Source organism: Streptomyces atratus (assembly GCF_900119365.1).
Classification (GTDB): domain Bacteria; phylum Actinomycetota; class Actinomycetes; order Streptomycetales; family Streptomycetaceae; genus Streptomyces; species Streptomyces atratus_B.
The window spans coordinates 1-87,047 of sequence record NZ_FPJO01000029.1; the positions used below are offsets into that span (position 1 = coordinate 1).

General features: G+C 70.4%; 69 protein-coding genes and 6 pseudogenes. 29 read left to right on the forward strand and 46 right to left on the reverse strand.

All coding sequences use genetic code 11. The annotated features are described in order from the left end of the window. The 4 genes from BT364_RS32180 to BT364_RS32195 all read left to right on the forward strand — a co-directional run. The coding region (locus tag BT364_RS32180) for a beta-ketoacyl reductase (protein ID WP_143166582.1) at nucleotides 1-2,472 on the forward strand (2,472 nt) is incomplete at its 5' end. 184 nt (nucleotides 2,473-2,656) lie between these two features. Further along, nucleotides 2,657-5,509 carry a helix-turn-helix transcriptional regulator gene (locus tag BT364_RS44005; RefSeq protein ID WP_177328322.1) on the forward strand — a complete coding sequence of 951 codons (2,853 nt, stop codon included), beginning with the start codon at nucleotides 2,657-2,659 and terminating at the stop codon, nucleotides 5,507-5,509. A 164-nt stretch (nucleotides 5,510-5,673) separates the two neighbouring features. Further along, the gene (locus tag BT364_RS32190; protein WP_072488750.1) at nucleotides 5,674-6,420 is read left to right on the forward strand and encodes a thioesterase II family protein; all 747 of its coding nucleotides are present in this window, start codon (nucleotides 5,674-5,676) and stop codon (nucleotides 6,418-6,420) included. Next, nucleotides 6,417-7,460 (forward strand): AfsR/SARP family transcriptional regulator, encoded by a 1,044-nt coding sequence (locus tag BT364_RS32195; protein WP_072488751.1) that lies wholly within the window; start codon nucleotides 6,417-6,419, stop codon nucleotides 7,458-7,460. Before BT364_RS32190 ends, BT364_RS32195 begins: the two co-directional genes overlap by 4 nt. Here the strand turns inward: BT364_RS32195 and BT364_RS32200 are convergent. The 6 genes from BT364_RS32200 to BT364_RS32225 all read right to left on the reverse strand — a co-directional run bounded on the left by BT364_RS32200 (nucleotide 7,432) and on the right by BT364_RS32225 (nucleotide 13,153). Next, the gene (locus BT364_RS32200; protein WP_072488752.1) at nucleotides 7,432-7,677 is read right to left on the reverse strand and encodes an acyl-CoA carboxylase epsilon subunit; all 246 of its coding nucleotides are present in this window, start codon (nucleotides 7,675-7,677) and stop codon (nucleotides 7,432-7,434) included. The genes BT364_RS32195 and BT364_RS32200 overlap by 29 nt on opposite strands. Further along, complete coding sequence (locus BT364_RS32205; protein ID WP_072488806.1) at nucleotides 7,674-9,263, reverse strand: acyl-CoA carboxylase subunit beta; 1,590 nt, start codon at nucleotides 9,261-9,263, stop codon at nucleotides 7,674-7,676. The genes BT364_RS32200 and BT364_RS32205 overlap by 4 nt, the downstream gene beginning before the upstream one ends. 158 nt (nucleotides 9,264-9,421) lie before the next feature. Next, nucleotides 9,422-10,276, reverse strand: coding sequence for a 4'-phosphopantetheinyl transferase family protein (locus BT364_RS32210; RefSeq protein ID WP_072488753.1), 855 nt, complete (start codon nucleotides 10,274-10,276; stop codon nucleotides 9,422-9,424). A 20-nt stretch (nucleotides 10,277-10,296) separates the two neighbouring features. Continuing rightward, complete coding sequence (locus BT364_RS32215) at nucleotides 10,297-12,075, reverse strand: acyl-CoA dehydrogenase family protein (RefSeq protein ID WP_256260308.1); 1,779 nt, start codon at nucleotides 12,073-12,075, stop codon at nucleotides 10,297-10,299. Between the two features lie 398 nt (nucleotides 12,076-12,473). Next, the gene (locus tag BT364_RS32220; RefSeq protein WP_072488754.1) at nucleotides 12,474-12,860 is read right to left on the reverse strand and encodes an ACP S-malonyltransferase; all 387 of its coding nucleotides are present in this window, start codon (nucleotides 12,858-12,860) and stop codon (nucleotides 12,474-12,476) included. Then, entirely contained in the window at nucleotides 12,857-13,153 is a 297-nt protein-coding gene (locus tag BT364_RS32225; protein WP_072488755.1) for an antibiotic biosynthesis monooxygenase family protein, read from the reverse strand. The genes BT364_RS32220 and BT364_RS32225 overlap by 4 nt, the downstream gene beginning before the upstream one ends. A gap of 691 nt (nucleotides 13,154-13,844) precedes the next feature. Between BT364_RS32225 and BT364_RS32230 the strand changes: the two genes are divergently transcribed. Both BT364_RS32230 and BT364_RS32235 read left to right on the forward strand, forming a co-directional pair. Then, nucleotides 13,845-14,129 carry a PqqD family peptide modification chaperone gene (locus BT364_RS32230; RefSeq protein ID WP_072488807.1) on the forward strand — a complete coding sequence of 95 codons (285 nt, stop codon included), beginning with the start codon at nucleotides 13,845-13,847 and terminating at the stop codon, nucleotides 14,127-14,129. Between the two features lie 101 nt (nucleotides 14,130-14,230). After that, nucleotides 14,231-16,864: a helix-turn-helix transcriptional regulator gene (locus BT364_RS32235; protein ID WP_072488756.1), complete on the forward strand. Its 2,634-nt coding sequence runs from the start codon at nucleotides 14,231-14,233 to the stop codon at nucleotides 16,862-16,864. Between the two features lie 27 nt (nucleotides 16,865-16,891). Here the strand turns inward: BT364_RS32235 and BT364_RS39485 are convergent, their stop codons facing one another. The 7 genes from BT364_RS39485 to BT364_RS32275 all read right to left on the reverse strand — a co-directional run bounded on the left by BT364_RS39485 (nucleotide 16,892) and on the right by BT364_RS32275 (nucleotide 25,739). Then, complete coding sequence (locus tag BT364_RS39485) at nucleotides 16,892-17,338, reverse strand: UTRA domain-containing protein (RefSeq protein ID WP_079179741.1); 447 nt, start codon at nucleotides 17,336-17,338, stop codon at nucleotides 16,892-16,894. A 62-nt stretch (nucleotides 17,339-17,400) separates the two neighbouring features. Next, nucleotides 17,401-19,452: a condensation domain-containing protein gene (locus BT364_RS32250; protein ID WP_072488757.1), complete on the reverse strand. Its 2,052-nt coding sequence runs from the start codon at nucleotides 19,450-19,452 to the stop codon at nucleotides 17,401-17,403. A 161-nt stretch (nucleotides 19,453-19,613) separates the two neighbouring features. Continuing rightward, complete coding sequence (locus BT364_RS32255; RefSeq protein ID WP_072488758.1) at nucleotides 19,614-20,570, reverse strand: aromatase/cyclase; 957 nt, start codon at nucleotides 20,568-20,570, stop codon at nucleotides 19,614-19,616. Between the two features lie 45 nt (nucleotides 20,571-20,615). Then, nucleotides 20,616-21,590, reverse strand: coding sequence for an aromatase/cyclase (locus BT364_RS32260; protein ID WP_072488808.1), 975 nt, complete (start codon nucleotides 21,588-21,590; stop codon nucleotides 20,616-20,618). A gap of 17 nt (nucleotides 21,591-21,607) precedes the next feature. Then, nucleotides 21,608-22,417 (reverse strand): SDR family NAD(P)-dependent oxidoreductase, encoded by an 810-nt coding sequence (locus tag BT364_RS32265; protein WP_072488759.1) that lies wholly within the window; start codon nucleotides 22,415-22,417, stop codon nucleotides 21,608-21,610. Then, on the reverse strand, nucleotides 22,414-24,138 hold the full coding sequence (locus tag BT364_RS32270; protein WP_256260309.1) for an FAD-dependent oxidoreductase: 1,725 nt from the start codon (nucleotides 24,136-24,138) through the stop codon (nucleotides 22,414-22,416). Before BT364_RS32270 ends, BT364_RS32265 begins: the two co-directional genes overlap by 4 nt. Next, nucleotides 24,135-25,739 (reverse strand): class I adenylate-forming enzyme family protein, encoded by a 1,605-nt coding sequence (locus BT364_RS32275; protein ID WP_072488760.1) that lies wholly within the window; start codon nucleotides 25,737-25,739, stop codon nucleotides 24,135-24,137. Before BT364_RS32275 ends, BT364_RS32270 begins: the two co-directional genes overlap by 4 nt. A gap of 131 nt (nucleotides 25,740-25,870) precedes the next feature. On the opposite strand from BT364_RS32275, the gene BT364_RS32280 reads away from it, so the two are divergent. Continuing rightward, a complete protein-coding gene (locus tag BT364_RS32280; protein WP_072488761.1) occupies nucleotides 25,871-26,341 on the forward strand; it encodes a nuclear transport factor 2 family protein in 471 nt (156 codons plus the stop codon). A gap of 105 nt (nucleotides 26,342-26,446) precedes the next feature. On the opposite strand, the gene BT364_RS32285 is transcribed toward BT364_RS32280, so the two are convergent. After that, nucleotides 26,447-26,767 carry a Uma2 family endonuclease gene (locus tag BT364_RS32285; protein WP_256260310.1) on the reverse strand — a complete coding sequence of 107 codons (321 nt, stop codon included), beginning with the start codon at nucleotides 26,765-26,767 and terminating at the stop codon, nucleotides 26,447-26,449. A gap of 241 nt (nucleotides 26,768-27,008) precedes the next feature. Here BT364_RS32285 and BT364_RS32290 point away from each other — a divergent pair, with 241 nt between their 5' ends. Next, nucleotides 27,009-27,626, forward strand: a complete 618-nt coding sequence (locus tag BT364_RS32290; RefSeq protein WP_072488762.1) for a hypothetical protein — start codon at nucleotides 27,009-27,011, stop codon at nucleotides 27,624-27,626. Between the two features lie 134 nt (nucleotides 27,627-27,760). Here BT364_RS32290 and BT364_RS32295 read toward each other — a convergent pair whose 3' ends face one another. The 13 genes from BT364_RS32295 to BT364_RS32355 all read right to left on the reverse strand — a co-directional run bounded on the left by BT364_RS32295 (nucleotide 27,761) and on the right by BT364_RS32355 (nucleotide 41,038). Next, nucleotides 27,761-28,993, reverse strand: a complete 1,233-nt coding sequence (locus BT364_RS32295) for an FAD-dependent monooxygenase (RefSeq protein ID WP_072488763.1) — start codon at nucleotides 28,991-28,993, stop codon at nucleotides 27,761-27,763. Nucleotides 28,994-29,012: 19 nt separating this feature from the next. Further along, nucleotides 29,013-29,276: an acyl carrier protein gene (locus tag BT364_RS32300; protein ID WP_072488764.1), complete on the reverse strand. Its 264-nt coding sequence runs from the start codon at nucleotides 29,274-29,276 to the stop codon at nucleotides 29,013-29,015. Between the two features lie 85 nt (nucleotides 29,277-29,361). Beyond that, on the reverse strand, nucleotides 29,362-30,642 hold the full coding sequence (locus BT364_RS32305) for a ketosynthase chain-length factor (RefSeq protein ID WP_072488765.1): 1,281 nt from the start codon (nucleotides 30,640-30,642) through the stop codon (nucleotides 29,362-29,364). Further along, the gene (locus BT364_RS32310; RefSeq protein ID WP_072488766.1) at nucleotides 30,639-31,907 is read right to left on the reverse strand and encodes a beta-ketoacyl-[acyl-carrier-protein] synthase family protein; all 1,269 of its coding nucleotides are present in this window, start codon (nucleotides 31,905-31,907) and stop codon (nucleotides 30,639-30,641) included. The genes BT364_RS32305 and BT364_RS32310 overlap by 4 nt, the downstream gene beginning before the upstream one ends. 5 nt (nucleotides 31,908-31,912) lie before the next feature. Continuing rightward, the gene (locus BT364_RS32315; RefSeq protein ID WP_072488767.1) at nucleotides 31,913-32,674 is read right to left on the reverse strand and encodes a thioesterase II family protein; all 762 of its coding nucleotides are present in this window, start codon (nucleotides 32,672-32,674) and stop codon (nucleotides 31,913-31,915) included. A 133-nt stretch (nucleotides 32,675-32,807) separates the two neighbouring features. Beyond that, nucleotides 32,808-33,629, reverse strand: a complete 822-nt coding sequence (locus tag BT364_RS32320; RefSeq protein WP_072488768.1) for an AfsR/SARP family transcriptional regulator — start codon at nucleotides 33,627-33,629, stop codon at nucleotides 32,808-32,810. 223 nt (nucleotides 33,630-33,852) lie between these two features. Continuing rightward, entirely contained in the window at nucleotides 33,853-34,758 is a 906-nt protein-coding gene (locus BT364_RS32325) for an MBL fold metallo-hydrolase (protein ID WP_072488769.1), read from the reverse strand. 212 nt (nucleotides 34,759-34,970) lie between these two features. Further along, on the reverse strand, nucleotides 34,971-35,795 hold the full coding sequence (locus BT364_RS32330; RefSeq protein WP_072488770.1) for a 4'-phosphopantetheinyl transferase family protein: 825 nt from the start codon (nucleotides 35,793-35,795) through the stop codon (nucleotides 34,971-34,973). Further along, the gene (locus BT364_RS32335; protein ID WP_072488771.1) at nucleotides 35,792-37,639 is read right to left on the reverse strand and encodes a beta-ketoacyl [acyl carrier protein] synthase domain-containing protein; all 1,848 of its coding nucleotides are present in this window, start codon (nucleotides 37,637-37,639) and stop codon (nucleotides 35,792-35,794) included. Before BT364_RS32335 ends, BT364_RS32330 begins: the two co-directional genes overlap by 4 nt. A gap of 31 nt (nucleotides 37,640-37,670) precedes the next feature. After that, on the reverse strand, nucleotides 37,671-38,411 hold the full coding sequence (locus BT364_RS32340) for a phosphopantetheine-binding protein (protein ID WP_072488772.1): 741 nt from the start codon (nucleotides 38,409-38,411) through the stop codon (nucleotides 37,671-37,673). 33 nt (nucleotides 38,412-38,444) lie between these two features. Further along, entirely contained in the window at nucleotides 38,445-39,161 is a 717-nt protein-coding gene (locus tag BT364_RS32345) for a ScbR family autoregulator-binding transcription factor (protein WP_256260311.1), read from the reverse strand. Between the two features lie 85 nt (nucleotides 39,162-39,246). Further along, on the reverse strand, nucleotides 39,247-40,080 hold the full coding sequence (locus BT364_RS32350; RefSeq protein WP_072488774.1) for an AfsR/SARP family transcriptional regulator: 834 nt from the start codon (nucleotides 40,078-40,080) through the stop codon (nucleotides 39,247-39,249). A gap of 337 nt (nucleotides 40,081-40,417) precedes the next feature. Then, nucleotides 40,418-41,038: a ScbR family autoregulator-binding transcription factor gene (locus BT364_RS32355; RefSeq protein WP_072488775.1), complete on the reverse strand. Its 621-nt coding sequence runs from the start codon at nucleotides 41,036-41,038 to the stop codon at nucleotides 40,418-40,420. A 455-nt stretch (nucleotides 41,039-41,493) separates the two neighbouring features. Between BT364_RS32355 and BT364_RS32360 the strand changes: the two genes are divergently transcribed. Further along, nucleotides 41,494-42,468 carry a ScbA/BarX family gamma-butyrolactone biosynthesis protein gene (locus tag BT364_RS32360; protein WP_256260312.1) on the forward strand — a complete coding sequence of 325 codons (975 nt, stop codon included), beginning with the start codon at nucleotides 41,494-41,496 and terminating at the stop codon, nucleotides 42,466-42,468. A gap of 128 nt (nucleotides 42,469-42,596) precedes the next feature. Here the strand turns inward: BT364_RS32360 and BT364_RS32365 are convergent, their stop codons facing one another. Next, on the reverse strand, nucleotides 42,597-43,436 hold the full coding sequence (locus BT364_RS32365; protein WP_072488777.1) for an NAD(P)H-binding protein: 840 nt from the start codon (nucleotides 43,434-43,436) through the stop codon (nucleotides 42,597-42,599). Between the two features lie 126 nt (nucleotides 43,437-43,562). On the opposite strand from BT364_RS32365, the gene BT364_RS32370 reads away from it, so the two are divergent. Further along, nucleotides 43,563-44,234, forward strand: a complete 672-nt coding sequence (locus BT364_RS32370) for a ScbR family autoregulator-binding transcription factor (RefSeq protein WP_072488778.1) — start codon at nucleotides 43,563-43,565, stop codon at nucleotides 44,232-44,234. 26 nt (nucleotides 44,235-44,260) lie between these two features. On the opposite strand, the gene BT364_RS32375 is transcribed toward BT364_RS32370, so the two are convergent. The 6 genes from BT364_RS32375 to BT364_RS32400 form a co-directional block, all read right to left on the reverse strand. Then, entirely contained in the window at nucleotides 44,261-45,799 is a 1,539-nt protein-coding gene (locus BT364_RS32375; protein WP_072488779.1) for an FAD-dependent monooxygenase, read from the reverse strand. A gap of 156 nt (nucleotides 45,800-45,955) precedes the next feature. After that, entirely contained in the window at nucleotides 45,956-46,345 is a 390-nt protein-coding gene (locus BT364_RS32380) for a DUF6009 family protein (protein ID WP_072488780.1), read from the reverse strand. Next, on the reverse strand, nucleotides 46,342-47,760 hold the full coding sequence (locus tag BT364_RS32385; protein ID WP_256260320.1) for a DNA primase family protein: 1,419 nt from the start codon (nucleotides 47,758-47,760) through the stop codon (nucleotides 46,342-46,344). Before BT364_RS32385 ends, BT364_RS32380 begins: the two co-directional genes overlap by 4 nt. Before the next feature lie 110 nt (nucleotides 47,761-47,870). After that, nucleotides 47,871-48,983, reverse strand: coding sequence for a bifunctional DNA primase/polymerase (locus BT364_RS32390; protein WP_079179742.1), 1,113 nt, complete (start codon nucleotides 48,981-48,983; stop codon nucleotides 47,871-47,873). Nucleotides 48,984-49,680: 697 nt separating this feature from the next. Then, the gene (locus BT364_RS39490; protein WP_079179743.1) at nucleotides 49,681-50,928 is read right to left on the reverse strand and encodes a ParB/RepB/Spo0J family partition protein; all 1,248 of its coding nucleotides are present in this window, start codon (nucleotides 50,926-50,928) and stop codon (nucleotides 49,681-49,683) included. After that, a complete protein-coding gene (locus BT364_RS32400; RefSeq protein WP_072488782.1) occupies nucleotides 50,925-52,175 on the reverse strand; it encodes a ParA family protein in 1,251 nt (416 codons plus the stop codon). Before BT364_RS32400 ends, BT364_RS39490 begins: the two co-directional genes overlap by 4 nt. Nucleotides 52,176-53,264: 1,089 nt before the next feature. On the opposite strand from BT364_RS32400, the gene BT364_RS32405 reads away from it, so the two are divergent. From BT364_RS32405 to BT364_RS32445, 9 genes are all read left to right on the forward strand, one after another. Next, nucleotides 53,265-53,900 (forward strand): hypothetical protein, encoded by a 636-nt coding sequence (locus BT364_RS32405; protein WP_256260313.1) that lies wholly within the window; start codon nucleotides 53,265-53,267, stop codon nucleotides 53,898-53,900. Between the two features lie 45 nt (nucleotides 53,901-53,945). Continuing rightward, the gene (locus BT364_RS32410) at nucleotides 53,946-54,359 is read left to right on the forward strand and encodes a hypothetical protein (protein ID WP_072488784.1); all 414 of its coding nucleotides are present in this window, start codon (nucleotides 53,946-53,948) and stop codon (nucleotides 54,357-54,359) included. 209 nt (nucleotides 54,360-54,568) lie between these two features. Then, entirely contained in the window at nucleotides 54,569-56,068 is a 1,500-nt protein-coding gene (locus tag BT364_RS32415) for an alpha/beta fold hydrolase (RefSeq protein ID WP_079179744.1), read from the forward strand. Nucleotides 56,069-57,187: 1,119 nt separating this feature from the next. After that, a complete protein-coding gene (locus BT364_RS32420; protein ID WP_256260314.1) occupies nucleotides 57,188-58,171 on the forward strand; it encodes a bifunctional DNA primase/polymerase in 984 nt (327 codons plus the stop codon). Continuing rightward, nucleotides 58,168-59,709 (forward strand): DNA primase family protein, encoded by a 1,542-nt coding sequence (locus BT364_RS32425; protein WP_072488786.1) that lies wholly within the window; start codon nucleotides 58,168-58,170, stop codon nucleotides 59,707-59,709. Before BT364_RS32420 ends, BT364_RS32425 begins: the two co-directional genes overlap by 4 nt. 90 nt (nucleotides 59,710-59,799) lie before the next feature. Further along, complete coding sequence (locus BT364_RS32430; protein WP_072488787.1) at nucleotides 59,800-60,186, forward strand: DUF6009 family protein; 387 nt, start codon at nucleotides 59,800-59,802, stop codon at nucleotides 60,184-60,186. Between the two features lie 106 nt (nucleotides 60,187-60,292). Beyond that, a complete protein-coding gene (locus BT364_RS32435; RefSeq protein ID WP_072488788.1) occupies nucleotides 60,293-60,787 on the forward strand; it encodes a cytochrome P450 in 495 nt (164 codons plus the stop codon). Between the two features lie 207 nt (nucleotides 60,788-60,994). Then, complete coding sequence (locus BT364_RS32440; RefSeq protein ID WP_072488789.1) at nucleotides 60,995-61,981, forward strand: ATP-binding cassette domain-containing protein; 987 nt, start codon at nucleotides 60,995-60,997, stop codon at nucleotides 61,979-61,981. Continuing rightward, complete coding sequence (locus BT364_RS32445) at nucleotides 61,978-62,769, forward strand: ABC transporter permease (RefSeq protein ID WP_072488790.1); 792 nt, start codon at nucleotides 61,978-61,980, stop codon at nucleotides 62,767-62,769. The genes BT364_RS32440 and BT364_RS32445 overlap by 4 nt, the downstream gene beginning before the upstream one ends. 286 nt (nucleotides 62,770-63,055) lie before the next feature. Here the strand turns inward: BT364_RS32445 and BT364_RS43505 are convergent. Beyond that, a pseudogene (locus tag BT364_RS43505) lies at nucleotides 63,056-63,262 on the reverse strand (helix-turn-helix domain-containing protein); the annotation flags it as partial. 187 nt (nucleotides 63,263-63,449) lie between these two features. Next, nucleotides 63,450-63,899 (reverse strand): annotated as a pseudogene (locus BT364_RS32455) (MmyB family transcriptional regulator); the annotation flags it as partial. A 362-nt stretch (nucleotides 63,900-64,261) separates the two neighbouring features. Between BT364_RS32455 and BT364_RS32460 the strand changes: the two are divergent. Further along, nucleotides 64,262-65,128, forward strand: a complete 867-nt coding sequence (locus BT364_RS32460) for a hypothetical protein (protein ID WP_072488791.1) — start codon at nucleotides 64,262-64,264, stop codon at nucleotides 65,126-65,128. 531 nt (nucleotides 65,129-65,659) lie between these two features. Here BT364_RS32460 and BT364_RS41960 read toward each other — a convergent pair. Then, complete coding sequence (locus BT364_RS41960) at nucleotides 65,660-65,818, reverse strand: hypothetical protein (RefSeq protein ID WP_177328320.1); 159 nt, start codon at nucleotides 65,816-65,818, stop codon at nucleotides 65,660-65,662. 389 nt (nucleotides 65,819-66,207) lie between these two features. Here BT364_RS41960 and BT364_RS32475 point away from each other — a divergent pair, with 389 nt between their 5' ends. Both BT364_RS32475 and BT364_RS32480 read left to right on the forward strand, forming a co-directional pair. Beyond that, nucleotides 66,208-66,870 carry a ParA family protein gene (locus tag BT364_RS32475; protein WP_107408365.1) on the forward strand — a complete coding sequence of 221 codons (663 nt, stop codon included), beginning with the start codon at nucleotides 66,208-66,210 and terminating at the stop codon, nucleotides 66,868-66,870. Next, complete coding sequence (locus BT364_RS32480) at nucleotides 66,870-67,994, forward strand: hypothetical protein (protein ID WP_072488794.1); 1,125 nt, start codon at nucleotides 66,870-66,872, stop codon at nucleotides 67,992-67,994. Before BT364_RS32475 ends, BT364_RS32480 begins: the two co-directional genes overlap by 1 nt. Nucleotides 67,995-68,536: 542 nt before the next feature. Here the strand turns inward: BT364_RS32480 and BT364_RS32485 are convergent. From BT364_RS32485 to BT364_RS32500, 5 genes and pseudogenes are all read right to left on the reverse strand, one after another. Further along, nucleotides 68,537-70,609, reverse strand: coding sequence for a discoidin domain-containing protein (locus tag BT364_RS32485; protein WP_177328327.1), 2,073 nt, complete (start codon nucleotides 70,607-70,609; stop codon nucleotides 68,537-68,539). Between the two features lie 25 nt (nucleotides 70,610-70,634). Next, nucleotides 70,635-70,928, reverse strand: a complete 294-nt coding sequence (locus tag BT364_RS43510) for a hypothetical protein (RefSeq protein WP_256260321.1) — start codon at nucleotides 70,926-70,928, stop codon at nucleotides 70,635-70,637. A gap of 58 nt (nucleotides 70,929-70,986) precedes the next feature. Beyond that, nucleotides 70,987-71,223 (reverse strand): annotated as a pseudogene (locus BT364_RS43515) (MFS transporter); the annotation flags it as partial. Nucleotides 71,224-71,444: 221 nt separating this feature from the next. Further along, a complete protein-coding gene (locus BT364_RS32495; protein WP_072488797.1) occupies nucleotides 71,445-73,592 on the reverse strand; it encodes an outer membrane protein assembly factor BamB family protein in 2,148 nt (715 codons plus the stop codon). Nucleotides 73,593-73,978: 386 nt separating this feature from the next. Continuing rightward, nucleotides 73,979-74,923, reverse strand: a complete 945-nt coding sequence (locus tag BT364_RS32500; RefSeq protein WP_256260315.1) for an ArsR/SmtB family transcription factor — start codon at nucleotides 74,921-74,923, stop codon at nucleotides 73,979-73,981. A gap of 449 nt (nucleotides 74,924-75,372) precedes the next feature. Here BT364_RS32500 and BT364_RS32505 point away from each other — a divergent pair. After that, a pseudogene (locus BT364_RS32505) lies at nucleotides 75,373-75,803 on the forward strand (ISAzo13-like element transposase-related protein); the annotation flags it as partial. A 111-nt stretch (nucleotides 75,804-75,914) separates the two neighbouring features. On the opposite strand, the gene BT364_RS41965 reads toward BT364_RS32505, so the two are convergent. Beyond that, nucleotides 75,915-76,460, reverse strand: a complete 546-nt coding sequence (locus BT364_RS41965; protein ID WP_177328321.1) for a hypothetical protein — start codon at nucleotides 76,458-76,460, stop codon at nucleotides 75,915-75,917. A 551-nt stretch (nucleotides 76,461-77,011) separates the two neighbouring features. On the opposite strand from BT364_RS41965, the gene BT364_RS32515 reads away from it, so the two are divergent. The 3 genes from BT364_RS32515 to BT364_RS32530 all read left to right on the forward strand — a co-directional run bounded on the left by BT364_RS32515 (nucleotide 77,012) and on the right by BT364_RS32530 (nucleotide 80,620). Next, complete coding sequence (locus BT364_RS32515; RefSeq protein ID WP_072488800.1) at nucleotides 77,012-77,518, forward strand: SigE family RNA polymerase sigma factor; 507 nt, start codon at nucleotides 77,012-77,014, stop codon at nucleotides 77,516-77,518. 601 nt (nucleotides 77,519-78,119) lie between these two features. Next, nucleotides 78,120-79,343, forward strand: a complete 1,224-nt coding sequence (locus BT364_RS32525; RefSeq protein ID WP_072488801.1) for a bifunctional glycosyltransferase family 2/GtrA family protein — start codon at nucleotides 78,120-78,122, stop codon at nucleotides 79,341-79,343. Next, complete coding sequence (locus BT364_RS32530) at nucleotides 79,340-80,620, forward strand: glycosyltransferase family 39 protein (protein ID WP_079179747.1); 1,281 nt, start codon at nucleotides 79,340-79,342, stop codon at nucleotides 80,618-80,620. Before BT364_RS32525 ends, BT364_RS32530 begins: the two co-directional genes overlap by 4 nt. A gap of 527 nt (nucleotides 80,621-81,147) precedes the next feature. Here the strand turns inward: BT364_RS32530 and BT364_RS32535 are convergent. The 3 genes and pseudogenes from BT364_RS32535 to BT364_RS44420 form a co-directional block, all read right to left on the reverse strand. Beyond that, nucleotides 81,148-82,407 carry an RNA polymerase sigma factor gene (locus tag BT364_RS32535; RefSeq protein WP_072488802.1) on the reverse strand — a complete coding sequence of 420 codons (1,260 nt, stop codon included), beginning with the start codon at nucleotides 82,405-82,407 and terminating at the stop codon, nucleotides 81,148-81,150. Nucleotides 82,408-82,456: 49 nt separating this feature from the next. Further along, nucleotides 82,457-82,828 carry a YciI family protein gene (locus BT364_RS43520; RefSeq protein ID WP_072488803.1) on the reverse strand — a complete coding sequence of 124 codons (372 nt, stop codon included), beginning with the start codon at nucleotides 82,826-82,828 and terminating at the stop codon, nucleotides 82,457-82,459. A 252-nt stretch (nucleotides 82,829-83,080) separates the two neighbouring features. Next, nucleotides 83,081-83,446 (reverse strand): annotated as a pseudogene (locus BT364_RS44420) (DUF998 domain-containing protein); the annotation flags it as partial. A 226-nt stretch (nucleotides 83,447-83,672) separates the two neighbouring features. Between BT364_RS44420 and BT364_RS32550 the strand changes: the two are divergent. The 3 genes and pseudogenes from BT364_RS32550 to BT364_RS32560 all read left to right on the forward strand — a co-directional run. Next, on the forward strand, nucleotides 83,673-84,098 hold the full coding sequence (locus BT364_RS32550; RefSeq protein ID WP_072488804.1) for a hypothetical protein: 426 nt from the start codon (nucleotides 83,673-83,675) through the stop codon (nucleotides 84,096-84,098). 281 nt (nucleotides 84,099-84,379) lie between these two features. Continuing rightward, nucleotides 84,380-85,814, forward strand: a pseudogene (locus BT364_RS32555) (NF041680 family putative transposase). A 205-nt stretch (nucleotides 85,815-86,019) separates the two neighbouring features. Continuing rightward, the coding region (locus BT364_RS32560; RefSeq protein WP_072488805.1) for an FG-GAP and VCBS repeat-containing protein at nucleotides 86,020-87,047 on the forward strand (1,028 nt) is incomplete at its 3' end.

Sequence of the window (87,047 nt, forward strand, 5' to 3'; positions counted from 1 at the left end):
GCCGACTACTGGGTGGACCACGTCCGCCAGGCCGTCCGCTTCCTCGACGGCGTACGCCACCTCGAAACCCAGGGCGTCACCACGTACCTGGAACTCGGACCCGGCGGAGTCCTCTCCGCCATGGGCCAGTCCTGCGCCGCCGACGACGACGCCGGTTTCGTACCCGCCCTCCGCAAGAACCGCCCCGAACCCGAGGCACTCACCACCGCCCTCGCCGAACTCCACGTCCGAGGCACCCGCATCGACTGGACGACGTACTACGCCAACACCGGCGCCCAGCACACCGACCTCCCCACCTACGCCTTCCAGCGGCAACGCTTCTGGCCCAAGGCTCCGGTAGTGGGTGGGCACCCCGGTGCCGTCGATGGGACTCCGGTCGCGGACTCGGCCTTCTGGGAGGCCGTGGCGCGCGAGGACCTTTCGGCGCTGGCCGGTGGTCGGGAACTGACCGCCGACAGTCCGCTGAGCGAGGTGCTTCCGGTGCTGTCGTCCTGGCACAACCGGCAGCAACAGCGTTCGGTGGCCGACGGCTGGCGCTACCGCGTCACCTGGAAGCCCGTACAGCCGTCGGACGGTGTGCTGACCGGCCGCTGGCTGCTGGCCCTGCCGGAGGCCCTGTCCGGCACCGCCGTCGTCGAGTGGTGCGAGCACGGTCTGAAGGCGGCGGGCGCCGAGGTCGTGCGCATCACCGGCGCCACCGACCTGCCCGCGTACACCGATGCGACCGGTGTGCTGTCCCTGCTGGGCCTGGCGGGCGAGGAGACCCTCGACGAGGGGGTCGCGCCCGGCTTGCCGGCCACGCTTGAGCTCGTCCGGAAGTTGGGCGAGGCCGGGGTGGAGGCCCCGCTGTGGTGCCTGACGCAGGGTGCCGTCTCGACCGGAACCGCCGACCCGCTGCGCAACGCCGCCCAGACGCAGGTCTGGGGCCTGGGCCGGGTGGTCGCCCTGGAGCACCCGAAGCGCTGGGGTGGTCTGATCGACCTGCCCGAGAGCCTCGACGCCCGTACCTGGGAGCAGGCTGCGGCAGTGCTGTCGGGTACGCCGGGCGCATCGGGTGAGGATCAGGTCGCGCTCCGCTCCTCCGGCGTCTTCGCGGGCCGGCTGCTGGCAGCGGCGGCTCCGGCCGGTGACCGCGAGTGGATCCCGCGCGGCACGGTACTGATCGGCGACGGCACCACGCCGCTCGCGGGGCACCTCGCGGGCTGGCTGGCGGGCACGGCGGTGGAGCGGGTCGTCCTGCTGACCCCGGTCGGCCGTACGCCCGCCCCGGACGTCCTCGAGAAGCTGGGCGAGCGGGCCGTGGTGCGGGACGTCGACGTGACCGACCGTACGCGACTGGCCTCTCTCGTAGCCGAGTTGGCGGCCGAAGGTGCTCCGGTCCGGGCCGTGGTCCACACCTCGGGCACGAGCCACTTCGCATCGGTCGCCGACACGGACCCGGCACAACTGACCGGGGCGCTGCGGGCGCGGGCCGCCGGGGCGGCCGCTCTGGACTCCGTGTTCGCGGAGACCGAGCTCGACGCCTTCGTCCTCTTCTCCTCCATCGCCGGTGTCTGGGGCAGTGGCGGGCAGGGGGCCTATGCCGCGGGTACCGCCTACCTGGACGGACTGGCCCAGCTCCGGCGGGCCCGGGGCCTGGCGGCCACGTCCGTGGCGTGGGGTCCGTGGGTCGGCGGCGACACGGCCGATTCCGGTGACGGGAACGGTGAGGAGCAGATGCGGCGACGTGGTCTGCTGCCCCTGGAGCCGGAGCAGGCACTCACCGCTCTGGCCCGTGCGGTGGCCGAGGAGTCACCGGTCCTGACCGTCGCGGACATGGACTGGGGGCGCTTCGCCCAGGCGTTCACCGCACTGCGTCCGAGCCCGCTGCTGGCGGACCTGCCGGACGTCGCCCGGATCACGGCGGCCGCGGCCGAGGGCGAGGCGGAGAACTCCGATGTCGCCGACGAGCTGCGGCAGCGCCTCGCCGTTCTGCCGGAGGCGGAGCAGGAGGCCGAGCTGGTCGGGCTCATCCGTCAGCAGGCGGCCTCGGTGCTCGGGTACGCCTCGGTGGACGACATCGAGGCCGGCCGGGCCTTCCGCGAGATGGGCTTCGACTCGCTGATGGCCGTCGAGCTGCGCAATCGGCTCACCCGGGCCACGGGTCTGCGCCTGCCTGCGGGCTTCGTCTTCGACTACCCGAACGCGATCGCGGCCGCCCGTCTGCTGCGGCAGGACATCTTCCGGGACGGCGCGGCGAGCGGGGACTCCCTGCTCACCGAGCTGGACAAGCTGGAGGCCTCGCTGGTCACCTCGGAGCCCGATGCCCTCACCCGTACGCGGGTGGCAGTGCGGCTGCAGGCGTTCCTCGCGAAGTGGCAGGGCGAGGAGACGGATTCGTCGTCGGCGGCGGAGGGCGGTGTGCTGGGGCAGTTGGAGTCCGCTTCCGACGACGAGCTGCTCAGCTTCATCAACCGGGAGATGGGGCGGTAACCCACACCCCGGATCCTCGTCCTCACCGCCCGAACGGGGCACCGGCCGGCAACCGGTGCCCCGTTCGGTGTTGTGTCCAGCGTTGTGTCCACTGTTCTGCTCCGGCTCGACCCGCCCTGTAGGCATCGGCAGCACCCTTTATGCCTCAGGGGTTACGCGTCGGCTAGAAGCTCAGGGGGGCGCAGTGGAGCGGGACAGCCGTGAAGCGTTGGACGGTCTTGCGCGGCAACTCGGCGAGTGCGCCGACGGCGCCGGCCAACTTGCACTGATTTCGGGGGGCCTGGCCAGTGGAAAGACCCGTCTGCTCCACGAGTTCTCGCGGTACGCGAGGGAGTCGGGTGCGCTGCATCTGACGGCCACCGGCTCGCGGGCGGAGGACGATTTCCCGGTAGGGGGCGTGGATCAGCTGTTCCGCAACCCGGACATCCCGCCGGAGGTCGCCGAGTGCGCCGCGCGGCTGTTGCCGGACGCGGCCGAGGCCACCGGGGCGGCCCGTGCCGTCCATGAACTCACCGTACGGCTGCTGGAACTGGCCAGACACCGCCCGCTGGTCGTCAGCATCGACGACATCCAGTTCGCCGACGAATTCACCCTGCGGCTGATCCGGCATCTGCGGCAGCGGATCGCCTCGGCGCGGGTCATGATCGTACTGACCGAGTGGAGCTGGGCCCACCCGGCGATGACGCGTTTCCACGCCGAGATCACGCAGCATCCGCATCTGCGGCTGCGGCTGGCGCCGATGGACGAGCCGGCGCTGCGCCGGCTGATCGCGGAGCAGTCCGCCGACCGAACCACCGACGGGACCACGGTTCAGCAGTTCGCGCCCGACCACGCATCGACGCTCCTGCGGTTGACGGGTGGCAATCCGCTGCTGGCGGGGGCGCTGATCGAGGACCACCGGGTCTGGCAGTCGGCGCATCCCGGTGCGACGGCCGAGCACGAAGTGGTCGGTTCGTCGTACGCACAGGGCGTGCTGAACTGCCTCTACCGCTGGGATGCGAGTCTGCTGACCGTGGCACAGGGGCTGGCCGTGCTGGGCGCGGAGCGGGCCTCGGCCCCGCTGGTCGCGGAGTTGGTCGCGCTGCCGGTGGACGTGGTCGAGCAGGTGTTGAGCGTCCTGTGGGCCGCGGGGGTACTGGAGGGCGTGCGGTTCCATCCGGTGGCCGCGCAGGCCGTACTGGGCACGCTCGCCCCCGGGGAGCGGGCGCGGCTGCACGCCACCGCCGCCGAGCTGTTGCAACTGCGGGGCGCGGATCCGGTGACGGTGGCGAAGCAGTTGATCGCTTCCGGCTCCGGTGCGGCGGCCGGGCACTGGCCGGCGTGGGCGGCCGATGTGCTGCGCCGTGCGGCGGCGGAGGCGGCCACGGGCGACGACGTCGAGCTGGTGACCCGCTGTCTGGAGTCGGCGCTGGAGGCGACCGCGGACCCTGCGGAGCAGGAGGTGCTGCGGCGCGAACTGTCCCGGGTGGTGTGGCAGGTCGATCCGGCGGCGTCCGACCGCTGGCAGGCGGCACCGCGCGGCGCGCTCGCGCAGGGCGCCCTGGCCGGGCGGGACGCGCTGCCGCTGCTGAAGCAGGCGCTGTGGAAGGGCGATGCCGGTACCGCGCGTGCGGCCCGTGAGGCGTACGAGCAGCGCAGGGCCGGCAAGGACGACGACCGGTACGCGGAGGCGGAACTCCGTCTGGCGTACCGGTGGTTCTACGGCACCGAAGCCAGCACAGGTGCAGGCACAAGCGCAGCCTTCAATGGCGCCCCGCACGGGGACGATCCGTGGATCCGGGCGGTGCACGCCGTCGCGGAGGGCGCCGCGGGGGCGAACGCGAGGGGCGCGTTGCCCAGCGCGGAGCACATTCTGGAGAGCTGCCGACCGGGCGAGTCCCTGCTGGAGGTGGTGCTGGCCGCGCTGTTCACGCTGATCGGCGGCAATCAGCTCCAGCAGGCCGGGGAACAGACGGAGCGCCTGTACGCGGAAGCGCGGCGGCGCGGTGTGTTCACCTGGCAGGCCGCTCTGGGCACCGTACGGGCCGAGATCGCGTTGAGCAGGGGTGAGCCGGCGGTGGCCGCCGCGCGGGCACAGGCCGCGCTCGACGTGCTGTCGCCTCAGGGCTGGGGCGTGATGCGGGGGTATCCGCTGAGCGTGCTGATCTCCGCGCAGACGGCGATGGGCCGGCCCGCAGAGGCCGAGGAACCGATTCGTCAGATGGCTCCGGAGGCCGTGCCGACCACGGTGTGGAGCCTGCGTTTCCTGTCCGCCCGCGGTCAGCACCACCTGGCGACCGACCGGCTGCTCGCGGCCGTCCGGGACTTCCAGGCATGCGGTCGGCTGGCCCAGGAAGCCCATCTGGACCTTCCCTTCGTGCCGTGGCGCATCGGCCTGGCGGAGGCGCATCTGCGGCTCGGCCGTACGGTCGTCGCCCGGGATCTGGTCAAGCAGCAGCTGGGCCGGGCGCAGGCGATCGGCCCGCGCACCCGGGGGATCTCGTTGCGGTTGCTCGCGGCGTGCGGTGAGCTGATGCAGCGTCCGGCTCTGCTCCGCAAGTCCGTCGAGGTGCTCCAGGCGGCGGGCGACCGGATGGAGCTGGCGCGTGCGCTGGCGGATCTTTCCGTGGCCTGCCGGAGTGTCGGCGAGCTCGACGAGGCACGCGCGGCGTCCTGGCGCGCGGCCCAGGAGGCGAAGATCTGCCAGTCCGGGTTCAGGACGGCGGCCGATCCCGTGGCACGTGCGCCGCGCGCGTCGCGTGCGCCACTCCCCGGGTACGGGGGCATGGCCCCCGTCGCCGAGCGGGACGACCGGGCCGTGGGGACCGGGGGCATCGGTGACGCGGGCGATACGGAGGCGTCGCTGCTCAGCGATGCGGAGAACCGGGTGGCCCTGCTGGCCGCCCGTGGGTTCAGCAACCGGGACATCAGCCAGCAGTTGTTCATCACGGTGAGTACGGTCGAACAGCACCTGACGCGCGTCTACCGGAAGCTGGGTGTCAGCAGCCGCCGGGCCCTGCCCACCCGTCTCCTGGCGCCTCCCCTGCAAGCACTGTGACCTGTGCCCCATGCCCTGCGAGTTCTCCCTCAAGCATGTACTCGAGAACCTTCTCAAGAACGCTCTCATGTCCGCTCGAACACCGATCGGGCATCGCGCACGAGGGGCGGGGAAGGCACTACCGTCGCCGTGACAGGATCCTCGCCCCTGGAACGGAGATCACGATGCAATTCGGCGGCACCCTGCGGCTGTTCGTGTTCCCGCACGCGGGCGGGTCCCAGCTGATGTTCAACGAGTGGGCCCGGCTCTTCCCGGCGGGCTGGCGGCTGTTGCCGCAGGACTATCCGGGGCACGGGCTGCTGGCGGGCGAGCCGCCGATCGGCGACGCGGACACGCTCGTGGACTGGTTCCTGGACCGGCTGTCCGCCGAACTCGACGACCCGGAGGTGCCCTTCGCCTGCTTCGGGCACAGCATGGGTTCCCTGATCGCGTTCGAGCTGACCCGCCGGCTCGTCGGCGAGGGCCGCCGGCCACCGGTGTGGCTGGGCCTGTCGGGCTGCGGAGCGCCGCGGCCGGGCCGGCCCGCCGGGGAGCCCGGCGAACTGTCCGACGCGGAACTGCGCCGCAAGCTGATCCGGCTGGGCGGTACGCCGCCGCGCATCCTGGACGACCCGGAGCTGTGGAGCGTCTTCGCCCCCGTCATCCGGGCGGACATCTCCCTCGTACGGAACTGGCGTCCGCCACAGGACGTGACGCCGCTGCCCGTAGCGCTCACCGTGTTCCACGGCGAGCAGGACACGACCGCGCCCGCGGGGCGGCTGGAGCAGTGGGCGGAGTCCACCGAGCACTTCCTCGGTGTCCGGCGCTTCGAGGGCGGCCACTTCTATTTCCAGAACGATCCGGCGGTGCTGGCCGACGCAGTCACCGCCGGGGTGCGGGCCGGACTGGAGGCCCTGGCAGGCACCCCGTGACCGAGTTCCGCATCCTGGGGCCGGTGGAGGTCCACGACGACCGGACGGGGCGGCGGATCGTCCCGCAGGGCTCCAAGCAGCGCGCGCTGCTCGCCGCGCTCGTCGTCGAGGCGGGGCGGACGCTGACGGTCGACCGGCTGGCCGACGAGCTGTGGGGCGACGAACCGCCCCGGCGGGCGGCCAACGCGGTGCAGGCCCATGTGGCCCGGCTGCGCCGGATGCTGAGCGACTCCGGCGGCGGCGAATGGATCAGCACCGAGCCCATGGGCTATCTGCTGCGGCTGGGCAGCGCCACCACCGACGCCCAGCGCTTCCAGCGGCTCTCCGCCGAGGGCCGGGCCGCGGCCTCCACCGACCCGGCGCACGCCACCGAACTGCTGGGGCGCGCGCTGGCGGTGTGGCGCGGTCCGGCGCTGGCGGACTGCCTGCACGGGCCGCTGTGCACGGCGGAGGCCGAGCGGCTGGAGGAGCACCGGCTGGCGGCCCTGGAGAAGCTGTACGAGACGCGGTTGCGCTCGGCGCCGCACGAGGATGTCACGGGCGAGCTGGAGCGGCTGACGTACGAGCATCCGCTGCGGGAGCGCTTCTACGACCTGTCGATGGTCGCGCTGTGCGTGGCGGGCCGGCCCGCCGAGGCGCTCGGTGTGTACGAGCGTGCGCGCAAGCTCCTGGTCGACGCGCTCGGCGTGGAGCCGGGCCCGGCGCTGCGTGCCCGGATGGAGGCCACGATCCGGCACGCGCCGTTCGCGGACCTCGGGACGATGCCGAGCGGACTGCTGCCCGGCATGCCCCACGGCATGTCGGACGCGGCGGCCCTGCTCGACCTCGGCGGTACGGTCGCCCGGCTGCGGGAACGCGTCGACGAGCTCTCCCGCGAGCAGGGCACCCTGTTGCGCCGGATCGACGAGCTCGCGGCCGCCGTGGACGGCGGCGCGCAGGGCCGGGAGTTCGGCGGATCAGCCCGGCGGGCGGCCCGGAGCTCCCTCGCCGGGCAGGAGTCCGGGCCCGTGATCACGAGGCCCATGCCCCCGGCGGCGTGAACGGGGCGGGCCTGCGGTGGCGGAGCGCCCGGACCTGCGGGACGGAGGAGTCCCGTTCCCGTGCCTCGTTCTCCCGCGCCTCGTTCGCCAGCCGGAGCCGGGCCGTGAGCAGCACGGCGAGGGCGGCGACCTCCTCGGCCGTCGGACTTCCCTTGGCGACGCGGACGGACGCGGAGGTGAGCGCGGCGGCCGGCGTCTCGTTCCCCGGGGCGGTCACAGCGGCAGGTTTCCGTGCTTGCGGCTGGGCTGCTCGGCGTATTTCGTACGGAGCATGTCCAGGGTGGAGATCAGCCGGGCGCGGGTGTCGGCCGGGTCGATGACATCGTCGACGAGGCCGCGTTCGGCCGCGTAGTACGGGTGCATCAGCTCGGTCTGGTACTCCTTGATCTTCTGCCGGCGGGTCTCGTCCGGGTTGTCGGAGGCGTTGATCTCCCGGCGGAAGATGACGTTCGCAGCGCCTTCGGCCCCCATGACGGCGATCTCGTTGGAAGGCCAGGCCAGGGCGATGTCGGCGCCGATGGAGCGGGAGTCCATGACGATGTACGCGCCGCCGTAGGCCTTGCGCACCACCAGCGAGATGCGCGGCACCGTCGCGTTGCAGTACGCGTACAGCAGCTTGGCGCCGTGCCGGATGATGCCGTTGTGCTCCTGGTCGACGCCGGGCAGGAAGCCGGGCACGTCGATCAGGGTGACCAGCGGGATGCTGAACGAGTCGCAGAACTGCACGAATCGCGCGGCCTTCTCGGAGGCGTGGATGTCCAGGACGCCCGCGAGGCAGGCCGGCTGGTTGGCCACGATGCCGACGACCCGGCCGCCGAGCCGGGCCAGGGCGCACACGATGTTCTGCGCCCACTGGCTGTGCACCTCGAAGTAGTCGCCGTGGTCGGCGATCTCCTCGATCAGGGCACGCATGTCGTACGAGCGGTTCGGCTGGGCCGGCACCAGGTCCAGCAGGCTGTCGTTGCGGCGGTCGACGGGGTCGTCGAGGTCGCCGGCGGGGGCGAGTTCGCGGTTGTTCTGCGGCAGGAGCGAGAGCAGGTGCCGTACGTCCTCCAGGCAGCTCTCCTCGTCGTCGTAGGCGAAGGCCGCGACGCCCGAGGACTCGGCGTGGCTGTCGGCGCCGCCGAGGTGCTCCATGCTGACGGCTTCACCGGTGACCGCCTGGACGACATCGGGGCCGGTGATGAACATCTGCGAGGTGCCGCGCACCATGAAGACGAAGTCCGTGAGCGCCGGGGAGTACGCGGCGCCGCCGGCGCAGGGGCCGAGGATGACGGAGATCTGCGGGATGACGCCGGAGTTGCGGACGTTGCGCTGGAAGATGCCGCCGTATCCGGCGAGCGCGGTGACGCCTTCCTGGATGCGGGCGCCCGCGCCGTCGCAGAGGCCCACGACGGGGGCGCCGGCGGCCTCGGCGAGGTCCATCAGTTTGTGGATCTTCTCGGCGTGGGCCTCGCCCAGCGCCCCGCCGAAGATGCGGAAGTCGTGGGCGTAGGTGAAGACGGTGCGGCCGTGGACCTTGCCCCAGCCGATGACGACTCCGTCGGTGTGGGGTTTCCTGTCCTCCAGGCCGAAGCCGGTGGCGCGGTGTCTGCGCAGCCCTTCGACCTCGTTGAACGTGCCCTCGTCGAAGAACAGGGCGATGCGTTCCCGGGCGGTCAGTTTGCCCTTGGCGTGCTGTGCCGCGGTGGCCCGCTCTCCGGGTCCGGATTCGGCCAGCGCCTGTATGGCGTGGAGTTCGGCCGTGCGCTCGCGCATGGTCGCGACACGGTTCTCGTCGCGGCCCGCGGCGGCCGGGCGCATGCTCCCGGGTTCCGGGGCCGGCGCGGTCTTCAGCGGTTTTTCCTCGACGATGCTCATGGAGGCCCTTTCGACACAGAGGCACCGGATTCCGGCCGGTGTCGCGTCGTCCAGCATCGGCGCAGGCGCTACAGCCGGACTCGAATTCCGCACGGGAACGCCTACGGTTCCGGTACAGGGTTCTCCGTCCGGATCAGGCCGGAGACCATCGCCATGAACCCCTCGTCGAGCATGGTGGCGGCGGCGGTGTCCCGGGAGGTGTCCAGGCCGGTGTCGTGGCAGGCGATGCTGACGAGGTAGCGGCCGAGCACCGGGTAGGTGCCGAACACCCACTCGCCGTGGGCGGCGGGGGTGCCGTCGGGGGCGAGGAGGCCGGTGTCGCCCGAGGATCCGGTGGCGAAGCCGAACGAGGAGAAGTCGAGCCGCAGGCCCTGGCCGAGCGCCTTGGTGTAGGCCTCCTTCAGGGTCCACAGCCGCAGCATGCCCGCGGTCTGTTCGGCCTCCGGGAGCGCGGCGAGCGTGTCCCGTTCCGCCGGGGTGCAGACCTGGTCCTGGAGCAGGTCGAACGACAGTCTGCGGTCGACGGGTTCGGTGTCGATCCCGATGCGCCCGGTGCGGCTGATGCCTACGGCGATGAGGTCGTCGGTGTGGGTGAGGCTCAGGTCGATCTGGTCGAAGCCCCGCAGGTAGGGCCGGCCGCCGATCTTGTACGCCAGGTCGAGCTGGGCGGGCGAGGTGCCGAGCGCGGCGGCCGCCGTGTACTTGACGGCCAGCCGGGACGCCACGAAGCGGTACCGCAGGACGGGGTCGGCGGTCTGCCGGTAGCGCGGCCAGTCCCGCCCCAGCAGCGGGCGCAGCACCGGGTCGGCGAGGACGGCGGGCAGCCATTCGCCCCAGGTGGTGAACACGGAGGCGTTGCCGCGCCGGGCCAGGCCCTCCCGTACCGCGTGCCAGGGTCCCTCCGGGCCGGTGGCGTGCACGGGTGCCGTGATGCGCCGTGCGGCTTCCGCCTCCATGGGCGGCCTCCTCGGGCCGTTCACTGGGCCAGTTCGGTGGAGTCGAGGTCGTAGCTGAGGCCGGTGCGGTAGCGGCGTACGAGTTCGTCGAGGACCTGGGCGCGGCAGTCCTCGGGGAGCTCCGGCAGCGGGATGCCGAGGCGCCCGCCGATCCGGGTGAGGGCGAGTACGGCCCAGGCGGGCGCGGCGAGGAAGGGCTCGCTGCCGTCCTGGCCTTCCCAGGTGGCCAGGATCGCGGCGGCCGCGAGAACGAGGGAGTAGCGGTCGCTGAGTACGCACCAGGCGGGGTCGGCGAGGGCGGCGGCGCCGGGCGGGATGGCCCGGCACTGCTCGCGCAGGGCGCGCAGTTCGTCGACGAACGCCTCGGCGAGATCGGCGAGGACGGCGAGCTGGCCGCCGACGTTCCGTACCTCTGCCAGCCGGGCGGCGGCGCCGTCGAGGGAGGCGGCGAGGAAGTCGCCGCCTCCGGCGATGCCGAGAAGCCGGTAGTCGAGTCGGGGCAGCCCGGCGCCGGAGCGGAACAGCTCGGGCGGCGGTTCCGCGTCCCGGAACCAGGCGCTCTCGGCGAGGGTGCGCAGCTGGGGCACGATCACGGCCTGGCAGGCGGCGGTTCCGGCGTGGCCGAGTCCGGCGACGGGCAGGTCCCGGGAGAGCTTGTCGAGTGCGCCGTATTCGGGGGTGCCGTGCTCGTAGCCGTGGGAGCCGAGGACTCCGGCCAGTTCCTCCAGGCTCTCCCGCAGCAGGTCGGGTACGACGTACTTGACGGCGGCGGCGAGGATGTGGGTGCGGTCGGGCAGCAGGCTCAGGGCACGCAGCGCGACGGTGGCCATGCTGTCGCAGGCGAGCAGGTCGGCGAAGACTCCGGCGAGCGGCTTGTGCAGTCGGCGGGCGATGGGGCGGCTGCGGCCGGTGGTGGCGGCGCGGACGGCGGAGTGCAGTACGGTGCCGGCGGCGGCGACGGCCGTCGCGGCGATGACGCAGCGGTTGACCTGGTAGGTGCGCAGCGCCAGGGCCACGCCTTCGCCCATCCGTCCGACGAGGGCGTCGGCCGGGATGTCGCAGTCGGTGAACCGGAGCCCGGAGAACAGGTTTCCCCGCATGCCTGCGGTGAACACCCGGGGCAGTGCGCTGATCGCGGCGGTGAGTTCGCCGGGTTCGAGGAGCAGCACGGAGTGGCTGAGGGGGGTGCGGGCCGGGTCGGTGCGTGCGTATACGACGTAGGTGCCGGAGACGGCCGCGTTGATGATGACGTCCTTGCGGCCGGCCAGCGTGAAGCCGCCGCCGGGGCGGGGCCGGGCGGTGAACTCGTCGCGCAGGATGGCGTTGGAGTGGGCCAGTTCGTGGTGGACGATCGAGGCGCGGCCACCCGCGAGCAGCAGGTCTGCCGTGGTGCGTCGCTGCGCGGGGGTACCGGCCGCCCATACGGCGGAGGTGGCGAACAGCGAGGTGATACCGGCTCCGAAGCCGAGCGCGAGATCACGGCGGAAGACCGGGCGCAGCACCTTGACGAGCAGGTCGGCGCGGGTGAGCCGGCCGCCGAACTCGGCGGGTACGAACTCGGCGCCCAGCCCCGCCTCGACGAGGAGCCGCTCGGTGGCGGCGGGCGGTTCGTGGCGCTCGTCGGCGGCGAAGAGGGCGCGCAGGCCGTGGGGGTTGGCGGGGTCGTAGGGGTCGCCCAGCAGAGCTTCGAGCCGGGCGGCCCGGCGCAGGGCGTCGGTCTCCTCGGCGGCACGCCCCGCGATCCGCTCCGCGTGGATCTGGGTGGTGGCCATGGTGGCGTGGATCAGCTCCTTCGTCACGGGACAGTCCTGGGGAGGGGGCTGAACATGTCCGCGAAGCGGCCGGGCGGCACTTCGTCGGCACACCCGGTGGCCGCGGGGGCGGGTCCGTTCCTGTGCGCGGGAATCCAGCGTCGCCAGAGGCGCTCGACATCCGCTTGAGGCGGCCTGCAGCCGGGCCGGGGAGGGGCCGGGAGCCGCTGGTGGGACGCCGGGCCGGACGTACGGCTTCCGGTCAGCCCCGTTCCCGGCCGGGTGCGTGGAGCCGCCCGGCGACGCCGAGGGCCGCACGCGTTTCGCGGCCGGGCCGGGTGTCCGCGGGGTCGGGCCCGCAGGGGTGCGGGTGGGGGAATCCGGCCCGTACCGGGGTCCGTACCGCGTCGGCGGTGTGGGAGACCTGGCAGGCCTCGCGCAGCAGATTACCCGGGCGAGAGCGGCTGCCGGCCCGGTCCGGGCCCCATGCTCCGGCCGGTCGTCGCGCACACCAGCGGGATCGCCCGGAGCCTCCAGGACTGCCAGAGCCGGAAGGCGGCTACATGGAACGCGAACAGGGCGGGCTGCCCGGATTCGGACCGGCGGATCAGAGCCGCGTCGACTCCGCCTTCGGGGGCGAACACCACGGCGGCCAGCGGTAGGCGCAGCCAGTGGTCCAGCGCGCCGCGCACGGTGTCGTACGCGGCGCGGAAGACGGGAAAGGCGCCGTACAGCTCGCGGCCGAGGCCGGGCCGGATTCCGGCGCCGCTGTGAAGAGCACAGTCACCTCGGGACCGGCCGGCGCCGGTGGGCGACGAGCGCCGGGGTGTCATCGGGCACGGGGCGCCGCCTCCACCGTCTCGTACAGACCGGGCTCGGGGGTGGCCAGGGGGCCGAGGTCCTTGACCAGGGCCTGGAACTCCTCGCTGCGCACGGCCCGCTGGTGGGCGGCGGGGTCCTCCCAGACGGCGAGTTCGAGGAAGACCCGCTCGTCGCCGAGGCTGCGCAGGGCCTCGTGGCCGAGGTAGCCGGGCTGGTTGCTCATGTAGGCGGTCAGGCGGTCCTTGACGGCCAGGAACTCGTCGATGTCGCCGTGGACGGTCAGCTTGTTGACGAAGGTCACCATGTGAGGCTCCTCGGGTCGGCCACGGCAGCGGTGCCGTTTACGGGTACGGGGCGGGACCGCCCCTGCGGATGCCACGCTCGGCGAGGAGGCTCAAGGAACCCCGGAAGAGCGCTCGACTTCCGCTTGAGGAAGTGTGGTGATCCGGCGGAGGGCCCAGGCCGCTTCCGGCGGGGTCCGGGGCCTGGCCGTGCCGGTTCCTCCTGGTGTTCCGGGGCGGTCCTCGGCGGCCTCGGATTGCGCCGCCGGGCACCGTCGGATTCCGGCCGGACGGAAAACCGGCAGAGCTTGCTGTTTTCCGTACCGACAGCACGGCGGTATTCGGGCCGGTGAAGTGATCCGGATTCTTCGGACCGTCCGTTCCATGCGGAAGGAAGAAATCCGGCCGGTATCCCGGTGGTAATTCGCGGTCCGGACCGGTGGCGTCCCGGCGCGGCCCCGAACGGGCGGCCCGGGGCGTGGGCCGGGCGCCGGAAGCACAGCGGACCACATGCCGGATACGCCCCTCACGCCCCCCTATCCCACATACGCCCGGGTCCGCCGTCGTAGGGGGTGCGAGGACCGCCGACCCCAGAGTGCGGCCGTCGTCATGGATCTGACGGGAGTTCCGAAATAACTTGAGGCTTCCTCGATCGGTTGAAGAGAACCGACGCTCAGGAAGTGTCTCCGGGTGATCCCGGCACTGGAGGTGTCCGTGCGTGTTCGACCGATGCCCGGGGTGAGTGTCGCCTCGGTGGACGCCACCGGTCGCCTGGAACTCCTGGCGGAATCACCGGTGGGAACAATGCGCTACCGGTGCGGTCCGGTGGGCACCGCCATGTGGATCGCGCTCCGCCAGTACGAGGGCGACACGGGTGCCGCCGCGCGGCTGCTCGCGGAATTGTGGAATACCGCGCCCGAGAATGCGCGTGCCGATCTCGACATATGGGTCGAGGAAATGCGCGACGCGGGTCTCATGTGCGCGGAGCCCTGCCCCTGAACCCGACCCCTACCCGCCCTCAGCGGTGGCTCGACCACCCCTGTAGGCGCAGACTTCACCCTGTCCCGGTTAGGGGTGGACCTTCATCAACAGGGGCGAGTATGCGATTGGTCGGCAGGACATCGGTGATCGACGCCTTGGACGAGGCGCTCGCGGACTGCACGGCGGGCGGCTCCCACACCGTCCTGATCGAGGGCGCCGCCGGATGCGGCCGAAGCGTCCTGGCCGACACCGTCACCGAGCGGGCGGCCGAGGCCGGCGTCCTGGTCCTGTCCGCCGTCGCCACATCGGCCGAGCGGCAGTTCCCCCGGGGCGTGCTGCGGCAGCTCGTCCACCGGGCAACGGGGTTCCGGCTGCCCGACGACGGCCCCGGCGGTGAGCCCTCGCGGGTGGAGGCCCTGCGGGAGTTCTGCGACCGGGTGTGCGAACTGAGCCTGGACCGGCCGGTGCTGCTCTGCGTCGACGATGTGCAGCATGCCGACGCCGAATCCCTGCGCCATCTCCAGTACCTGGTGCGCCATGCGCGCGGGTCCCGGGTCCTCGTCGTCCTCACGGGTTCGCCGCACGCGCCGTCGCAGGACCCCTTTTTCACCACCGAGCTGATGCGCCAGCCCCACTTCCGCCGGCTCCGGATCGGTCCGCTCTCCCGTACACAGACGGCCCGGTTCCTGGACCAGGACGGCTGCGGGGACCTCGGCGCGGACGAGGCGCACCGGATCGGCGGAGGCAACCCCCTGCTGCTGCGCGCCCTGACCGACGAGTACGCGGACACGGCCGGGGACACGCACGACGAGGCGGTGTTCCCCGCCCCCGGCGGCCCGTTCGCGCAGGCGGTCGTCGCCTGTGTGCACCGGGCCGGGCCGGTCGCCACCGCCGTGGCCCGCGCCGTGGCGCTGCTCGGGGACCACGCCTCCCCCGCACGCGTCGCCGGGGCGGCGGACCTGAGCGGCGCCGCCGCGGCCCGGGGCCTCGCCGCGCTGCGGGCGGCCGGCCTTCTCGACGGCGTACGGTTCCGGCACCCGGCCGTGCGGGACGCGGTGCTGGAGGAGACCGGTCCGGCCACCCGGGGCAGGCTGCTCCGGCACACCGCACGAGTGCTGCACGAGGACGGCGTGCCGGCCCCGGCGGTCGCCGAACTGCTGCTCATCGCGGCGGCGGACGGCGAGGTGGCGACGGGCGAACCGTGGGACGCCGAGGTGCTGCGCGAGGCGGCGGAGAAGTCCCTCGCGCGGGGCGAGGCCCGGACGGCGGTACGCCTGCTCGAACTCGCCCTCGAAACCGGCGCCGACGACCAGGTGCGGGCCTCGCTGGGCATCCGGCTGGCCCAGATCACGGCACGCTTCGACCCGGCCGCCGCCGAACGGCGCGTGGACGACCTGCTGGAGACGGTGCGCTCCGGCCGGCCGGCCACCGGGCACGAACAGCCGCTGGCCGGGCTGCTGCTGGCCCAGGGACGGGTCTCCGACGCGGCGGAGCTGATCCTTGGCACCGGCGCCGGCGAGGCCGGTGCCACGCCCCTGGACGCGATGGTCGACACCTCCCCCGGTGCCGCGGAACGGCTGTTGCGGTCGGCCCGGCTGACGGATGCCACGCTCGCGCCGCTCGCCCAGGCCGTGACCTCGCTCCTGTGCTCCGAGCAGCCGGACCTGGCGGTGCGGTGGAGCCGCAAGCTGCTCGACGAGGCGGACCGCTGCCAGGCTCCGGGCTGGAGCTCCGTGTTCGGGACGCTGCACGCCGAGTCCCTGCTGCGGCTCGGCGATCTGCGCGGCGCCCACACCCGTGCGACGGCTGCCCTCGCGGTGCTCCCCGCGCAGGGCCACGGAACCTTCTCGTGCGCGCCGACGGCGGTGCTCGTCCGCGCGTGCACGGCGATGGGCCAGTACACCGAGGCCTCGCGCCTGACCGAGCGGCAGCTGCCGCGACGGCAGCTGATGAGCCTGCACGGACTGGCGTATCTGCGCGCCCGCGGACTGCACCACCTGGCGGTCCATCAGCCGCACGCGGCATTGGCCGACTTCCTGGAGATCGGCCGGCTGATGGAGAGCTGGGGGGTGGACCGGCCGGCGTTCCTGCCCTGGCGTACGGATGCGGCGCGGGCTCTGCTGTGCCTCGGGGAGGACCACCGGGCGGAGCAGTTCGCCCTGCGTCAGCTCGCGATGTCCGACGCGCAGCGCCCGCACGTACGCGGTCTGGCCCTGCGCATGCGGGCGCTGGCCGGGAACTCCCAGCGGCGGCCGACGGTCCTGGCCCAGGCGATCGACGAGCTGCACCGCTCCGGCGACCGGGTGGAGACGGCCCGTGCGATGGCGGATCTGGGCCGGGCGCTCCAGGAGAACGGCTCCTCGTCGAAGGGCTGCGTGATGGTCCGTTCGGCGTGGCAGCTCGCGAAGGACACGGGCGCGGCACCGCTGTGCCAGGAGATCCTCCCGGACGCGCCGCTGGCGACGGCGCCGGGCGCCGCCGCGGCCACGCCGGAGGCACGGACGTCCCGGGCCGGGAAGGCGGACAAGGACCGGCCCGGTACCGCCCCGGCCCGGCTGAGCGGTTCCGAGCAGCGTGTGGCCACGCTGGCCGCGCAGGGTCTGACCAACCGGGAGATCTCGGCCCGGCTCTTCCTGACGGTGAGCACGGTCGAGCAGCATCTGACGCGGGTCTACCGCAAGCTCCGGATCACTTCCCGGGGCGATCTCCCGCTCGATCTGGAGCTCGCCGAGGGCGCCCCGGTCCGCACCTGAGGAACAGAACGCCGCCCGCTTCGTCCCTCAGCCCTCCCCGTCCGGGCGGAAGTTGAGGACGAAGCGGGCGCGTTCGCCGTTGATGCGGCGCCGTACGAACAGCACGGGCTCTCCGTCCGGGGTGCAGCTCACGCCTTCGCGGACGAGGAGCGGGGTGCCCGCCGGGACGCCGAGCAGGTCGGCGTCGCCGATGTCGGCTCCGATGGCGCTGAAGGCCCGCCAGTCGTATTCCAGGACGATGCCGGCGCTCCGGGCCAGGATACGGACGACGTCCTCACCGGGCTCGCCACCGAGGCGGCCCTGCTCCTGGGCAGCTTCGGCGCCGACGACGACATCGTCCTCGATGTGGCCTTCGACCGGGCGGCGGCCGGGGGAGGACTTCCCTTCGACCTCCCTTCCTCCATGCGGGCCGTCGAGGACTCCCGCGAGGACGTCCCGTTCGACACCGCCGAACCGCTGTTCCGCTGCGGGCACAGCGCGGTCGCGCACTGACGCCGTCGCTGCCGGACCTCGCGGACACGCCCCGGGGCCGTCGGTCAGCGGGTGCCGGCCACCGCGGCGAGGGTGCGGGAGAGGGCGGCCGCGCAGGCTTCGGTGGCCGCGGCGGTGCCTGCGATGGCCACCGGCGGCGGCAGCCAGCCGTGCCTGCCGATGTGCTGGGCGACCTCGTAGGCGAGAGCGCCGCCGCCCGAATAGCAGCCGAACGTCACCGGTTCGGCCGCCGCGAGGGCGGGGCGCAGGGCGGTCAGGCAGCCCGCCGCGTCCACCGCCCCGTCCACGGTGAGCAGGGTCTGCGGACCCGGGTAGACACGGGCCAGCTCGTCGTAACAGCCCGCCGGGGCGTCCGGCGGCGGTACGAGCAGGACGGTGCCCGCGCCGGGCCGGGCGGCCGGTCGCAGCACTACGGGCCCCGGCCCCGCGTCGGGGCGGTGCGTCCGGGCGGGCGCGGCGGGACCGAGCAGGGCCAAGGCGTCGGCGACCGGTGTGCCGGCCGCCACGAACCCGGGGAACTCCCGCAGCAGCAGGGCGGTCTGGGCGAGGGCCGTCGCCGCGTCGGTGTCGGCCAGACGCGTACGGTCGTTCACCGCCGTCAGCACCAGGCCGCCGTCGGCGTCGTGGTGGGCGGTCAGGGAAAGCGGCACCCCGGTGTCGGCCGCCACCGTCTCGGGCGGAGTCAGCCGGATGCCCTGGGCTTCGAACTCCTCACGCAGCGGGTCCCCGGTGGCCGGTGGCTCGAAGGCGATCACCGTCCCGGTGAGCCGGTCCTCGGCGGGCCGGCCGCTCCAGGCGTGCACCTGGCCCTCGGAGACCCATTCGTACGCGGCCATGTCCATGGCCCGGTCGCCGAATTCGGCCAGCAACCGCGCCAGCGGCATGGCCGGGTCCACCTCGGCGCTCAGGGGCAGCGGATTGCGCAGCGGTCCGGGCAGCAGGGCGGCACCGTCGAGGAGGATGCCGCGGCCGGAGACGGTCATGCCGAAGGCGACCGGGGCGGGGCCGTCTTTGCCGGACGCCCGGTACAGCAGCAGCGCCCAGGCCGCGTGCAGCGCGGTGCACTCGGTGACGCCGCTGCCACCGGCCCAGTCGCGCAGCCGGACCGCCTCATGGGGCGTCAGCCGCTGAACGGTACGCCCGTGGCCCGGCCGGTCCGGGATGCCGGACGGCCGGGCGGGAAGAGTGGTGGCGCCGGCCGGCGGGGCGGCCCGGGACCAGAACGCGCGGGCCGGGGCGGTGTCCTGGCGGCCCAGCCAGTCGAGGTGGTCGCGCAGATCGGGTCGGCGCTGCCCACCGGCCGGCGGAGCGTCGGCGAGGTAGGCGCGGTGCACGGCACGCAGCAGCATGCGCACGCTGTGCCCGTCGAGGAAGGCATGGTGGTACGTGACGACAACCCGTACCGGCCCGGCCGGGCCCGGCTGTTCGTCGACGAGCAGGACGCGCAGCGGACCGGGCCGGTGCAGGTCGAAGGGACGCAGGCGCTCGCTCCCGAGCAGCGCCTGCCGGTCGGCGGAGCCGTAGGGGTGCCGGACCACGTCCGGGGTGACCCGCGGGTGCACCGCGATCGCCGGGCCACCGGCCGCGCCCGGCTCCGCGAAGGCCCCGCGCAGCACCGCCTCGCGGTCGGCGACCGACGCCCAGGCGGCCCGGTAGCGCCCGGTGTCGAGCGGGCCGTACCAACGCCAGTGCTGCTGCTCGACGTGCGGGGCGGTGCCGGGGGCGGCGGTCATCAGGTCGAGGAGGATCTCCCGCTGCCGGGGTGATGCCGGGAAGACGGCGACAGGGTGGCCGGGCTTCCCCGGCACCGGGAGCTCCGCCGCTTCCGGAAGTGGCGCGAGGACCGGTGTGCCCGCCGCGTCCGCGGTTCCGAGCGGGCCCGTGAACGCCGTGAGCAGGTCCCCGAGGGTGCCTGCGGGCTGGTGGCGCGGGGCGAGGTACAGGGTGTGGTGGGTCGCCGTGTGCCGGTGCAGGGTGGATGCGCACCCGGGCAGCGCGGCCATTGCCCGGGCCAGCGCCACCGGGTCGAGGGGGCCGCGCAGTTCGAGCGCGGGAGGCATGCCGGAGGAGATGACGACGGTCATGCTGCCGGTCATCCGGTCCTCCTGTCTCCGATGGTGCCCGCGCCCCGGCGCGTCGGATCCGGCTCAGGAGGACACGGGTGCGCACGCACCGCCCCCGCACCGCTCCGGCCCCGGAGGACACGAAGTGTGCACACACCCGCCCACGTATCGCTGACGCGGCGCTGACGTGGTGCTCAGAGGGTCCGGACGGCCGTCTCGGCGTGCTGTCCGGCGAGCTCCAGGGTGGCGAGGCTGAACCGCCCCGCTGTCTCGCGGACATGGGCGCGCGCCCGCGCGAGGTCCGCTCCGGCCCCGAGGACCTCCTCGATGCCCGCCTCGCGCAGCAGAACGCTGTGCCGGGCGATCACCTGGATGCCCCGCTCGTCGGGGATCACCGACCATTCGCCGGTGTGGGCGTCGGCGAGCGGAGAGGGAAGCGTGTGCTTCCACAGGATCCGGCCGGAGTGCGGGAAGCACACGCGTACCGCCTCCGCGGTGTGGGTCGCCCCGTCGGCCGAGAGGATGTCCACGCCGGTGAGCTGGACGCCGGGCCGCAGCTCGGTCACGTCGGCCCGGGTCACGTGCGGCATGAGGTGCGGCCAGTCGGCGATCCGGTACAGGAAGTCGTAGACCAGCTCGGCCGGGCCGTGGATGCGTACGGAGTCCTCGAAGGTCAGCAGGAGGTCGTCCAGGCGGTTCCAGCGCTCCGCGGTCTCCCGCAGCCGCTCCAGTTCCGTCCGGCTGTTGGTGTCGGTGGCCCGCTGGACCCAGGCGACGTCCGAGGGGCGGTTCCGGGCGACGGTGAAGTCGTGTTCCAGGCGCAGCCGGCAGCGGCCGGTGCCGAGCGGCTCGACGGTCCAGCTGCCGCCCATCGAGCTGACCGGCTCCGCGGGCGTCTCCTGCCGGAACTCGATGCGGCGGCGGGCCGCGTCCAGCGTGCGGTGCGAAAGCCAGGACCGTACCGTGCCGTTGGCCAGGACCCACATGTGGAAGCGGTCCTGGGAGCCGTCGAAGTCCAGCCGCTCCACATGGATGCTCGCCGGCACGAACAACGGCCACTGCGTCGTGTCCGCGATCAACCCGTAGACAACGCCGGCCGGCGCTGCCACATCGACCGCGTACTGCGCGCGGTGCACTCGCTCGACGGCCATCGTCCATACCCTCTCTGGATCCCTTACAGATGCTGTCCGCAGTCGCTAGAGGACCACTGGAGACTCCGCGTACCGCTTGGCGTGGGTCAGGGTCGCCGTGCTGTTGCGGCCGAGCGCCTCGCGTACGTAACGCCGGGCCCGGGCGAGGTCCGCGCCCGCGCCCAGGACCCGTTCCACCGCCTCCTCCCGGAGGACGACGCTGTGCCGCGAGGTGGCGACGGTGGTCCCCGCGGGGCCGGGCTCCACCGTCCAGACACCTGTGTGGGCCGACATGAGGGCCGGGGTGAGGGTCTGCTTGTAGACGATCCGGCCGGCGCAGGGGAAGCAGACCCGCACCGACTCGGTGGTGTGGGAGGAGCCGTCGGCGGTGAGCGTCTCCATCGACATGATCTGGACGCCGGCCGGCTCCTCGGTGAGGTCGAGGCGCGAGACGTGCGGCAGCCGGTCGGGCCACCGCCCGGCCTGCTCCAGGAACGCGTACACGGGCTCCGGCGGGGCGTCGACCGTCACCGAGTCCTCGAAGGACAGCACGAGCGAGTCCAGCCGCGCCCACTGCCGGGCCAGGGCCGCGATACCGGCGAGTTCGGCCCGGCTGTTGGTGTCGGTGGCCCGCTCCACCCAGGCGACATGGTCCGCCCGGTCGTCGGTCACGGAGAAGTCGTGGAGCAGGGTCAGCCGCGAGGTCCCGGTCCCCAGCGGTTCGACGATCCAGGTGCCGGTCATCGTCGACAGCGGGGCCGCCGGAATCTCCTGGTGGAACTCGATCCGCCGGGCCACCGCGTCCAGTACGCGGTGGGACGTCCAGGTCTTCACCCGGCCGTTCGCCGTCGCCCACATGCGCAGGCGCTCGTGCGTGCCGTCGAACTCCAGCCGGTCCACGTGCACGTTCGGCGGGAAGTACAGCGGCCACTGGGTCGCGTCCGCGATAAGCCCGTAGACCACTCCCGCGGGTGCCGCCACCTCGGTCTCGTGGACCGTGCGGTGGATCCGCTCGCCGTGCGCCGTGCGCTCGTCCGTCATCATCGGCCTCCCGCTCATCAGAAGTTGCCCAGTCCGCCGCAGACGTTGAGCGCCTGGGCCGTGATCGACGCGGCGAGGTCCGTCGTCAGATAGCCGACCAGCCCCGCCACCTCCTGCGGTGTCGAGTAGCGCCCGAGGGGGATCTTCGCCTCGAACCGCTCCAGCACCTCCTCGTCCGTGGTGTTCCAGGCGGCCGCGTAACCGGCCCGCACCCGCTCCGCCATCGGCGTCTCGACGTACCCGGGGCAGACCGCGTTGACGGTGACCCCGGCCGGGGCGAGCTCCTTGCCCAGCGCCTTGGTGAAGCCGACGACGGCGTGCTTGGAGGCCGAGTAGGGGGCGCCCAGCAGTACGCCCTGCTTGCCCGCCGTGGAGGCGATGTTGATGATCCGTCCGTGGCCGCCCGCCGCCGCTGCCTCGGTCAGCCCGCCGTGCTTGAGCACCTCGCGGGTGAGCAGGAAGACGCTGTTGAGATTGGTGTCGATGACGTCGTACCAGAGCTCGTCGCTGATGTCGGCGGTCGGACCGCCGCCGCTGCGACCGGCGTTGTTGACCAGGACCGTGATCGGCCCGTAGGTCGCGACGGCCGCCGCGACCAGGAACCGCACCTGCTCCTTGGAGCGCACGTCGGCGGCGGTGCCGGACACCTCCAGGCCTTCGGCGCGCAGCTTTCCGACGGTCTCCTCGACCGTCTCGGCGGTGCGGGCGCACAGGAACACCCGGTGTCCGCGGGTGGCCAGGTCCCTGGCCACCGCCAGGCCGATGCCGCTCGTGGCGCCGGTGACCAGCGCCACCGGGCTCTCGGGTGCCGCCGTCGATGCCGTCATCGGGGTGCCTCCAGTTCTTGGGTCGTGGCCTCGACCGTGTCCGGAACCGCTTGAGGAACGCCGGACGAGTGCTGGAGACCGCGCCGCGTACGGACCCGGTCCGGGGCCTCACGCCCGGACCGGACCGGGGAGCCGAGCGGGGACAGGGCCCGCTCCAGTCCGTGCCGGGTCAGCCGGGCGCCGCCGCTCGCGACATAGCCGTCGGGGCGGATCAGCAGCCAGCCACCCGCGTCCAGGCCCATTGCCCGGCGCAGCCGCCCGCGCGGGTCGTCCAGCGGATCGGGGCCGGTGGCGTCGCCCGCCGCACGCATCGTCCGTACGGAGAGCCAGCGCGCGTACCCGGTGGCCGCGTCCGCCGCGACCAGGTCCGCTTCCGGTCCCCCGCCCGCCGCGTACAGCAGGGTCCACCGGGTGTCGCGCAGTTCGGCGCGCAGCTCCTCCGCCCCGGGGTCACCGGGCTGCCGTGCGGCGACGGCCGCCGCGGCCCGGGTGCCCGGGGGGATTCCCCGGCCGGATCCGGTGGTGGTGAGCGAGCTGTGCCGATAGCCGATCCGCAGTCCGGACAGTCCGCCGAGCACCTTGCGCTGGATGGCCCGGCGCAGCGGCGGCACCCGGCGCACGACGCCGAAGACGACCGGCAGCATGACGCCGGCCAGGGTGTTCTTGAACTGGACCAGGAAGGTCGCCGTGCGGGTGGAGCCGAGCAGCGCCCTGCCGATGGGGACGCGCTCCTCGTCGTAGGTGCTGAGCAGTTCGCGGCCGGCCTGGCCCTGGGCCACCATGGCGAGTTTCCAGGCCAGGTTGTAGGCCTCCTGGATGCCGGTGTTCATGCCCTGCCCGGAGGCGGGGCTGTGTACGTGGGCGGCGTCCCCGGCGACGAAGCAGCGGCCGTCCTGCATGCGCGGCACCATGCGCTGCTGGAAGGTGAAGACGGAGGACCAGTCGGGTGCGCCGACGGTCACCCGGTGGCCGAGGCCGGCGCTGAGTTTGGCGCCGAAGCGGGCGGCTGCCTGCGCGGGGTCGGCACCGGGGCGGGGCGCGGTGTCGAGCAGCCGCCAGCGTCCCTCGTCCTGGTAGGGGACCATCATCAGGGCCTGCCCGCCGGTGTGCACCCAGTAGATGCTGTCCTGCGGGAGTTCGGTGGTGACCGTCGTGTCGGCGAGTTCCCAGGTCTCGCTGGACTCACCGATCAGGGGCAGCCGCAGTTCCTTGCGTACGGTGCTGTGGCCGCCGTCGCAGCCGACCAGCCACGGGACGTCGTACTCCTCGGTGCTGCCGTCGGCGTGCTCCAGGCTCGCCCGGACGCCGTGCCGGTCCTGGGCGATGCCGGTGAGCCGGACGCCCCATTCGACGGTGACGCCGAGCCGGGCCACCGCCGCGCGCAGCACCTCCTCGGTGCGGGTCTGCTCGATGATGACGGTGTACGGGTAGCGGGTCGGCATGGTCCGGTAGTCGGCGTTCAGCCGGACCAGGCGGCTTCCCCCGGCGTACATCGTGAACGCCCGGTTGTGGCGCCCGCGTTCGAGTACCGGCTCCACCACTCCCATCTGATCGAAGGTCTCCAGCGTGCGCGGGTGCACCGCGACCGCCCTGCTGGTGGTCGCGGGCCCGGGAGCCGCGTCGACCAGCCGTACGCGCAGGCCCCGGCGGGCCAGTTCGTGGGCGGCGGTCAGCCCCACCGGGCCGGCGCCCACGACGAGTACACGGTCCATGCGGTTCATACGGCGGCCTCCTCGGCTGCACGGGTGCTGAGCTGCCGGCGCAGCGCGCGCCGTTCCGGCTTGCCGACGGGGGTGCGCGGCACCGCGTCGAGCACTTCGGCGCGGCGGATCCGTTCGTACGGTGCGAGGCGTTCGTTGGCCCGCTCGACGATGGAGTCGAGCACCGCGGTCAGGCCGGGGGCAGCGGCCGGGTCGCGCAGCACGATGCCCGTCCAGACCACCGCTCCGTGGACGTCGTCGGGCCAGCCGGCGGCGATGCAGTCGGTGACCCGGGGATCCTCTCCGAGGACCGCTTCGACGGCGCTGGGCGAGACGAGTTCGTTGTCGTGCTTGAAGACGTCGCCGAGCCGGTCGACGAGGAACAGCTGCCCGTCCTCGTTCAGGTGGCCGACGTCCCCGGTGGAGAACCACCCGTCGGCGTCCACGGGCGCCGGCCCCGGGGCGTCCAGGTACCCGGCCATCACCTGCGGCCCTCGGATCTGCACCTCTCCGGTGGCGTGGGTGCCCAGCACCTGGCGGGTGTCGAGGTGCACGATCCGGCACTCGGTCCCAGGCGCCACCCCACCAACCCCACCAACCACACCCGCCGCCCCCGGCCCGTGCGGGCTCTGGCAGTGGGAGAGCGGGGAGAGCTCGGCCATCCCGTACCCCTGCACGACGGGTACGCCGATGTGCTCGCTCAGCACCCGGGCGGCCGGGGGCGCGAGTGCGGTGCCGCCGGACAGTACGACCGTCAGCCGCGCCCCGCCGGGCGCCCCTCCACCGTCCGCGAGGAGCCGCTCGTCCCTGGCCAGGCGGTGCAGGCGCGCCGGCAGCCCGTAGTAGTGGGTGGCCCCGGCCCGAGCCGCGTGCCGCAGCGAGGCCCATGGGTCGGGGTCGGCGCACAGCACCTGCTCGGCGCCCGCGTACATCGCCGAGTTGAGGTGCATGACGTGGTAGAGCGGCAGGTGGTTGAGGGTGACGGAGTCGCTGCCGAGGTGGTGGGCGGCGGCGGTCTGGGCGGCGTTGGCGACCAGATTGCGGTGGCTGAGCCGGACGCCCTTGGGCCGTCCGGTGGTGCCGGTCGTGAACTGGACGCAGACGTCCGCGTCCAGTTCGGTGTCGCCGGGGGGCAGGGCCGGCCGGCCGGGTACGGAGTCCAGCGCGACCTGGAGCGGCACGGCGTCGGAAGGCACGATCCCCTCGGGCGCGTCGGTGACGACGACGGTGCGCAGGGCGGGCAGCCGGTCGGCCAGTTTCACCAGCAGCTCGGCGGCGGCCGTGGGCACGAACGCCACCTCGACGGCCGCCGCGGTCAGGACGTGCGCCAGGCCCTCCGCCCTGATCAGCGGATTGACCAGCACGACCGTGTTCCCGCTGCGCGCCGTGCCGTAGTACGCGGCGGGGAAGACCGCGTCGAGGGTGTTGGCCACGCCGACGCGCGCGCCGCGGCGGCCGAGGGTGTGTTCGAGGTAGGCGGCGAAACGGTCGGCCCGGTCGTCGAGTTCCGCGAAGGTGACCGGGCCGGCGGCCGTGCGCAGGGCGCAGCCCGCCGGGTCGCGTACCGCGGCCTGCCGCAGCAGGCCGTCCAGCGGGATTCTCGGGTACACGAACGTCGGCATGGTGCTGTCCTCCTGGCTCCCGAAGCGAGCGAACGCTTCGAAAGCCTTGGCGGGGGCGCTTGAGGAATCTTCGAAGGCCGCTCGATCTTCGGGGCAGAAGCTGTCCGGAACCGACGGAACGGAGTCAGCCCATGACCGTGCTCGCCGCCGAGCGGCACCATGTGAGCCGGCCGGAGCAGCAGCCCGGCCAGTTCGGCCTGCTGTATGCGGAGGTCCAGCAGTTCTACGCCCACCAGATGCAGCTGTTCGACTCCTTCGCCGCGCAGGAGTGGGCGGGCACGTTCACCCCGGACGCCGTGTTCGACGTACCGACGCTGCCGCAGCCGGTACGGGGCCGGGAGGAGCTCGCCGCGAACGTGCGGCGCAACGCGGAGGCCCAGGCGCGCAGCGGTGAGCAGCTGCGCCACTGGCTGGGCATGATCGATGTGCAGCCGCAGCCCAACGGGACGTTGCGCACCCGTGCGTACGCGCTGGTGTACCTGACCCCGAAGGGCGGGGAGGCGCGGGTGCACCGGGTGTGCGTCATGGCGGACACCCTCGCGCGCTCGCGCGGGGACTGGCGGGTCGTCCACCGGCTCGTGACGCGCGACGACCTGGCGTGACCCGGGCGGCCGGGGCGCAGGTCGACCGTGGCCCGATCGGGCCCACCGGCCCCGGCGGCATCACCGAGCCCGGCTGTATTCGGTCTGCCGCCGGACCGCCGCCGCTCATGACCCGCTACGCCCCTGCCCGACCACAGCCGGGCAGGGGCGGCTGCGGGTAGAGCATGGGCTTGAACTTCCGGTCCATCGGCCGGACGGCAGGGTCACGTTGATGGCTTCCAGAATCTCGACCGGTGCGCCGACGGCGCGGGCCGCGGTGTCCAGGGCCGCGTGGAGCCGGAAGGACGCACGCTGGTGGCGCAGGCCGGGGGCGGGGGACATCACCAGGGACTCCCCCAGCAGCTCGTACCGGACACTGCGGTCCTCCGGCAGCGCGAGGACGTCGGCGACGGTCCACGGCCCGGTGTGATCGGTTGCAACGCTCATTCCCTCCACCTCCACCTCCTCATCCGCACGGCACTGCCAGTGCGACCCGGACCGGTGCCGGGTGTCTCCTGGCAGGCTCTACGGCGGTGATCGTCGGTCCCGCGGAAGCAGGTCGGGATCGCCGTCGCGGGGCCCCGGCCCCAGCGCTCCTAGGACCGACCGGCAATTGGGGGGCGGAGACGTGGAGGGCGGCGAGGTAGTTGGTGACGGCCTTGTCGTAGGCGGTGGATAGCCTGCGGGAATGAGTAACGCGATATGGGATGCCCTGGCAGCGACACCCCTCCCGGAAGTGCGGCGCCGCGCGGCCGTCATGGACGACCTCGCCGGGGTCGAACCGGTGACGATGACCGGCGCACGCCGTCTGGCCTGGAACGACGGCGGCGGCCAGTCCGCGGTCTGGTACTTCGCGGAGGACGGCCGCGTGCTGCTGCTGACGTTCGACCACGAGTCGGCGCTGAATCTGTACGCCGAGGAGGATTTCGCCCTTCAGGAGTCCTTCTACGAGGGCGTCCCCGAGTCCCTCGTCGCCCTGGTTCGCGACCGTCCCGAGAACTACGAGTCGCTGAACCTCACGGACTCCGCGACGGGCCGGACGATTCACTACGCAGGCGGTGTCTTCTGGTACGACGGCACGCGCTGGCACGTGTCCGACGGCCTGGCGGATTACTGCCGCCGCGAGGACGCGGACCTCTTCGGCGAGTCCGGCTTCGACTACTGCCTGGACATCTACCGCTTCGGCCAGGACTTCACCCCGGAGACCGTCGTGGCGATCCGGGACGAGGACGGTTCATACGAGGACGAGAAGGAGAAGGAAGCGGACCTGTCCGGCGTCCTCGAAGTCTTCACCCGGCACAGGTAGGGCCGGTTGCGAATGGATCGTCTGTCAGACCTGACTGGGATGCTCCGAGCATGGAGATGACAGTGCAGCTGACGATCGACTGCTCCGATCCGCAGAGTTCTTTTGACGCCTGGTGCTGCTGGTGCTGCGCAGGGTCAAGGAGATCCGGTGCCGAAGGCCACCTTGTGGGTGATCAGTGCGCCAAGCCGGGTGTGGGTCACCAGGGTCGCGGCGCGGGCGCGCAGGAAGCCGGCGACGGGGTTGCCGCCGCCGAACATGGCCTTCGCCTGCATGCGCTGCATCCGGTGGACCGATGCCGCGGCCGGGACGCGCAGCCGGGCATAGGGTGCCAGGCGTTCGCGGGTCGGCTGCCCGGCGGCGAGCGCGTCGAGCAGCACGGGGTGCAGGGCGGCCGCGTCCTGGAGGGCCAGGTTGATGCCCTGGGCGCCGATGGGGCCGTGGGTATGGGCGGCGTCCCCGATGAGGACGAGCCCGTCGCGCACCCATTCGCGGGCGTGTGCGGCGAACACGTCGAGCAGGGTGAGGTCGCTCATCGACCTGATCCGGTCGTGCAGCAGGTCCTCGAACTGCGGCAGTGCACGGGCCAGTTCCGCCCGGATGTCATCGATCCCGCGCCGTGCGGCCTGGCGCCAGCCGCCGTGCGGCAGGGTCCAGCCGACGCGCAGCCGGTCGGGGTGGGTGTCGTGGACGAGTACGGCGCTGCCGGCCGCGCGGTGCACCCGTACCCGTCCGGTCTCCCGGCCGGGCGCGCGCAGCGAGAACCACGCCACGTCGTGCGCGAAGGACTCGGAGCGCCCCGCGTCGATCCCGGCCAGCGCGCGCGTCTTCGAGAACCGCCCGTCTGCGCCGACGACGACCCGGGCCTCGATGCTGACCTGGGTACGGTCCGGGCCGTTCGCGAAGATGCCGGTGCAGGGGCTGCCCGGACGGCGTTCACGCAGGGCGGCGATCCGGTGGCCCTCCAACAGGGTGAACCCGGGCAGCCGACGGCAGGCCGCGAGCAGTTCGTCCAGCAGGTGCGGCTGGGGCAGGGCCAGTAGGCAGTCGTACGGGGCGGGCAGCCGGGAGTAGTCGATGTCCAGGAGCACCCGCTCCCGTTCCAGCACCTGGAAGCCGCCCAGCGGCGCGGCCCCGCGGGCCCGCGCCGCGTCGAGCACCCCGAGTTCGTCGAGCACCCGCTGACCGCCGGGTTGCAGGATCTCGCCGTGGAACGTACGGCGCAGCGCGGTGGAACGCTCGACGAGCGTCACCTGGACCCCGGAGCGCAGCAGCATGAGGGCCAGGGCGAGGCCCGCGGGCCCCGCCCCGACGATGCAGACGTCGGTCTCGGCCGCTTCCGTGCGGACGTCGGTCCCGGGCGCTTCCATCGGTTCGCCGGTCGTCCGCTCAGACCGCGGCACTGGCGGCGAGCGCCTCGTTGACCATCGTCAGGAACAGCCGCGGGGTGTCGGCCTCGTCCAGCGCCTCCTCGTCGAGGAGTACCCCGTACTCCCGCTCGATGTGGCCGACGGTCTGCAGGAAGGCGAGGGAGTCGTAGCCGAGCTCCATCCAGTTCAGGTCGAGGACGTCGCCGTCGAGGTCGACGCCCTCCTCCTCACCCGCGCACTCGCGCAGGATGCGGGTCAGGTCACTGAGTCCGAGCCGGTCCATGGGTGCCTCTTCTCCTCGGCCGTGGGGTTCTTCGGTGGTTCCTGGGTGCGCGTCGCTGAGGCGGCGGTGCCTGGGTGCGCGTTGCTCAGGCGGTGGTTTCGGGGGCCCGGACGACGACGGCGGAGTTGAAGCCGCCACGTCCTCGGGCCAGTACCAGCGCGGTGCGCAGCGGCAGCCCCAGGCGGGGGCTGGGGGCTCCGGTCACCAGGTTCAGCAGGCAGTCGTCCGCCGGGAGTTCGGTGCCGGTGGTCGGCGGGATGATCTGGTCGCGCAGGGTGAGCAGGGCGGCGGCCACATCGAGGGCCGCGCCGCCCGCAGCCAGCCGCCCGGTCATCGACTTGGGCGCCGTGACGGGCACCCCGTACGGCCCGAAGAGCGCGGTGATCGCCTCCGCCTCGGCACGGTCGGCCATGCGGTCCCCCGCGGCGTCGGCGAAGACGACATCCACCTCGTCGGGGTGCAGGTCCGCGTCGGCGAGAGCGAGTTCCGCGGCCGCGCCGAGCCGGCAGAACCCGTCCGCGTCGAAGGTGGCGGCGTGCCCGGCGAGCGTTCCGTACACCTGGGCCCCGCGACGGCGTGCCTCCTCGGCGTTCTCAAGGATCAGGTGCGCACCGCCCTCGCCCACGACATGGCCGCTCGCGTCCTCGGAGAAGGGCAGATAGGCGCGTGCCGGGTCCGCGCGGCCGGAGAGCCCGCCACCGGCGACATAGGCCGCCCAACCCCACGGACATAGTGCGGAGTCGATGCCTCCGGTGACCACGAGCCGGGCACCCTTGCGGATCTGACGGCGGGCGTGCGCCATGGCGTCGAGGCCGCCGGCCTGCTCGGAGACGATCACCCCGGAGGCTCCGCGCAGTCCGTGCCGGATGGAGATCTGGCCGCTGTTGACCGCGTAGAACCACGCGAAGGACTGGTACGCCGAGACATGCCGGCCGCCCTTGCTCCACAGCGCCTCAAGCTCTCGCTGGCCGAACTCGAAGCCGCCGAAGGAGTTGGCGGTGACCACACCCGCGGCGTGGTCGGGCAGTCGCGCCGGGTCGGCTCCGGCGTCGTCGAGCGCTTCCTTGGCGGCGGCGAGCGAGAGCCGGGTGACCCGGTCGGTCTGCGGCAGCAGCCGGCTGGAGACATGGTCGGCGTCGACGAACCCGGGCACCTCACCGGCCAGCTTCACCGGATAGCCGCCCGCGTCGAACCGGGTCAGCGGACGGATGCCGCTCTCGCCGCGCAGGGTGGCCGCCCACCACGCCTCGGTACCGAGGCCGTTGGGGGCGGCGACGCCGATCCCGGTGACGACGGCCTCCGCGGTGCGCGCGGGTGTGCCGGTGGCGGGTGCGGTGCGGTCGCGGGGAGCGATGACGGTCGTCATGCGGCTGCGCCCTTCAGGCTCGGGCTGGTCAGGATCATCGCGCTCTGGAAGCCGCCGAAGCCGCTGCCGACGGTCAGTACCGCGTCGGTGCGCAGCCGGCGTGCGGTGAGCGGGGTGTAGTCGAGGTCGCAGGCCGGGTCGGGCTCGTGCAGATTCGCCGTCGGCGGGACCGTGTCGTGCTCGATGGCCAGGGCGCAGGCGGCCACTTCGAGGGCCCCGATCGCGCCGAGCGAGTGCCCGATCATCGACTTGATGGAGCTGACGGGGACCTCGTGGGCCCGCTGCCCCAGGCTGCGCTTGAACGCCTCGGTCTCGTGCTTGTCGTTCTGCTTGGTGCCGGAGCCGTGCGCGTTGATGTAGTCGATGTCCGCGGGCAGCAGCCGCGCCTCGTCGAGCGCGGCGGTGATCGCGGCGGCCATCTCCACCCCGTCGGGCCGCAGCCCGGTCATGTGGTACGCGTTGCTCCGCGAGGCGAAGCCGGAGATCTCGGCGTAGATGTGCGCGCCGCGGCCGCGGGCGTGCTCGTACTCCTCGATGACGAGGACGGCGGCCCCCTCACCCAGGACGAACCCGTTGCGGGTGTGGTCGAAGGGCCTGGAGGCGGTTTCCGGTTCGTCGTTGCGGGTGGAGGTGGCGCGGATGGCGTCGAAGCAGGCGGCCGTGATCGGGGTGATGGGCGCCTCGGCCGCGCCGGTGACCATCACATCGGCACTGCCCTCGCGGATCAGGTCCACGGCGTGACCGATCGCGTCGAGGCCGGAGGTGCAGCCGGTGGACACCAGCGCCACGGGCCCCTGGGCACCGGCCGTGCGGGCCACCTCGGCCGCCATGGAGCTGGGCACGAAGTAGTCGTACAGGTGGGGCACGGCCCTGGTGTGGTCGACGAGGGTACGGGTGCCCTGCTCGCTGACGACCCCGTACTCGGCGTCGAGCCCGGTGGTGCAGCCGAGCGCACTGCCGAGGGTGACGCCGGTGCGCGTGGCGTCGTACGTGCCCGCCAGGCCGCTGTCCGCCAGCGCCTCCCGGGCACTGACGACGGCGAACTGGGCGGCGCGGTCCAGGCGACCGGACTGCTCGGCGGTGAGCCCGGACTCCTGCGGGTCGAAGTCGGCCTCGGCTGCGATCCGTGAGCGGAAGCCGGAGGCGTCGAAGAGTGTGATGGCGCGGGTGGCCGTACGGCCTTCGGTCAGCAGCGCCCAGAATTCCTTGGCGCCCGGACGGCCCGGGGCCACGACCCCGATGCCCGTGATGACGACTCGTCTCATCGCCCTTACCCCTGTCCTGTGTGGTCGCGGTGGCCGCGCAGCACGATGCGGGCGGCCCGGCCGAGCATCCGGGGCAGTTCGCGGCCCCGCACGAAGAAGTGGCCGCCGGGCACGGTCCGCCGGACGAACCTCCCGGTGGTCCAGCGGTCCCAGCCCGCGACGGCCTCGGCACCGGCGAGGGGGTCCTCACGGCCGGCGACCGCGAGCAGCGGTACGGGCACGGGGCCCGGTGCCGCCGGTCCGGTGACGGCGGCGCGGAGACTGCGGGCGAGCCGCAGATCGGCGCGGAGCACCGGGAACACCGACCGGAACCACACGTCCCCGGGCCGTACTCCGGGCGGCAGCGCGTCGAATCCGTCCAGTACCCGCAGCAGTTCCTCGTCGGGCAGCTCGGCGGCGTCCGTGAGCGCGGCCGGGGCGTCCGGCGGTGGGCAGGCCCCGACGGCGAGCAGCGCGGGCATCGGCAGCCCGGCGTCCCGCAGCTCCTGGGCGACCGTGAGTGCGACCATCGCGCCGAGGCTGTGCCCGTAGAGCATGTACGGCTCCGCCGGCTCGTCGGCGATCCGCTCGAACAGGGGCTTGAGGTCGGCGAGGAGCTCGTCGCGTCCGGTCAGCCGGAGTTCACGGCGCCGCTCGCCCCGTCCGGGCAGTGGCCGGGCCGAGGTCCGCACCCCGCTCCCGGCGGCCTTGTCCCAGCGGTGGAACGAGGACACTCCGGCCCCCGCGTGTGCGAAGCAGTACAGCCGTACGGCCTGTCCGTCGCCCATCGCCACCTCCCCGGAACCGCCACGTCGGCCCCACCTTCACCGACCTCGCTCGAGGCGGGCTCGAACGGGTCTGCAGGGGTGCGAGGCCGCGCTGCGGCAGGAACGGTGACGCGGCCCCTGGCCGCGGCCGGGGTTATGCCGCGTAGAGGTCGAACGTCGATCCGCGGCGCGGCCCCGCCATCACGTCGAGCGCGGGATCGACCGTCAGCATCGCCTGGTGCAGGCGCTGCAGCTGCGGGGACGGCTCCACACCGAGCTCGTCCGTCAGCCGGCCGCGCAGCCTGCGGTAGACGTCCAGGGCCGTGGCCTGGCGGCCGGAGCGGTACAGCGCGACCATGGCCTGCGAGTGCAGCCCCTCGTGCTGCGGGTGCCGGGCGATCAGTTCGGTCAGTTCGGCGATGACCTCGGCGTGGCGGCCGAGCCGGAGGTCCGCGTCGATGCGCCGCTCGATCGTCACGAGCCGGCTCTCCTCCAGCCGCATGACCTCGATCTCGAGGATCGGTCCGACCCTGACGTCGACCAGCGCCTGGCCGTTCCACAGTGCGAGGGCCTTGCGCAGCAGTTCGGCCGCGCGCTCGTCGTCCCCCGCCTCGAACGCGCCCTGCCCCTCGGCCACGAGACCGTCGTACGCGTGAACGTCCACGGACTCCGGCGGTATCTGGAGCAGATAGCCGCCGTGCCGCGTCGCGAGCACATCCTTGGCGTTGCCCGGAGCACCCGGCCCCATGGCCGTGCCGAGTCTTCTGCGCAGTTGCAGAATGTACGTCTGCAGGGTGGTGAGCGCGCTCTGTGGGAGTTCGGTGCCCCAGATCTCCTCCATGAGGGTCTGTACGGGCATCACCCGCCCCGGGTACAGCGCGAGCAACGCCAGGATCTGGCGCGGCTTGCCGGCCGTCGGAACAATCGAGCCCCCGTTGACCTCGGCACTCAACGGACCCAGAACCTGAATCTTCACGGTCTCCTCCGTAATTCGTCGAGTTCCCATCGATTTTCAGCCTTCGACTTCCCGAACAGTAGCGGGGCACAGGGCAATATCCCGAAATTCTCAAGCCGGTGTCGAGCGGCCCTCCGCCGTCGCTGAACGCGGCCCGGAAAAGCCCTGGTGAATTCCGTTCAGGGGTGAGGAACCACCGGCCGACGGGGGTTGCGGGCCCGGGTCTCCCGGTGCCCGGAGCGGCTCAGGCGAGGCACTCCGGGGGGCGGCCGTGGTACGCCGCCATCTCCGCGAAGAGGGCCGGGACGTCCAGCGGCGAGCCCTCGGGCAGGCCCTGCTCCTCGGCGTATCCGCGGTGCAGGTTGGGGAGCAGGCGCTCGCTGTCGAGCAGCTGCGCGTACGGGCCGGGGCCGGTGGCCCGTGCCAGGTCGAGCGGGGTCGCACCGGCCGCGGTGCCCTCCTTGGCCAGCCGCTGGATCCAGCGCAGATAGGCCTCGTTGACGTCGAGGATCTCCGGTCCGCCGACCGGCCCGTGCCCGGGGACGACCGTTGTGGCGCCCAGGGCCCGCAGCTGCTCCAGGGCGCGCAGCGACCCGGCGACGGAGCCCATGACGCAGAACGGCGTGACGCCGTTCATCACGAGGTCGCCGGTGAACAGCACGCCCTGGTCGGGCAGCCAGACGACGGTGTCGTCGGTGGTGTGGGCGGCTGGACCGATGTGGATGAGCTCGGCCCTGATCGCGCCCACATGGAGCGTCGTGCGCTCCCGGAAGGTCAGTTCGGGCGGGGTGATCTCGATGTCGCCCCAGCACACGTCCGGCCACAGGCCGGCCATGTGCAGCCCCGCCGCCCGGACCATGGTGCGGGTCCGCTCGTGGCCGATGGTCAGGGCTTCGGGGAAGACGAAGTTGCCGTAGGTGTGGTCGCCGTGGAAGTGCGTGTTGACCACGGCGCGCGGTGGGCGCGGCGCCAGTTCGAGGGCGGCCCGGCGCAGTTGGCGGGCCCGGCTCTCGGTGGCAGCGGTGTCGACGAGCGCGCTGTGGCCGCCGTCGGTGAGGATGCCCGCGTTGTTCAGGCACCAGCCGCCCGCGTGCTGGACGTACGCGTGGACACCCTCGGCCACCTCGGTGACGGCTGTGGTGGCATGCACGGGACACCTCTTTCTTCGTCATCGGCGGGCCACGGCGGGGCCCGCCGATGATCCGGAATCCGAATTCACGCCAACCGGACCCCGGATTGTTCCTTCCTCCGCCTCGACCGGCCTTCAAGTCCTTTTCCGGCGCCCATTCGGAATTTCTCCAGCGAAATGCGCCGCCGTATTCGACGGCGATGTTCCGGACGCGGAGCGAAGGGACGGGGCCGTCACACGCCGACGGTTTCCTGAAGCACCAGGCGGCGTGGCGCGGCGCGGCCCCAGGGGAACCCGTGGTGCAGGTGGACGGCCGGCACGTGCCCGGCGTCGACCTCCACCGCCACCGCGGCCAGCACTTCGGGCACCGGCTCGATCTCCAGGAACCGCCAGCAGGCGGCCGAGTCGTCGACGGGCGGCCGGAAGGCGAGCACACCCCGGTCCTCGGCCAGGGTGAACGCGAAGGAGTCGAAGGGCAGTCCGAGCCCCAGCCCGCGCGCCTTGGAGTACGCCTCCTTCAGCGTCCACAGGCGCAGCGCGCGCCGGTCCCTCGTCCGCCCGGGGGCCGCACCGCCGATCCAGCTCTGCTCCTCGGGGGAGAACGTCGCGATGATGTTCGCCAGACCGCGTTCACCGCGGTCCAGCCGCTCGACGTCGACGCCGATGCGCAGCCCGCGCGAGACGCCCAGCAGGTTGTACGCGTTGGCGTGCGAGAGGTTGAAGTCCAGTGCGTCGCCGCCGCGCGGCAGGCCTCCGGCGGGCGTCTGGAGGAACGGCCGCCCGCGCGAGGAACGCCAGATGACCGCCTCGGCCTCGGGAATGCCGGTCTCCAGCGCCAGTACCCGGCGCACCAGGGCGTGGGCGACGAGGTACTGGCGGCGGTCGCGTTCGAAGAGGAAGCGGCCCGCCACCTCCTGCTCGTTCTCGTCCAGCCAGTGCGAGGCCAAGGTGGCGGCGATCCCGGGTGTGAGGTCGTCGTTGGGGCAGAACCACAGATTGACGGGGTCCGGATCGGATGCGCCCGAAGCCGCCGGGCGGCCGGAAGTCAGCATGGTCATGCCGGGCCCTCCTCGCCGCCCAGCCACAGCGGGACGCGCAGGAACGCGGACGCGGGCAGCGGCACGACCACGGTGCCCGCCCCATGGGCCCGCTCCAGGGCGGCCCAGTCGACGTCGAGCCCGGACAGCCACAGGCCGCACAGCTGGTGCAGACGCCCGGCCCGCCACAGCGCGGTGAGATACCTGTCCGTCTCGGGTGCGCCGGCCAGCCCCAGCGGGTCGGCGCCGCCGTCCCGCAGATCGGCGCAGGGCGTACCGTCCCGCACGAACCGTTCCAGGACCCGCACCAGTTCGGCTGTGTCGCCGACGACGGCGGCGAACCGGCAGTCCATGGCGGACCGGCCGGTGCGCAGGGACCGGGCGAGCGCCCCGAGCGGCGGCACCGGCCCCGGACCGCCGAGCAACTCCGCGAACCGCCTTGCGGTGGCGGCCAGATGGGCGGGAGTGGGAGCGGACAGGACGAACAGCTCACCGACCCCGGCCGCCGTCGGCCCCGGGTCCGTATCCGTCGCGGCGCCGATTTCGTGGCCCGCATCCGTCGCCGTGTCCGCATCCGTACCGGCCGGGAAGTACTCCTCCAGGATCACGTGCGCGTCCGCGCCGCCCGCCCCGCACGTCCCGACGCGGATACGGCGGGGCGCCGCGTCCGCGCGCTCCCAGGTCTCGGCCTCGGCACGTCGCGGACCGGGCGCCAGCACCCGGTGACGCAGCTGGAGAACCGCCCGGGTGAGCGAGGCCGCCCCGGTGGCCGCCCCTGCCTCGCCGACGAGCGCGCGTACGGATGCGGCGTCCTCCCGTACGACGGCGGCCGACGCGTCCAGGCCGGCCGCACGCAGAGCCGCCTGCGGCACCCGCTGCTCGGCGGCGTGCGCCGGGTCGGCCGTGGTGGTCCGGGACCGGCGGCCAGGGCCCGGGGCAGTGGAGTCCGGTGCGATGTGGCCCACGGCGCTGCCGCGGACCAGGCAGTGGACGCTGTCGCCGTCGGCCAGAGCCCGCGCCAGGGGCTTGAGGAGCAGTGCGCCGACACCCTCGCCCGCGCCGGGACGCCGGCTGGCCGGGTGCAGGAGCAACTGGACGCCGCCCACGAGCGCGGCGGCGCATTCGCCCCGGTGCAGAGCGGCGAGCGCGAGATGGAGAGCGACGAGCACGGAGGACTGTTCGGTGTCCACCGACTGGCTGGGGCCGGTGAGACCGAGCAGGGACGAGAACCGGTTGGGCAGGCTCCACCGGCCGCCGCGAGGCATCGGCCGGGGCCGCTCCGAGGTCCACGTACGGGCCGCGAGCAGCGCGTAGTCACCGCTCCCGGCTCCGGTGAACACGCCGACGCTGCGCGGCGTCCCGTCCGCGGCGGTCAGGGCGTCCAGCCGGCCGCCGGTGCACCCTGCGTCCTCCAGGACCTCCCACGCGGTCTCCAGGAACAGCCGCTCCTGGGGGTCCATCAGGGCCGCCTCGCGCGCGTCGATCCCGAAGAACTCCGGATCGAAGTCCTGTACGCGCTCCAGGTAGTGGCCGATCTCGTCGCCGGGCCGTCCGGGCGGCGGCGCCGAGGCGCTGCCGTGCCCGGCGCGCACCCGGCGCCAGAAGGCGGCGAGATCGGACGCACCCGGGTAGTGCCCGGCCATCCCGACCACGGCGACCGGCTCGGCGGGGGCGACGACAGGGCCCGCAACCGGACCCTCCACGACCTCCAAGTCGGGCCAGGCATCCGGCAGTTGGAGGACGGTGGGCGCCGGGCCGGTGGCGGCGGTGCCGACGGCACCGGTCGCGCCGGTCAGCAGCGCGGCCGCCTGGGCCCGGTCCAGATCACCGTTCTTGAACCGGGTCAGGACTTCTTTCTCGTCCATCGGGACGCGCTCCTTATGGGGTGGAACAGCCTCAGCCACGGCGAGCGAGCAGCACGACCGCCTCGTCCACGGTGAGCCGGTCGTCGCGGATCGCGTCCAGCAGGACATCGACGTCGCGCAACGGCGGGCGTGCCGCGGACACCGGGGCCGGCGCCCGGACGGGTTCGGCGTCCTGCGCGAACGCGCCCGTACGGGTCGCGATGTACGCCGCCACGGCGGCCAGGTTGGGGTGCTCGTACAGCAGGACCGAGCGCTCACGGAGTCCGAAGGTACGGTTGACCGAGGCGATGAACTCCGCGGCCACGATGGAGTCCATGCCGAGCACGTTGAAGGCGGCGGTTGTGTTGATGTCCCACGCGTCGCAGCACAGGATCGCCGCGAGCTGCTCGCGCAGCACCTCCGCGATCCGCGTCGTCGCCTCGGGCCCGGCGGATGCGGCAGGGGCGGCAGGAACGGCATCGGCGGCGAAGGCGGCGGCCGGAGGATCGACGAGCACGTCCGGCGCGGCGGGAACCGGGGCCGCGCCGCCCTTCACCCGCCTGACCTCCTGGGCGAAGGACGCCGGGGTCGGGTAGTCGTACAGGTCCGTGGCACGCACCTGGAGCCCGTACCGTCCGTTGACAACGGCCACGAACTCCACGACCAGCAGCGAGTCGAGCCCCAGGGACGGGAAGGTCTGCTCGGGGTCGATCTTCTCCGGCTTGACCCGCAGGACGTCGCCGAGCACCCCGATGAGGTCCGTCAGCACATCCGCGGGATGTTCAATCGTCATCGCAGGCTCCTCCAAGCCGTCGGTGGCACACGCTCACCCGGTGCTGCCGGTGACCCCGGCCGGTACCGGTGCCCCCAAGGCGTCCAAGGGGGCGTCCGCGGGATCGTCCGCGGGGCGGGACAGCGGGACGGTTCCCGGCATCCCCGCGCGGTAGTTCGCCTCCGCGCCCTCGGGCACCAGGCTCGGCAGCAGCAGCGACCACAGCCCGGCGACCCGGCGTTGGAGCTCGGCGTAGGGCATTCCCGTGCCGGCCAATGTCTCGATTCCGCAGGCCGCCGCGGCCACCAGCGATTCGATGCTCTCCCAGTCGGTCCCGGCGCGGAGCTCCCCCGCTTCCCGGGCCTGCCGCAACAGCTCGCAGACCGCCGCGAGCCAGAAGCGGTGGAAGTCGGTGACCCCCTCCCGCAGGCCCGCGCACTCCTTGGTGATGCGGAATCCGGCCGGGATCGACGGTTCCTCGCGCAAGTTGCGGGCCAGCCAATGGGTCGTGTCGACCAGGGTCTGGAGCGGGCGGAGTCCGGATGCGCGCAGTTCGCGCACCGCCTCGTCCAGCAACGCGCATCCCCGCAGCTGGACGGCCTCCGCCAGTTCCTCCTTGGAGGCGAAATGGAAGTACAGCGCCCCTTTGGTCACTCCGGCGAACGCGGCGATCCCGCCGAGCGTCGCGCTCGCGTAGCCGTTGCGGTGGAACATCTCGGCCCCCGCCTGCACCAGCTTCCTGCGGGTCCGCTCCGACCTCTCCTGCACCACGGCGCCTCCTCGGCCCATGGGCCGGGTACGTGTCCGGGCCACCGGGCGGGTCGCGGCCGCGCACCCGGCGTCGCGTACGGCCATCTCAGCCCACGCGGACGAGTCGCTCGGCGCCGCTCTCCGCCATCACCGGGTTCTCCGGGCTGGCCATGAGGATCGAGCGCTGCAGCCTGCGCAGGGCGGCCGACGGCTCGAGCCCGAGCTCACGCACCAGCGTGGTGCGCAGCCGCTGGTACACGTCGAGGGCCTCGCCCCGGCGGCCGGAGCGGTGCAGGGCGAGCATGAACTGCCCGTGCAGGTTCTCGTGGGTGCGGTACCGGCTGACGAGCACGGTCAGTTCGGCGAGCAGCTCGCGGTGCCTCCCGATCCGCAGATCGGCCTCGATACGCTGGTCGAGCGCGCACAGCCGGGTCTCCTCCAGCCGCTGGGTCTCCATGTCCAGCTGAATGCCACCGTGGACATCGGCGAAGGCCGGGCCGGACCACAGGGACAGTGCCTCGCGCAGCATCCGGGCCGCCCCCGGGAAGTCACCACCGTCCATCGCCCGGTACCCCATGCCGGCCAGCCGGTCGAATTCCCGTACGTCGCTGGTGCCGCCGCCGCTGTTGAGCAGGTAGCCGCCCGGCAGCGTGACGAGCACGTCCTTGGCGGTGCCGCGGTCCGTCTCACCGTCCGCCGGAGCCCGTTCGAGGGCGGTCGCGATGAGCGCCCGCAGCTGCAGTACGTAGGTCTGCAGTGTGGTCCTGGCGCTGCGTGGCGGTGCTCCCGCCCACAGTTCCTCTATCAGGGCCGACACCGGAACGACCTGGTCGGAATGGAGGGCCAGCAGCGCCAGCACCTGTCTTGGCTTGGCGGCGGTGGGCGTGATCGAGACCCCGTTCTCACGCACCGCCAGTGTGCCCAGTACTTCGATGTCCACGCCATTCTCCCCTGTCCGTGGATGAGCTTCGGCCAGTAAAAAACAGGACATGCGGTTTGTCAACACAAAACCGACCGCACCGTTCTTTCCTTCAACTGACCTGGCGACCCCTCAAAAACCCGTTCTGAGCTGCACAGTTGCCATGAAGCGACGATATGGAGGCTTCCTGGACTGCTAGCTCATTCCTCATCCAGAGCAGAAGGAACACGCCAAAACAAACCGACAGGTCTTCTCGTGGAAACGGCCGCTGACCTGCCCTCTCACCACCCGCACCCGACCACGAAAGAGTCCCGGCCCCTCACTCCCGTGAAGGGCCGGGACTCCGTCACGTCACCGGTCAGGATTGCCGGGTTCCGCCGGCCTCGATCACGGCGAGACTCGCCGCCGGCACGAGCGTCGGCAGCAACAGCCGCCAGAACCGCGTGACCGTCGACGCCGAGAGCCACATCGGGTCCCGGGCCCCGAGCACCTCGAACCCCACGGTCGCGGCCACCACGGCGGTCACCGCGTCCGGGACCGCTGTTCCCCGGCGCAGTTCACCCTCGGCCTCGGCCTGCTTCAGCGTCTCCTCGACCCAGCACCGCCAACGCTGCCGCAGATCCATCCGGGGCGGGCGGGACGTCTCGCCGCTCAGTGCGAAGCCGACCCGCAGCACCACGTCGCCGCGCAGCACCTCGGCAAGCATGTGGCTGACATCGACGAGGACTTGCACACGGCTCACCCCGAGCGGCATTGCACCGTTCGTGACGGCCAGCAGCCTGGTCAGCGCCGCCTCCTCGACGACGTCCACCAGGACGGCCTTGCTGGCGAAGTGAAAGTGCAGCGCCCCGTTGCTCACCCCCGCCCGCGAGCTGATCGCGGTGAGCGACGCCGCCGAGAAGCCGTCCCGGTCGAAGACCTCGGCCGCGGACCGGATCAGGGTTTCACGCGTACGCGCCGCGCGTTCCTGTTTGACCATCAACTGCTCCGTCACTGCCGAGGGTTGCCGTACTTGCCGAAAGACAGGCGATGACTATAACAAACCGCGCGTGCGGTTTCTGAAGATTTCCTGCTCGTCCGCCAAACACCGGGACCGAGGCCCGATCCACCCACCAGAACGCCGCGGACCCACCTCGAGTCACCCCCACTCAAGGGCAACTTGTGTCACGCTCGAACCATGTCGGACTGGAAACGGACACTGACTCGGCGCCGAACCGCGTCGGCCTGGCCGCATCCCCGAGAACAGGCAAATCGGAATGAACGCCTCCGCCGTCTTTGGATGACAAGGAGTCAGAAGCACTAGAAATTAAACCGGTTGGTATGTATTTTCAGGCCAAGGAACAGACCAGCCCTGAACACACCTCTCGCACCAGCCCAGGGGGAGCAATGTCTGCGAGCACGTTTCAGGTCGAACGAACAGCGTTCGACAGAGAAATGACGAGAGGCGCCAAGGCTTCCACGATCAAGCCCGGCGGCTTCTACCCCACCACTCTGACCACTACCGTTCCCAAAGAACTCGTACACCGTTCCGCTGTCGCGGAGGTCATGCTCACGGACTGGGAGCGGGTGGACGACACCCACTTCGTCATGTCCGCCCAGTGGCCGCGCGGCCACAGCTTCTTCACCCCGGTCGCGGACGGCTACCACGATCCGCTCATCGGCTGCGAGACGCTCCGCCAGATCGGCATCCTGCTGGGACACGCGGAGTTCGGTGTGCCCTTCGGCCACCAGTTCCTCGTCTGGGACCTCGACATCGCCGTACGTCCGGAGCATCTGCGGATGGGGTACGAGCCCGCTGCGCTCAGCATCGATGTCCACTGCACGCAGATCAACCGGCGCGGCAGGAACCTGTCGGGGCTGCGCTTCGAGGCGGTCTTCCACCGCGACGGGAACGTCGTCGCGACCGGGGGCGGCTCCTTCTCCTGCATGGCCCCTTCGGTCTACCGCCGGGTGCGCGGCGAGCACATGCCCGGCGGCAACTGGTACCAGCTGCCGCTGATCAGCCCGGCGGCGCCGCAGAGCGTCGGGCGCATGTCGCCCATGGATGTCGTGCTCTCCCCCACGAGCGAGCTGAACCGCTGGCAGCTGCGGGTGGACACACGGCACCCCGTGCTCTTCGAGCACGCGGTCGACCATGTGCCGGGCATGGTGCTGGTCGAAGCCGCCCGCCAGGCCACGGCGGCCGCCCTCGGCCGGTCCTCCTACCTCCCGCTCGGCATCGCCAATGAGTTCAAGCGGTACGTCGAGCTGGACTCCCCGTGCCTGATCGAGGCGTCCCTACTGCCCGAAACAACCCCCGGGGGCGAACAGAGCGTCCTCGTGACCGCCCATCAGGACGGTGCGCTCGTCTTCAACTCCACGGTGACGGCCGGATCGCACGGCAGCCAAGCTCTGACGAACGACATCTGACCGATGTCGAACAGCGGCTTACCCCACGTACGGCGGCTGCCCGGTAGGGGCAGCCGCCGTATTCACATGCCCGCACCAGTGCTCTCACCGGTGCCCTCTCTGATGCCCTCGCTGATGCCCGGAGGCTCTCACCCGAAGGCACTCAGGTGGTCGCTCGCCCATCCGCGGAAGGTTCCGGCCGGCCGGCCGAGCAGAGTGGCAACCGTGCCGTCCACCTCCGCCTTCGAACCCTCGCGGCCGCGCTCCGCACTTTCCAGCAGCGCCTCGACGATCTGGGCCGGATAGCGTGCGCCCAGTGCCGTACGGGCCTGCTCCGGCCCCAGTTCCTCGAAACGGAGTGGACGGCGCAGGAGTTCGGCGAGCTGGGCCGTCTGCTCGACCGCGGTGATCGCCTCCGGCCCGGTCAGCGTGTGGATTCTGCCCGCATGGCCGTCCTCGGTGAGGGCACGTACCGCCACCTCCGCCACGTCACGCGGATCGACACAGGCGTTGACCGACGCCCCGTACAGGGCTCGCACCACGTGGCCCGAGCGTATGGAGCCCACCCAGGAAAGCGTGTTGGACATGAACGCACGCGGACGCAACAGAGTCCACTCCATACCGGATCCGCGCAGCTGGTCTTCGTTGCGGCGCTGCCACCGGGTGATCAGGTCCTCGGCCCGGCTGTCGGCGACCGCGGCCGCGGATAGTTTCACCACATGCCGCACCCCCGCCGACCGGGCGCTCCGGAGAAAGCCCGCGTCGTCGTTCCCGCCGGGGTTGGTGACCAGAAAAACGGTATGAACCCCTCGCAGAACACCCACCAGCGACGCCGGATCCGAAAAATCCCCGGGCACGATCTCGGCCGCCGCACCCGCACCCGTAACCCGCCCCGGATCCCTGGCCATGATGCGAACTGGCAGGTCAGCGGGGATTCCACGGACCACTTCCCGCCCGATGGTCCCCGTGGCACCGGTGACAAGAATCATGGACTTCCCTCTCTTGTCCGACATTTCCCCGGCCGGTACGGACGGGGAGGCGGCCTGTAAGATACGAACTGGACGGTTTCTTTACCGCTCCCGACGTTCGACCACCCTGAGGAGGGAGGAGGCAAAGTGGCTGAGCAGCTACGAGCCATCCGTACCCGTCAGACGATTCTTTCGGCGGCGGCCAAGATCTTCGAGGAGCACGGGTACCAAGCGGCCACGATCTCCCAGATCCTCACTGAGGCGGGAGTCACCAAGGGCGCCCTGTACTTCCACTTCCATTCGAAGGAGGACCTGGCTCAGGGCGTCCTCGCGGAGCAGGACCAGCGGATCGTCGTTCCTGTCCGCCCCTCCAAGGTGCAGGAGATCGTGGACGTCGTGATGCTGCAGGCCCACCGGCTGCAGACCGACCCGATGGTTCGCGCCGGCGTACGGCTGACGATGGACCAGCTGGCGCAGAGCCTCGACCGCAGCGGGCCTTTCCTGCGCTGGGGCGAGGTCGGCCACGAGTTGCTCGAACAGGCGCAGGCGCAGGGCGAGTTGCTGCCCCACATCTCGCCTTCCGAGACGGCCGATGTCATCGTGGGCTCCTTCGCCGGCATCCAGTCCATGTCGCAGGCCGTCTGTGAGTACCGCGACCTCGTGGGACGGGTCTCGGCGCTGATGCGCCATGTGCTGCCCAGTGCGGTGGTGCCCTCCGTCCTCGCCTCGCTCGACCTCTCCGAGAGCCGCGGGGCCACGGTCTACGCCGAGGCCGTGAAGGCGGCCGGGATGCAGGACCTCGTCGACGCTGCCGGCTGAGCACCGGATGTTTCTGTGGGGCACCGTCAAGGGTGCCCCACAGAGGCGATGCCCTCAGGGACAGCACTCCTGAGTACGGCACCCTTGACGAAGTGCGCCGACAGCGCCTCCGTCAGGTCACGGCCGTCCCCCGATACCCAGGCAACGTAGCCGTCGGGTCGCACCAGCAACGCGTCGTGCGGCACCTCGGGAGTGGCCCGGGCCCGGACCACATTCAGGCCCCCCTCCCATTCCCGTGCCGCCTCCTGATGGCCGCCGTCTTCCTCTCCGAGGAGCAGCAAGATCGGCCTGCCGTCGCGCAGCAGCCCGATCACGTCGGTCTCGCCCTTCGCCGTGCTGAGCACCGCGTTACGGAGAAACGTTCCCGTCGCCCGGCAGGATCCCTCGATGTGGTCCGGGAGCACCGTGTCCTGTGCGCTGATCAGACCGGCGAGATACCCGTGTTCACGGTCCGCCGACAGAACCCCGGTGAACACCCGGCGCAGCGCGTCGAGTTCGGGACCGGGACGCATCAGCGCGAGCTGGGCCTGTGTCTGGTCGATGACCCGCCGGGCGACGGGACGGCGCTCCAGGTCGTAGGTGTCGAGAAGCCCCGCGTCCGCCGACCCTTGCACCGTCAGCGCGAGCTTCCAGCCCAGGTTCAGGGCATCGAGCACGCCGGTGCTGAGGCCCTGTCCCCCGATCGGGAAGTGGACGTGCGCCGCGTCACCCACCAGGAAGACCCGCCCCGCGCGGAATGTTCGGGCCAGCCGCGCGAAGTCGCTGAACCTGCTGAGCCAGCGCGGCGCGTCCATCGCGATCTCGCGGCCGGCGATCCAGGACACCTCGCGGCGCAACTCCTCCAAGGTGGGCGGCAGTTGCCGGTCCGGGTGCGCACCGTCGCAGTTGAGTGTGCGGATGTGCGTCCTGCCCTCCGCATCGAGCTTGGCCACGATCCAGCCGCGCTCGGTGCGGTGCCAGCCCTTGGGAAGCTCGTCCGGCCGCGCGAGCGTGACGGCCCCCATGAGCGCGGACACCGTCGCCGGGTGGGTGTCGGAGGCAATGCCCGCCCGGTCGCGGACCGTGCTGCGGGCCCCGTCCGCCCCCACCACGTACTCGGCGAAGCAGATCACGGTCCCCTGCGGCCCGCCGGCCGTGACCCGTACCCCGTCGTCCTCCTGAACAACCTCAAGCACCTGGTGCTCGCGCAGGATCCGGGCCCCGGCCGCCCGTGCCCGCGCCTCGAAGTGCCGCTCCAGCTCCGCCTGGGGGCGCTTGAGGATCGGCTCGGGTTCGCGTGCGGGAGCCGTGATGGTCAGTCCGGGCAGGCCCGCGAAGTGGAACGGGCTCTCCGCCGCGCCTTCGGTGTACGGGTACCCCTGCCCCGGCAGGTGACCGCGACGGGCCAGGGTCTGGACCGCCCGGGCGTGCAGCGTGGTCGCCTTGGGCTGCTCGGACACATCGGCCCGTGATTCCAGGAGCACGGTGTCGACTCCGTACCCGGCCAGTTCGGCGGCGAGCAGCATGCCGACGGGTCCCCCACCGACCACCACGACCTGTACCCGTACCGGGCTCTCCCCCTGCACAGCGACGCCTCCCCCTGGCTGCGGTCCATCCACCGAAGGAAATATACCGGACGGACTGTTTCCAATCCATCCGCCAGGGTCATCTGCCCAGGGGGTGGGTGCCCAGCGCGGAAAGCACTGCCGAAGCTCGGCCTGAGGCTGAGGTCGAACTTGAGGTCATGGCTTGAGCTCCCGCGTCGCGGACGACATCGGTCCGCCCTCCGAGCGCTCGGTCTTGTGCCCCTTGCTGCCCGGCGCCAGAGTCCGCACATCCACGGCCTCCGCGGGCGCCCCCCTCGCGTACAGCCCGTCGGGCTCGGTGTCCCGGTCATGCGGCAGCAGCCAGAAGACCCGCCGCCTGAACGTGCCGGAGGAACGGGACGGTTTGGCTTTCGGCCCCAGCAGGGCGTACCCGACCATCCGGCCGTCACGGTGATACGCGGGTCTCCCCCGTCGCGTCGGCAACCGGTCCAGGCTCTGGCGGACATAGTCGAGCCGACTGATGTCCTCGAGCCAGACGAGATCCATCTCGTCGACGATCTCGTCCTCTGCGATGAGGGCACTCATACTGTCTCCTCGTCCGCGAGCAGGCCGATGCCCGGGTAGTACTTGCGCTGATTGGAAAGGATCATTTCCTTGGGCGACGCCAGTCCCACCACCTCGCGGACACGTGCCGCGAAAGCCCGGGATGATATCGCCGGTGCGCCTTCATTCTGGCACCAGCTCCTGTAGGCCGCGTAGAGCTGCGCTTGCTCCGCGCGCAGATCGGCCTCGAGCCGGCAGGTCTCGTGGACGAACCGCCCGGTGTGGTCCTCGGTCTCGGCGTACGCCGTGGTCGCGATGCGGACCCGCTCGGGACCCGAGAGGTCCTTGTCGCCCCCGAGGTAGCAACGGGCGCCTTCGATGAGCCAGTTGAGGATGCCCGGACCTTCCTGGGTCACGAGGATGTCCGCCAGGTTGTCGATCTTGCGGTCGTCGGAGACGACCCGCTCGAACGGGATCAGCCGCATACGCCGCCAGAACGCGAAGCCACCCGTACCCACCTCGGGCCGGTGGTTGCCGAGCAGCCACATCTTGTGCGTCGGCTCGAAGCTGAAGAAGTCCTGTCGCATCCGGCGCGCCTTGATCCGGTCGCCACCGGTGAGCAGCTTGACCCGGGCCTCGTCGAAACGGTCCCCCGGTTTGACCTCGCTGCACACGATCACGCGCCGACCGTGCAGTTCGGCCAGATCGGTGGGATGGCCCTCGTACGGACGCGACATCAGGAACCCGGGAGGCGCCGCGTCCGCGTAGTCCCCGAGCAGCTTCATCAGGACGTCCAGCAGTACGGACTTGCCGTTCTTCCCGGAGCCGAACAGGAACGGCATGACCTGGGCGCCGACATCCCCGGTGACGGAGTAGCCGAGCAGCAGCTGGAGGAAGCTGATCATCTCCGCGCCGTCCGGCCCCTCACCGAAGGTGTCGGTCAGGAAGCGGTTCCAGCGCGGCGTGGGCATCGGCTCCGGCGAGGCCGAGGTGGAACGGGAGTGGAAGTCCTTCGTGGGCTCGGCAGGACGGATGTGCCCGGTGCGCAGATCGACGACGCCCGCAGGCGTGCACAACGCGTACGGATCCCCGTCCAGCCGCGCCGCGTTGAGCACCATTCCCGGGGCGGACTTCGCCTGCGTCAACATCGCGTTCATCCCGCTGGTGCTCAGCGTGCGGCGGCGGTGCTGCTGCAAGGCGGCCGGGGTGTAGACGCCTCGTGGATCGGTGCCGGCGATGGACTCCGCCAGATCGCCCGCCGACCACATCACGGTGTCGTCCTCGTCGATCTGCCATCGGGTGCCGTCCCACCGGTACCAGCCGATTCCGGGAACGTGCCGGTAGTCGTTGCGATAGAGCTTGACGAACAACTTGGCGTTGCCGCGGTCGGTGAGCGTGTCGGGCAGCAGCCCGTCCGCCGTCGCCTCGCCGTCCCCCTCCCGCGCGGCAGCGGTCATGTATCGCGCGGACTCGTCGCTATGCCGGGGCGCCGGGACGGGCTGCGCAAGGATCTGTGCAGCCACGGCCTGGACGTCGAAGGCGGAGAATGCTCTCTCCTCGTCCACGCTCACGCACGCCCCCCGAGGGACAGCGGGCGTGCCAGACCCGCGCTCAGCCCGCCCCGGATGATGGCCAGGCACCGCCGCTGCTGTCCCGGGCGGGCCTGCTCGGCCGCATCCCGCAAGGCCCGTGTGGCCTCTGCCTCCGTGACGTGCCCCGCCGCGACGAGACCGCCGGCGGTGTACGCGGCCCGGTTCAACTTCTCGGAGAACGCGGCGCCTTCGGGTACGGCCACGCATGCGGCGACCTCGGCGAGCACTCCGGTCAGTACCCGATTCCCCCCGCCTCGTCCGCCACCCGCCGCGATGACCGCCTGCCGGGCGCGGGGCGGCACGGGCCGCGCCCTGGGCACGGAGGCGGACGGAAGATGCCCGGTGCGTTCCAGTTCCCTGGCGAGCCAGGCGGGCAGCGGAGCAGGCATTCGCACGGATCCCACCGGCCGGTAGACCCCTGCCGGTGTCACGGTCCCGGGCGCCACGATGTACCCGCCGTGCGCCCGGACGTCGACCTGCCAGGCGAGGGCGCGGCCGCCGCCCGACCCGGAGGAGCACTGCCAGTGGTGCCCGCCCTCGTTGCGGTACCACACGTGCAGGCCCCCGGACGGGGTGCGGACGCGCAGCGTCGACTCGTCGTTCGCCGGGCTGGCGGCGCCGCGCAGGGCGGCCAGCACACCCAGGGTATGGAAGCCGTTGGCCAGCCCGGTCAGGTCGACCCCGGCGGAGATCCCGACACCGGGCAGCAGCCGGTCCCGGTCGGGAAGTTCACACGCATGCGCGTCGACATCGATGACGACGAGGCCGGCCGGGCCAGTGGCGACGCCCACTCCGAGATCGGGGCGGGATCCCCACCACTGCTGGATCCGGTCGAGATCAAGCGTGGCCGCATGAAACCCATGACACCAACGACCCGAACGGATACAGTCGCACCCCCCTCGGGCATGACCCTGGACGCGGCACACCTCACAGTTGCCCACAGGCGTTTTACGGCCCGGAGCAAGAGGATGAACCGGCCACCCCTGGCGCGCACACCACGAGGCAGTTGTCAGAGGCTGCGAAGCGACCGGGGCAGATCTTTCGAACTGCCGTGGGTCGCTGCGCGAAACCCGCAGCTCAGCTGCCATTCACTTCCCCCATCAGCGACTGAAGCGACTCAACTCCCAAAATCAGATTAGCGAAATCTGTGGGAGAGGAGAGGCATATGAGGCAGAACAGATGTGCGCATCCGCAGAAGGCGCCAACGACCGAGCGACTGATTACCCAGCGGCTGACAGTCACTCAGTCGCTCGCCTGCGAGCACACAGAACACCAGGTCAGAAGCTTGCGCAACAGAGAGCAGCGACTGAAGCGACTCAAGCTCCCCATATATGACGCACACACGCGCTCACACGCACACGCACGAATGTCTCCATATACCTGAACCTTGAGTCGCTTCAGTCGCTACTCTCCCCCGGCTACCGCTCTGACCTGCGGCTTTATCTCCATGGCCGAAGCGACTCAGCACTCATTCGGTCGCTGGCATTCAGTCGCTGAACCCGCTCCCCCGCCGTCCGAACCGTTCAAGTCCGTCTGGATCCAGGCTCAAGCGGCGTCCGCATCATGCCCGCTCCCGTCGGCGCATACCAGCCAATCGCACCCGCCGAAGGGCATGTTCATGCGGATCTACAACAACGGGAGTTGCGCCGCACAGGCAGCCAACACACCTGTCACACCAAGCAGTTCCTTGTCACACCGCTGCCATCACCATCGCCGCCGCTGCCTTGCAGCAGCGGCCGGGCCGGAGACCTACGCCAGTCCCCCGGCCCGACCTCACCGGGCCATTCATCGAGCCGAGTTGGTGCCCTCGGCGAGGATCCTGTCGACCAGGATCATTCGCTGCGTCTCGTCCATCTTCCTCAGTACGAGGTCGGCAATCTGATGGCCGTCGTGCCAGGGCATCTTCGTGACCTTGCCGAAGGCGACGATGCCCGACTCCCCCGGGGCCATCTGCGTCGGTGCCACCTGGCGCCCGGCATGCTCCGATCGCTGCCCAGGCACTTCATCGTGCACCGGTGGTACCGATTCCCGAGCCCCGGAGCTATCACGGCGTGATAGCTGTGCCTGCCGCTCTCGTGAACTATCACGCCGTGATAGTTCAGCCGATTGCTCCCCTGGGCTATCACGCCGTGATAGCTCTACGTGCCGCTCCTCCGGATTATCACGCCGTGATACCCCCGCGCTCTGCTCCTCCGGGCTGCCCGGAGCATCCGGACCATCGGAGGTATCGGCCCCGCCCCCGCTCTCCGCTACTCTCCCGCTCTCTGCCGCTTCCCCGCTCTCCGGGCTATCACGGCGTGATAGTTCACGCGCCGCCGAACGCCTCTGATCGCCTGCGGCAGCCCGCGCGTCCGCCTGCTGGCGTTGCTCTTCGGGCAGCAGCTTGGAGAGATTCCGTACATGCTCGATCTTGCGGCGCCCCTCCAGCAGGTCCGCCTGCAGTTGAGGATCGAGGTCCAGCACGGAAAGCTTCGACGAGATGGTCGACTGGGCGATACCGAGCCGCTTGGCGGCCTTGGTCTGAGAACCGTAGAAGTCGACCAGTGTGCGTAGCGCCTGGGCCTGCTCCAGCGGGTTCATGTCGTCACGGTGGACGTTGGCGACGAAGGCCGCTTCGAGAAGCGCCTGGTCGGTGGAGACCAGGGCGTTGTCGACGCTGACGCGAATCGTCGCAGCGCCGGCGAGACGCGCAGCGGCGAGTCGGCGGTGGCCGTCGACGACGATGTACCGGGCGCCCTCGTCGAGGTCGGCCGCACGATCCGGCCGCTCCGCCAGGTAGGCATCGACGGAGGCCACCGTGACGGCGTTGACGAGACCGATCTCCGCAATGCTCTCCGCCAGCCCCTGGAGATCGCGGAGCTCCTCGCGAGGGTTGTCGGGGTTCTGGCTGATCAGGCTCAGCGAGAGCTCGGTCGGTTCGGGCACGCCGGCCGTCGGCACACCGGTAGCGGCACCGATCGCAGCCCTGCGGGCACTGATGGGACGGGCCTGGGCGAAGGAGGCCCCGGCTCCGAGGTTCTTGGCCTTGCTCACTTGCTGATCTCCCGGGCGAGGGCGCGAAGCGCGACGGACTGTTCGCAGCGGGGTGCGTACGCAAGAAGCGGTCGCTTGGCGCGGACAGCTTCCTTCTGCTCCTTGAGGTCTCCGATGATGCCTACGACACGCGGATCCTTTATGGCCATCCAGGACTGGAGCGAGGAGGTGGCGATGTAGCCGCGGCGGGCGTCGTAGTGGTTGACGACAAGGCCGAGGTAGTCGACGTCGAGCGCAAGGTCATTGCGCATGTCCTCGATCTGGGACGTGAGCAGTTCATAGGCGTCAGCACTGCTGTCCTCGGCTTGGACGACGATGAGAACGCCGGAGTTGCCGGGCACTTCCTGCGGGCGGCGGCGCCCGTAATAGGTAGCGGCGTCCATGCTGAGCCCGAGGCTGGGCGGGCAGTCGATCAGGATGACGTCGTAGTCGGGCTCGACTGCCGTGAGGGCTCGTTCGAGCGCGGCCTCGCGTGCACGGACGGATGCGAGACGTACGTCGAGGAGAAAGGCATCGGTGCACGCGGGCAGCAGATGCAGACGTCCCCCGAACCGGTCCTCGTCGATCGACACGATGAGATCGCTCAGCGAACTCTTGCCGTCACCGGCCATGTGATTGGTGAGGGAATCCCCGTCCATGGGCAGGGGAGCGTGGCCAAGCTGTTTGGTGAGGTGTCCCTGAGGGTCGAAGTCGACGAGCAGGACGCGCTGCCCGAGACCGGGGAGATCCTCAAGAGCGAGCGGATCGTTGGCGGCCTCCTGATCTTCTTCGAGCAGTGCGGCAAAGTGCTTGGACACCCGGACCGGCACAAGGGCGGTGGAGTCTTCCGCGAGAGCTTCGCCGGTTCCGGCAGTGACGGCGGTCTTGCCGACCCCGCCCTTCTGATTGCAGATGACGACGCGTCGGACGATGTCGGGGCGCTTCACTGCGGGAGCGGGATGGCTGTCCAGCCAGACCCGTACGGACTGTGCCAGGCCCTGGATGAGGGAAACCCCCCGAAGCTTGCAGTCCGATCGGAATCCGGTCCACAGCCGGCCGGGCAGGAACGTTGCAAAGGACTCCGCGCCAGAGGTGTCGATGGGGGAGAGGTTGGAGCCGAGCGCGCGCCATGCTGTGATGCCGGCTTCGACGGCGTCCTGCATGTCGATGCCGTGTTGAACGGCGCGGACCTTGAGTTCCTGGCGGAGCCAGGAGGGCAGCTTGGAGACGACCTTCTCTCGGTCGCCCCTGGAGTCAGGTGTCGTCATAGTCCGTCACTCTACTAACGTCATAGATCAGTTGAGCTCATGACGCGTTAGCTGTGTCGTCTTTTTCGACTCGGTGGAACTATCACGCCGTGATACCCCGGTCCCGGCACCGAGGGACGAGGCCGAACAACGCACCCAGACCTCCCGAACTCGGCAAATAAAAGGCAGCAAAACCCTTCCATTCAAATCCACTTCAGCTATAATGCACCACTTTGCGTCACAACTGGACCGCCTACGGGACATCTTGTCCATCGCTGGTGCCGACGCGGCCGGAACTCCGCTGGCGAACCGCCGCGGGCAACCGGGTTCGTGGCCCCGCAGGTCGCACAAGACGGTGGAGTGGCTGGGCACAGTGGGAGGCTCGGGTAAGCACTCCCGCCGCAGGGTCCGCGAACCTATCGTCGGGGCTGGCTTTCGTCGGCTGAGGTTCAGTGCGGGGGAGTGGGTGCCCCAGCAATGACATCGCCTCAGGACCACCGGCCGACGCCCTGGATGAGGTGCGGGTCGGCACACAGGCGCACTCCGGGCCACCTTGCCCGCAGGCCGGTATAGCGAGTGCGGGTCTTCTTTTATAAGAGGCGCCGAGCCTCGAAAACGCTCCGACCTGCATGTATTCAAAGTTGATCATGCTCTGGCCGACACATTTGGGAGGTCGAAATGTTAACCTGGCCAGCACATTTGACCCGAAAAGTAAGGCTCACCCTAACTTTTCGATCCCGCCATGCCCGCCGAAAAAACCGCAGGTCAGAGGCGTGCGGGTTTCGGGCGAGCAGACCCTCTTCTGGCATCGATCCGAACCGATCCGAACAAAATGTGCCGCAATACTGACACCAAAAGTTAGGGTCAAGCTAACTTTCGGCACTTCCATGCACTAAAACTTCAGCTCAGCCGAACTTTCGAGATGGGTGCGCAAACCCCTGTGGCTCGGAGCGTGTCGAGCCGTCAAAAGTAAGGCTGAGCCGAACTTTTGGGATAGCCTCGGACCGCCTGAGCAACAAGGAGGGTCCAGTGACATCTGAAACGCCGTCGCGCCAGCCGCGTCGGCCACGAGCAGTGCCCTCTCCCGCGTCCTCGCCGGAGAGTAACGCCGTGTACGACGACATCCTGAACCTGCTCGGTGAGCAACTCGGCGCGACCGCCCCTGCCACACCCCCCGCCGCGGCAGGGAAGCGCAAGCTCAAAGGCGTCACCTTCGAGTACGAGGACGACCCTCGGTCCGTTCACAGCTTCGCCGGAGGCGCCGGCTACAGCCTCGCCAGCAACTGGTTCACTCAGCTGCTGCCCCAGCTCTTCATCGCCAACGGCATTACGAAGAGCCAGCTGTGCGTGTTCCTGTACGTAGCGGGCGGACAGAGGCCGGGCACCGGGATCGCGGAGTACACCCAGCAGGAGATCACCGACGGTCTGAACGGACTCGCGGCCAAGAAGCCCGGCGGCAAGAAGATCACCAGGCCCACCGTCAACCGTGCAGTCCGAACCCTCTGCGAGTACAAGTGGCTCGAATCTGCGGGGAACGGACGGATCCGCCTCAACGTGACGCTCTGGTTCCAGGGCAACAGCGCAGCTCAGCACGAGGTACTCGCACAGATCGCCGCGGACCACGACGACGACCCCACCGCGTTCCCGCACAGGATCGGTCCCGAGATGGTTCACCACCAGGAGGCGCTGGACCTTAATCTGGATGGCGAAGTGCCCGAGCCTGTCAGAAGGAAGCGCACAGGGTGATGCCCGCTACCACGACAAGCCGATTCGATACGGAGGAAGGCACCGATGGCCGTTGCAGTCATGTCGCCCCTCGTTGCTGAGCGCATCTGGGCCCTGCCCATCGGAGCCGCCCCGGTGAAGTTCCTTCAGTACTTGGTCTTCCGGAGCGAGAACGGTGGCGCACTGCCGAGCCAGCGCGAGATGGCGGTGGAGTACAAAGTGAAGCCGCCCACCGTCAGCGCGCTGATGGAGCCGCTGTTCGAGCTGAACCTCGTACTGCGCTCCCGCGCCGAAGGCCGCGGGGGCAACCGCTACCGACTCCACCCACTCGCCGCCAAGTACGAGAGCATGACGGACATGGAAGCCGCCTTCGCGCACGCTCTCGAAGAGATGAAGAGCGGCAGACTGCCGACCATCCAGCTACCGGAATACCGAGCGGCGCCGCCGACCGAGGGTCGCCCCGACCTCCGTATCGCCTGACCCGGCAAAACCAGAGGGCCCGCCATCGCAGATGGCGAGCCCTCTGTGCCTGAACAACAAGTTGTGTGCCCACTATACCGGTACGTACGATGACCGGCGAGGCGCCGCCGTCGACAGCTGAGCCGTGACACGTCAACCAGAACGGCTTGTTACGTTCTCACCACGTGCCCATGGAGGCACCGTCATACGGCGCCGAAACAGTGACGCGCATGAACAAGAGCACGCGCGTGAACACGAATTCGGGCCGACAGGTGGCCTCCGTACTCCTGGCCCTGTCCGCTGCCGCTGCCGCCGCCGCCCTGGTCGTCCCCGGTACGGCGGTCGCCGAGGAGCCGTCCGGCGCCGACACCGCTGTCCCGGCTATCCGTTGGGGTGCCTGCCCCAAGGCCGAACCGCCCTACCCCGACCCCAGCCCGAGGGCGCAGTGCGCGACCGTCAAGGTTCCACTGGACTGGTCGAAGCCGAAGGGCCCGGAGATCGGCATCTTCGTCGCCCGTTACCGGGCCACCGACCCCGCACGGCGCATCGGCGTCCTGATGTCGAACCCGGGCGGCCCCGGAGCGCCCGGTGCCGATGATGCGCTGTACGCGGACGACCCCGTCGGCGGCTACACCCCTGCCATGCTCCAGCGCTTCGACATGATCGGCTTCGACCCGCGCGGCATCGGCCGCAGCCAGAACGCGGAATGCGACGAGACGATCGCCGACTCGATCCCGGCCCGTCCCCGCAACGCGACCGAGTTCGAGCGGCTGCGCACCCTGAACGGCCGACTGGCGGACAGCTGCCTGAAGCTGACGGGGCCTCTCGCCGCCCATATGGACGGCGAGAGCGTGGCCCGCGACATGGACGCGATCCGAGCCGCCCTCGGCGAACGCAGGATCAGCTTCCTCGGTCACTCCTACGGCACGTTCCTCGGAGAGCGCTACGCACGCCTGTTCCCGGGCAGGCTCCGCGCGCTGGCCCTCGACAGCGCGATGGATCCGGACCGGCCGAATGCCGAGCGCTACCTCACCGACGGCAGCGTCACCATCGACAACACCCTGAAGCGGCTCGCGGCCTGGTGCAAGAAGGACAAGGCCTGTGCACTCAATGGCAAGGAACTGACAGCCGTCACCGACAAGCTGTTCGCCCGCGCCGCCGCGGGCACACTCCGCGATCCGGGCCCGAACGGACCGACGCGGACCAAGGTCGACGCCGATCAGCTGTCCGACTTCCTCACCTTCGCACTCGGCAAGGGGAGCCAGGAGGAGGCGGCCCGGCAACTGGCCGCCCTGTACACCGGGAAGGGCGAGGTCAACTGGCTCCCCGTCGGCACCGACACCGCCTCGCAGCTCGTGCTGTGCCGGGACTACGACTTCCGGATCCGCGACTACGCCCAGTACCTGGCCATCCGCACGAGAGTCGCCAAGGCCGCCCCCCACGTCCGGTACAACGCCCAGTCCTTGGACACCGTCCTGGCCTGCCAGGGCTGGACCATGCCGCCAAAGCCCCGCCCCGCCCGGGCGGAGGGCGTCCTCCCGCCCGTCCTCGTAGCCAATGCCACCCATGACCTGGCGACTCCACTGCCGGGCGCACAGCGCATGGCACGCTCCTTCCCGAAGGCATCCCTGTTCACGATGGACGCCGTGGGCCACTGGCTCTACCGCAGAGGCGGGACGGAGAAGGCAATGCGAGTGATCGACACCTATCTCACCAACCCGAAGGGCTGAGCCGAAGGGGCTGCACTCATCCGAACTCGGTGCAGCCCCGGAGGGTAAACGGAGGGTATCTCCGGTACTTCGCCAGAAACGATCCTAAAGGTGGGGCTCGATCGGGGACACCAAGTCGCATCATCAGCTATACCGACAAAGAAGAGAAGTACCGGCCAGCACGGTGCTCAGCGATCAGCTGGCCGCGGGCCAGCGCAGTCAGTGCCGTCTCGGCCTCTCGGACAGGCTGGCAGACCAGCACCGCCGCCACGGGCATGGCGCCCGCCCCACGCGTCCAGCAGCCCGCTTGAACGGTCGGCCGGGGCCGGGGAGGCCGCGCCCCGGGCCTCCGCACCCCGGCCTGGGGGACCGGCGGAGCTGGCCCGGTCGTCAGCAACGAGAGACGCGTGCCCCACCCGGCGCAGGCAGTTCCTGCGCCGGGGCATCCGGCCTGTGCGGGGCGCGGCCTCGTTCGGTCCCTTCTTCAGTCCCCGTTCAGTCCCTCGACAAAAGCCCAGTTCAGAGGCGTCTGCCCTACCTGAACAGGGGACTGAAGGGACTGAAGGGACTCAAAATCCCTGTTCCAGTCATTACGCGTGTGCGTGTATGCGTACGCGCGAGTACAGAGGCCTTCTATCCTGAGCAGCTCATAACTGAGACTTTCAGTCCCTTCAGTCCCTCGGTTGAGCCGTAAAAGCCCTGTGACCTGCGCTTTTCCTTGAGGGACTGAACAGGGACCGAATGCGTCTCAGTCCTTCGGTCCCTGTTCAGTCCCTGCCGGGACCGACACGCCCGGCAGGCCTACCCGATCAGCTGCTTGTCCAAGGAGCAGACCCCCAACTCCCCAGGTAGCGAAGGGACTGAAGGGACCCAAAACGGGGAACGGTTACACCCTTGTCCAGGCCGCTGATGTAGGCTCTGACCTCATTGGAAAACTCAGTCCCTTCGGTCCCTTTCCGGGTACTGGCAGCGCTGTGACCTGGTCTTTTGACCCAGGGGCTGACAGGGACTGAACAGGCTATTAGCCCCTGGGCAAGGACGATCAGCGTGCCGCGTCAAAGTGAGACCAGCGTTCCCCGTTCCACGGGAACCGCCAGTCCCTACGACGTTGCCCGCTGGTGCGCCGGAAACGGCTGGCCAGTGCACCCGCTGGCCCCAGGCCGCAAGACCCCGGCCGCCAACTGCCCGACATGCCGCGACGAGCCCCACAGCCCTCAGGACTGCCCCTGCCGTCCCGCAGGCCGGTGGTGTCACGGCTTCCACGCAGCAACCACCAACCCCGCACTCCTGGACGCCTGGTGGGGGAGACACCCCACGCTCGGAGTCGGAGTCTCCTGCGGTCCGGCAGGACTCGTCGTCCTCGACATCGATGCTCACAGCGCCGAAGTTCCCGACCGGAACCTGCTCCTGCCCGGCATCCCGATCCACGAGAGCATCAACCTGGCAGGCCTTGCCTCTGGCTTCGACACCCTCGCCCTGCTGGCCGCACTCCGTGGCCGACGCAGTCCCGCGGACGACGATTCGACCCTGCGCGTACGAACTCCGTCGGGCGGACTGCACGTCTGGTACCGGACCCCCTCAGAAGGCCCGCGCTACCGCTCCTCAGTGGGCTCCAGCCCGAAGACCGCCCTTGCCTGGCAGGTCGATGTCCGCTCCACCGGCGGCTACATCGTGACCCCCGCTACCCGTACTTCCGCCGGCACGTACAGCCCGGTCGGCGCAGCCCGGCTCCCTGCCGCCCTGCCCGACTGGCTCGCCACCGAACTCCAGCGCACGGGCCACCCGGTCAATCACCGGCCCGCCCAGGTGGCGCCCCCCCGCCCCGGCTCCCCACGCCCAGCCCGTCAGCGCGCCCACCGGCTCCTGGAACCGCTGCTCGACCAGGTGAGGGACTGCGCTGCCGCCTCGGAGGGCACCGCCTTCACCGAGAAGCTCAACCGCGCCGCCTACACCGCCGGAGGCCTGATCGCCTCCGGCCATCTCACCGACAGCCAGGCACACGACCTGCTGACCGCTGCCGCCGATGCTGCTCGGCCGCAGCGCAGCCGCCACAGCCTTACCGTCATCACCTCTGCCCTGTCCGCCGGCGCAAGTCGGCCGCTCCATTTCAAAGGACGCCCATGAGCAGCGCCGACAGCCCGCGCTTCGACGCCACTGCCGCAGCGCAGCAGATGCTCGATCTCGAAGTCCAAGCCGAGCAGGCCAGCCTGCCCGCCCAACAGAGAGCTGTCACTACGGCTGTCCACGAGCCACCAACACAGTCGGGCCGGCTCCCTGGGCTGCTCACCGATCGCGGCAACGCCAAGCTGTTCGCGGTGATGTTCGGCGACCAGTTCCGCCACGTCGAAGGTCTCGGCTGGTACCACTGGGACCAGTACCGCTGGAAGCGCACCGGAGGCGAGAAGGCCGCAGTCTGGGCGGCGGGTGATCTGGCCGAACAGATGCCGGCCACCGACCCGACCGGCCAGTTCACCAACCGCGAACTCGCCTCCCACCGCCGACGCTCCATGTCGACCCCGGGTATCAAGGCCATGCTCACCCAGGCCAAAGCCTCCCCGGCACTCGCTCTGGACCCAGACGTCCTGGACGGCGACCCCTACGCCCTGTGCACCCCGGCCGGCGTCGTCGACCTCCACACCGGCCACCTCCACAAGCCCGACCCCGAAGCCGACATGCACTCCAGGGCCACCAGCGTCGCCCCGGAGACGATGCCCACCCCTCGCTGGCACCGCTTCCTCCACGACACCTTCGGCGACGACGCCAAGGGCGAGGAGACCATCCACTTCCTCCACCTGCTCCTCGGCTACTCCGTCACCGGCGACGTCGGCGCCCAGGTCCTGCCCTTCCTCTACGGCACCGGTGCCAACGGCAAGTCCGTGCTGCTCGACGTCATGACCCAGATCCTCGGCGACTACGCCCAGGCCGCCCCGCCCGGCTTTCTCATGGAGAAGGGCAAGTTCTCCGAGCACTCCACCGAACTCACCGAACTCCACGGCCGTCGCATCGTCGTCTGTTCCGAACTGAAGCCGAACGACAAGTTCGACGAGTCCCGGGTCAAGCTCCTGACCGGCGGCGACCGCATCATGGCCCGCCGCATGCGCCAGGACTTCTTCAGCTTCAACCCCACCCACAAACTCTGGCTGCTCGGCAATCACCGCCCCGAAGTCGGCACCGGCGGCCACGCCTTCTGGCGCCGGATCCGCCTGATCCCCTTCGAGCGCGTCGTCCCCGCTGCTCGCAAGATCGACAACCTGGCCAAGGAACTCGTCCAGAGCGAAGGCCCGGGCATTCTCCAATGGCTCATCGAAGGCGCCCAGCTCTACCTCGACACCCGCGACCCTCTCACCGGGCCCGCCACCGTCCGTATCGCCACCGAGGCCTACGCCACCACCGAAGACCACATCGGCCGCTTCCTCACCGAGTGCTGCACCACCGACAACAGCGACCTCCGCGTCGAGCAAGGCTTGCTGTACGCCACCTACAGCAGCTGGTGCAGCGCCGGTGAAGGCATCCGCCCCGCCACCGCCCGCGCCTTCGCCACCCGCGTGCGTCAGGAACTCTCCCTCGCCTCACCCGCCGACATGATGAAGTCGAGCGGCAAGAAGTACTACCCCGGCCTCGGACTTCTCACCGACGACGAACCCCAGGCCGGCCATGCCTGACCAGAGCACCCGACACACACCCGCCAACCCGGCCTACCATGAGCACGGTGCCCCCACCAGGGCCGTCGACAACGAAAAGGGGCTGCAGCCATGAGCTCGCTGCTGAACGAGAGCGACCTCCGCCACGAGAGCACCGTGGTGTGGCTGGAGAACCTCGACAACCTCGACTACGTACGCCAGGCGCTCGACAAGACCGCCCGCCGCCGTGGCAAACCGCGCTACGAACGCGACGGCCGCATGGTCGGCTACACCGAACTCGACGCCCACGCCGAAGCCGACCCCGACAGCGGCCTCCAGCTCCGCCGCGTCTTCTTCCTCCTCCCGCACGACCGCGACGCCAACCCCGACGGCCCCTACCACGAAGGCGCCCCCGGCGAAGCCGTCGATCCCCGCACCATCGCACCCAAGCGCGTGGGCGACAAAACCCCCCGCTCCCAACGTGGCCCCGCCGCATCAATAGCAACCCCCAGCACCTGATCCTCGGCGAGACCGGGCGCGGACCGTCCGCACCGCCGGAAGCACCGCCCAAGCGTCCGGAACCGAGCCCGGCTGGTATGCGTGCACCAGCCGGGCTCGTCACTGCTTGGACTCCTTGCCGGGCACCCCTGGCAGCGACCTCATCTCCGAGTTGCTCGCGCCCCATCAGCATGACCCGCTGAGCGCCGACGAGTTGGTCGCTCTCATCACCAACCTCGTCGTCGCGGGACACATCACCACCGTCAACCTCATCGCCAACAGCACCGAAGCGCTCCTCACCCACCCCGACCAGCTCGCCCTGCTGCGCGAAGACGCGACCCTCATGCCACACGCCGTCAATGAACTCATGCGCTACTGCGGCCCCGTCGTACGCGCGCTGCCCCGCTACGCCACCTGCGACACCACTGTCGGCAACACCCCTGTACGTACCGGGGAAGCCGTTCTCCCGGTCGTTTCCGCGGCCAACCGCGACCCGGCCGCCTTCACCGACCCCGATCGCCTCGACCTCGGCCGCACCCGCAGCAGCAGGGAATCCCATGACCGACGACATCGCGCGCGCCGAGGAGGAGGCGTCCTGACGCCCGCGCGCAGGACCACGTAACTGGGCGATTCGCCCGCAGGGCCTTGAGAAGTCCTGCGAACATCAGAGCGCGAGAACCTGTTCGTGCCGCACGGCGTGGCCTTCGGTGCGCGGCGGGGCAAGCGACCTCCGCCGCGCCCGGGTCCGCCCCCAGAAAGGCCGCGCTCAACTCGCTCACCCCCAGTCACTTCAGCCTTCGAAAAGGAGGGCTCCGTGTCTTCATCTGTCATGCCCACGTCCAGGCGGGGCGGCGGTCAGCGGTCGCCCGACGCCGTCTCCGCTATCGGTCTGCGCAAGTCGTACGGTGACAAGACCGTGCTCGACGGCATCGATCTGCGCATCCCGGCCGGTTCCGTGTTCGCGTTGCTCGGGCCGAACGGCGCCGGCAAGACCACCGCCGTGGAGATCCTTTCCACGCTCATCACCGCCGACGGCGGGCAGGTCCAGGCCGGGGGCCACGACGTCGCCACGTCACCGGACGGGGTGCGCGCCGCGATCGGTGTCACCGGGCAGTTCTCAGCCGTCGACGGCCTGATCACCGGCGAGGAGAACATGCTCCTCATGGCGGACCTGCACCACCTGTCCAAGCGCGAGGGGCGGCGGGTGACTGCCGAGCTGCTGGAGCGCTTCGACCTCACCGAGGCCGCGAAGAAGCCCGCCTCCACCTACTCCGGCGGCATGAAGCGCCGCCTCGACATCGCCATGACCCTGGTCGGCGACCCGCGGATCATCTTCCTCGACGAACCCACCACCGGCCTCGACCCCCGCAGCCGCCACAACATGTGGCAGATCATCCGCGAACTCGTCACCGGCGGAGTCACTGTCTTCCTCACCACCCAGTACCTGGACGAGGCCGACGAACTCGCCGACCGCATCGCCGTCCTCAACGACGGCAAGATCGCCGCTGAAGGGAGCGCCGAGGAGCTCAAGCGGCTGATCCCCGGCGGGCACGTCCGGCTCCGCTTCACCGACCCGTCCGCGTATCAGTCGGCCGCCTCCGTGTTGCGTGAAGTCACCCGGGACGACGAGGCGCTGTCGCTGCAGATCCCCAGCGACGGCGGCCAGCGCGAACTGCGCTCCATCCTCGACTGGCTCGACTCGGCCGGCACCGAGGCGGACGAGCTGACCGTGCACACCCCCGACCTCGACGACGTGTTCTTCGCACTCACCGGCCCGGCCAACGTCCCCGACCAGCCCAAGGAGAACGTCCGATGAGTGCCCTCTTCCTCGCTGTCCGCGACTCGAGCACGATGCTGCGTCGCAATCTGCTGCACGCGCGGCGCTACCCGTCCGGAACCCTGAACCTGCTGCTCGCGCCGATCATGTTGCTGCTGCTCTTCGTCTACATCTTCGGCGACGTCATGAGCGCGGGCATCGGGGGTGGCGGCGCCGACCGCTCCGAGTACATCGCCTACATTGTCCCGGGCATCCTGCTGATGACCATCGGCAGCACCGTGATCGGGGCCGCAGTGTACATCTCCATGGACATGAGTGAAGGCCTCATCGCCCGCTTCCGTACGATGGCGATCCACCGCGGCTCTGTGATCATCGGGCATGTCGTCGGCAGCGTGCTGCAGTGCATCGCCAGCGTGGTTCTCGTCGGTGCCGTAGCCGTGGCCATCGGCTTCCGCTCCACCGATGCCACCGTTCTGGACTGGCTGGCGGCGTTCGGACTGCTCCTGCTGTTCGCCCTGGCGTTCACCTGGATCGCAGTCGGCATTGGTATGGCCAGCCCGAACGCCGAGGCAGCCGCCAACAGCGCGCAGCCACTGATCCTCCTCCCGCTCATCTCCAGCGCTTTCATCCCCGCCGACACGATGCCGGGCTGGTTCCAGCCCATCGCCGAATACCAGCCCTTCACCCCGGCCATCGAGACTCTGCGCGGCCTGCTGCTCGGCACCGAGATCGGCAACAATGGGTGGATCGCGATCGTCTGGTGCGTCGGCCTGACCGCGCTCGGCTACCGCTGGTCGACGGCGCAGTTCAGCCGCGACCCGAAATGAGTGCGCGGGCTGCCTCCCGCAGCCCGGTCCCGCTCCAGGGCGGCGTACTCCGACTCCGCGTCGGCGTGCACCGCCCGGTCGGCTTCCTCGGCCTGCCAGGCCGGGGGCTGCGGCCATTGTCGGCCGGAACTCCTGCAGCGGGGTGATGTACCTCCGGGCCGAGGCAGGCCGAGCCCAGGAAGGGCACGGAGCACAGGTCCAGGACGAAGTGCCGGTGTCCTTCGCAAAGTAGCGCGATCAAGACCTTCACCGCGCCTCGATGTCGGCGGATTCGGCGGGTGTGTTGCGAGATGGCGCGCAGTCGGCCCTGTGGCCGGTGGCGGAGCTGGTCGACGGCCTGGGAGGTTTTTTCGTCCGCAGGGAGGAGGACGACCAGTTGTTGGGCATCCGAGGGGAGTTCGAGCGTCTCACGGATCGGCTGGAGCCGGCAGCCGGAAGGGTGGTTGAGCCGGAGGACGCCGCGTTGCGGAACCAGGTGACGGTTCATGCGCCGCTTTCCCCATATAAGACCGACCGGCAATTGGGGGGTGGGTGAAGGAGCGGGGCTGGGTGCGTGCAGCTGCAAGGCGGAGGACTGAGGCAACGCGGAGCGTTGTTGATTGACGACAACGCGGCAGATGTGCGTGCCCAGCCCCGCGACGCCGCCCCCCAATTGCCGGTCGGTCTTAGTCGGCGGTTCAGGGCGCGAGTTCCGCGGTGAGCCGCTCGGTGTTCTCGACGGACGGTCCGAGCCACCGATCGAATGCCTGCTCGTCCGCGATGTCGTCCCAGCCGGCGAAGAACGTCCGGGCGCGGGAGTCGGTGAAGACGAAGCGGGTGAGGTTCGGGTCGTCGCCGTCGAGCAGTCCGGTTCCGCTCGTCAACGACTCGTATCCGCTGGTGTGGGCGAGGATGTCGCCCAGCCGGTTGGTCACCATGGCGATGCCGGGTTCTAGGAGCCGGAGGGTTTTCAGGACGGTCGGACGTACGTCACGGCGCGGTGGTGCGGGCCGGGCGTGAGCGGTGCATTCGCCGCCGGTGATCTTCGCGAGGTAGCGCAGGTGGTTGCGCTCCGAGGGATCGAGACTGAGTGCGTCGGCGAGCGCGTTCACCACCGCCACCGAGGAATTGCGGTCACGGCCCTGTTCCATGAAAGGTCCTCGTAGTTCCGCTACGAGGACCTTTCAGCTCCATGCGATCACGCACACCCCCACCATCGCCCCCGTACGCCCCCGTCCCGTCACGCGGCCGCGAACGCTGGGGGCGGTTAGCTGTGGTGGTGGGTGGTGTGTGAGCTGGGGTGTTGATAGTTGATTGAGACACGGGTGGGTGGGTTTTGAGGGTGGGGGATGGGGTCCGGCCTGGGTCGTGACCGCGGAACGGCCCGGGGCCTGCCCACCGCTGTTCGGCCGGGCATGGCCGGATCCGTCAGTGGCCTGTTTGCCTGGCCCGCCCTGTGGGGGAGGCTGTGGCGACCACGGACAGCGGCCCGGCCGGCAGAACGGAGCATGTGATGGCCGAGGTACAGGAAGACGACGCGGGGGAGCCCGCGCAGCGCACGATGACCCCGTTCGACGACATCTACGACCAGGCAGATCCTCGCGCCTTCTTCCGCGAACTCGGCGCGTTCGGCTACCGGACACCGCATCACGCCCAGCGCATCTTCCGCCGCCTGGCAGCACTCCGGCTGCGGGCCCCGGGCGAAGTGGTGCTGGACCTGTGCTGTTCGTACGGCATCAACGCAGCCCTGCTCAACCACGAGCTGACCCTGGACGACTTGTACGCCCACTACACGTCGCCGCGGGCGGTGGCCATGACCGCGGAGGAACTGGCCGAGCACGACAGGTCCTTCTTCCGCGCCCGCCGTAGACGGGACGCCGTCCCGGTGATCGGCCTCGACATCGCGCCCAACGCCATCGCCTACGCACGAGCGGTCGGCTTGATCGACGACGGGTTCGCCGAGAATCTGGAGACCACCCCGCCGACCCGAGACCTGCTGGACGCGGCCCGGAGCATCCGACTCATCACCATCACGGGTGGTGCGAGCTTCCTGTCCCGGGCCACATTCCAGCCTCTCCTGGACAGCGCCCGCACACTGCCGTGGGTCGCTGCCTTCGTCCTGCGCACCGGCTCCTACGCGCCTATCGCCGAGCACTTGGCCGGTCACGGCCTCACCACCGAGACGTACGCCGGGCGCACTTTCGTTCAACGCCGCTTCACCGGCGCTGCCGAGCAGCAGTACGCCATCGACGCGGTGACCGCCCATGGGCAGGACCCGGACGGCAAGGAATCGGCGGGCCATTTCCACACCGCACTGCATCTCGCGCGTCCTTCGGCCGATGTCAGCACGCCTCCGCTCGACGAACTGGTCGCCCGGTGAATGATCCCTGTCCGTAGGCCGCCCTGGCCCCTACCAGCGCATACCGAGCTCGTCGAGGTCGTCGAGGTCGGCCCGTCGTTCCGCACTGAGCCTGTCGGCGCGGTTGCGGGTGTTGTCGAGCCATGTGCCGAGCTTGACGATCACAGGCCCTCCGGTACCTGACTGACGGCGATGTGGTGCTGTCCGCAGAATTTCTCTGGGGCGGCCGACGGGACCCTGATTCGGAGGATGGCTCCGTTTCTTCGTCAGGAACGATCCTAAGCTTCGCCGCCACTTCTTGCCGGCCGAGCTCAGCTCTCTCAGCGTGCGCCCGTTAGGGATTGATGTGAGGAATATAGGGGAAATGCGCTACAGAGAGCGCGGATGCATACCCCGTCGCGGCCTGCCCCGACTTCCCTACCGCGCGAACCGTGCAATGGGTATCGCTAGCAAGCGTGCAATCGCCGGAGTCGCTGTTACAACCCCATCAAGCGAGCCCCTCGATCGACACCGTTGGCGCCGAGAGCAAGCACAGCGCCTCATTGACGGGCATCAGGTCTCCGGTCGTCGGGGTGTCGGGGCAGTGAGGTGGGGGAGCAGGCGTACGAGGTCGTCCTCGCCGCAGGGCAGTCCGAGAGCGCCCAGCAGGTCGGCGAGGTCGCCCTTGTCGCGGGCCTGGTGAGCGACCACCAGGGAGGCGGCGGCGCTCATCCCGTTCCCCCAAGCCGTCGAACCCGTCGCCTGCTCATTGTCGCTGCCGCCGCCGGCGTCAGCGCTGGGGCTCCAAGTCGGATCCCGGGCCCTGCGACATTCTCCTGGTCTCCCTCCGACACGAGCCGGAGCGCGGTGAACCGGGTGATGAGCACAAGACCTGCGGCTCAACTCGTCCTGAGACGTTCAGTAAGTGGTTTACCGCGGTAAACCGGCCGCCACATCAGCACCGGTCTGCGCCGAAGGCCGTCCTGGTTTACCGCGGTAAACCGGATCGGCCCCCGCAAACCAGCCCGACACGGGGTTGGTGAACAAACCGGACGCACCCGTCTGGAATGATGCTCCCAGCCCGAAGTACCGGAAATCTCGGGAAGCAAACGGAGCATCGAATGCCAGCTGCTGTCTACGTCGTGTCCATCGACCCACAGGCCTCAACGGTTTGGTGGGCGAACAGGATCACGGACCTCCCCTTCGACTTCTCTCAGGAGCATGAGACTCCCGAGAACCTGGCCATCCTCAAGGAGACAGGCGCCAAGGTCCACGTCATCGCCAACCAGAAGGGTGGTGTCGGCAAGACCACCGTCACCCTCAACCTCGGCGCCGTCGTTGCCGACGTCCTGTCAACTTCTCAAGACGGCCTGCTTCACGTCTTCATCGACTCCCCCGGCAGCCTCCAGGACGAGGCCCTCCTTCTTGAAGCACTGAAGTACGCCCACGACGTCATCGTGCCCATGCCCCCCGAAGGTCTTGCGTTCGACCCGACCGCCCGCACCATCCAGCAGGTCATCGAACCAACCGGCTTGCCCTACCGGGTTGTCATCAACAACTGGGACCCCCGCGACGGCACCGCCGACCTGACCGAGTCACAGGAGTACATCGACGCCCAGGGCTGGCCGCGGGCACAGACCGTCGTCCGCCGCTACAAGGTGCACACCCGCGCATCCGTCGAGGGCCGCGTCGTCACTCAGTACCCCAAGAACCGAGTCGCCATGGAAGCCCGCGAGGACTTCTTCCGCCTGGCCCTCGAGCTCGGCTACGGAGGGCGCGCCTGATGGCTGCCGGACGCCGAACAAGCCTCGCTTCACTCGCCGGCCAGAAGGTCGACGACGTTCCCGGACGCAGTGACCCGCTCCTCCTCAAACTGCCACTCACCAATCTCGTACCCACAAGGTTCAACCCGCGCCGCAACTTCGGTACCGATGAGGACCTCAAGGCCTTCGGGCTGATCCTCAAACGCCGCCAGCTCCAGCCCGCTGTCGTGGTCTCCCGCAGCGCCTACCTCAGGTTGTGGCCGGAAGAAGAAGAGAACCTCGGCTCGGCGCAGTACGTCATCGCCAACGGCGAGCGACGGTTCCGTGGCTCGCTGGCCGTTGGCCTGACCACCCTCAACGTCGTACACAACGAGGACGTCGCCAAGACGCGGGCCGATTTTCTGGACGCAGTCCTCTCGGAGAACAACGACCGAGAAGACCTCGACCCCATTGAACGCGCCCTGGGCATTGAGACGATGGTGATCGAACTCGGCGGGGCAGACAAGGTGGCCGCCCACTACCAGAAGTCGAAGGGCTGGGTAAGTCAGCAGCGGAAGCTCCTCAAGCTGACCCCGGAGCTGCAGGGCTTGGTCAGTGCGGGCGAACTTCCCATTCGTGTGGGACGGGACATTGCCGGCTTGCCCGCGGAGGAGCAGGCCGCGGCTTGGAGTGCCGAACTGGAGAGCCGGGATAAGGGCAAGCAGAACCAGCGTGCCCGCACGCAGCCCGCGACCGCCTCGCAGCAGCCCATGGAGCAGCCCCGGTTTACCGCGGTAAACCAGAGCGGACCTGAAAGTACGGGGCTGGAGGCGACCAAGCCTTCCCAGGAACTGGAAACGCCGCCGGCCACTCCTGCTCGATCGACTGCCCCCAAGCCAGACACTGAGGCCGCCGAACCGTCTGATCCGACATTGCCGGAGCCTCGCCGGAAACCATCGGCAGATCTGCTTGCTGCCGAGCATCCGGCACAGGATGCCCCAAAGGACATTGCCGAGGACTGGCAGCTACCGCCGGGCGGGTGGGAGCCAGTGTTCGACGCGCTCATGGCGCGGATGGGCGAGCTCGACCGGCACAGGCTGACGAAACGACTGCACAAAGTCATGGAGGAGGAGCTCGCGACAGCTCCGCAGCCGAGCAGCCCGTGACCGCGATGGCCTGACAGTGCTGCGGCCCCGTTCTTCCGCCTGATGGTGGGGGAGCGGGGCCGCTCGTCGTGGCCGGTCGGATTCAGCAGACACCCCGGCTGCAGAGAAGCTGCAGAAGTCGAAGCAGTGGTTCAGTCAGCGCATCGGTCTGTTGTGTCTCTCCGAGGAGATGCAAGCGCTCGTCATCTCCGGCGAGCTCAAGGCGTTCCGTGACATGCGGATGTACTCGGCCATGCCGCCCAGCGATCGGCTTGCTGCGTGGAAGGCCGATCGGATGGCTGCGGAGCAGAAGGCGGACAGGAAGGGATCCCTCACGCCTGCCCCCGGCCCGCGCCTGCGAGAGAGCCCGCCGCACCGCCGCCCAAACCTGATCCGACGTATACCGCGGTATACACATTCCGACGCCGCGGAGACCCGCTCCCGGACCACCTCCGCCCCTGGGCCCACCACCGGCCGATCCCAGTGGCGTGCCGGGCCGGGACCGGCCGGATCGGGAGAGTTGATCCGGCCGGTCCCGGCCCGAGACACCGCCGCCGGTGCCGTCAGTCGCTGTAGACGCCCACCTCTTGGAGTGAGTAGCCCCACTGGGTGCCGCGCTCCAGGCCGTGGATTCGTACGTAGCGCGCCGGAGTTCGGGCGAACCACGCTGTGGCCAGGCCGCTGTCACCAGCGGCCGTGGACCATGCCGTCTGCCAGTTCTTGCCGTCCTGCGACAGCTCGATGCGGTACGACTTCGCGTATGCCGCCTCCCAGTCGAGGGTGACGCGCTTGACCGGCTTCGCGGATCCGAGGTCGATCTGCAGCCACTGGTCGTTGTTCCACTCGCTGGCCCAGCGGGTGTCCTTGTCTCCGTCCACGGCCTTGCCGGGGGCGAAGCTGACGAACGGGTTCCACCACTCCGACGTGGACGCCGAGGCGGCCGCACCCGAGGCCAGATTCACCCCGGACTCGTGCTTCTCGGCGTTCCCCCAGGTGCGCAGGTAGGACTCGGCACCCGTGAAGAGGTCGTCCACGACCTCCTGGCCGCCGACGATCCGGATGTCCTCGATCCAGTCCGGCACCATGCCGTAGTGCGCCGCGCCATCGGTGTTGAAGTCCCACGTGCGCTCGCCGGTGGTCTGCTTGTCGATCACCGAGCCGCCGTCCGTGCTGCGGAAGGGGTACTTCACCGGGTTGGGGGTGTCCCCGCCCCGCGGGGCCGGCCAGCCGCCGACGCCGTTCATGTCGGTGCCGTAGCCGTAGCCGACCTGGTACTTCTCGCGCAGCGCGTCCGTGCGCCTGGCCTCCGCGCTGAACGCCGCGGAGCCGCTCATGTACTGGGTGGCGAACCCGCCGAGCTTGTAGAGCCGCTCGGTCCACCCCAGGTCCATCCAGCTGTGCGAGGAGATGACGCCCGGGTACGACTCGGACTCGAGGACATCGAAGGCCTGATCCGCGGCCTTGACGCTCATGTGGTCGATCTCCAGCATCATGTGGCGCTTCATCAGCCCGCGCACCGCGTACTCACCCAAGCTGGTCAGCCCGCGGGTGTTGCACTGCGCGCCCGAGGCGTACGAAGGGACGGCCACCCCCTTCGGCAGTTGCTTCTCCGCCTCCGCCGCCACCGCATTGCCGATGGGGTTGTCGTGCTGCGGGCCGCGGCAGGTCTCCGTCTTCCAGAAGGTGCCGGTCGACAGGAACTGGCCCACGTTGATCGCCGTACCGAGGGCGCCGGAGTCGTAGCGCACCCCGCACAGGGCGTTGTCGAACTTGTGGCACAGGAACATGCTGCTCACGCCCAGTTCGTGCAGCTCGTCCAGGCCGCGGTCGATGTCCTCCTTGCTGCACTGCGCGATGTCCAGGATCTGCTTGCAGCCGAACGGCTCGGACGTCTCGACCCCCAGGACTACAGCCAGCTTGCCCTGCTCGATGACCCCGCGGGCCTGCGCGCTGTTGGTGACGATCCGGAACCAGCCCTTGCCTGGGCCGCCGTACATCTTGTCGATGAAGGCCTGCATGTCGTACGACTTCTTCGCCTCAAGACGGATGGCGGTCATCTCGTCGCAGCTGCGGTCCTTGAAGAAGTAGACCGAGCAGATCACGCCATTGGTGACCAGGTCGTTGACCAGCACCCGCTGGCCGCCGCGCCATGCCCGCTCGATTTCGGCGTAGTAGTTCTGCTGGTGGGTCAGCGAGTCGTGGGCGGGCCAGTCCTTGAAGGTGGGCCACCCATTGGGGTCGTGCTTGCCGTCGCCGCCCTTGGTGACGAAGTCGAAGATGGCGAGCGAGCCGTCTGGGTAGTGCTCGGGGCAGTCCTTGAGCGCATCAGCGACCCCCTGCTCCGAGAACGGCTTGCCACAGATCAGCCGGCCGCCGAAGCCCTCGTTGGCCATGATGTGGTCGTGGGCGTCGACGAAGCCCCTTACGCGGCCCTGGGCGTCGGTGCCCTTGAAGGGCTCGCCCGTGACGTCGATCTGCGCGTCGGGCGTGGGCCGCGCGGTCGGGGTCCACCAGCCGGGGTCGGGCTCCGCCGCGGAGCTGGGCATCGGGCCGAGTACCAGGGACATCACGGCGAGGAGCAGTGACACCACCGTGAGGGATCTGAGTCTGCGGCGCGGAGGTTGAGCCATGGTCATCACTCACTTTGATTGACATGTGCACTCAAGTTACTGACGGGTTTTCAGAATCGCGACCACCGTCGGCGGAGTCAACGGTTCGGGCCGAAAAACATGAGGAATTCTCAGCTTTGGTGAACTCGTGCTCGGCTTCGATCAGTTGAGGGTTGCCGTAACCCGCGCCGAGGACGGCCGCGGCGGCGAGGGCGGACGGCCAGGTGTGGAGCAGGGCGAGCGGCACTGCCGCTGCGGCCATGACCAGCGAACAGAGGACGACGAAGACCTTGCGGCGTCCAATGCGGTCGGACAGGACACCGGTGATCAGCAGTGTGGTGATCAAGCGCGCCGAGGACGAGGCCGAAGGACTGCATGAGGCCGGTCCAGCCGGAGACCTGAGCGCGTTGGGTGAGCGGTACACGGTCGGCGACAGGGGTGGTGACCCCGGCCAGCATCGCGTTCAGGCCTGCCTGCGCGAGGCACCAGCCGACGGCGAATCCGGCCACGGTGTGCTGGGTGGCGGTGACCGACAACCCCGCTGTCCCGGCGAGGGCGCCGCCGAGAATCCAGGGCCGGCGGCGGCCGAACCGGCTCGTGGTGCGGTCCGACCATGCGCCGGCGAGCGGGTTGGCCAGCACCGCGACGAGCGCGCCGAGGCCGGTGACGAGCGAGAGCGCATCGTTTTTGCCGTGCGGGTCGATGCGGCTCCAACTGGAGTGGCAGCAGGATCTGGATGGGGGTCATGAACGCCATGAAGACGGCGAGCGTGGCCAGCGAGAGGTTCACCGTCCAGCCGGCCCTGACCGCGGTGCACCGTGCGAAGGGTGACGGCAAGCGCCCGGGACCCGGAGTCGGCGCGTCAGGGATCGATGCGGAACGAGTACAGACCGAGAGCGGTGAAGTACGCGTTGCGGCCGCTGATGTGGATCTCTGAAGAGATCCGGGCCTCGTCCTCGCTCCACGGCAGGGCGGACGGATCCCTCAGCGGCACCTCCCAGCGCGGCTTTCCCGTACGGGAGTCGAGAGCCAGGAGCTTGCTCGGATGGGACCTCCCCGCGTAGACAGTGTCCCCGACGACTGCGAATCCCTCGGTGCCCGCACCGATCTCGCACCGCCAGCGCTGCCTGCCCGTCCTCGCGTCCAGGGCGTAGAGGAACTGGTCCTGACAGTGGGCGTAGACGGCGTCGCCCTGCACGTGGACGTCATTGATGCTGCCCCCGAGCCGGCGCTTCCAGCGCTGCTTGCCCGAGGCGGTTTCCAGGGCGTGCACCCAGTGCTCCCGGGTGCCCAGGCAGACCGTACCGCCGTGAACGGCAGGCGAGCCGCTGGTCGTGTCGCCGGTGACGGAGAACTTCCATCGGCGCCTGCCCGTGGAGCCGTCCACGGCGTGCAGCACGCCACTGTTGGTCATGGCGAAAACGGTGTCTGCCGCGACGGGGGTCCGGCCCGTCGGCATGCCCTCCCCTGTCTGGAAGCGCCAGCGCCGACGGCCGGTGGCGGGGTCGAGGCCGTACAGGTAGCCGTCTGTGGCGCGGGCGTAAACGAGCTTGTCGCCCGCCGCCACTGAGACCCCTCCGAGACTGGCCAGCGGTACGGACCAGCGGCGGCGGCCGTTAGCGATGTCGACCGCGTGGAGCCTGCCCTCCGAACTCGCAGCAAAGACCGTGGTACCGAGGACCGCGGGTTTGTCGGCCATGCCGCTCTTCGCGGTGTAGGCCCACCGTTGGCGGCCGGTGGCCGCGTCGACCGCGTACAGGTTGCTGTTCTCGTGACTCCCGAGATAGAGCGTGCCGCCCGCCAGCACCGCCTCGCCCATCTCGCTTCCCGGTGCGAAGCGCCAGTTCTGCCTCGGGTCCGGTTGCTCCTCCTGGAAGACTCCGGCCAATGTGTAGGCCCCGGCTCCGGTCGCCGACAACGCCGCGAGGCCGAGCAGCAGCTTTCGGCGGGGCAGCCGCCGACGACCGGAGCCCGCCGGCGACGAAAACCTCTGCAGCAAGGGCGGGGCCGGCCGAAGACTCCGCTGCGACGACGGCTGCGGTTGCGGTTGCGACACCGGCGGCACAGGCCGTGCTGCGGTACGGGTCCGGGTGCCGTGCAGAGGGTCGGCGGCCGGGTCCACCACCGTCGGCACATACCCGACTTGCTCGGCGGCCTCCCTGGTCTGGCGGGCGATCTCCGCCGCGAGCGCGGGTGGCGGCCAGGGCGGGGCCCCACCGGGCAGATTGGACAGCGCAGTCTCGAGTCTCGCCGGTGTGGGGCGTTCGGCGGGGTCCCGGGCCAGACAAGCACGCAGCAGCTCGGCCACAGGCGGATCGATCCCCGTCAGGTCCGGGTCCTCGGACAGGACCCGGACATCGACGGCCGCCGGGTGGCCTGCGCCGTACGGCGACCGCCCCGACGCCGCGAACGCCAGCACCGCGCCGAGCGCGAACACGTCGGAACGGGCGTCGAACCGGCCGTGCCGCAGGTACTCCGGAGCGATGTATCCGGATGTACCGACGACACCGGTCCGGGTCAGCCGGGTGTCCTCGTAGGCCCGGGCGATCCCGAAGTCGATGATCACCGGGCCGCCGTTACCCATCATCACGTTGGACGGCTTGAGGTCACGGTGCACCAGCCCGGACACATGGATCTGCCGCAGGGCCGCCGCCAGGAGGACGCCGAGCCGGCGCACGTCCAGCGGCCCGTACGTACGGACGGCCTCGCCCAGTGAAGGGCCGGGGACGAACTCGGTGGCCAGCCATGGCGGGTCTTCGTCCACCCCGTCGGACAGCACCGCCGCGATACCGGGGCCGGAGACCCGTGCCGAGGTCCGCGCCTCGTGGGCGAACCGGCGCCGGAACTGCCGGTCCTCGGCGTACTCGGGGCGAATCACCTTCACGGCCGCGAGACCGTGGGCGCGCCCCGTTCCTCCGACGCCGAGATACACCAAGCCCATTCCGCCGCCGCCGAGTCTGCGCAGCACCGTGTACGGACCGATGCGCTGTGGATCCACACGCCCGGTCATCACCGACCCGCACCCCCCATGCGTCAAAGATGACTCTATGTCACCTTGCCTCATGTGCACCAGGTTTCCGTGTAACCCGGCGCGGGTGACGACGCCGGCGACAGCGCGCACCGCCGACCGCCTTGCGCCGTACGCGGAGTCCCGCACTGCTGGTGCACACGCCGCCCGGCCGACCCTCGACCCGTTTCGGCCGGGCATGGGTCCTTCGGCGCCTCGGAGGAATGGAGGTCTGCGAGCAGTTCGCCACACTGCCCTCGCCGGGTCGGCGCCCACGGCTGGCAGCGGCTCGTCCCGACAGCCACCCCGCCCCCAAGAGCAGCGCACGCCCGGGCCGCGCCCACGTCACTGCCCGGGCCGGGTGGCGGGTGAGGCGGTGTGCGGCTTTCTCAGGGCAGTTGGATCCCCCCTGTGCTGTTCGTGGACGAGATGAGGTTGTCCCCCAAGGCGGTGGTGGTGTGCCGTACCGTGTTGGCCTGCCGGAGGCTGGTGACCAGGCCAGCGTCTCGTAGTGCGGTGACGTGTTCCGAGGCCGAGGCGGGAGAGATGGCGAGGCTCTGGGCGAGATGCTTGGTGCTGTGGCCGGCAGAGGATGCCAGGGCCTCCAGGACGGCCGCACGGGTGCGGCCCAAGAGGGTAGCCAGGGCCTTCGATGCACGTGGCCGGGTATCCGGTAGTGCGGTGACGAGGCTGTCGCTCTGGAGATTCCATAGGGGCGCGTATACGAGAACGGGGGTACCCACCTCGTTGAGCAGCGCCCGCGGACGCGAGCCGCAGAAGATGTGGGCGGACAGGAGAAGCCCGCGCCCCTCCAGGTGGAAGTCGACCTGGCATTCTCCGGGAGGGCCGGGGAGTACCAGCACGGGCTCTTCCCAGCGCACCTGCGGGTGCAGGCCGGCCAGTACCGAACCGACACCGAGGTGCGCCATGGTGTGCACCCGCCAGGCACGGTCCGCGTCCAGTACGGCCCGGATGCGGTCGACGAACGGGGTAACCGCGACATCGTAGTAGGCGGCCAGGGTGTCGGTCACCGCGTCCAGTGCCTCACGGTCGCCGTCGGCCAGCAGCTGCGTCCAGGCAGGCAGGCGGTGGCGGTCCGCCAGACGGCGCAGTTCCGCCTCAAGATGTCTTCGCGGCGTGGCTCGTATCGCATCGAACGCCCCCGTAGTGGGGGATGCGTGGTCGGGACCCGGGGTGAGGAAGTCCGGAGCCCAGCCGGAGGCCGGCACCAGGGAACCGAGCAGCGACGCCCGCGCGGGCAGCCGCTTTCCGACGACGTGCCGCCACGCGGAGAACCGCGGGCCCCAGCCACGACGGAGCGCTTGCAGACTCATCACGGCCTCACTCACCGGCAGCGAGCTGTTGTAGCCGAGCGTCACCCGCGCCAGATCTCCCGGAGTGAAGTGGATTCGCAACATAAAGACCCCGATGTCCGAATTTCTAGGCGTGGCATGCGCTGACCAGGGACATTCGGCTACAGACGACGGTCTTTGTCGAGATCACGCCCGGCCAAAGATGATGTGTCCAGTCCGAAGCCAAGGCTGAGCACCGAGTAAGCGCTCGTCAGGAGACGGCAAAGGACACTTCCCCTGCTTCGCGGCAGGAGAGGGTAAGCCCCGCTCGGCCAGGCGAACTGATGGACGGCCGTGGGGGCTCGTTCGGGGGAGTAGGCGGGATCGGTATGAGCAAAGAACAGACGCAGCTGGATACCGATCCCGCAGACCCCTGAGGGCCCGTAAAGAATCAACACGTTGTTTCACGGCCTCCCTGTCGTTGGTGTGGTATGCGCATACCGAGCGAGGTTCGTGGCCAACTTGCCCTGAGATTCGGAGTGTTGTTCCTTCATCTGAATGAGCGGCAGCAGCGGCTGGCGCTGGCCGCCGAGGCCCGGCTGCTGGGGCACGGCGGGGTCCGGGCCGTCGCGCGTGCCGCAGGGGTGAGCGAGACGACGGTGCGGAAGGGTGTCTTCGAGTTGGAGGGCGGTGAGGACCCACTGCCCGATGGCCGGGTCCGCCGGGACGGCGGCGGTCGCAAGAGCGCCGAGAAGCTTGACCGGCTGCTCGTTCCGGCCTTGCCGGCGCTGGTCGAGCCGGATGAGCGGGCGATCCGATGTCGCCGCTGCGGTGGACGACCAAGTCGCTGCGGTCTCTGGCCGGGGAGCTGACGCGGCAGGGCCATGCCGCGTCAGCGCCGACCGTGGGCAGGCTGCTGCGCCGCCCGGCGCCAGTTGCGCGCCGGGCGGCCGACTGGTGGTGGCGCGTCGAACGCCGAAACTGCCTCTACGGAGATCCGCAGGCCGACACAGGGGCGGGTCCGAGCCGACGGTCAGACGGTTTGTCTGCTGCGGGCGTACGGCGCGAACAGCAGCGACCAGTTGCCGACCGTGGTCCGGGCCAGTGCCGTCCCCGGCTCCCCGTCCTCGTCATCGGGGGTCACTTCGTCGGGCCGGAGGCCGGACTGAGTGGCAGGCTCCTGGGATCCGGTCCCGGTGTGGACGGGGTCGCCGTCAGCAGGGTCCTCCGTTGCCGCGTCGAGGAGGTAGAGCAGGTGCCCGTGTGCGGGGCCGGCGTCCCCTGCTTCCAGTGATTGCGTGGTGAAGGTGCGCTGCTCGTCATACCGCACCAGATCTGAGGTCTCCACGGCGGCCTGGACGAGCTGGGCCCAGTAGGACTCGTCGTGGGCACCTGTGCGCTGGCGCATGTGCCGTGCGGCGTACCGAGCCATGGCCCCTGCGTCGTCGATCAGGGGGGAGAGCACCTGGTCGGAGGTGAAATCGAAGCCGAACCACAGGCGGCGGCCGTCGAGGGCCAGCGACTCGATACCGCCGACGACGCCGATGCGGCCGGTCAGCCCGGGTGCTGGATCCGTCACGCTTTCTCCCGGTGTGGTGTCTGAGACTGCGTTGTCTGCCATGGTGGGTCCCTCTTCCGCGGTCGCGTTCACGCTACTGACGGAGTGTCTATCGCAGAGCACTGACATCGAGTACGCGGTCCGTCAGCCGGGGTTCCGCAGTCTGCCACGGGTCCGATTCAGTCAGCGATCTCTGCCAGGGCGACGGTACGCCGGAGCCCGCGGGGGAGGCCGAGCCCGGGTCGCCGCGCAACATGCGCAGCTGCAGATCGCACAGCGTGCGCGCGCCCTGCGGGGCGGACGGCTTGATGCTCGACTCGGTGGCCCCGGTCGATGCACCTCCCGGTAGGCGTCGAGCGCCTCTGTGCGGGTGGCTGACGGGCCGGGGCCGTCGAACCGCGTCCTCGTCGTCGGCGTCGCTGACGGGACGGGACGGGACGGGACGGAGGAGCGTCTCGTACTTGTCGTCGACATGCCATGTGACCCAGATCACGGGCCGCAGGTGCATCGTGGGCCGCGTGCCAGTGCCTTTTACAGGGTGTAGGCAACCGGCGAGAACAGGGACAGTGCGGATGGAGCAGAGTCGAGCCCGTGCGTTCGACGAGTTCGTGGCTGCCCGCTGGTCGGTGCTGGTCCACCTGGCCCGTCTGCTCGTCGGAGGCGATCGGCATCGGGCCGAGGACTTGTTGCAGGAGTCCTTGGTCAAGCTCTGGTTCGTCTGGCCCAAGGTCGCGGATGACGCACCGGAGCCTTACGTCCGCAAGGTGATGGTGCGTGCGGCGGCACGCTCGGGACAGCGGCGTTGGTGGGGTGAACGCCCCGTCGAACAGCTGCCCGAGGCGGCGGTGGTCGGCGATGTGTCCGCGGACGTGGTGGAGCGTTCTCGGCTGGAGGCCGCGCTGGCCCAGTTGTCGCCGAAGCAGAGGGTGGCGGTGGTGATGCGCTACTACCAGGACCTGCCCGAAGGGCAGGTGGCGGAGGCGCTCGGGTGCCCGGTGGGCACGGCTCGGTCCCACGCCGCACGCGGAGTGGCGCAGCTGAGGCAGCTCCTGGGCAATGTGAACGAGCCGGTGCGGTGAAGGGGAACCCCATGGATCACTTCGAGCGGCAGCTGGCACGGATGATGCGCGACACCGAGGCGCCCGCACCGTTCGAGCCGAAGCACCGGGAACGTCTCCGGGCAGGGGTGCGTGTCCGCTGTCGGAAACGGGCCGCGCAGAGGGCAGTCGGCTCCGTCCTGGCCGTTGTCGGTCTCAGTGTCGGGCTGTTCCTGCTGCCCGGCCGTGCGACCCGGGTCGAGCCCAGCCACCCCGGCCCACAGCCCGCGGCGAGCCCGTCGCTCTCCGCCCCGCCCGCGACACCCGACGCGTCTCTGAGCGCGCCCCCCTCCTCGGGCACCTCCACTGCCCCCGCGTCCCCGGGCGAGACCGCTGCAAGCACGCCGCCGGCCACGACCGGGAGTGCGCCCACGGCCACCGAGATCCTGCCGGGGAGCACGGAGGGCGTGTCGCCGTCCTCGACCTCGGCTCCGCCTTCGGGTACGGCGACCGCGCGGAACTAACCGTCGACCGCCTCGTTCTCGCTCGTCACCCCGTCACCCCGTCACCCCGTCACCCCGTAACGCACCGTCGCCCCGAGTGTCTTCGGCCTACCCCGTGCAAGGTCATAAAAGGATAAAACATGAGAAATCAAGGGTCACTTGCCCTGAAGGACCTGAGTCGACTGCCGCACCGCGCACCGGTGGCGACGCACCACCCGGAGCCCGTCCTGGACGTGGTCGTCCCCGTGTTCAATGAGGAGAGAGGTTTGGAGCCGAGCGTGCGGCGGCTCCACGCACACCTGTGCGAGACCTTCCCCTATCCGTTTCGTATCACCATCGCCGACAACGCCAGCACGGACAGCACCCCGCGGATCGCCGCTCGGCTGGCAGACGAACTGCCCGAAGCGCAGTGGCTTCGGCTGGCCGAGAAGGGGCGCGGCCGGGCGCTGCGTACCGCCTGGTCGCTCTCGTCGGCCCCCGTACTCGCGTACATGGACGTGGACCTGTCCACGGAACTTACGGCGTTGCTGCCGCTCGTGGCCCCGCTGCTCTCCGGCCACTCCGATATCGCCATCGGCACCCGCCTGGCCCCCGGTTCCCGGGTGGTGCGCGGCCCCAAGCGAGAGATCACCTCTCGTTGCTACAACGCCCTCCTGCGCTCCGTCCTCGCCGTGGGCTTCTCCGACGCGCAGTGCGGATTCAAGGCGGTGCGGCGTGATGTGGCCGAGCGACTGCTGCCCCTCATACAGGACTCAGAGTGGTTCTTCGACACCGAACTGCTGGTGATCGCCGAGCGTGCCGGGCTGCGCATCCATGAGGTGCCGGTCGATTGGGTGGACGATCCCGACACCCGGGTCGACATCCTCGCCACGGCACTGGCCGACCTGCGCGGCATCGCCAGGATCGGCGGGGCACTGGCGCGGGGCACGCTGCCGCCGGGCGGGTCGCTCCGCGACGGTGGCGCCGACGCACCGGGCAGGCTCGCCACCCAACTCGTGTGCTTCGCCGCCGTAGGAGCCGTCAGCACCCTCGCATACCTGCTCCTCTACGCGGGGCTGCGCCCGGTGGCCGGATCCCAGGCCGCCAACGCACTCGCGCTGCTGGTCTGCGCCGTCGCCAACACGGCCGTGAACAGGCGGCTCACCTTCGGCCTCCGTGGCCGCGGCGGTGTGCTGCGCCACCAGGGCAGGGGCCTGGTCGTCCTCCTGATCGGCCTGGCGCTCACCGGCGGATCGCTCGCCGCCCTGCACCACGCGGTGCCCTCGGCCGGGCAGTCCACCGAACTCGCCGTACTCCTCGCCGCCAACCTGGCCGCGACACTGCTGCGGTTCCTGTTCTTCCGAGCGTGGGTGTTCCGCGCATGATCAGGACCACCGCCCGTACGACCGCGACCGCCACCCTGAGCTGGAACGCGAGGCTGTCGCAGCAGCCCGCCACCACGGGCTCCGACCGCCGGCGCCGGCTGCGCCGCACAGCCGAGCACTACGGCCCCGTACTGGCCGTCTACGGCACGCTCAAGTTCATCGGCTTCGCCACCTTCATGTGGCTGCTGCACTCCGCCGGGGACTACCGCACGAAGCACCCGCGCTTCGGCGGAGGCGCCCACCCGTGGGACGTCCTGGCCAGCTGGGACGGCTGGTGGTACCAGCAGATCGCCGTGCACGGGTACGACCCCCAGCTGGTCCCGATCCCCGGCGCCACCGGCCCGATCACCCTCGAAGGGAACTCGGCGGCGTTCTTCCCGCTCTACCCGGCGCTGATGCGGCTGGTCTCCGAGCTCACCGGCCTCGGCCCGTACGGCGCCGGCCTGCTGGTCTCCGTCGTCGCCTCCTTGGCCGCCGCCCTGGGCATCTACGCCATCACCGAACGCCTCGGCGGCAGACGGGCCGGGCTGGCCGCGGCCGGACTCTGGGCCGTCTGGCCCGGTTCCGGCGTGGAGTGGGCGGTCTACTCCGACTCCCTCTACGTGGCCCTGGCCGTCTGGGCCTGCCATGCCGTCCTGAGCCGCCGCTGGCTCACCGCCGGTCTCCTCACCTGCGTGGCAGGGCTCAACCGGCCCACCGCCGTGGCGCTGATCGCCGCCGTCGCCGTCGCGGCCCTGCTCGCGCTCCACCGTCGCCGGGACGGCATCCTGCGTCCGGTGGCCGCGATGGCCGTCGCCCCGCTCGGCCTCCTCGCCTATCTCGGCTGGGTGGGTCACCAAATGGGCGACTACGGCGGCTACTTCAAGCTTCAGTCCGGTGCCTGGGCCCACGAGTGGGACTACGGCCGGCACACCCTCGACGTCCTCACATCCGTCCCGGTGGGCCACTCCGACTATCTCTCCGCCTGGCCCTTCGCGGACCTGATCGGCGTCGGTGTCGTCCTGCTCGCGCTCGCACTGCTCCTGCTGCTGATCAGGCTGCGTCCCCCGGCCGTCCTGATGGTCTACACCGTCCTCACCCTCGTCCTCATCCTGGGCAGCCAGCAGATATTCGGCAACGTCTCCCGCTATCTCCTCCCCCTCTTCCCGCTCTTTCTCCCGCTCGCCCTCGCCCTGCGCCGCCTCAGCCTGACCCACCAGCTCATGCTCCTCGGCATCGCAGCCCTGGCTTCCGGCTCGTACGCGGGCTACGGCCTTTTCGAACTCGGCGTCCCGTAACCGACGGACCCAGGAATGGATGCCCGATGACCACGACCCTGCCCACCGCCAAGCAGTCGGCATCGAGTCGGCACACCGTGATCCCGCACGCGATCCACGTCTGGAAGGTAGGACAAGCTGGCTGCGGTGGGAGACCTCTCCGCCGGACGGCCTTCCACCGCTGATATCAGGATGAGGACGCGGAAATCAGGTGGGTGGCGATCACCATCCCAATCCCTCCGAATGCGATGGAGGTTCCTCCGCCGGCTCCTACCGTCTCAAGCTTCGTGCCACTCGCGAAGCCTGCTCTGCCTCTGGTGCGCGTGGGGAGGCCGTGCGGAGTGTGCAGGGTGCGTTGAATGGGAACTGGCGGTGACCGGACTGGTCGCGCAGGTGGAAGGCCATGGACGGCATCTGGCCGTCGGTGACGCCCGCGCCGTCAATGGTCTTGTCGCGCTTGCGGGCGGATGCGTGGCCTCCGAGGGGGCGGTGCTGTTCAGCATCGCCGAGGCGTCGCTGGCGGCGGCGGGGACCGGGCCTCGGATCGGTCAGGTGAGGCGGTCGGCTTCGCCGAGCAGGTAGCGGCGCTCGACCTGGTTGTCGGTCAGGGCGGCCGCCTCGCGGTACAGCGTCGTCGCACCGCCGACGTCGCCAGTGATCTGCAGCAGGTGGGCGCGCACCGCGCGTTCCCGTTGCCGGGTGAGAGGGTCCTGATCCAGTCCGTGGCGCTGGTTGAGATCGTCGAGCAGCGCCATCCCTCGGGCCGGTCCGTAGGCCTGGGCCACCGCAACCACCCGGCTCAGCCGCACCGGCGCGGTCGGGGTGAGCCGTTCAAGCCATAGGTACAACATCGCGATCTGCGGCCAGTCCGTCCGCTCCGGCGTCGCGGCCGTCGCGTGCAGGGCCGCGATCGCCGCCTGCAGCTGGTACGGGCCCGTCTCGCGCCGACTCCAGACGCCGTCGATCAGCTGGGTCCCCTCGCGGATCAGATCCCGATTCCAGCGCGTGCGGTCCTGCTTGTCCAGCGGCACCAGCCCGCCGTCGTCGCCGATGCGGGCCGCACGCCGCGATTCGGTGAGCAACATCAGCGCCAGCAGGCCGGTCATCTCGGCGTCTTCCGGCACCGCGTCGCCTAGCATCCGGGTCAGCCGGATCGCCTCTCCGGTCAGGTCGATGCGGGCGAGTTCGTCACCGGCGGAGGCCGTGTAGCCCTCGTTGAAGATCAAATAGAGCACCCGCATGACGGCGGTCATGCGGCTGTCCCGGTCGGCGGCGGTCGGCGTGGTGAAGCGGGCGCCGGAGCGGGCCAGCCGCTGTTTGGCGCGGCTGATCCGCGTCCCCAGCGTGGTTTCGGTCGTTCCATAGGCGTGGGCGATTTCGGCGGTCGTCAGACCGCCGACCGCGCGCAGGGTGAGAGCCACCTGGGAGGCGGTGCTCAGCACGGGGTGGCAGCAGAGCAGCAGCAGGGTGAGACCATCGTCAGTCTCCTGCGCAGGACCCGCCTGGCGGGCCGGTTCCTGCATGGCCAGTTCGGCCATGCCGACTTCCTGCTCACGTCGGCGCCGTGCCTGCTCGGAGCGGAGCAGGTCGACCATCCGCCGGTAGCCGATCCGGATCAGCCAGCTGCGCGGTTTCTCCGGTACACCTTCGGCCGGCCACGTCCGGCTCGCTGCCAGCAGCGCCTCCTGTACCGCGTCCTCGGCGATGTCGAAGCGGCCGAAGCGCCGTACCAACGCGCCGAGCACCTGCGGCGCTTCGGCGCGGAGCAGGGGCTCGACGTCCGTGGTCGTGTCCGGCCCGTCGTTCACCGGTCGGGGTGGCGCGCTGTCCGCGCCGGGCCTCGTGGAGGGCGGCCGGTCATGCCGTGAAGTCCTCTCCCATGATCGCCCGGATCTCGATGGGCTCGCCCAGCACCTCTACGATCCGCGAGGCGATGTCCACGGCCCGTTCCCGGCCGGCCACGTCGATGACGGCGAAGCTGGCCAGGACTTCCTTGAGCTCGGCGAACGGTCCGTCGGTCGCCGTCACGCCGTCCGGGGTCCGGTTCACCGTGATGCTGACCGCTGGGTGGCCCAGGCCCTCGGTGGTCACCAGCTCGCCGCTGTCGAGCAGTTCCTTCTCGAACTTCTGGTACGCGGCGAACGCAGCCAGCGCCTCCTCCGTCGGGGCATCGGCGGTCGCGGCGTCCCAGCCGGCGGCTGACGTGTATCCGAGCAGCAAGTACTTCACGGGATCCCTTCTCCAATCATGCTTGGCGATCGTGGGGCAGGTCAGCGTGTGCGGCGCAGGGAAAGCGCGAGGACGGTCGTCCAGGTGAAGGCGACCAGCCCGTTCACGGCGATCTGGATACTCATACAGTCCGGCGACATGGGCAATACCGGTACGCATGCGGTGGCGCCGTTCAGCACGGCCCGGGAGGACGGCCCGGTGGAGCATGCATCGCACAGTGAGCACGATTGCGGCGATGGCCAGGGCACTGTGGGCGGCGACCGCCGAGGCCGAGTGCGCGACGCTGTGCCAGGACATCCGGGCGACCGGCTGGTCCGGGGTTCCGACCGGGAAACCGCTCTCCGGATCTCCCATGGGGAACAGGCCGGAGGCGATCAGCCCGGCGCCGAAGATCCCGACGAGGATCGGCGGCGCTCGCCGCCCGACTCCCTCGGTGAGGGTGCACTTGATGCCGGCGGCCAGAGCGAGAGCGCCGAGACCCGCGAGCACGAGCGTCACGATCTGGATCCAGCCGGCACCACGGCGAGCTGGCTGATCGGGTGCGGGTGATGTCGAATCCCTCGCGAGTGGCCATCTGGATGACGGCCGATGCGAAGAAGACCGGCCCCGCGAGCGCACCGGCGACCAGCAGGCGGTCCGAGCGGCGGACGACGGGGACGGGGACGGGGACGGCGATGGTGGCGGTGGCGGTCATGGCTTCCTCCTTGGTGGGTTCTCGCGGCTACCTCGTGGCAGGGTCCGTGATCTCGACACCCTCAAGATGTGATCCACGTCATATTTCAAGGGTGTCGAGAACGAGTCGGTGACTTCGAGGTAGCCGCGAGAACCCACCAAGGAGGACGAGATGTCTGAGACCAACCAGCCGAGCGCCGAACTGAAGGCCCTGGATCGCCTGGTCGGCACCTGGGCAGTGACGGGCGGAGCTGAGGGAACCGTGCGGTACGAGTGGATGCCCGGCCGGTTCTTCCTGAGCCAGCACGTCGAACTCACCCAGTTCGGCGAGCCGATCAGAGGCCTGGAGATGATCGGGAACCTGCGCCCGTTCGGGGAACCGACCGGCTCGGACGTGATGTCGCGGTACTACGACTCGATGGGCAACACCTTCGACTACGTCTACGAACTGACTGGTGACAAGCTCACCATCTGGGCCGGGGCGAAGGGCAGCCCAGCCTTCTTCGAGGGCGCTTTCAGCGCCGACGGCACCACGATGACCGGTGACTGGGTCTACCCCGGAGGAGGCGGATACTCATCGACCATGACCAGGATCTGAACTCGGCCCGCTCGCCGACACCACCCTGGCCACCCGGCGCCCGATCGGATGGACGCCCCAGCGCTTGCTGGGCCGGGACCTGCACTGGTGGCTGAAGCACACCCGCCTCGATGTCGCACCGATCCGGCCGCCGGCACCTATCTGCGCGACCTCTAAACTTGGCTTTAAACCCCACCAAGATCATGTCTTGGTGGGGTTCGTCGTTCGCCTGACAGTTGGGCGGCCTTTGGGTGATCGTGTCTTCTCGCTGAAGTCGACAGTCGATCAACCCAAAGGCCGTGATGGACAGTCTGCAAGAAGGTGCTGCGCGCATCGAGGCCCTGGCCGGGTTGTCCCGGTTTCGCCGCGAGTTCTACTCATGCCTGACGCTGCGGGCGGACGCCCTGTTCGAGCTGACGGACGCGGTCCTGTGCATGACGGCCCGGTGGTCTCGTTGCCAGAGTTGTCCTTCGCCGAAGTGCACCGCCGCGGACATGGCGCGATGTACGACGCGCTGGCCCAGGGACATATCGCCGTGTCCCGGCTTCGGACGGCCCTGGCGGGGCTCGTACTGCCGCGCGGGGCGGACGGGCAGTTGTCCATCGCCTTGGACGTCACTGCATGGCTACGTCCGGACGCCGAGTGTTCGCCTGAGCGGCTGCACTGCCACCGTCCGTGCCGCTGCGACGGGGTGCGTCAGACCATCCCGGGCTGGCCCTACCAGGTCGCGGCGGCCCTCGGCGGCGGCCGCTCCTCGTGGACCGGGCCGCTGGACGCGGTGCGGTTGGGGCCCGCGGACGATCCCACCGAGGTCACCGCCTCCCAGATCCGCGACCTTGTTGCCCGCTTGGAACGGGCCGGGCAGTGGCGCCCGGGCGACTTGCCGGTGCTGTTCGTCCTGGACTCGGGCTACGACATCGTGTGCCTGACCTGGCTGTTGCGCCAGGAGCCGGTGCGGCTGCTGGGACGCATCCGCGCCGACCGGGTGATGCGCGCCCCAGCCGGCATGCGCCGCGGAACCCATCCCGGGCGCCCGCCCCGACACGGAGCCGAGTTCCGACTCGCCGACCCCGCCGCCCACCCGGCGCCGGCGCAGGAATCGGCCGGCGTCCACGACCGCTTCGGCCAGGTCCTCGCCCGCTGCTGGGGCCGCCTGCACCCCAAGCTGGACCGACGCGGCTCCTGGGCCCACCACGAAGGCGAACTCCCCATTGTGGAAGGAACGTTGGCCCATCTGGCGGTCGAGCACCTGCCCGGCAACCGCGACCCCAAGCCGCTATGGCTGTGGCACAGCGACCCCGACGCCACCGCGCACGACATCGACCGCCTCTGGCGGATCTTCCTTCGACGATTCGATATTGAACACACTTTCCGCTTCTTCAAGCAGACGCTCGGCCTGACCCGTCCCCGCTTGCGCACCCCCGAACCGACCGGTGGGTGTGGCTGATCCTCGCCGCCTACGCGCAGCTCCGCCTCGCCCGCCCCCTGGCCGAGGACCTGCGGCGCCCCTGGAAAAAGCCCCTGGCGCCGGATCAGCTCACCCCTGGCCGGGTCCGGCGCGGCTATCGCCGCATCCGGCGGACTGTGGGCACTCCGGCCGGGGCGCCGAAAGTCTCACGTCCCGGCCCCGGCCGCCCCAAGGGCCGCACTTCCACCCCGGCACCCCGCCACCCAGTCGGCAAGGAACGGCGCAAAACAGAAACACCCAGGCCCGGTGGAGCCGAGCAGCAGCCTTAAAGATCAAGCTAAACCTGGGTATGTTCATCCGCACACGACTGGGGAGTTGGGACCGTACGGTCTGCCTGGCCGCCCGCGCAACCATTCGTGGGCGGCCCGGGTCCAACTCCACATGCAGAAACGACTTGTCTCCACCCTGGCCCTGACCGCGGTAGCGGCCTGTGGCGCCCCGGGGGTTGTACCCGACACCGCCGTCTCACATAGCGTGACGCAGACCGCCACGGCCACGAAGCGGCCCGCGGCCGACCCCGACACCGCCGGGGCCCACGCCGACTTCGACGGCGACGGGAAAGAGGATCTCGTCATCACCGACACCTCGGCCACGGTCAACGGCAAGTACGCCGCCGGCTACGCGGCCGTGGTGCACGGCTCGACGGCCGGACCCGACATCCAGCGCCACCAGGTGATCACCCAGGACAGCCTCGGCCTCGGCAAGGCGGGCACCGGCGGCCGTTTCGGCAGCGGTGCCATCTCGGCCGACCTCGACGGCGACGGCCGCAGTGACCTCATCACGCAGGCCGGCAGCAATACGGTCTTCGTGGTCTGGGGCGGAAAGAAGAAGCTCTCCGGAGCGGCCAAGCTGACCGGCGCCACGCCGGTCGTCGGCGACTTCGACGGCGACGGCCACGCCGACCTCGTCACGAACAGGAACACGGACTCCAAGGCGACGGTCCGGTTCGGCCCGTTCACCCGTACGGGCAAGCCCGCCCGTACGAAGACGCTCGACCTCACCCCCGACAAGCTGTCGTACTACACCCCCCGGCCAACCGGAGTCGGCGACATGAACGGCGACGGCAAGGACGATCTGGTGGTCACCTGGTCGCACGTGTTCGCGGACGGGATGCCGACCCCCCGCGCCACCGTCGTGTACCGCGGAGCGGCCAACGGCGTGCTGAAGAGGGGTCCGCGCCTCAAGGACGCGCGCGGCAAGGACATGTACGGCTCGACCACCCTCACCTCCGACGTGAACAAGGACGGCTTCGCCGATGTGATCATCAGCCTCACCTGCGAGATCATCGGCGACGAAGCCACGCCCGAGGGCGGCAGCCGGCTGATGGTCGCGTACGGCGGAAAGACCGGACAGAGCACCGGCCTGAAGCCCACGACGATCGACGAGAAGACACCGGGGCTGCCCGGCGAGCCGGTCTCCTCCCACTGCAACTTCGGGTACGCGCCGGCGACAGGTGACGTGAACGGCGACGGTTACGCCGATGTCGCGTTCAGCGCCCCGAC

What these genes read in the sequence shown, in the direction of transcription:
- BT364_RS32190 (WP_072488750.1), top strand. Translation starts at nt 5,674, where the DNA reads ATGCAATTCGGCGGCACCCTGCGGCTGTTCGTGTTCCCGCACGCGGGC.
- BT364_RS32205 (WP_072488806.1), bottom strand. Translation starts at nt 9,263, where the DNA reads ATGCGCCCGGCCGCCGCGGGCCGCGACGAGAACCGTGTCGCGACCATG.
- BT364_RS32210 (WP_072488753.1), bottom strand. Translation starts at nt 10,276, where the DNA reads ATGGAGGCGGAAGCCGCACGGCGCATCACGGCACCCGTGCACGCCACC.
- BT364_RS32220 (WP_072488754.1), bottom strand. Translation starts at nt 12,860, where the DNA reads ATGACACCCCGGCGCTCGTCGCCCACCGGCGCCGGCCGGTCCCGAGGT.
- BT364_RS32225 (WP_072488755.1), bottom strand. Translation starts at nt 13,153, where the DNA reads ATGGTGACCTTCGTCAACAAGCTGACCGTCCACGGCGACATCGACGAG.
- BT364_RS32235 (WP_072488756.1), top strand. Translation starts at nt 14,231, where the DNA reads ATGCGATTGGTCGGCAGGACATCGGTGATCGACGCCTTGGACGAGGCG.
- BT364_RS32250 (WP_072488757.1), bottom strand. Translation starts at nt 19,452, where the DNA reads ATGACCGGCAGCATGACCGTCGTCATCTCCTCCGGCATGCCTCCCGCG.
- BT364_RS32255 (WP_072488758.1), bottom strand. Translation starts at nt 20,570, where the DNA reads ATGGCCGTCGAGCGAGTGCACCGCGCGCAGTACGCGGTCGATGTGGCA.
- BT364_RS32260 (WP_072488808.1), bottom strand. Translation starts at nt 21,590, where the DNA reads ATGACGGACGAGCGCACGGCGCACGGCGAGCGGATCCACCGCACGGTC.
- BT364_RS32265 (WP_072488759.1), bottom strand. Translation starts at nt 22,417, where the DNA reads ATGACGGCATCGACGGCGGCACCCGAGAGCCCGGTGGCGCTGGTCACC.
- BT364_RS32270 (WP_256260309.1), bottom strand. Translation starts at nt 24,138, where the DNA reads ATGAACCGCATGGACCGTGTACTCGTCGTGGGCGCCGGCCCGGTGGGG.
- BT364_RS32275 (WP_072488760.1), bottom strand. Translation starts at nt 25,739, where the DNA reads ATGCCGACGTTCGTGTACCCGAGAATCCCGCTGGACGGCCTGCTGCGG.
- BT364_RS32280 (WP_072488761.1), top strand. Translation starts at nt 25,871, where the DNA reads ATGACCGTGCTCGCCGCCGAGCGGCACCATGTGAGCCGGCCGGAGCAG.
- BT364_RS32285 (WP_256260310.1), bottom strand. Translation starts at nt 26,767, where the DNA reads ATGAGCGTTGCAACCGATCACACCGGGCCGTGGACCGTCGCCGACGTC.
- BT364_RS32290 (WP_072488762.1), top strand. Translation starts at nt 27,009, where the DNA reads ATGAGTAACGCGATATGGGATGCCCTGGCAGCGACACCCCTCCCGGAA.
- BT364_RS32295 (WP_072488763.1), bottom strand. Translation starts at nt 28,993, where the DNA reads ATGGAAGCGCCCGGGACCGACGTCCGCACGGAAGCGGCCGAGACCGAC.
- BT364_RS32300 (WP_072488764.1), bottom strand. Translation starts at nt 29,276, where the DNA reads ATGGACCGGCTCGGACTCAGTGACCTGACCCGCATCCTGCGCGAGTGC.
- BT364_RS32305 (WP_072488765.1), bottom strand. Translation starts at nt 30,642, where the DNA reads ATGACGACCGTCATCGCTCCCCGCGACCGCACCGCACCCGCCACCGGC.
- BT364_RS32310 (WP_072488766.1), bottom strand. Translation starts at nt 31,907, where the DNA reads ATGAGACGAGTCGTCATCACGGGCATCGGGGTCGTGGCCCCGGGCCGT.
- BT364_RS32315 (WP_072488767.1), bottom strand. Translation starts at nt 32,674, where the DNA reads ATGGGCGACGGACAGGCCGTACGGCTGTACTGCTTCGCACACGCGGGG.
- BT364_RS32330 (WP_072488770.1), bottom strand. Translation starts at nt 35,795, where the DNA reads ATGACCATGCTGACTTCCGGCCGCCCGGCGGCTTCGGGCGCATCCGAT.
- BT364_RS32335 (WP_072488771.1), bottom strand. Translation starts at nt 37,639, where the DNA reads ATGGACGAGAAAGAAGTCCTGACCCGGTTCAAGAACGGTGATCTGGAC.
- BT364_RS32340 (WP_072488772.1), bottom strand. Translation starts at nt 38,411, where the DNA reads ATGACGATTGAACATCCCGCGGATGTGCTGACGGACCTCATCGGGGTG.
- BT364_RS32355 (WP_072488775.1), bottom strand. Translation starts at nt 41,038, where the DNA reads ATGGTCAAACAGGAACGCGCGGCGCGTACGCGTGAAACCCTGATCCGG.
- BT364_RS32360 (WP_256260312.1), top strand. Translation starts at nt 41,494, where the DNA reads ATGACGAGAGGCGCCAAGGCTTCCACGATCAAGCCCGGCGGCTTCTAC.
- BT364_RS32365 (WP_072488777.1), bottom strand. Translation starts at nt 43,436, where the DNA reads ATGATTCTTGTCACCGGTGCCACGGGGACCATCGGGCGGGAAGTGGTC.
- BT364_RS32380 (WP_072488780.1), bottom strand. Translation starts at nt 46,345, where the DNA reads ATGAGTGCCCTCATCGCAGAGGACGAGATCGTCGACGAGATGGATCTC.
- BT364_RS32385 (WP_256260320.1), bottom strand. Translation starts at nt 47,760, where the DNA reads ATGACCGCTGCCGCGCGGGAGGGGGACGGCGAGGCGACGGCGGACGGG.
- BT364_RS32390 (WP_079179742.1), bottom strand. Translation starts at nt 48,983, where the DNA reads ATGGCAGCTGAGCTGCGGGTTTCGCGCAGCGACCCACGGCAGTTCGAA.
- BT364_RS32400 (WP_072488782.1), bottom strand. Translation starts at nt 52,175, where the DNA reads ATGACGACACCTGACTCCAGGGGCGACCGAGAGAAGGTCGTCTCCAAG.
- BT364_RS32410 (WP_072488784.1), top strand. Translation starts at nt 53,946, where the DNA reads ATGGCCGTTGCAGTCATGTCGCCCCTCGTTGCTGAGCGCATCTGGGCC.
- BT364_RS32415 (WP_079179744.1), top strand. Translation starts at nt 54,569, where the DNA reads ATGAACAAGAGCACGCGCGTGAACACGAATTCGGGCCGACAGGTGGCC.
- BT364_RS32425 (WP_072488786.1), top strand. Translation starts at nt 58,168, where the DNA reads ATGAGCAGCGCCGACAGCCCGCGCTTCGACGCCACTGCCGCAGCGCAG.
- BT364_RS32430 (WP_072488787.1), top strand. Translation starts at nt 59,800, where the DNA reads ATGAGCTCGCTGCTGAACGAGAGCGACCTCCGCCACGAGAGCACCGTG.
- BT364_RS32440 (WP_072488789.1), top strand. Translation starts at nt 60,995, where the DNA reads ATGCCCACGTCCAGGCGGGGCGGCGGTCAGCGGTCGCCCGACGCCGTC.
- BT364_RS32445 (WP_072488790.1), top strand. Translation starts at nt 61,978, where the DNA reads ATGAGTGCCCTCTTCCTCGCTGTCCGCGACTCGAGCACGATGCTGCGT.
- BT364_RS32460 (WP_072488791.1), top strand. Translation starts at nt 64,262, where the DNA reads ATGGCCGAGGTACAGGAAGACGACGCGGGGGAGCCCGCGCAGCGCACG.
- BT364_RS41960 (WP_177328320.1), bottom strand. Translation starts at nt 65,818, where the DNA reads ATGAGCGCCGCCGCCTCCCTGGTGGTCGCTCACCAGGCCCGCGACAAG.
- BT364_RS32475 (WP_107408365.1), top strand. Translation starts at nt 66,208, where the DNA reads ATGCCAGCTGCTGTCTACGTCGTGTCCATCGACCCACAGGCCTCAACG.
- BT364_RS32480 (WP_072488794.1), top strand. Translation starts at nt 66,870, where the DNA reads ATGGCTGCCGGACGCCGAACAAGCCTCGCTTCACTCGCCGGCCAGAAG.
- BT364_RS32485 (WP_177328327.1), bottom strand. Translation starts at nt 70,609, where the DNA reads ATGACCATGGCTCAACCTCCGCGCCGCAGACTCAGATCCCTCACGGTG.
- BT364_RS32495 (WP_072488797.1), bottom strand. Translation starts at nt 73,592, where the DNA reads ATGACCGGGCGTGTGGATCCACAGCGCATCGGTCCGTACACGGTGCTG.
- BT364_RS32500 (WP_256260315.1), bottom strand. Translation starts at nt 74,923, where the DNA reads ATGAGTCTGCAAGCGCTCCGTCGTGGCTGGGGCCCGCGGTTCTCCGCG.
- BT364_RS32515 (WP_072488800.1), top strand. Translation starts at nt 77,012, where the DNA reads ATGGAGCAGAGTCGAGCCCGTGCGTTCGACGAGTTCGTGGCTGCCCGC.
- BT364_RS32525 (WP_072488801.1), top strand. Translation starts at nt 78,120, where the DNA reads ATGAGAAATCAAGGGTCACTTGCCCTGAAGGACCTGAGTCGACTGCCG.
- BT364_RS32530 (WP_079179747.1), top strand. Translation starts at nt 79,340, where the DNA reads ATGATCAGGACCACCGCCCGTACGACCGCGACCGCCACCCTGAGCTGG.
- BT364_RS32550 (WP_072488804.1), top strand. Translation starts at nt 83,673, where the DNA reads ATGTCTGAGACCAACCAGCCGAGCGCCGAACTGAAGGCCCTGGATCGC.